Origin of the sequence: Zooshikella ganghwensis (assembly GCF_018263875.1) — a bacterium.
GTDB lineage: Bacteria > Pseudomonadota > Gammaproteobacteria > Pseudomonadales > Zooshikellaceae > Zooshikella > Zooshikella ganghwensis.
Genome location: NZ_JAEVHG010000004.1, coordinates 173,015 through 288,357 on the forward strand (window position 1 = coordinate 173,015; position 115,343 = coordinate 288,357).

The 115,343-nt window shown below is 39.3% G+C and carries 91 protein-coding genes and 4 tRNA genes (1 of these 95 cut by a window edge); 50 read left to right on the forward strand and 45 right to left on the reverse strand.

The window, feature by feature from the left end:
- Positions 1-1,686 precede the first annotated feature (1,686 nt).
- The 3 genes from KHS79_RS08435 to KHS79_RS08445 all read left to right on the forward strand — a co-directional run bounded on the left by KHS79_RS08435 (position 1,687) and on the right by KHS79_RS08445 (position 5,578).
- On the forward strand, positions 1,687-2,277 hold the full coding sequence (locus KHS79_RS08435; protein ID WP_027707819.1) for an SIS domain-containing protein: 591 nt from the start codon (positions 1,687-1,689) through the stop codon (positions 2,275-2,277).
- A 436-nt stretch (positions 2,278-2,713) separates the two neighbouring features.
- Positions 2,714-4,117: a hypothetical protein gene (locus KHS79_RS08440; protein ID WP_212718267.1), complete on the forward strand. Its 1,404-nt coding sequence runs from the start codon at positions 2,714-2,716 to the stop codon at positions 4,115-4,117.
- An 810-nt stretch (positions 4,118-4,927) separates the two neighbouring features.
- On the forward strand, positions 4,928-5,578 hold the full coding sequence (locus KHS79_RS08445; RefSeq protein WP_212718268.1) for a hypothetical protein: 651 nt from the start codon (positions 4,928-4,930) through the stop codon (positions 5,576-5,578).
- Between the two features lie 219 nt (positions 5,579-5,797).
- Here KHS79_RS08445 and KHS79_RS08450 read toward each other — a convergent pair whose 3' ends face one another.
- The 7 genes from KHS79_RS08450 to KHS79_RS08480 all read right to left on the reverse strand — a co-directional run bounded on the left by KHS79_RS08450 (position 5,798) and on the right by KHS79_RS08480 (position 15,941).
- Positions 5,798-7,264 carry a protein adenylyltransferase SelO gene (locus tag KHS79_RS08450; protein ID WP_212718269.1) on the reverse strand — a complete coding sequence of 489 codons (1,467 nt, stop codon included), beginning with the start codon at positions 7,262-7,264 and terminating at the stop codon, positions 5,798-5,800.
- 203 nt (positions 7,265-7,467) lie between these two features.
- Entirely contained in the window at positions 7,468-11,061 is a 3,594-nt protein-coding gene (locus KHS79_RS08455; protein WP_212718270.1) for a mechanosensitive ion channel domain-containing protein, read from the reverse strand.
- Between the two features lie 321 nt (positions 11,062-11,382).
- Positions 11,383-12,396, reverse strand: coding sequence for a serine/threonine protein kinase (locus tag KHS79_RS08460; protein WP_212718271.1), 1,014 nt, complete (start codon positions 12,394-12,396; stop codon positions 11,383-11,385).
- A gap of 50 nt (positions 12,397-12,446) precedes the next feature.
- Positions 12,447-13,529, reverse strand: a complete 1,083-nt coding sequence (gene modC / locus KHS79_RS08465; RefSeq protein WP_212718272.1) for a molybdenum ABC transporter ATP-binding protein — start codon at positions 13,527-13,529, stop codon at positions 12,447-12,449.
- A 30-nt stretch (positions 13,530-13,559) separates the two neighbouring features.
- Entirely contained in the window at positions 13,560-14,252 is a 693-nt protein-coding gene (modB, locus tag KHS79_RS08470; protein ID WP_212718273.1) for a molybdate ABC transporter permease subunit, read from the reverse strand.
- Between the two features lie 122 nt (positions 14,253-14,374).
- Positions 14,375-15,223 (reverse strand): molybdate ABC transporter substrate-binding protein, encoded by an 849-nt coding sequence (modA, locus tag KHS79_RS08475; protein WP_212718274.1) that lies wholly within the window; start codon positions 15,221-15,223, stop codon positions 14,375-14,377.
- A gap of 103 nt (positions 15,224-15,326) precedes the next feature.
- Positions 15,327-15,941: a ComF family protein gene (locus KHS79_RS08480; protein WP_212718276.1), complete on the reverse strand. Its 615-nt coding sequence runs from the start codon at positions 15,939-15,941 to the stop codon at positions 15,327-15,329.
- A 243-nt stretch (positions 15,942-16,184) separates the two neighbouring features.
- Between KHS79_RS08480 and bioB the strand changes: the two genes are divergently transcribed.
- The 8 genes from bioB (at position 16,185) to KHS79_RS08520 (ending at position 24,189) form a co-directional block, all read left to right on the forward strand.
- Positions 16,185-17,246: a biotin synthase BioB gene (gene bioB, locus KHS79_RS08485; RefSeq protein ID WP_212718278.1), complete on the forward strand. Its 1,062-nt coding sequence runs from the start codon at positions 16,185-16,187 to the stop codon at positions 17,244-17,246.
- The gene (bioF, locus tag KHS79_RS08490) at positions 17,243-18,421 is read left to right on the forward strand and encodes an 8-amino-7-oxononanoate synthase (protein ID WP_212718280.1); all 1,179 of its coding nucleotides are present in this window, start codon (positions 17,243-17,245) and stop codon (positions 18,419-18,421) included. Before bioB ends, bioF begins: the two co-directional genes overlap by 4 nt.
- Complete coding sequence (locus KHS79_RS08495) at positions 18,418-19,170, forward strand: alpha/beta fold hydrolase (protein WP_094785773.1); 753 nt, start codon at positions 18,418-18,420, stop codon at positions 19,168-19,170. The genes bioF and KHS79_RS08495 overlap by 4 nt, the downstream gene beginning before the upstream one ends.
- Positions 19,171-19,191: 21 nt before the next feature.
- On the forward strand, positions 19,192-19,980 hold the full coding sequence (gene bioC, locus KHS79_RS08500) for a malonyl-ACP O-methyltransferase BioC (protein WP_212718282.1): 789 nt from the start codon (positions 19,192-19,194) through the stop codon (positions 19,978-19,980).
- Positions 19,981-19,998: 18 nt separating this feature from the next.
- The gene (bioD, locus tag KHS79_RS08505) at positions 19,999-20,724 is read left to right on the forward strand and encodes a dethiobiotin synthase (RefSeq protein WP_094785775.1); all 726 of its coding nucleotides are present in this window, start codon (positions 19,999-20,001) and stop codon (positions 20,722-20,724) included.
- A 192-nt stretch (positions 20,725-20,916) separates the two neighbouring features.
- Positions 20,917-21,153 carry a flagellar basal body rod C-terminal domain-containing protein gene (locus KHS79_RS08510; protein ID WP_027707808.1) on the forward strand — a complete coding sequence of 79 codons (237 nt, stop codon included), beginning with the start codon at positions 20,917-20,919 and terminating at the stop codon, positions 21,151-21,153.
- A gap of 37 nt (positions 21,154-21,190) precedes the next feature.
- A complete protein-coding gene (locus KHS79_RS08515) occupies positions 21,191-22,015 on the forward strand; it encodes a putative metalloprotease CJM1_0395 family protein (protein ID WP_212718283.1) in 825 nt (274 codons plus the stop codon).
- Positions 22,016-22,386: 371 nt separating this feature from the next.
- Positions 22,387-24,189 (forward strand): acyl-CoA dehydrogenase C-terminal domain-containing protein, encoded by a 1,803-nt coding sequence (locus KHS79_RS08520; RefSeq protein WP_027707807.1) that lies wholly within the window; start codon positions 22,387-22,389, stop codon positions 24,187-24,189.
- A 123-nt stretch (positions 24,190-24,312) separates the two neighbouring features.
- On the opposite strand, the gene KHS79_RS08525 is transcribed toward KHS79_RS08520, so the two are convergent.
- Both KHS79_RS08525 and KHS79_RS08530 read right to left on the reverse strand, forming a co-directional pair.
- A complete protein-coding gene (locus KHS79_RS08525; protein WP_212718284.1) occupies positions 24,313-24,558 on the reverse strand; it encodes a hypothetical protein in 246 nt (81 codons plus the stop codon).
- Positions 24,559-24,789: 231 nt separating this feature from the next.
- Positions 24,790-25,239, reverse strand: coding sequence for an Hsp20/alpha crystallin family protein (locus KHS79_RS08530; RefSeq protein ID WP_027707805.1), 450 nt, complete (start codon positions 25,237-25,239; stop codon positions 24,790-24,792).
- A gap of 456 nt (positions 25,240-25,695) precedes the next feature.
- Between KHS79_RS08530 and KHS79_RS08535 the strand changes: the two genes are divergently transcribed.
- A complete protein-coding gene (locus KHS79_RS08535; RefSeq protein ID WP_094785778.1) occupies positions 25,696-27,480 on the forward strand; it encodes an acyl-CoA dehydrogenase C-terminal domain-containing protein in 1,785 nt (594 codons plus the stop codon).
- A 65-nt stretch (positions 27,481-27,545) separates the two neighbouring features.
- Here KHS79_RS08535 and KHS79_RS08540 read toward each other — a convergent pair whose 3' ends face one another.
- Positions 27,546-29,105: a S8 family peptidase gene (locus tag KHS79_RS08540; protein ID WP_212718285.1), complete on the reverse strand. Its 1,560-nt coding sequence runs from the start codon at positions 29,103-29,105 to the stop codon at positions 27,546-27,548.
- Between the two features lie 493 nt (positions 29,106-29,598).
- Positions 29,599-31,041: a S8 family peptidase gene (locus KHS79_RS08545; protein ID WP_212718286.1), complete on the reverse strand. Its 1,443-nt coding sequence runs from the start codon at positions 31,039-31,041 to the stop codon at positions 29,599-29,601.
- A 1,053-nt stretch (positions 31,042-32,094) separates the two neighbouring features.
- Here KHS79_RS08545 and KHS79_RS08550 point away from each other — a divergent pair.
- Positions 32,095-34,089: a neutral/alkaline ceramidase gene (locus KHS79_RS08550; protein WP_212718287.1), complete on the forward strand. Its 1,995-nt coding sequence runs from the start codon at positions 32,095-32,097 to the stop codon at positions 34,087-34,089.
- Between the two features lie 144 nt (positions 34,090-34,233).
- On the opposite strand, the gene KHS79_RS08555 is transcribed toward KHS79_RS08550, so the two are convergent.
- Positions 34,234-35,814: a M23 family metallopeptidase gene (locus KHS79_RS08555; protein ID WP_212718288.1), complete on the reverse strand. Its 1,581-nt coding sequence runs from the start codon at positions 35,812-35,814 to the stop codon at positions 34,234-34,236.
- A gap of 621 nt (positions 35,815-36,435) precedes the next feature.
- Between KHS79_RS08555 and KHS79_RS08560 the strand changes: the two genes are divergently transcribed.
- Positions 36,436-37,077: a site-2 protease family protein gene (locus KHS79_RS08560; RefSeq protein ID WP_051311732.1), complete on the forward strand. Its 642-nt coding sequence runs from the start codon at positions 36,436-36,438 to the stop codon at positions 37,075-37,077.
- Positions 37,078-37,158: 81 nt separating this feature from the next.
- Here KHS79_RS08560 and KHS79_RS08565 read toward each other — a convergent pair whose 3' ends face one another.
- Both KHS79_RS08565 and KHS79_RS08570 read right to left on the reverse strand, forming a co-directional pair.
- Positions 37,159-38,400 carry a chitinase gene (locus KHS79_RS08565; RefSeq protein WP_212718289.1) on the reverse strand — a complete coding sequence of 414 codons (1,242 nt, stop codon included), beginning with the start codon at positions 38,398-38,400 and terminating at the stop codon, positions 37,159-37,161.
- Positions 38,401-39,056: 656 nt separating this feature from the next.
- Positions 39,057-40,517: a DUF3360 family protein gene (locus KHS79_RS08570; protein ID WP_212718291.1), complete on the reverse strand. Its 1,461-nt coding sequence runs from the start codon at positions 40,515-40,517 to the stop codon at positions 39,057-39,059.
- A gap of 585 nt (positions 40,518-41,102) precedes the next feature.
- Between KHS79_RS08570 and KHS79_RS08575 the strand changes: the two genes are divergently transcribed.
- From KHS79_RS08575 to KHS79_RS08585, 3 genes are read left to right on the forward strand one after another with little or no spacing between them, the layout of a single operon-like run.
- Positions 41,103-41,669, forward strand: coding sequence for a phage tail protein I (locus KHS79_RS08575; RefSeq protein WP_212718293.1), 567 nt, complete (start codon positions 41,103-41,105; stop codon positions 41,667-41,669).
- Complete coding sequence (locus KHS79_RS08580; RefSeq protein WP_212718295.1) at positions 41,669-42,364, forward strand: tail fiber protein; 696 nt, start codon at positions 41,669-41,671, stop codon at positions 42,362-42,364. The genes KHS79_RS08575 and KHS79_RS08580 overlap by 1 nt, the downstream gene beginning before the upstream one ends.
- A gap of 10 nt (positions 42,365-42,374) precedes the next feature.
- Complete coding sequence (locus KHS79_RS08585) at positions 42,375-43,070, forward strand: hypothetical protein (RefSeq protein ID WP_212718297.1); 696 nt, start codon at positions 42,375-42,377, stop codon at positions 43,068-43,070.
- 933 nt (positions 43,071-44,003) lie between these two features.
- On the opposite strand, the gene KHS79_RS08590 is transcribed toward KHS79_RS08585, so the two are convergent.
- From KHS79_RS08590 to KHS79_RS08690, 21 genes are all read right to left on the reverse strand, one after another.
- Positions 44,004-44,708, reverse strand: coding sequence for a hypothetical protein (locus KHS79_RS08590; protein ID WP_212718299.1), 705 nt, complete (start codon positions 44,706-44,708; stop codon positions 44,004-44,006).
- The gene (locus tag KHS79_RS08595; RefSeq protein WP_212718301.1) at positions 44,695-45,726 is read right to left on the reverse strand and encodes an alpha/beta hydrolase family protein; all 1,032 of its coding nucleotides are present in this window, start codon (positions 45,724-45,726) and stop codon (positions 44,695-44,697) included. The genes KHS79_RS08590 and KHS79_RS08595 overlap by 14 nt, the downstream gene beginning before the upstream one ends.
- Positions 45,719-46,588: a DUF4123 domain-containing protein gene (locus KHS79_RS08600; protein ID WP_212718303.1), complete on the reverse strand. Its 870-nt coding sequence runs from the start codon at positions 46,586-46,588 to the stop codon at positions 45,719-45,721. Before KHS79_RS08600 ends, KHS79_RS08595 begins: the two co-directional genes overlap by 8 nt.
- The gene (locus KHS79_RS08605; protein WP_212718306.1) at positions 46,585-48,651 is read right to left on the reverse strand and encodes a type VI secretion system Vgr family protein; all 2,067 of its coding nucleotides are present in this window, start codon (positions 48,649-48,651) and stop codon (positions 46,585-46,587) included. Before KHS79_RS08605 ends, KHS79_RS08600 begins: the two co-directional genes overlap by 4 nt.
- Before the next feature lie 383 nt (positions 48,652-49,034).
- Positions 49,035-51,188, reverse strand: a complete 2,154-nt coding sequence (locus tag KHS79_RS08610) for a peptidase domain-containing ABC transporter (RefSeq protein WP_212718308.1) — start codon at positions 51,186-51,188, stop codon at positions 49,035-49,037.
- A 30-nt stretch (positions 51,189-51,218) separates the two neighbouring features.
- Positions 51,219-52,343: an HlyD family secretion protein gene (locus KHS79_RS26260; protein ID WP_212718310.1), complete on the reverse strand. Its 1,125-nt coding sequence runs from the start codon at positions 52,341-52,343 to the stop codon at positions 51,219-51,221.
- A gap of 193 nt (positions 52,344-52,536) precedes the next feature.
- Positions 52,537-53,430, reverse strand: coding sequence for a hypothetical protein (locus KHS79_RS08620; protein WP_212718313.1), 894 nt, complete (start codon positions 53,428-53,430; stop codon positions 52,537-52,539).
- Between the two features lie 96 nt (positions 53,431-53,526).
- Positions 53,527-54,585, reverse strand: a complete 1,059-nt coding sequence (gene gwsS, locus KHS79_RS08625; protein WP_212718315.1) for a grasp-with-spasm system SPASM domain peptide maturase — start codon at positions 54,583-54,585, stop codon at positions 53,527-53,529.
- Between the two features lie 240 nt (positions 54,586-54,825).
- A complete protein-coding gene (gene gwsG / locus KHS79_RS08630) occupies positions 54,826-55,845 on the reverse strand; it encodes a grasp-with-spasm system ATP-grasp peptide maturase (RefSeq protein ID WP_212718318.1) in 1,020 nt (339 codons plus the stop codon).
- Positions 55,846-56,184: 339 nt separating this feature from the next.
- Positions 56,185-56,340 carry a hypothetical protein gene (locus KHS79_RS08635; RefSeq protein ID WP_212718320.1) on the reverse strand — a complete coding sequence of 52 codons (156 nt, stop codon included), beginning with the start codon at positions 56,338-56,340 and terminating at the stop codon, positions 56,185-56,187.
- Between the two features lie 83 nt (positions 56,341-56,423).
- Entirely contained in the window at positions 56,424-56,588 is a 165-nt protein-coding gene (locus KHS79_RS08640) for a hypothetical protein (protein WP_212718323.1), read from the reverse strand.
- A gap of 88 nt (positions 56,589-56,676) precedes the next feature.
- Complete coding sequence (locus tag KHS79_RS08645; RefSeq protein WP_212718325.1) at positions 56,677-56,841, reverse strand: hypothetical protein; 165 nt, start codon at positions 56,839-56,841, stop codon at positions 56,677-56,679.
- 562 nt (positions 56,842-57,403) lie between these two features.
- Positions 57,404-58,291 carry a hypothetical protein gene (locus KHS79_RS08650; protein ID WP_212718327.1) on the reverse strand — a complete coding sequence of 296 codons (888 nt, stop codon included), beginning with the start codon at positions 58,289-58,291 and terminating at the stop codon, positions 57,404-57,406.
- Between the two features lie 118 nt (positions 58,292-58,409).
- On the reverse strand, positions 58,410-60,470 hold the full coding sequence (locus tag KHS79_RS08655) for a TerD family protein (RefSeq protein ID WP_212718329.1): 2,061 nt from the start codon (positions 60,468-60,470) through the stop codon (positions 58,410-58,412).
- 387 nt (positions 60,471-60,857) lie between these two features.
- Positions 60,858-61,904 (reverse strand): RNA ligase (ATP), encoded by a 1,047-nt coding sequence (locus KHS79_RS08660; protein WP_212718330.1) that lies wholly within the window; start codon positions 61,902-61,904, stop codon positions 60,858-60,860.
- A 91-nt stretch (positions 61,905-61,995) separates the two neighbouring features.
- On the reverse strand, positions 61,996-62,553 hold the full coding sequence (locus KHS79_RS08665; protein ID WP_233468336.1) for an HNH endonuclease: 558 nt from the start codon (positions 62,551-62,553) through the stop codon (positions 61,996-61,998).
- A gap of 43 nt (positions 62,554-62,596) precedes the next feature.
- Positions 62,597-62,893 (reverse strand): response regulator, encoded by a 297-nt coding sequence (locus KHS79_RS08670; protein WP_027708344.1) that lies wholly within the window; start codon positions 62,891-62,893, stop codon positions 62,597-62,599.
- 98 nt (positions 62,894-62,991) lie between these two features.
- A tRNA-Lys gene (locus KHS79_RS08675) sits at positions 62,992-63,066 on the reverse strand.
- A gap of 9 nt (positions 63,067-63,075) precedes the next feature.
- Positions 63,076-63,152: transfer RNA gene (locus KHS79_RS08680), tRNA-Leu, on the reverse strand.
- 6 nt (positions 63,153-63,158) lie between these two features.
- Positions 63,159-63,246 (reverse strand) — tRNA-Tyr (locus KHS79_RS08685).
- 1,042 nt (positions 63,247-64,288) lie between these two features.
- Positions 64,289-64,365: transfer RNA gene (locus tag KHS79_RS08690), tRNA-Ile, on the reverse strand.
- A gap of 752 nt (positions 64,366-65,117) precedes the next feature.
- Here KHS79_RS08690 and tagH point away from each other — a divergent pair.
- The 9 genes from tagH (at position 65,118) to KHS79_RS08735 (ending at position 80,360) form a co-directional block, all read left to right on the forward strand.
- Entirely contained in the window at positions 65,118-67,571 is a 2,454-nt protein-coding gene (tagH, locus tag KHS79_RS08695) for a type VI secretion system-associated FHA domain protein TagH (RefSeq protein ID WP_212718331.1), read from the forward strand.
- Positions 67,572-67,588: 17 nt separating this feature from the next.
- Complete coding sequence (gene tssJ / locus KHS79_RS08700) at positions 67,589-68,056, forward strand: type VI secretion system lipoprotein TssJ (protein WP_051311420.1); 468 nt, start codon at positions 67,589-67,591, stop codon at positions 68,054-68,056.
- A 28-nt stretch (positions 68,057-68,084) separates the two neighbouring features.
- A complete protein-coding gene (gene tssK, locus KHS79_RS08705) occupies positions 68,085-69,419 on the forward strand; it encodes a type VI secretion system baseplate subunit TssK (RefSeq protein ID WP_027708342.1) in 1,335 nt (444 codons plus the stop codon).
- 39 nt (positions 69,420-69,458) lie between these two features.
- Entirely contained in the window at positions 69,459-70,466 is a 1,008-nt protein-coding gene (gene icmH, locus KHS79_RS08710; protein WP_212718332.1) for a type IVB secretion system protein IcmH/DotU, read from the forward strand.
- A 60-nt stretch (positions 70,467-70,526) separates the two neighbouring features.
- Entirely contained in the window at positions 70,527-74,081 is a 3,555-nt protein-coding gene (gene tssM / locus KHS79_RS08715) for a type VI secretion system membrane subunit TssM (RefSeq protein ID WP_212718333.1), read from the forward strand.
- Positions 74,082-74,090: 9 nt separating this feature from the next.
- A complete protein-coding gene (gene tagF / locus KHS79_RS08720; RefSeq protein ID WP_051311416.1) occupies positions 74,091-74,849 on the forward strand; it encodes a type VI secretion system-associated protein TagF in 759 nt (252 codons plus the stop codon).
- Between the two features lie 19 nt (positions 74,850-74,868).
- Positions 74,869-75,615 (forward strand): PP2C family protein-serine/threonine phosphatase, encoded by a 747-nt coding sequence (locus KHS79_RS08725; RefSeq protein WP_027708340.1) that lies wholly within the window; start codon positions 74,869-74,871, stop codon positions 75,613-75,615.
- Positions 75,616-75,641: 26 nt separating this feature from the next.
- Positions 75,642-79,250 carry a bifunctional serine/threonine-protein kinase/formylglycine-generating enzyme family protein gene (locus tag KHS79_RS08730; protein WP_212718334.1) on the forward strand — a complete coding sequence of 1,203 codons (3,609 nt, stop codon included), beginning with the start codon at positions 75,642-75,644 and terminating at the stop codon, positions 79,248-79,250.
- Positions 79,251-79,841: 591 nt separating this feature from the next.
- On the forward strand, positions 79,842-80,360 hold the full coding sequence (locus KHS79_RS08735) for an Hcp family type VI secretion system effector (RefSeq protein ID WP_027708338.1): 519 nt from the start codon (positions 79,842-79,844) through the stop codon (positions 80,358-80,360).
- A gap of 195 nt (positions 80,361-80,555) precedes the next feature.
- Here the strand turns inward: KHS79_RS08735 and KHS79_RS08740 are convergent, their stop codons facing one another.
- Positions 80,556-81,320: a hypothetical protein gene (locus tag KHS79_RS08740; protein ID WP_212718336.1), complete on the reverse strand. Its 765-nt coding sequence runs from the start codon at positions 81,318-81,320 to the stop codon at positions 80,556-80,558.
- A 415-nt stretch (positions 81,321-81,735) separates the two neighbouring features.
- Between KHS79_RS08740 and KHS79_RS08745 the strand changes: the two genes are divergently transcribed.
- The 3 genes from KHS79_RS08745 to KHS79_RS08755 are packed head-to-tail and all read left to right on the forward strand — an operon-like array spanning position 81,736 to position 87,470.
- Positions 81,736-83,742 carry a type VI secretion system Vgr family protein gene (locus tag KHS79_RS08745; RefSeq protein ID WP_212718338.1) on the forward strand — a complete coding sequence of 669 codons (2,007 nt, stop codon included), beginning with the start codon at positions 81,736-81,738 and terminating at the stop codon, positions 83,740-83,742.
- Between the two features lie 28 nt (positions 83,743-83,770).
- A complete protein-coding gene (locus KHS79_RS08750; RefSeq protein ID WP_212718341.1) occupies positions 83,771-85,024 on the forward strand; it encodes a DUF4123 domain-containing protein in 1,254 nt (417 codons plus the stop codon).
- A gap of 40 nt (positions 85,025-85,064) precedes the next feature.
- Positions 85,065-87,470, forward strand: coding sequence for a LysM peptidoglycan-binding domain-containing protein (locus tag KHS79_RS08755; RefSeq protein ID WP_212718343.1), 2,406 nt, complete (start codon positions 85,065-85,067; stop codon positions 87,468-87,470).
- Between the two features lie 14 nt (positions 87,471-87,484).
- On the opposite strand, the gene KHS79_RS08760 is transcribed toward KHS79_RS08755, so the two are convergent.
- Positions 87,485-88,315, reverse strand: a complete 831-nt coding sequence (locus KHS79_RS08760) for a formylglycine-generating enzyme family protein (RefSeq protein ID WP_212718345.1) — start codon at positions 88,313-88,315, stop codon at positions 87,485-87,487.
- A 111-nt stretch (positions 88,316-88,426) separates the two neighbouring features.
- On the opposite strand from KHS79_RS08760, the gene KHS79_RS08765 reads away from it, so the two are divergent.
- The 3 genes from KHS79_RS08765 (at position 88,427) to KHS79_RS08775 (ending at position 90,467) form a co-directional block, all read left to right on the forward strand.
- Entirely contained in the window at positions 88,427-89,269 is an 843-nt protein-coding gene (locus KHS79_RS08765; RefSeq protein ID WP_027710492.1) for a hypothetical protein, read from the forward strand.
- Positions 89,270-89,345: 76 nt separating this feature from the next.
- Positions 89,346-89,987 carry a hypothetical protein gene (locus tag KHS79_RS08770; RefSeq protein ID WP_212718347.1) on the forward strand — a complete coding sequence of 214 codons (642 nt, stop codon included), beginning with the start codon at positions 89,346-89,348 and terminating at the stop codon, positions 89,985-89,987.
- A 57-nt stretch (positions 89,988-90,044) separates the two neighbouring features.
- Entirely contained in the window at positions 90,045-90,467 is a 423-nt protein-coding gene (locus tag KHS79_RS08775) for a DUF3592 domain-containing protein (RefSeq protein ID WP_212718349.1), read from the forward strand.
- Between the two features lie 35 nt (positions 90,468-90,502).
- On the opposite strand, the gene KHS79_RS26350 is transcribed toward KHS79_RS08775, so the two are convergent.
- Together KHS79_RS26350 and KHS79_RS08785 are read right to left on the reverse strand one after the other, a co-directional pair.
- Positions 90,503-90,889 carry a DUF3592 domain-containing protein gene (locus KHS79_RS26350; RefSeq protein ID WP_212718351.1) on the reverse strand — a complete coding sequence of 129 codons (387 nt, stop codon included), beginning with the start codon at positions 90,887-90,889 and terminating at the stop codon, positions 90,503-90,505.
- Between the two features lie 562 nt (positions 90,890-91,451).
- The gene (locus KHS79_RS08785; protein WP_212718353.1) at positions 91,452-92,453 is read right to left on the reverse strand and encodes a methyltransferase domain-containing protein; all 1,002 of its coding nucleotides are present in this window, start codon (positions 92,451-92,453) and stop codon (positions 91,452-91,454) included.
- Positions 92,454-92,868: 415 nt separating this feature from the next.
- Between KHS79_RS08785 and KHS79_RS08790 the strand changes: the two genes are divergently transcribed.
- From KHS79_RS08790 to KHS79_RS08870, 17 genes are all read left to right on the forward strand, one after another.
- Positions 92,869-93,159 carry a hypothetical protein gene (locus KHS79_RS08790; RefSeq protein WP_027709938.1) on the forward strand — a complete coding sequence of 97 codons (291 nt, stop codon included), beginning with the start codon at positions 92,869-92,871 and terminating at the stop codon, positions 93,157-93,159.
- 12 nt (positions 93,160-93,171) lie between these two features.
- A complete protein-coding gene (locus tag KHS79_RS08795; protein ID WP_212718355.1) occupies positions 93,172-93,720 on the forward strand; it encodes a hypothetical protein in 549 nt (182 codons plus the stop codon).
- Complete coding sequence (locus KHS79_RS08800) at positions 93,710-94,285, forward strand: phage baseplate assembly protein V (RefSeq protein ID WP_212718356.1); 576 nt, start codon at positions 93,710-93,712, stop codon at positions 94,283-94,285. Before KHS79_RS08795 ends, KHS79_RS08800 begins: the two co-directional genes overlap by 11 nt.
- The gene (locus KHS79_RS08805; RefSeq protein ID WP_206196663.1) at positions 94,285-94,620 is read left to right on the forward strand and encodes a GPW/gp25 family protein; all 336 of its coding nucleotides are present in this window, start codon (positions 94,285-94,287) and stop codon (positions 94,618-94,620) included. Before KHS79_RS08800 ends, KHS79_RS08805 begins: the two co-directional genes overlap by 1 nt.
- On the forward strand, positions 94,617-95,549 hold the full coding sequence (locus KHS79_RS08810) for a baseplate assembly protein (RefSeq protein ID WP_212718357.1): 933 nt from the start codon (positions 94,617-94,619) through the stop codon (positions 95,547-95,549). The genes KHS79_RS08805 and KHS79_RS08810 overlap by 4 nt, the downstream gene beginning before the upstream one ends.
- The gene (locus KHS79_RS08815; RefSeq protein ID WP_212718358.1) at positions 95,549-96,211 is read left to right on the forward strand and encodes a phage tail protein I; all 663 of its coding nucleotides are present in this window, start codon (positions 95,549-95,551) and stop codon (positions 96,209-96,211) included. Before KHS79_RS08810 ends, KHS79_RS08815 begins: the two co-directional genes overlap by 1 nt.
- An 86-nt stretch (positions 96,212-96,297) precedes the next feature.
- Entirely contained in the window at positions 96,298-97,296 is a 999-nt protein-coding gene (locus KHS79_RS08820; RefSeq protein WP_212718359.1) for a phage tail protein, read from the forward strand.
- Between the two features lie 43 nt (positions 97,297-97,339).
- On the forward strand, positions 97,340-98,587 hold the full coding sequence (locus tag KHS79_RS08825) for a phage tail protein (RefSeq protein WP_212718360.1): 1,248 nt from the start codon (positions 97,340-97,342) through the stop codon (positions 98,585-98,587).
- Positions 98,588-98,596: 9 nt separating this feature from the next.
- On the forward strand, positions 98,597-99,145 hold the full coding sequence (locus KHS79_RS08830; RefSeq protein ID WP_212718362.1) for a hypothetical protein: 549 nt from the start codon (positions 98,597-98,599) through the stop codon (positions 99,143-99,145).
- Positions 99,146-99,229: 84 nt separating this feature from the next.
- Positions 99,230-100,390: a phage tail sheath C-terminal domain-containing protein gene (locus tag KHS79_RS08835; RefSeq protein WP_212718364.1), complete on the forward strand. Its 1,161-nt coding sequence runs from the start codon at positions 99,230-99,232 to the stop codon at positions 100,388-100,390.
- On the forward strand, positions 100,390-100,914 hold the full coding sequence (locus KHS79_RS08840; protein ID WP_212718366.1) for a phage major tail tube protein: 525 nt from the start codon (positions 100,390-100,392) through the stop codon (positions 100,912-100,914). Before KHS79_RS08835 ends, KHS79_RS08840 begins: the two co-directional genes overlap by 1 nt.
- A gap of 173 nt (positions 100,915-101,087) precedes the next feature.
- Positions 101,088-101,339 (forward strand): phage tail assembly protein, encoded by a 252-nt coding sequence (locus KHS79_RS08845; protein WP_094785823.1) that lies wholly within the window; start codon positions 101,088-101,090, stop codon positions 101,337-101,339.
- Between the two features lie 32 nt (positions 101,340-101,371).
- Positions 101,372-101,488: a GpE family phage tail protein gene (locus tag KHS79_RS08850; protein WP_233468337.1), complete on the forward strand. Its 117-nt coding sequence runs from the start codon at positions 101,372-101,374 to the stop codon at positions 101,486-101,488.
- On the forward strand, positions 101,481-103,346 hold the full coding sequence (locus KHS79_RS08855; protein ID WP_212718368.1) for a phage tail tape measure protein: 1,866 nt from the start codon (positions 101,481-101,483) through the stop codon (positions 103,344-103,346). The genes KHS79_RS08850 and KHS79_RS08855 overlap by 8 nt, the downstream gene beginning before the upstream one ends.
- Positions 103,333-103,851: a phage tail protein gene (locus KHS79_RS08860; protein ID WP_212718370.1), complete on the forward strand. Its 519-nt coding sequence runs from the start codon at positions 103,333-103,335 to the stop codon at positions 103,849-103,851. Before KHS79_RS08855 ends, KHS79_RS08860 begins: the two co-directional genes overlap by 14 nt.
- Entirely contained in the window at positions 103,851-104,084 is a 234-nt protein-coding gene (locus KHS79_RS08865; RefSeq protein ID WP_212718372.1) for a tail protein X, read from the forward strand. The genes KHS79_RS08860 and KHS79_RS08865 overlap by 1 nt, the downstream gene beginning before the upstream one ends.
- Positions 104,075-105,163 carry a phage late control D family protein gene (locus tag KHS79_RS08870; RefSeq protein ID WP_212718374.1) on the forward strand — a complete coding sequence of 363 codons (1,089 nt, stop codon included), beginning with the start codon at positions 104,075-104,077 and terminating at the stop codon, positions 105,161-105,163. The genes KHS79_RS08865 and KHS79_RS08870 overlap by 10 nt, the downstream gene beginning before the upstream one ends.
- 76 nt (positions 105,164-105,239) lie before the next feature.
- On the opposite strand, the gene KHS79_RS08875 is transcribed toward KHS79_RS08870, so the two are convergent.
- The 5 genes from KHS79_RS08875 to trxA form a co-directional block, all read right to left on the reverse strand.
- Entirely contained in the window at positions 105,240-107,315 is a 2,076-nt protein-coding gene (locus KHS79_RS08875) for a glycosyl hydrolase family 8 (RefSeq protein ID WP_212718376.1), read from the reverse strand.
- 791 nt (positions 107,316-108,106) lie between these two features.
- Positions 108,107-108,841, reverse strand: a complete 735-nt coding sequence (locus tag KHS79_RS26265; RefSeq protein WP_212718378.1) for an NAD(P)H-flavin reductase — start codon at positions 108,839-108,841, stop codon at positions 108,107-108,109.
- A 44-nt stretch (positions 108,842-108,885) separates the two neighbouring features.
- The gene (gene ubiD, locus KHS79_RS08885; protein WP_212718380.1) at positions 108,886-110,352 is read right to left on the reverse strand and encodes a 4-hydroxy-3-polyprenylbenzoate decarboxylase; all 1,467 of its coding nucleotides are present in this window, start codon (positions 110,350-110,352) and stop codon (positions 108,886-108,888) included.
- A gap of 180 nt (positions 110,353-110,532) precedes the next feature.
- Positions 110,533-111,792: a transcription termination factor Rho gene (rho, locus tag KHS79_RS08890; RefSeq protein WP_027707566.1), complete on the reverse strand. Its 1,260-nt coding sequence runs from the start codon at positions 111,790-111,792 to the stop codon at positions 110,533-110,535.
- A 703-nt stretch (positions 111,793-112,495) separates the two neighbouring features.
- Entirely contained in the window at positions 112,496-112,822 is a 327-nt protein-coding gene (gene trxA / locus KHS79_RS08895; protein ID WP_027707567.1) for a thioredoxin TrxA, read from the reverse strand.
- Positions 112,823-113,038: 216 nt separating this feature from the next.
- On the opposite strand from trxA, the gene ppx reads away from it, so the two are divergent.
- Positions 113,039-114,553, forward strand: coding sequence for an exopolyphosphatase (gene ppx, locus KHS79_RS08900; RefSeq protein ID WP_212718382.1), 1,515 nt, complete (start codon positions 113,039-113,041; stop codon positions 114,551-114,553).
- Positions 114,554-114,684: 131 nt separating this feature from the next.
- On the opposite strand, the gene ppk1 is transcribed toward ppx, so the two are convergent.
- Positions 114,685-115,343, reverse strand: partial view of a polyphosphate kinase 1 gene (gene ppk1 / locus KHS79_RS08905; RefSeq protein ID WP_051311069.1) — the 3' portion only. The gene runs 1,471 nt beyond the window's last position; 659 of the gene's 2,130 nt are visible here — the last part of the coding sequence; its start codon lies off the right edge, out of view; the stop codon is at positions 114,685-114,687.

Genomic DNA, 115,343 nt, shown 5'->3' on the forward strand with positions numbered 1-115,343 from the left:
CGGATTAAGTAAGCTTTAAGAAACAAGGTTTTATTATATTTTTGACGTTGTTTTGCGGGTTTGTTTTGTAGTGATCTATTTTTATATTATCTTTTATTTTTGGCGAGAAAATACTGTTTTTATAAAAATAATAAAGTGGTGTAAGAGTAAGCGAAATTAAAAGCAAAGGTTGTTTATTTTATAGTGCAAATAAAGAACTTAAATCAAGAAATTTATTTGGACATATAGGTAACGGTAATCGGTTTGAATGATATTGGCATCTCACTAGTTTGTACATGTTTTGCGAAATGGTAATTTGTCATTTTTTAAAGTGATCTACGACAAGGTTAGGATTGACTGGAAACGTTGTAACAAAGTGTAAGACTGTAAAAAAAATCATAGTGGATCTATGTCAACAAAAGGAACAGCGTCAAAAAAGTAACGCAGCCAGAAAAAGGAACGCCGTCAAAAATAAACAGGGAAGATGTTATTACTTTCTTTTACGCATGAATCACTAGCATAATTCTATGGCTCCAGATCTGTTATGAAGGAATTGTAAGCTTATAGTGTAATGAGTCTTTGTCTGGTGAGTGAGGGAAGTGAAAATGTACAGGGAGTCAGGAGACATGCCTCTTGATACTGTTAAACAATTTCTTGATTCATACAGTTGGTTAGTTTGTTCTCTAGCCCAATACGAACTACTGAGTGAAGGTAGAAAGCAAGATTTCGTTACCCTTATCTAGTAATTACTCTTTGGAAATAGCTTAAGAAAGCTAATTTATTTTGATGTGGTTAAAAATGGTTAATATTTGTTCATTAAATATTAATAATTTGTATCAGTTGTGTGTTTGAATTTATTATGCACTTAAAGAATTAATTGCATTAAGTTAGTGAATTTTATGTCTTAAGTTAGTAAATTAAATTCCTTTGTTTTATCAATGTATTAGTTGATTGAATCTTGATAAAAATCACTTTATTTGCTTTTTTTTGATTGATTTATTTTTATAAAGCGATATCATTTGAGTCGCATAACTACTGCTTAAACAAAAATAATTTCTGATGGACTGATTTTTTGCCCGGTTAACTACCGGGCTTTTATTTTTGGTTTTCAATGTACGTTTAAACGTGTAGAATAAGCAACAAGTAGCTGTATTACGCTGCTATATCAAGAAAACGTTATTGGGCTATATCAGTCTTGCACAAGATAATAAAAAGTCACAGATAACTATACTAAGCTTAGAGTGTGTCAGGTTTGCATAGGCCAAACCTGACTTTCTTTTGTGCTCTATTCCTTTCAAAGCTCTGCTCTATATATCTCTTGCTGGATAGAAAACACTCTTTCTGAACATGCTTTTTTGCTTACTGCTTTTATATGATATGAATGCGATGAAGATATTGAATTTAGGTGTTTAACTAGGCTAAATCGTAATTAATGAATTTATTTCATTAACGAAGCCGGTTAAAGCAATACAAATATGTTTGTATATCCGCTTGATTATAGGTAATTAGGTTCAGGTTAATTATTTTTAACATAGCGGGTAAAGGCATTGTACTCAATGGACTGACAAGATAAGCTCTTGCTTATACGAGCTAATACAGTCTTTGGTATACCCTTCACGAATCATTTTTGGGGTATAAAATATACCAAGTGACTTACATGCCAAGTTGAAGTTAACCACTGTGCTGTCATTACGAGGGCAATTCATTATGCAACAACATGTTTTAGCTGCATTGCAAGAGGCTGAGTCTGCATTAACGCAACTTCTGAACAATACAGAAATGCTGAAGACAATTGCTAAGGCGGGAGAGACTATAGCTGAAGCCCTCAGTCAGGGCGGGCATATATATAGTTGTGGTAATGGCGGCTCAATGTGTGATGCTATGCACTTTGCTGAAGAATTATCTGGACGTTATCGATTAGATAGACCAGGATTAGCTGCAACAGCAATAAGTGATCCAAGCCACATTAGCTGTGTATCAAACGATTTTGGTTATGAACACATTTTTGCTCGTTATGTACAAAGTCATATGCGTTCAGGTGATATTTTATTAGCAATTAGTACCAGTGGTACGAGTAAAAATATTGTTGCTGCTGCTGAAGTTGCTAAACAAAAGCAAGTCAAAATCATTGCGTTAACAGGACGTCCTGACTCTACTTTGGGTAATTTAGCGGATTTTGATATTTGTACGCCAGGTGGGCGCTTTGCTGACCGAGTACAAGAGCTGCATATAAAAGTCATTCATATATTCATGGAGTTGGTTGAACGTAGGTTGTTCCCACACCTTTACCAAGAGTAAGCTTATCAATATTTGCCTTATGGAGCCGATGCTTGCTTACTATACCCATTTCTCCCAAGATTGTTGATGGGAGCTGCTATTGATAAGTTTTTGGGTGAGAGCGGTTGATTATGCAGATATTAGCTGCATTTGCTCTCACTTAAGTTAGGAAGATTGTGCAATTACATGCTTCTCAAGGTGCTTCCCATCTGTTTCGTAGTGACTACCCCCTCTTTTGCTATACCCTCTAATAGCGACCTAAGGAACGTACTGTAGTTTTTCGATGTGCGTTTGTATCCACACTTTTATTGCGAATAAATAATATACAACAAGTCGTTGCATTTCATAGAGTTACAATTTGATGAATTGATTTAAGCGAAACCAGAAAAGTGTCACGGCATTGGGAGTAGTTTTTTTTATGCTATGCCAGTACTTATTTGGTTAGATGGTATTTAGTATGTGCAGATACAATCAGTTCATTCGAGCAGCGATTTTTGTGATTGTTAGCTGTACTGCCCCTTTTAGTTGGGCTGATCTTGATACCCAGGATCAAATAAGCTTAAGTCAAAGTTTATCAGTACTCTCACAAAAGTGGAGTCAGCCTGCCGCGAGTAAAGCATTTAAAATCTTTCGTAGCCCTCGTTACGAGAGGTATGACTTTCAAAGATTCTTTACTAATTACTTTGAAAATCAACCATTTACTGAACAGTTGCGAACATACTTTGATTACTTAGGGTTTGTCTGGTCGCTACCCAATGTTCAAAAGAAAGTGAACCCAGCTTTGGCCGCTGCGATTCAACGTAATCTAATGGTTTTATGTGACACGCCAGAGAATTCTGTACAGTTATCAGCCCAAAAACAGTCTTCAATACTCAATCAGGCCAGGTTTCTCAACCTGTACTCTAAAAGTGCTTCTAAAAAGCAGAAAAAAGCCCTTTATGGATTTTATAAGGGCTGGCTAAAGACAGCACATGATGTCCAGATTGAGCAATCTTTCTATTGGGTTTTGCAAGCTCAGCTGCTTATTAATGCGCTTGACTTATTTTCGTTGAATGTAGAGCAGCGCATGGCATTAGCGGATGCTGCTGCACTAACAGGAGAACATAGGCGTCTCTGGCTGCAGCATGGTGTTGTATTGTTGGAGCAGCAAGCGTTAAGTGATCAGCAGAAGCAGTGGATTATCAACTATTTGGAAAGCCTGCCTATGGGCTTACATAATCTACGGTATATCGCTTTGTCTGCGCGACTAGAAAGAGAAAATGGCGCTCATTTTGAGCTGACTACCGCTGGTCAAGGAGTGGTGATCGACAATAAGTCCAGTGACCCGATTCTTCCTGGTATGGCTGACTTGGATCCTTTCTACATTGCCTTAGCTAAGGGTGTTAGCCGAGTGATTGACTTGTATAGTGTGCAAGGTAACGTTGAGTTAAAGAAGCGAAAACAAGGCTTACTTGCTGATGCAGGACTTGATACACAACATTACCTCGTCGCTCCCAGTGAAAGGGGATACTTTGTCGATAATCCCAGTGAGTTTTTTGTCATGATGGGATTGTACTGGAGTTTTGATAGCTATAAGTCTCTACAGTCTGCCATTAACGCTTGGCAGCACGGAAATCGCCACCCTCTTCATCACGTGTTATTTCTTACTGATGTTTACTCAAAGGGAGAGGGTGCATTACCGTTCTTCTATTTTGATGCTAAGCAAGGACTTGAAACACAAGAGGTAACCATTAAGCGTGATGCTAAAGGCAATATAGTAGAGCTGGTTGTGGGTAACGATTTGTATGCGTTCTACTGGAAGTCAGGGTTAGTTTACCGGGTTGAGCAAGTAAAACTGATGGATAAAACCTTATCCATATAAGAAGCAAGCTGGCTGAATAAGTGAGAGGCTAGCAATTAGCCAGAGAGATATCGTTCAAAATTGCTTGTCTTTTTGTAGTGTGAAATACCTAGTAAGCGTGAGAAATGTCTTAATCTTACTAATGAGTATTGGCAAATAGTGAAACTGAGTGTATAGTGGCCAGTCATTTATAAAGCTACTATTTTTCACATCAAAACATAATAGTGTAATGCTTACCATCTGGACTGAAGCTTTAAGGAGATTCCTGGCCCAGCCTTCCCGCCGGATTAATGGTTATATTGTGTAGTGCATACGTTGCTGCTAGGTAAAAAGCTTGCAACGGTTTGCCTATTTGATTTGACGATACCTGTATACGTCATTACAATCCGCGCGTACGGTTTGAACAGTGTAAACTTGAGGTGACCCTACATAGACTAATCTGAAGCAAGCCAAAAGGATTATCAGCACCTTTATTGAACCATAAGGCTTAAGCATGAGCTTTAACGCCTGAGTCTAGTGAATATTATTGAACTAGATTTAACTGAGTGTAATACCTCCCACTGCGTTATTTCTCATGCGAATACTGCTATTTATAGCTTTAATAGAGTGGCTGGGACCATAGCTAGTAACATGATTACTAATATAAATCCTTGGATTCAGAGAATATGCTATTCAGTGTAATAGCTTATAGTGCATTGAGGGTATTGGGTTTACTGTTCGTAGTACTTATGGTTAAGCAATGAAAATAATACAGGTAGAACGACTTGGAGCTTTTCCTGTATATGTTAATGTTTAAAGAGTATTTGCTATTGGAGTAGTTAGGCATAGATCATGACAGACACTGTTAATTTCGAGCAAATTGAACGTTTAGAACAACTAATGGCTGTGGAGGAAGACATTCGCTCCTCCTATGAGGACAAACTAACAACTTTTGAAAAACAAGTAGAATCATTAAAAAAACAGCTTCAATCTGCTAAAGCGGAAAGTAAACAGCTTAATAATCAAGTCTGTCAGCTACAAAAGAAAATCAAGCAAGCTAACACTGACCAGTTAAAACGCAAAAACCTTGATTTTAAAAAGAAAAATGAAGAGCTGACGAAAGGTAATCAGCTACTTAAGAAAAAAGTCTCTGAGTATAAAGAGAAAGTGCAGAGCTTGACTCAGGAACTTGAAAAAGCCAAGCAAGAAACTGAAAATCAAGAGCCTACTGCCGAAACAACTAATGAAGTAAAAGCAAGTAGCAAAGTTGAAAAAGCTGTAGTAGAGCCTGTTTACACTTCTTCTAATGGTAATTGGAAAGTTTTCCCAATTGAGGAAACTGACGCAGACCAATACCCTGAAAATGCTAAATTCAACATCCTTGATTGTCGAACTGGTTGCACTAAGGTAGCTATTCTGGAAGATAATGAGTTCCAGTTACCAGCAATTAGTCGTATGCCACAAGATGTTAAAGCATTTATAGATGAGTCTTTAAGTTCATAAGTGGCCCCTCTCATACAAGTGGGGGCACGTAAAAGCTCCCCCACTTTCTCCTAAAAAGCTATTAAAGCTGCTGGTTTTATCAATAATACTTTGTACTTAACTTTATAATACTGCTATTGGCAAGTTTGTCTTACCTAAATACCACAGTTGTCAGATATCTTGTTTTGCTGATTAAGTTAATACTAATGTCTTTACGCTTAAAATTTTGTTTAACAAAGATTAAGAAGAGCAGCTGATTTGAATTGCTTTGCTCCATTCTGGAGCTTGTTTTGCGTACTCCTCAAACTCAGGCTGTTCGTCAAATGGGCGGGATAAAATCTTAAGAAGCTTGTCTATTTCACCAAAGTCTTTTTGTTCTGCTTTCTCAATAGCAATTTGCGCTAAATAATTACGTAAAATGTATTTGGGATTGACTGACTTCATTATACTTACGCGTTTTTGTTCACTGGTTTTTTCAGTCAATAAGCGTGTTGCATAACGTGTAATCCATTCATCAAACTGTTTTGTATCGTGAAAAAGCGTTTTGAGTTTTTTGGGTTCTTGATAGGGCTGGTAGTCACTAAGATAACGAAAGAATAGAGTATAATCTGGCTGCTGATCTTGTAATAACTGAAATAAATCTGTAATTAAACTTTCGTCAGTGGTTTTCTTTTCAAAAAAACCTAGCTTTTTTTTGATTAGCGCATCGTAGTGTTGAAAAAAATAGTCAGGAAATTTGCTAAGAGTGGATTTAATATCCTCTGCTTGGGCAAAAGGTAATAACGTTTGTCCTAAGCAGCTACAATTCCAGTACGCAATACTTGGTTGCTGATTGAAGGCATAGCGTCCCTGATAATCTGAGTGATTACAAATGTAGCTGGCATCAAAATTATCCAAAAAACCAAATGGTCCAAAATCAAAAGTCTCGCCAATAATCGACATATTGTCTGTATTCATGACACCATGAGCGAAACCAAAGGCTTGCCATTTAGCAATTAGTTCAGCTGTTTTGCGAATAACTTGATGGAAAAAATAAACATAAGGAGATTCTTGTTCTAAGGCATCACTAAAATGTCGTTGAATGACATAATCGGCTAGTTTTTTTAGTGCATCATGTTGTTGGGTGTAATAAAAGTATTCAAATGTTCCAAAACGTATATGACTTTGGGCTAGCCGAATAAGCGCTGCACCAGACTCTACTTTTTCCCGATAAACAGCTTCATCACTGCCAAAAATACATAGTCCTCGGGTGCTGGGTATGCCCAAATGATAAAGTGCTTCACTCCCTAAATATTCCCGTATTGTTGAGCGTAATACTGCACGGCCATCGCCATCACGAGAAAAAGGCGTAAGACCTGCGCCTTTCAAATGAATATCCCATCGTTCCTGCTGTTTATTTAACACTTCTCCCAGCAATAAACCTCGTCCATCACCTAGCTGAGGATTGTAGCTACCAAACTGGTGGCCTGAGTAGACCATGGCAATAGGATCCATGCGAGTTAAGGGAGACTGCCCGCTGAATGCTTTAATAAACTCAGCGCGATACTGTTCAGCAGGAGATAGGTCAATTAAGGCTGCTGCTTGGGGGTTGAAGCTAACTAGGTGAGTGGATTGCAGTGGTGTAGGAGTGATTCGCTGAAAAAAGGTTTTCTCAGAGAGAGATGTTACAAATGAGTTATCAAAAGGCAGCTCGTTTGTTGAATACATGGCTTAACCCTACTAAATCCATATACTCTTCACTTAAAGTATACCCTTCGCTGCGGGCAGCGTGGCATTCATTGCTTGTGGGATAAAAAGGCAAAGAGTTGAACGGTAGTGTACCTGCTTTTCTACCGTATAGAACCCAAGAAAAAGTAGGGTTTATCCCCAGAAAAGACAACTGTCTTCTGGGGATAAAAGCAATTCAACTGTTAAGCGTTGTCGTTTCCATCGATGTCATCATCTGAGGCCTTTGGCATAGGCTGAACAAATGGAGACTTACTATTATCGGGTAAGCTACGAATATGAATATCCCGTTGTGGAAAAGCAATTTCAATATGATGGGCTTTAAACATTCGGTCAATTGCTCTAAGTAACTCATCTGAGGTTGGTAGTCGATCACGCAACTCTTGTACGTGGACTCTTAACTCATGATCAAGTGTACTATCACCAAATGTGGTGAAAAACACTTGAGGCTCAGGGTCATGAAGCACTTTAGGATGTTCATAAGCAGCTTTAAGCAGAAGCTCTTTGGTTTTCTCCAGATCTGAACCGTAGGCAACACCGACACGGATGATGATACGTGTAATAGGGCTGCTTAAGCTCCAGTTGATCAACCTATCGGTGACAAACACTTTATTTGGGATGATGATTTCTTTATTGTCCCAATCAGTAATTGTTGTGGCACGAATGCGAATACGGGAGACACTACCATGTTGTTCACCAATGGTAACGGTATCCCCAATACGGACTGGACGCTCAAATAGAATAATCAAGCCTGATACAAAGTTGGCAAAGATTTCTTGCAGGCCAAAACCTAAGCCCACACTGAGAGCTGCAACCAGCCACTGTAATTTGCTCCATTCTAACCCCAGCGTGCTGAGCGCCATGACGGTGCCCACACCGGTTATAAAGTAACGCACAATTGTGGTTACAGCGTATGAAGTACCTTGGCGTAGCTTCATTTTTGACAGCAAGGAGATTTCCAGCAAGCCGGGTAGGTTTTGGCTGAGAATTAATGACACACCAAAGATAATTATGGACAGCAATGCATCACTCAGGTTGAGTGGAATAAGGGTTTGCTTGCCATCAATTTCAGATTGGTATTCCCACAGGGTAATGGTGTCGAGATACTCAAAAACAGGTAACAAGTTAGACCAGATGGCATAGAACGCGATAACCAGCAACGCCAGCATGGTCGCATTAATTAACCGAATCGATTGGTTGTTGATAGACTCCATGTCAATAACGGGCTCTTCGAAGGTTTCTTGAGCTTGCTCAGGATCACGACTGGCTGCACGTTTTTCTAAGGCCCGTTGAAACGCTAAGCGACGGGCTGCCACATGCAGATTTCGGACAATCAGCGCGTGTATCAGTACCCAAACAGAAACCAGGTAGAAGCTATTGATAAAGTGATGTTGCAGGGTTAGTGCGGTATAGAAATAGCCGAGTAGTGTTAATACCACAAAAACCAGGGGGGTGATAATAATGCTGTATGCAATTAAATAGTGAATCACCTTTGACTTAAAAAGGTATAACGGCGGTTGTAGTAAACGAAATAAGCCTAAACTCAAAACTAGCGCGGCGATCATAAAAGGGATTTGCCCAATAATTTCACGATCAAGTTCGACTAACAGTTCTGAAGAAACACGTGTAATAAATGCTAGTGGTATTAACGCTAAGGCTATTAATCGAATATTTTTATTGAGGTGGGACGTTAACTCCTCTGACCACTTAAAGTGTGTCTGACAGACGCCATTTGATTTAGTCATATAATGCATCATGGCCAGAGCAAAGGTAGCAATAGCTAAAGATGAAAGACCTTCACTGAGTACATGTACAATTAATTCCCGATTTTCCTCTTGCTTTAGGAAGACACTCATAAACATGAGTAGGAGAGGTACAGGTAAGGCATGAAAAGCAGAGATAGCAATGCCCTTTGGGCTTACCATGAGGTCGTCTCGCTGTACCTTACCTACTTTGTCTGCCAGCCATTGTTGATAGTCCTTAAGCGGACGATACCTAAGTACAGTGAAAACCAGCAATAATGTAAATAAAACAGCCAGTGGCCAGCGTTCAATCAGGTTTACTCTAAACACCTCCCACGGATTACCTTTAATATCTCGAAACTCAACTTTTGCAAGTTTTGGTAAGCTTTTAAACCACTTTGTATCAATGGGTTTGTTACTGGCAATCCAGAAAAGTTGTTTCTCCAAAGATGCAGCAAGCTCGTCCCGGTTTTTCTTAAGTTCTTGCTGGTTCAGTTGTAGGGTAATCGCGATACTGAGGAGTTTATTTTGTTCAGAAATAAGGTTATCCAGTAATTTTTCACGAAGCTGAATTAGCTTTTCCAACTCGGGTTTTAGGGTTTTAATAACCTTTAAGTCTTCAGTAAGCGTATTTTGTTGCTTTTCCAGAGAAGCAATTTTCTGGCTAAGCTCTGAAGGTGCTGATGGCTCTTCAGGCTCTTTTTCTTTAGCAGTCTCGGTATTTTCCGCTGCTTCAGGCGGTTCTTCTGTGGGTTTAGTGGATTCTTTTTGACTCTCTTGCTGTTTTTTTTCTTCCTGTAATTGTTGTGCTTTTAGCTCTTCAAGTGTCTTGCTGACTTCTGATAACTGTTTTTCTACATCAGCAATTGCACTGGCATGAAGTTGCTCTACATATGTTTTACTGAGTTCTTTTTTCTTTTCGGTATTTTGGAACTGATCAAAACGTGAATTAGCAATGAGTTCTGGCAGGTCGTTGTGTAGTTGAATTTTGGGAAGCGCCTGTTTTTGCTGGCGGAGAAATTTACCTAATACAGGTGAGTCGCTCAGGATCGCAGTTTGCTGATCAATGGACTGGCCGATTTGTTTAATAAACTGCAATTGTTGAGTGATTGCGGAGTTCTTTCGGTTTAACTCCGTTAAGTTATCTGTTACTCGAAGCAGTGACTTACTGAGCTGTATATTAATTTTGGCTTGTTTTTTTAAAATAGGGTGCGTATTTTCGGATGATTTAGTCACTTCGGATGCAGAATCGAGCACTTTCTGAGTTTCAGCCCGCCGCTTGGTAATCACTAAGTCATCAAGTACCTTAATTTCTTTTTGTAGAATTTTCGCTTGTTTGCCAAGTAGTTCTGACTTGGCATTAAGCAAACCCAAGTACTCACTGCTATGGCGCTTTTTCAGTCGTAATACAGAATTTTCTCGGCGAAGATGTTCTATTTGAGAAAAAATGAAGTGCTCTGTTTCTTCGGCAAATTTTGGTGGTTTTTCACTACCTTGTAGTTTACGAAGCTCGTCATTCAGAGTGTCAGTTTTCTTTTGGTTGGCAGCCATTTCAGCCTGGGCCGTCTCAGGTAATTTTTGAGTGATTGTAATTAGGTCACTGTTTCTATCCAGCTGACTTTGTACATCAGATAGGTCGGCTTGTTTTTCGCTGAGAATATCCTCTAAACGGTCAAGCTCATGTTTTTCAAAGCTTTTTCGCAGAGCTGCTTTTTTGGGAATAGATAACTTGCGAACATCTTGTTCTAACGACCTAATTTGCCGTGGGATATCTGCATACTCCTGGCGTAGGTTATGTAAACGCTGTTTTTCCTGCTCAACTTGCTCAAGCTTTTGTAATGTGTCTTGTAGAACATCACGAAGTGCTTCCTGCTCTTCAGAGCTTAGTTTTTTTTGATCAATTGAGTCTATAGACTTTTTAATCAACTCTTTGGATGGAAGCTTAATATCTGTCGAGGCGGCTTCTGCTATCGCTTTAGGTAAAGAGTTTAAAATACAGAGGCTGAGTAATAAAAAAAGCCAAACTCTAAATGACACAAAAGTACATCGCTTAAGGTGGGCGCTCATAACTTATAAGGCTCTTTTTGTGTTTACGAAAACTGTTAAAATAAAAGAGTAGTATTGTAAACGAGTTATTGGTCAACAGTAGGCGGCTAATACATTTTTGTTATTTTGATCGCACCTTGTTTTGATATTAATAGCGCTATGCCATATTAACTTGAACGTTCATGCAGCTTTTAGGTGGGGCTAAAGTTGAATTTAAAGCTAAGTTGAACTCATAACACAGTCGAATTTATAACAAATTAGTCCCCTAATATGTTGTGTTTTAGCAACCCCACCAGTTTATTGCTCTAAGCCCTAGTTACTATAAAGGGCCAAAGGTGGCTCTTGTAAAGCGGCCAATTGTTCGCGTAACTCTAGAATATGTTCAGACCAGTATCGAGCAGTATTAAACCAAGGAAATGCTTTAGGAAATGCAGGGTCAGTCCAGCGGCGGGCAAGCCAAGCGCTATAATGCATGATTCTTAAGGTTCTTAAAGGCTCTATCAATTTTAGCTCTGCTAGATTAAAGCTCGAAAATTCTTCATAGCCTGAGAGAATCTCATCAAGTTGCTGTATTTGTTGGTGACGATCACCTGAAAGCAACATCCATAAGTCTTGAATACAAGGACCTGATCGGCAGTCGTCAAAATCGACAAAGTGGGGTAACTCATCTCGCCACAGAATATTTCCTGGGTGACAGTCGCCATGAATACGTTGTATCTCGATACCTTGAGTTGGCCACTGCTTTTCTAGTGTCTCAAGGAGATCTCGTCCCAGAGTTTCGTAAGCTGTTTTTAACTCGTAGGGTAGCAGGTCTGAGTTTAAGAGATATTGGTAACTTGCCTGACCAAAACTGGCGATATCAATGCTGGGGCGGTGGCTAAACGCTTTAACGCGTCCCACCTGATGAATACGGCCTAACATTCGACCCAGAATCACTAAGTTGTCCATGTTATCCAGTTCTGGGGCGTGTCCTCCCTGTCGGGGAAATACCGCAAAAGCAAAGTGATTATGAGTGTGAAGGCTTTGTCCATGGGTGTTTTGCCATGGGCAGACGATAGGTATCTCCAGCTCTTTAAGCTCAAATAAAAATTGATGTTCTTCTTTTATTTGATTGGTTGTCCACCGCTCTGGGCGATAGAATTTCACAATAACAGGTGACTGTTCTTCTATACCAACTTGGTAAACACGGTTTTCATAGCTGTTTAGGGGAAAGATTCGGCCATCACTCAAAAAACCAAGTGACTCAACCGCATCAAGAACACAGTCTGGGGTTAGGGTGTCGTAAGGGTGGTTTTTGGTAGCGATTTCCTGAGTTTCGTTATGCATAAGCCACCCCTTTAAAATCTTTTGATACAGACTCTTTCAAAGACTGCAGACTAAACTGTTTGGTTCAGCAGAGCAATGCTTTTGACTTGTAAGTAAACAGGCATCCCATTGCATAACTTCAGCTGGTCTTTAGATTTTTGAGTAATACGCGAGAGTATGTGTTGTTCTCCACAAGCAACCTGCACAAGTACACTGTGGCTGCTTAGTGGGGTGAGTTCAGTGATAGTGCCATGGAGAATATTTAGGATACTGCTGCCTTCAGGTCGAGCCAGGCTTAAGCTGACATCACGTGCAGGCACTTGCAGTCTTACAGGACAACCACAGTTAAACGGTAGGCGCTCAACCAGGAGTGATTGGGGACCAATATCCAGCTGTGTTAAACCATAGTGGTCATCATGGTTGACGACAGTACCAACCAATAATGCCCCGGCATCTGCTGGGGAAGATAAAAACTGATGTGCTTGCTGACTCAATGTAAGTAGATCTCCAGCCAGTTGGATTTGTCCTGATGACATCACAACAAGCTCTCGAGCAATGCGATACAGCTCGTTGATTTCATGACTGACATAAAGCCAGGGAATGGGCCAGCGCTGGCTTAGCTGGTAAAGCCAGGCGGTAATTTGCTGTTTACTTTGCTGGTCGACCGCCGAGAGGGGTTCATCCATTAACAGCACAGATTCAGCACTCAATAATGCCCGGCCTAGGGCTACTTTTTGTCGTTGACCTCCTGAAAGCTGGTTTGGGTAAAGGCTGAGTAGGGGGGATAGGCCTAGTTCATGAATTACTTCATCAATATCAGGTGAGCCAGTGCTGATGCTAGATCGCCAGCGCTGGCTAAAGGTCAGGTTGGCCAGGCAGTCTAAGTGTGGAAATAAGCGAGGTTGTTGAAAGACATAACCCAGACCACGCAGATAATTTTTGGTTAAAGCTTGTTGCTGGTTATGCCAGTAGCAGTTGTTATAAATAACCGCACCATTCAGCTCGGGTTCTAGTCCTGCTATGCAATTTAGCAAGGTTGACTTGCCACTACCTGAAGGCCCAAAAATTCCTGTGATACCACCTGACTGAAATGTGTAGGACAAATCCAGTGTAAAATTTTGCTGATGATCTAGCTTAATATCTAACTGCAGCATGATGTGTTGTTTACATAAATAAATGAATTGTTAACTAACGGAGCTAAACCTCTTTTGACGTTTATTTCCTTGCAAGCCATAGACAAGCCACAACACGACTAGCGAAAAGACGACTAAAACCGCTGCCAGCCAATGGGCCTGGGTGTAATTAAGTGATTCAACATGATCAAACAGTGCAATGGAAATGACTTGGGTTTTTCCGGGTATATTCCCCCCCAGCATCAGAACGACACCGAACTCACCAATGGTATGCGCAAAACATAAAGTGGCAGCAATGATAAAACTGCGTTTGGTGAGTGGAAAAATGACTCGGGTAAAAACATTCCAAGGTGATGCACCCAGCGTAGTCGCTGCTTGAAGTAGGCCATGATCGATTTGATGAAAGCCACTTTGTAATGGTTGTACCGCGAAAGGCAGCGAATAAAAAATGGAGCCGATGACCAGCCCACTAAAATTAAAAGCCAATGTTGAACCTGTCAGTTGTAACCATGCACCGCCGACAGGGCTATCAGGTGAAAAAAGCAATAGCAGATAAAAGCCCAGCACGGTGGGAGGTAAAACCAACGGCATGGCTACCAATGCCTCTATAAATGATCTGGCTTTACTTCGTGTGTGACTTAGCCACCAGGCAATAGGTGGTGCAAGTAGCATGAGCAGTATTGTAGTAATCAATGCTAGCTTGAGTGTAATGGTGATAGCGGCAATATCGGTAGCACTAAACATAAGTTAATAAGTCAGCTTTAAGGCGATTATAAATAAGAAGCTATCTTGTATCAGTTCACTGATATACCCTTGGCTGTGGGTGTTATTAGTTGACTTTGCGTGTTGCAATAGGAGGCTTAGCTTCATTCTGGCAAATCATAACCTGCTTGTTTGATTATTGCTTTGGCCTTTTTACTGCGAATGAAATTAAAAAAATGCTGAGTGGCTGTTGATGCCTGACTGCGTTTAAGGATGACAGCTTGCTGTTCTATAGGCTGGTACCAAGCCTGTGGAATTTCCCATGTTTGACCCCGTTTAATAAATGGCAACTGTGCTTTGGCAATAAAGCCCGTTGCTGCATTACCTGTTTGGATAAATTGAAGAGCTTGTGCAATGTTGTGTCCCATGACAAGTCTGGGGTGTGGCCACAAATTCAGTCGTTGTAATACTTGCTGAGCCGCTAAACCGTAAGGTGCTGTTTTAGGATTGGCAATACTAAGCTGGGTGCTTTCTTGTAAAAGCTGTTTTATGTTCTTTGAGTGGATAGAGCCAGTGTACTCTCTGGACCATAAAACTAATTGGCCATGAGCATAGGTTATACGTGAGTTTGGGTAGATAAGGCCTGCTTTTTCTAATAATTTTGGGCGAAGGCTATCTGCCGCAAAGAATGCATCAAAAGGGGCGCCTTGGCGAATTTGGGTAAATAAGACACCTGTCGCTGCGCTACTAAGTACAATCTTTTGGTTTTTATTGAGTTGCTGGTAATGATTGCTGAGGTTGCGAAGGGTTGGCTTAAAATTGCTGGCTACTGCAATGGTAATTACGTTTTTTGTAGCGAGTGACGCATGTGAAAATGTGGACTGGCTTATTAATGCTAAAACGATCAATGCTAAAACAAAAAAGCGTAAATGAGCCGCCTCGTGAGAGAAATATCGATGTCGTTGTCTAGTTGCTTTTAACCTCAAGTGATGTGCATTTTTCCAGCAGCACATAATTGCATCCTTTTCATTAGGCCTTATTTGACGTGGGCATAAGCAAGGACAAATGCACCACATAGTGCTTTAGTTGAGCTAAGACATATGTCCAGCGAGCTTATCAGTTGGCGGGAGTCCTTGCCAGGCTCCAGACATCAATCCGCGTAACATCAGTGGCGCTTAATGTTTCAACCAGTGCACTGATGGTTGCTCCTGTCGTAATCACATCATCAACAATGGCAACATGTGGTGGCACATGGTTAATTCTTTTAAAAGCATTCTGTAAATTTTTTTGGCGCTGTCTGGCATTAAGACCTTCTTGAGGTTTGGTGTCTATTACACGTTTACAGCTTTGGTTATTTACTGGGATATTCAGATATTTACTTAATTGTTTACTAATGATTTCAGCTTGATTAAATCCCCGGCTGGCAAGCCGTTTAGGGAACATTGGTACAGGAATTAATTGTTCAGGTAAGGAGTCACCCTGGTAGAGTTGTTTTATTTTAAATGCCAGCAAATGGCTAAGTGTCTCTCCTATACCAAGTTGTTGATGATATTTAAACTGAACAATGAGTTTATCCACAGGAAACTGGTAGCTAAACCCACAAACTGTCCGGCTGATGGGAGAAGGCTTTGCTAAGCATTGACCACAGCGATGCACATCAAGAGAAGGTACTGGTAGCCCACAGCTATGACAGGTTGACTTAAAGGCTGGCAAGTTTTTTTGGCAAGACACACATATACGACAGTCAAATGTGGTAGATATACCACATAACAAGCAAGGAATAGGTATGAATTGATTAATAAGTGATCGAATGTAAACCTTCATAATTCAATTTGGTTGACAGGTGGCGGTACCAATTTACCATTCACAGCAAAAGCAATGGACCACAATGAGCATTAATGAGGACTAATTCACTCATTGTAATGGCCTGAACCCTTAAACCTTTTTAGCCGTGAAGACCTGACCGGATTGATTATGACTCTGACAGAAAGCAAAGATACTCGACATGACTGGACTTACGATGAAGTAAAAGCACTTTTCGAACAACCCTTTAATGACTTGCTATTTGCCGCGCAAACCATTCACCGCAACTACTTCAACCCGAATCAGGTTCAAACGAGCACGTTACTTTCTATCAAAACGGGTGCTTGTCCTGAAGACTGTAAATATTGCCCACAAAGCGGCCACTACAATACTGGCTTAGAAAAGCAGAAGCTTATGGAAGTAGAGGCCGTGCTGGCAAAAGCAAAAGACGCTAAAACTACAGGAGCAACCCGTTTTTGTATGGGGGCAGCTTGGAAGCATCCCAGTAAAAAAGACATGCCCTATGTATTAGAAATGGTTAGAGGGGTAAAAGCGCTTGGCCTGGAAACCTGTATGACCCTTGGCATGTTGGATAATGAGCAAGCTGCATCGTTAGCAGAGGCTGGCTTAGACTATTACAACCATAACTTGGATACTTCTCCGGAGTTTTACGGAAGCATTATTACAACTCGTACCTATCAGGATCGACTTAATACATTAGCCCATGTGCGAGATGCAGGGATTAAGGTGTGTTCAGGTGGCATTATTGGTATGGGAGAAGGTGAAAAGGATCGGCTAGGGCTATTAATTCAGTTGGCGAACATGCCTCAACAACCAGAAAGTGTACCGATTAATATGCTTGTCAAAGTGGATGGCACACCTCTGGACAATGTAGATGATGTTGACCCTATTGAGTTTATTAGAATCGTTGCGCTGGCCCGGATCATGATGCCGAAGTCTTATGTACGCCTCTCTGCTGGAAGGGAAAATATGTCTAAAGAAATGCAGGCGTTAGCTTTTTTTGCAGGTGCGAACTCAATTTTTTATGGGGAGTGCTTACTGACAACCCCTAATCCAGAAAAAAACAAGGACTTACAACTCTTTAAGTCTCTTGGAATTTCTCCAGAGCAGCATATTGGTCAGTCTGATACAGAACAGGTACAGCAACTCCAGCAGGCAATTGAGCAGCAACAGGACCAGGCACTGTTTTACGATGCGACAGCAGCCCCATGAAGCTAGATGATGTTTTACGACACCGCCTTTTAGAGCGTGAGCGTCAGCATTTATTACGCTATCGACAGCAGATGTGCGGTCCACAGAGGCCTGAAGTGATTAACCAGCAACAGGCAATGATTAATTTCTGTAGTAATGATTATCTTGGACTAGCCAATCATCCTGCAGTCATTCGTTCATTTCAGCAAGCCTCTCGCAACCATGGTGTCGGCAGTGGTGCATCCCATTTAGTCTGTGGGCATCATGAGCTTCATAACCAGTTAGAAGAAGCGCTTGCAGCATTCACTGGGTATGAAAAGGTACTACTGTTTTCATCCGGTTATATGGCTAATCTTGGCGTGATTAATGCTTTAACCACAAAAGGTGATTACATTTTGCAGGATAAGCTGAATCATGCATCGCTAATTGATGGTGGCTTAATCAGTCAGGCTCAGTTTCGACGCTACACTCATGCCGATATCGGACAGCTGGAAAAGCGACTGCAAAACTGTTCTCCAGAGCAACACAAGTTGGTTGTGACTGATGGCGTATTTAGCATGGATGGCGATATAGCCCCAATACCTGAATTAGTGAATTCGGTTACAAAGCATGATGCCTGGCTTATGGTTGACGATGCTCACGGTTTTGGTGTTTTAGGGGCGACGGGTAAGGGAATAATTCAGCACTTTGGCTTGAGTCCTGAGCAAGTGCCCATATTAGTAGGGACACTCGGTAAAGCTTTTGGTACTTACGGTGCTTTTGTAGCGGGTTCAAAAATGTTGATTGAAGCACTGATTCAATTTGCACGGACCTACATCTATACCACAGCCTTACCTGCAGCGTTAGCGGCAGCATCGTTAACCAGTTTGAGACTAATACAAGAAGAAAGCTGGCGCAGAAGTCATTTACAGCAGTTAATCACGTTCTTCCGCCATGAAGTAAGCCTACAGGGTTGGCAGCTGCTGCCATCGTGTACTCCCATACAACCTGTATTGGTGGGTGATGCTGATCGATGTGTTCAGATAAGTCATCAGTTACAGAAACGAGGGTTCTGGGTAACAGCAATCCGTTCACCCACAGTCCCTCAAGGAACGGCTAGGTTACGAATAACCTTTTCTGCGGAGCATACAATGGAACAGGTAGAACAGCTTATTGATGCGTTAGCAAACATAAAAGGCTTGCAGGAACCTTTATGACTAAACTGAATGCCTCTCCAGTTGTGTTATTGGGAGGTTGGGGGATGCCCCAACGTGTATTGAACCCACTGGCTGAAGTCTTGACTGATGTGGGTTACTCCGTTAGCTGCCATAGTTTGTCTGGCTTAGAGAGTGATTTTGCAGGTGCTTGGGACTGGTCAACATTACAAAGTCATCTTGTAGATCTTCTGCCAGAGCAGCCTTGTACCCTTATTGGCTGGTCCTTTGGGGGAGCACTGGCTAGTGGTTTAGCTGCAAAATATCCAGATCGAGTTTCACATCTAATAACGCTTGCCAGCAATCCCTGCTTTGTGGCAAGAGCTGACTGGCCTGGTATGGATCCAGAAGTCTTTGGCATGTTTCTAGAGGGTATAGAAGAAGATTTTTCAGCAACTTTTCAGCGCTTCCTGCGTCTTAATTGCTTGGGTAGTGATCAGCTACGTGCATTACTGCGTGGTTTAACCGCTCAAGCCAAAGGTAAACCAGACAAACATGAAATCTATATACGTTCTTTACGGCTCCTGGGGGACTCTGATGCCAGAAGTTTTTTGCAAGAAATAGCTTGTTCTGCACTGCATATATTTGCAAAGCGTGATGCATTGGTTCCCAGTCGAGTAAGTAGTCATGTCCAAGATAGATTTCCTCATCATCAGGTTGAAGCACTCGATGGTTGCCACCTTATTTTTTGGGACCAACCCGATTATGTTGCTTCATTGATTCACGCCTTTTTAGACCCCCAGCAACCATAACCTAAGCTTAGTGGTATTTGAGTGATTCTTGTTGATAAAGAGAAAGTAGCCCGTTCCTTTAGTCGTGCTGCTCAGCAATATGATAGCGTTGCTAAGTTGCAGCGACTGGTTGGTAATCGGTTAATGTCGTTTCTTCCAAGCCACGTGGAGCCAAGGGTAATACTGGATTTGGGGTGTGGCACAGGCTATTTCACCACAAAGCTTGCTCGTGTTTATGAAACTAGCCAGTTACTGGCTTGTGATATCGCGATGGGGATGTTGCAGTTTGCTCGTCAGCGCTATCAAAAGTTAGGTGCAACCTGGCTAAGTGGTGATGCTGAACAGCTTCCTATTCGTAGTCAGTCAGTGGATTTGGTTTTTTCCAGCTTGGCGATCCAGTGGTGTAGTAGCCCCGCAGCAGTATTTAGTGAGATAAGCAGAGTACTGAGACCAGGAGGGTATTTTGTATTTACAACGTTAGGGGCTGGCACACTGAATGAGTTAAGAGATGCTTGGTCACAGGTTGATAGCTATAACCATGTGAATCACTATCCTGGTATGTTAGCCCATGAAAAAGCCATTCAACAAAGTGGTTTAGAGCAGTTAATGCTTGAGCGTCAGCCTTGTACCATGCATTACCAAGAGTTATCTCAGTTAACCCGAGAGCTAAAAAGCTTGGGAGCCAATACCGTTTTGGAAGCCCCTTCAAGTGGTTTGACGACGTTCAGACGTTTGCGACGCTTGCGACAAGCGTATGAGCGGTATCGTAATGATGATGGTAATTTGCCAGCCACATACCAGGTTATTTATGGGGTTCTCAAGAAAAAGTAGTTTTAATACTGGGTAGTTATGTCCATTTTTTTTATTACTGGTACAGACACTGAAGTAGGTAAGACATTCATAAGTTGTGCTTTGCTTGAACGGGCACGCCTTGATGGTCTCTCTACTAAGGCGATCAAGCCTATTGCTGCAGGTTGCCAACTGACAGAAAACGGCTGGCAAAATGAGGATGCTATTTTATTAAAACAGTTTATGACAGAGGCTTGTCATTATGCTGAGGTTAATCCCATTGCTCTTCAGTCAGCGATTGCACCTCACATTGCTGCTTTAGAGGAAAAGACTTCCTTAACAGCTGCGCTAGTTGCTAATCACTGTCAGCACTTAATCAACAACTCTTCTGTAGATCTTACGCTTATTGAAGGAGCAGGTGGGTGGCGAGTGCCACTTAATAATGAGGAAACGCTGGCCGATGCAGTGAAGCACTTGGAAGTTCCAGTCATACTGGTGGTGGGTATGAAGCTTGGCTGTTTAAATCATGCACTATTGACAGCAGAAGCCATTCAGTCAGATGGTTTAAGGTTAGCAGGCTGGGTGGCCAATACCATTGACCCCGAAATGTCTCGCTTTCAGGAAAATGTCGACACCTTAAAGACATTACTCAAGGCACCTTGCTTGGGTGTTGTTCCTCACTTAAGTGGTTCAGAAACGGTAATAGCCACTGGCTCTGCTTATGAAGTGCCCAGTTATTTATCAAAATGTGCTGCACGTTACCTGTCACTGGAAGCGCTTATTTGAGCTGGCTTTAGTGATGAACAAGCTGACTGGTGCTATTAATCCTATTAGTCATGTCTGATTAGTTTTTATGCAGAATCAGTTTTTTGAATGTGAAGTGCATCATGTTTTAATAGGGCTGTAGCTGTATCCAAGTGGTATTGCGCTTTATGAGTGGGCATTCCGAAAACTTATATAAGGTAAAAGGGCAGTACAATGGAGGTTAATAACTCACTACTTTATACAGGCCTCTCGGGAATGAACCGAGGACGGGCAACGGTAGCTGAAGCTGCACAGGATATTGCTTCAGGTACGGCTGTTAGTGAAGGTAGTGGTGATCTAGCAACATCCATAGTTGAGCTTAAAGAAGGCCAGCATTTATTTGAAGCCTCAGCGAAAGTCGTTAATGTCGCGGATGAAATGCTAGGAACACTGCTTGATATAACGGCCTGAGCTTTTACTCATTGCTGATTAGTCAGGGAGTTTAAGCATGCAGGTTAATAATAGCTTTTCGATAAACAATGTTATTCCGCCTGTTGTTGCACCTGTAAAGACTGCGGAAAGTATCGAAAAGGAAAGAGTACAAACTTCCACTTTCATGCCTGTAGAAGAGCTCAGTTCTACAGCCCCCCGAGCTGCGACTCAAAATCAGCCTAATGTCGCTGAGCAGCAGTCTCTAGACAGAGACCAAGCACTTCAAGCTAGAAATCTGCAAGTCAATCAAGATCAACAGCAAGGCCAGTCAAACGCACAGGATAATGCTCAACAGCAGCAAGAAGAGCAAGAGATACAGCAGTTAGCTCAGCGTGACCGAGAGGTTAAAGCCCATGAGCAGGCTCATCAAGCGGTAGGAGGGCAGTTTGCCGGTGCAGCTCAGTTTCAGTTTATTCGAGGACCAAATGGTGTTCCATATGCTGTTTCTGGCGAAGTATCGATTGACTTATCCCCTGTACCTGGGAGTCCTGAAGCAACTATTGCTAAGGCTCAACAAATCCGTCGTGCTGCTTTAGCGCCTGCTGAGCCTTCAGCCCAGGATAGAATTGTAGCCGCCAAAGCTTCACAACTTGAGTTGCAAGCCAGAAGAGAGCTGGTTACTCAGCAAGATGAACAGCTTACTGCTAACCAAGCGCAGGTAAATACGCAGTCTGCAATTGCAAGTAGGGAAGAGGACACAGATGAAGAAAACAATAATGATGAAGAGAGCAGGGTACAACTTGCAGAAAGGAATCGGCGTAACTTATCAGTGTATGAGCAGTTTATTGAGCTTGGTTTAATCAAGGATCAAGTGGATAGGGGAATTGACTTGTCTACCTGATAAATATTTTAACTTCCCACCATTTTTCTCCTCCACGAGCAATCAAGTTTACGATTTTAGATTTAGATAAGTTTTTTCTAAACTAACTTGGTGCTATGACATTTCATTCGAACGACAGTTTGAAAAAATGACTAAAATGATGGTTAGCGTATCTGGAAATACACATGGCTTTAACTTGACAAGTTAAACTTGCCAACGTATGTTTCAAACAACTGTTTTATTATTTTTATGCTCAAATAACAACCAGTTAGAATCCTCCTGAAGCGCTATACATACATAATGTTGCAACAAACCAGGATAGACAAAAGCAACACACAAATTTGTAAAAACAAATAAAAACAAGAAGTAAACCAGAGTGAGGGGTTAGCACTATGCCAGAATTTAAAGCACCTTTACGTGATATTCGTTTTGTTAGAGATGAAGTGTTGGGTTATCCAGAGCACTACGCAACGATGCCTGGGTGTGAAGACGCAACACCTGATATGGTTAATGCGATTTTGGAGGAGGGAGCAAAGTTTTGTGAGCAAGTGCTAGCGCCATTAAATCTCTCAGGGGATGAAGAAGGTTGCAAGTGGAGTGCTGAGGGTGTAACAACGCCTTCAGGCTTCAAAGAAGCCTATAAACAATATGTAGAAGGTGGCTGGCCATCACTGGCCCATGAGCCTGAGTATGGTGGCCAGGGTTTACCTGAGTCTTTGGGCTTGGTGCTTAGTGAGATGGTTGGTGAAGCAAACTGGTCATGGGGTATGTATCCTGGCCTAAGCCATGGTGCAATGAATACGCTGTCTGCCCATGGCACAGAAGACCAAAAGCAAGTTTATTTGACCAAGCTGATTTCAGGTGAGTGGACTGGCACGATGTGCCTGACTGAGCCTCACTGTGGTTCAGACTTGGGCCTGCTGCGTTGTAAAGCTGACCCTAATGCTGATGGCTCATATCGTATTTCAGGTACCAAAATCTTTATTTCAGCGGGTGAGCATGACTTGGCTGATAATATTGTCCACATCGTACTTGCACGTTTGCCGGATGCCCCTGCTGGCACCAAAGGTATTTCTTTATTTATTGTGCCTAAGAGGCTGCCTAATGAGCAGGGTGAGCCAGGGGAGCGTAATGCAGTTCACTGTGGTTCCCTTGAACATAAAATGGGCATTCATGGTAACTCAACATGTGTTATGAACTTTGATGAGGCTACAGGTTATCTAATTGGTCCAGCGAATAAAGGCTTAAACTGTATGTTTACCTTTATGAATACAGCGCGCTTGGGTACGGGGCTTCAAGGTTTGGCACATACCGAAGTGGCCTTTCAGGGTGCTTTAACCTATGCCAAAGACCGTTTACAGATGCGTTCTTTGTCTGGTCCCAAAGCACCGGATAAACCTGCTGACCCCATTATTGTTCACCCTGATATTCGTCGTATGATTATGACGATCAAATCATTTGGCGAGGGTAATCGAGCGTTAGCCTATTACGCTGCGAAATTAGTCGATGTTGCTAAGCTTTCACCTGATGCCGAAATGAGAAATGAAGCTGAGCAACTGTTGTCTTTTATTACCCCTATAGCAAAAGCCTTTATGACTGAGGTGGGCTTTGAGGCAGCTAACTTAGGCCTGCAGGTTTATGGCGGTCATGGTTATATCCGTGAGTGGGGAATGGAGCAAAATGTTCGGGACTGCCGAATTGCGCTGTTGTATGAAGGAACAACGGGTATTCAAGCACTCGATCTGCTCGGACGTAAAGTGCTTATGACTCAGGGTGAAACACTGAAGCGCTTTACCAAAGTGGTTCATAAATTCTGTCAGGCTAATGCTGATGAAGAAGCTTTGCAGGAGTTTATTGGGCCATTGACTGAAATTAACAAAGAGTGGGGAGATATCACCCTGAAGGTGGGTATGGCTGCTATGCAAAACCGGGATGAAGTAGGTGCTGCAGCGGTTGATTACCTGATGTACTCCGGTTATGCCTGCTTGGCTTATTTCTGGGCTGATATGGCAAGAGTAGCCCAGGAAAAGTTAAAAGCGGGAACGACAGAAGAAAGCTTTTATAGCGCTAAAGTAAAAACCGCACGTTTTTACTTTAAACGGATTTTACCTCGTACCCAAATGCATAAAGCAGCGATACTATCAGGTGCTGATAATTTGATGGAAATTGCTGAAGACGAGTTTGGAGTTGAATAATTCAGTGATTTGTGTGCTTTTTACTAAAAGCACACTGCTATGTTCAAAGTGAAGTGTATAAAGATTTTGGTTTGGTAATTTTCATACAGCTCCTTTATCTTGCCCGCGTTTAGCGGGCTTTTTTTATTCTGTTTCATCTAAAATCATGAAGCCTAAAAATGTCGTACTCAACATAATAATGATGACTACAGGTAATAATAGTGTGCAAATAAGCATAAAAAATGTGGTAATGACCCAAATAATATAAACAAGCTGTTTTTTTGTTTCTTGATTTTTAGTGAGCTGATGACAAACTAAGTCATGCTGTAATGATTGGCATTTAAGAAGAGTACTTATACTGTGAATAATAACTAAGAACCATAACTTCATGATATGACTACTTGGGTTTGATGCTTTAAAGAACAAAAATAATTGATAAGTCTACGTTTTACAAAGAATGACAAGAAATAATAGTAAGCAGGCTTAATCGCTCAGCTTATATATTTGGTAGGTTAAAAACTAAAGTTGAGTCGTTATGGCGGTTATTGAGAATATATTTTCGGGAGCACACGGCACCATTTTTGTTAGACATGGACCATATGCTCCCGATGTAATAATGGGTTAATTAATATTGATCTCTACTGAACGAGTGGCTGGTTTTTCCATTTTAGGTAGATGTAAGTTGAGCATACCTTCGGTAAACTCAGCACGAATAGCACTGGTGTCAGTATCTTCAGGAAGGTGAAAGCTACGGGCAAAACTGCCATAAAAACGCTCTACGCGGTGATGCTTACGATTTTTCTCTTCTGACTCGTACTTCCTTTCCCCTTGGATCGTTAATACGCCTTCTTCGACTGTCACTTTGACATCTTCTTTTTTGATTTCTGGTAGTTCAGCTTTGATAAGGTACTCTTCAGCGGTTTCAATAATATCAACAGCGGGAGACCAGTCATTCACTTTCATTGCTTCCCGCCCCCCTGCTGGTGTTTGTGCAGATTTGCCAGACATGCGCTGATAACGATCAAGCAGTGTTTCGAGCTCGCTAAAGGGATTCCACGGAACCATACTCATGTTTTATTCCTCCATGAAATAACATAACCATCTATTAAGTAGAGTGTTAACAGGACCTAGTAAATCGTACTGTATTAGAAAATTGTTAAAATAATATTGATAAATATCATGCAATATTTTGCTGATAATTGTATGTAACACTACGCGTTAAATCAGAGAGTAGTTTGAGCAAATTATACCCTTCGTGATCGGTATATAATAATACTAATGAGTCATATTGCGACGAATACAATAAAAAAGTTTATAAGGTATTATAGTAATATTAGATATAGCTATTTCAAAGGATGGTTGAAAGCGTTGGAGTAGAGGTCACACTTATTATTATTTGATGTTAAGCATCAATAAAACACTACATAAAATGTATAGTGGTTAACTCCATTTGCGAACTATTTAAGTCGTCGCAGTGGATATGGATATACTAGAAAAACTTAATTTAATTTTTGCTGAGGTGCCATCATGGCTGAATATAATGCACCCTTAACCGATATTCGTTTTTTACTTAATGATGTCTTTAATTGTCAGACTAAGTGGCAATCTTGGCCGGCATTGAAAGAGCAAGTTGATAGTGATATTGCTGAAGCTATTTTGGAAGAAGGCAATAAGATTGCTGGAGGACTGCTGGCACCTCTAAACCAGTCAGGTGATAGCCAAGGTGTCGTTTGGCAAGAAGGTAAGGTTAAAACGCCACAAGGTTTCAAAGAGGCTTACCAAACGATTGCTGAGGGTGGATGGTTAGGTATTACAGGTAATCCCGAATTTGGCGGAATGGGAATGCCAAAAATGCTGTCTGTTCACTTTGAAGAAATGCTTTATGGGGCAAATAACTCACTGGCTTTATATTTAGTGTTAACAGTAGGGGCCTGTTTAGCCGTAGACTCACATGCTGATAATAAACTAAAACAACAGTTTTTACCTAAGATGTATTCTGGTGAGTGGGCAGGCTCTATGTGTTTAACTGAAGCACATGCAGGTTCTGACTTAGGTATTATTCGAACTAAAGCTGAGCCTAATAGTGATGGCACATATTCGATTACGGGGACAAAAATATTTATTACTGGTGGAGAGCACGATCTTACTGACAACATTATCCACTTAGTTTTAGCAAAATTACCTGATGCTCCTGCAGGATCTAGAGGGATATCGCTGTTTATTGTTCCCAAAATATGGGTGAACGAAGATGGCTCTTTAGGTGAGTTTAATCAGGTCAACTGTGGTTCTGTTGAGCATAAAATGGGAATAAAGGGCTCAGCAACGTGTGTACTAAACTTTGATGGTTCACGAGGGTTTCTAGTAGGTGAAGCAAACAAAGGTTTAATGTACATGTTCACCATGATGAATTATGAGCGACTCTCCATTGGTATTCAAGGTATTGGTTGTGCTGAAGCTTCCTATCAAATTGCTGCAAATTATGCCAAAGACCGGTTACAAGCAAGATCACCTACTGGAGTAAAATGTGCTGACAAGTATGCTGATCCCTTATTGGTTCATCCTGATGTACGACGAATGCTACTTAATATGAAAGCTTTAACTGAGGGTGCTCGGATATTTTCCACATATGTAGCCTTGCAGTTAGACACAGCTAAATACAGCCAAGATAAAACTGAGCAGAAAAAGGCAAAAGACTTTGTAGCACTCATGACGCCTGTTGCTAAAGCCTTCTTTAGTGATATGGGCTTAGATGCTTGTGTTTTGGGGCAGCAAGTCCTTGGCGGGCATGGTTATATCTCTGAGTGGGGGCAGGAGCAGCTCGTTCGCGATGTACGCATTGCACAAATTTACGAAGGCACAAATGGTATTCAAGCACTTGATCTCGTAGGGCGTAAAGTCGTTGCTAATGGTGGTCAGTATGTTGCTGAATTTGTGGTAGAAATGCGTGAGTTCATAGAGCAGCAACAGAGTGAAGCTATGCATACGTATTTGAAACCACTACAAAATGCCATTGCTACATTGGAAAAAGTGACCGCTTGGGTGATTGATAAATCAAAAAATAATCCAAATGAAGTGGGTGCTGCTTCTGTTGAGTATTTACACTTGTTTGGCTATGTAGCCTATGCATATATGTGGGCAAAAGTTGTTGTGGTAGTAACGCATAAATCTGATAAGGACAATGCTTTTTATGATGCTAAATTGAAAACAGCTCGCTATTACTTTAATAAGTTATTACCACGTATTTATGGACTCGAGCAGTGTATTATGGCTGGCAGTGAAGATTTATTTTCACTTGATGATGAGCAGTTTTAAACTATAACACTCAGCTTAACTGATGATAGCGAAGGGTATACCATCGCTATCATCAAGTTAAAGAATTAATAAGGCCAACAATTCCAATCTAACCATGAGCAACTATTATCTGTCTCTGGCGTAGGTGGCGTTGTTGTATCTTCATCAAGCAATGATTTGGCTTTTTTGACTGCGGCGCCTGCATCAATTATTCCAGTACCACACCCGTATTTTTTACAAAGAGTTGCATTGGCTGAAAATACTTTTGCCGTGTCTTTTAAAATCTGCTTTGTGGTTGTCGGCGTCAACTTAGGGTTAACTGAATACATTAAAGCAGCCAGTCCAGCAACATGGGGAGCAGCCATACTGGTACCTTGATAGAATGCGTAGCCCCCTTCTATGGTGGATAAAATGCCATTGTACGTTTGTTGTTGTACATGGCCATTTTGGATAATACGTGTTTCTCCTCCAGGTGCGGCTACATCAACAGACTGCCCATAATTCGAATAATATGACTTATCACCATTTCGGTTTGTTGCTGCAATAGAAATAACGCCTTTACAGTTCGCTGGTGTGTATTGGCTTGCATCATCAGCACTGTTTCCAGCAGCTACAATGATTGATGTGCCTTGAGCTATAGCATCACTGATAGCATTCTGATAGGTCCTGCCACAGGCGTGTTTTCCACCTAAACTCATATTAATAACTTGGGCTGGATACTGGTTTTTAGGTGCATCGAGAACGTTTAAACCTGCAGCCCAGCGAATACCATCAGCAATATCTGAGGTATAACCACCACATTTGCCTAATACTCTTATAGGCAAAATATTGGATTTCCACGCTATACCGACAATGCCTTGCTGGTTGTTGCCAGAGGCTGCAATGATCCCCGCCACATGAGTTCCATGCCACGAACTTGGTTGGTCTTTGGCTGGTACTGGATTGCCAAAGCTATCTTGGCCACACTCACCAGCGTTGATGGCATCACCTGTATCGAGTGGGTCGTTATCCCGGCTATTACCATCATTGGCAGTCCAGGCATCAGAAATAAAGTCGTAACCAGGCAAGATTCGCTTGGTATCAATATCAGGGTGTTTAACAAGCCCGGTGTCTATGATGGCGACAGTTGTTTTTGTTGAACCTGCTGTTATGTTCCAAGCATCAGGAAGGTTAATACCCCCTGGCTTCTCATAGTAATTCCATTGCTCACTGTAACGAGCGTCATTAGGCATTTCTTGCTTGGTAAGTATATAGTCAGGTTCCGCATATTCTACAGCGCTATCATTACTTATCTGTTTGGCTAGGGATTCAACGGTATTGATATCAAGGGTTTCACCTAAGCTATAAACTTGTGCACCATTTGAAGTATACCGTAAAGGCTTTGCCTGAAATGCACTTAACATTGAAAGTGCTGATGCTGTTTGAGCTTTGCTGATGGCAGCAGCTGGCGTATTTTTTATATTTTTGGGTGTTTTAAATTTAATAATTAGGCGGTTAGTAGATGCTGCGATATTAGTTACAACCTTGCCTTGCTCTGCTTTTTCAGAATTTAGAGAGAAGTTGTTAGCCGAAGCTGGGCTAGTAATACTTGCGAGTACTACAATAGAAAGAAGTCCAAGTTGCGGGGAACTGTTTTTTTTTATCATGTTATTGGCACTCCATGCTGGTTTTGTGGCTGAATTTCCTTGGTATGCATTGTTATATGAACTAACTTTCACTTAACTGCTTGGCTGAGTTTTGCTGGTAAAACAAGTCGAGCGTAACTTCTTTCATCCAAATAAAAAAATGAATGTGGACTAGTCAAGAGAGTTCATTTTTATTATTAATATACCCTTCATATATGAGTATATATGCTGAGCTTGGCTGGTTATTACTGCACAGTACAACGCTTTGCAATATGTATTAAATGTTTGTCAAAAAAGGTTATATGTCAAACTTTAATGACATATAAGAAAGACTAAGTTATGGCGTATAGCAAAGGTATACATCTAGTGCTTTCTGTTGCTATGAGCTGTACATATAAAAAGTATTCTTTTTATCTAGAATCTAGAATGCGTTTTCTAATGCATGGATGCTTCAACAAGAATGGAGGCTTGTGAAAAAGCCTCCATGGTTCTCATCCTTACTTTTTGAGTAATATTAGTAGTATTTTGCTTTCTTTACTGCTTCACCTGCGTCAATAATCCCTGTACCACAAGTGTCTTCAGTACAAAGGTTATTGCAGCCACGTGTATAACATCCTGGAAAACTACGCGTTGTTGATTTTAAAATTTGCTCAACAGCGCTAGGTGATAGATCAGGATTAACTGCATAAAGTAGAGCTGCAGTACCTGCTACATGTGGTGCAGCCATGCTGGTACCTTGATAGTAATCGTAATTGTCTTCTCCGGGTGCTGAGGAGCCGGCATTGAGTGTGGATAATATGCCACCTGTTTTATAGAACCAAGATGTTTCACCGCCAGGCGCCGCAACATCAACGACAGTTCCGTAGTTGGAATAATTTGCACGGAAGCCTTTTTTGTTAGTGGCTGCCACAGTAATAACACCACTACAACTGGCAGGCGTGTAGTCTTTGGCATTGTCATCACTGTTACCTGCAGCAACTACAATAGAAGCTCCTCTGTCGCGTATTGCTTGGATAGCATTTTGATAGGTCCGGCTACAGCTTGAATAACCACCAAGACTTAAGTTAATAACTTGCGCTGGGTGAGTATTACGAGGAGCATCATCAACATCAATTCCTGCTGCCCACATCATGCCATCTGTAATATCAGAGGTATATCCACCACACTTACCCAAGACTCTAATAGGAAGTACTTTAGCATTCCAGGCAACACCAGAAACGCCTACGGAGTTATTACCCACCGCAGCAATTGTTCCGGCTACATGCGTTCCATGCCATGAACTGCTTTGGTCTTGAGAAGGGTAAGGGTTGCCGTAACCATCAGTTCCACAGTCACCGGCTTTAATTGCATCTCCAGTATCGTAGGCATTGTCGTCACGACCATCGTCATCGTTTGCAGCCCAGGCATCAGAGATAAAGTCATAGCCAGGTAGGAGATTGTTTTTTAAATCCTGATGTGGACGAACCCCAGTATCAACCACTGCTACAACAACAGACTCTCCAGAAGGCATTTTACCTGTAGTAAGGTCCCATGCTGCTTCCGCATTTATGCCACCTTTGGTGTCAAAATAAGCCCATTGCTGGTTGTACATTGGATCATCTGGAGTATTTAATGCCGTCATTATATAGTCGGGTTCTGCATACTCAACATCACTTGTTGTATGAGAGATTTGTTCTGCAATTTCACTCACTTTGGATACATCGACAAGCTCGCCCAAATTATATACTTGTGCACCCGATGCAGTTTTATGCAGTGGTTTGAAGCCCATTCTTAGCATTTGAGCATGTGCACTGTTAGCGTTATCACTGCTTACTGAGGCTGACTGGCTTTTTTTAAACTTAATGATGAGACGGTCAGTTTTTTGGGTAATTGAGTTGTTAGCTACTGCATAAGTGTTAGTTAGGCTGAAAGCAATTGTTGCTGCAGAAAAAAGACTTAACAGTCTCGTCGATGGCATGGTCACACTCCCTGTTTAAGGATTTTTAGCTAAATAATAGTTCTTATTTAAGTTTGTTTTGTGGATAGCTTAGGTGATTAGCGCAGAGCAAATAAAAGCACTGGATGTTCTAAACCCTTCTTTTTGAGTATACATCACCAGAAATATACTTGTTTAATACTGCTAGTTACCGAGTTAAACGAAACTAAAAAAGACTTTTAGTGTTTTATATGCACTGGCTACACCAGTCTTTTTTAACTTTTATTCTCATTACAGCTTGTTATGTGTTTAATGATATAAGATGTTTCCATCTGCTAGGATTGAAGCTAGCTGTTTGTCCGTTTTTTTATTCCACACTAAAAATATATTATATTTTTGCTTTGTATGGCAATACAAAATTGTTAAATGCATAACTCTTGCCATAAGTATATGCTAAAAAAGTCTTTAAAAACAATAGGATATTTTTTTGTAAGAAAACGCCTATTAAAAAAATAGCAATTTGTTGGTGCATTGTGCGCTAATTTGCAGCATTTAGTCCTGTTGTTAATTGAGTCTAGATGCCATTAAAAATAAAGAAGTACGCTTGTAGGTTAATTTGGGGGCCAGTTTTAGTTAATTGTAACAAAGTAAAAAAATGTAATTGGCTGAAAATATAAGTTTGTTTTCTGACTTTTATGTTAGAAAGTGACCTTTAATACTTGATGTTGTGGTATATAAAACCGGAAAGTTTTAGTGGGAGAGACTTAAGTGTTTGATTAAGATCGTAGAGATAAAATCATAGTGTCTATTTGTGAAATGGAATTCTGTTACAAATAGTTTATATTTTTTTATGTCTTCTTCATTATTTCTATTTGAGTATCAGGTGCAATGAGGATATTGCGAAATCAATATGCCTTGATACATGTTGTTACTTGTTGGTAAATAGTTTGGTAATGACTGAACAGAAGCATATTGACTAATGAAGAACATTATTTCCTCAGTAAAAGGTGTGGTCTGTTTTCATTTTACCCTTCGCTGAGAGTATATAACCATAAATAAAATAATAACAAGTATGCTAAGGACAGACAAAATACAATGAAAATAAGAATTATAAATATTGCATTGCTCATTCTGCTTTATGTGTCTTCACCGTCACTTTCTGCAAAATATGCTGTAGGTGTAGGAAAAGCTGATATTACAGGGCCAGCAGCTGAAGTATTATTTATGGGTTATGCTGACTTGGATCAAGTGGCCGAAGGAATTAAAACCAGGTTGTGGGCACGAGCATTTATTGTCAAAGATCAAGTTACAAATGATAGCGTGGTTTATGTTGTTACTGATACAGGAATGGCTTTTCAAGCTATCAAACAAGCTGTTGTTACTCGCCTAAATAAAGTATTGCCAGGTTATTATCATGATCATAATGTAGTGATTAGTGCTACGCATACTCACTCAGGTCCAGGAGGATTTTCACATTACGCATTGTATAACATTACGACAAAAGGATTTATTAAACAGAATTTTGACGTAATTGTTAAAGGGATTACCAACGCTATTACTCAAGCACATCAAAACCTTCAGCCGGGTGAATTATTCATAAATGAAGGTCATTTGCAAGGTGCTAATCGTAATCGTTCTTTGCAGGCTTATTTGCAGAACAAAGATGCTGAGCGTTATTCAGCAGAAGATACGCGAATGGTAGTCCTTAGTTTTAAGCAAAAAGGACAGCTGGTTGGAGTGTTAAGTTGGTTTCCATCACATGCCGTCTCTATGCCAAAAGAAAATAAGTTTATAAATTCTGATAATAAAGGCTATGCAGCCTACTTATTTGAAAAGTATGCCAAGGATGTCTGGGGCGTAAATATTGTCTCGGCTTTTGCACAATCTAATGCCGGTGACATGACACCTAACATTAACTTGGATGGTACTGGACCAGGGAAAAATCCGGAAGAAAGTACGAAACTCATTGGTGAACTTCAGTTTAAAAAAGCACGAGATTTAGTATTACAATCGAACCAAAAACTAACTGGAAGTATACAATATCGACATCGTTATTTTGATATGAGCAAACAGTGGGTGCGTCGGGAGTTTACTGCAGGAAAAATGGAGCAGACTTGTACTGCCGCATTAGGCTATGCGTTTGCGGCAGGTACCGAGGATGGTCGAGGACTTGATTTTTTTCATGAAGGCCAGTTACAGGAAAATCCTTTTTGGCAGGCAATTGCAGCACTATTAAGCCAACCTACAGCAAAACAAAAAACATGTCATGCGCCAAAACCTATTATATTGGCACAGGGTAATGCTAAGCCCTTTCCCTGGAGCCCTGAGGTGCTTCCTGTCAGTTTGATTCAATTAGGATCATTTGTTGTGGTGGCATTACCTGGTGAATTTACGGTAATGGCAGGTCGGCGTATTTTGCAGACATTAACAAAATATTACCCTGATACCAGGGTTTCAGTGATGGCAGGCTATAGCAATGCGTACTCGGGGTATGTCACAACATTTGAAGAATATAATGCGCAGCACTATGAAGGAGGCTCTACTCATTTTGGGCCATGGACTTTAGCTGCGTATCGTCAAGCTGTGAGTGAATTAGCACAAAGTTTACATGATATAAATAAAGTTCAGAATAACTATAAAGAACCTAAACCGCGTGATTTGAGTAAACATCAAATTAGTTTTGACTTACCTGTCGTCTATGATCAAGCACCTCTCAATAAGAAAATAGGTATGGTTGAACGTGATGCACTTAGCCAATATAAAACAAGTGATGAAGTCGTTGTCACATTTTGGTCTGGGCATTTACGAAATGACCTTAGAGTGGGTAAAAGCTACTTATATGTTGAAATTTTTACGCAAGGTGAGTGGAAAACGGTTGCTACAGATAATGACTGGAGCACAAGCTTGCAGTGGAAACGAATTGACCCTATTTGGGGGTCATCAAATGTAATTATTCGTTGGCAAATACCTGAGAATACTTCGCAGGGACTGTATCGTATTCGGCATGTTGGGGCTTATCGGCAGCCCATTACGGGTGATGTAAAACCCTATACTGGGGTCAGTAGGGTATTTTATGTTGGTTTAAAGTGACAGATGCTGCATATCGCTAGTGCTTGATTTATATCCTTGGTTGTGGGTATATCATATGAACAAACTGCCGTTTATGTGGCAGTTTGCTCATATGAAAATATGAGCGTAAGTACCCTTATAGGAGTGTAAGTACTCTTAAGAGTATCAAGGAAACTGACTATCAATAATACCGCAAATGGCTTTTGCGAGCTGGCAAAAATCAACATTAGGATTATTTAGTTGCTGTTCCTGCTCTGTTGCTGGAAATAGATTGCTTTGTGGTGCCGTTATAGTTTGACCTGTACCTGCACAGATTGAGGTCGCAACAATATTACAAATCATACCAGGAAGTCCACGTAGGTCTGGTCCTGTATTATTTGGTGGTAATGGTAACTGTGGCCACTCTGGGCTACTCGGTGGTTGAGGTGTGCTAGGAGGTTGTGGAGAACTCGGTGGCACACTTGGATCATCATTACTATCAATGCCTGGATTATAGATACGGCCAGAGCAGTGTTTATCGCCATCTTTTGTAAGCCAGAAGAAACTACAGTTATTATCGTAGCTGCCACGCCCTGTATGGATTTTATAACCAGAGAGGGATACATCGTTAAGATGTATGTACCGACCTTGTAGTTTCAAACTGAAGTGCTGGTGAGGGCCTGTAGAGTGACCTCCATTACAAAGTGCTTGAGATTTATTACTAGCATAATTAGCAATAGGCTGATTTATTGATACCTGATCACCTGTACGAACTTTAATATTAGACAAGTGATAATAGTGCGTTGACCAACCATTTTTATGGGTTATTTCAAGAGAACACGAAGAATGTACTTTGGCTACACCTGAAGCTGCAGCAGATACCCACTGATTTGAAGTATCACTTCCCCAGTTTCCTCCATTGTTAAAGTCAAGAGAGGATAAAGGACGATTACCACTTCCGGTATTGGTGTGAGCGCCACCTATATGCCAGTATTCTCCGACTGGAAAAGGAAGTTGAAACATCGAGTCTGGCGGAAGTTGAACATAATTATCTTCAGTTAATGATGTTGTACTGTTACTGAGTTCATTGGGAAAAAGTCTATTGTAAGTTTCAATGAATCGCTGCAAATTAGAGGCGTCGCTCGTCGTTGTAAATTCGCCACTGGCTTCATTTTGTGTGAATAACTGATTAATTGTTTGAGCTTGGTTTAGCTGTAACGTATCAGCTGTTTGAGCATTTAATGATGCTGAAGATTTACTTGGATGGTAATGTAATTTGGCTAACCGTTTCGCAATGATTTCAATCTGTACTTCAAATCCTACTTTCACAGATAGGTTGCCAAAAGGTGATTGTAAATCAGCCTCTGTTGCTGATGAGTTAGTGATAATACCCGATTGTTGCTCCATTAATGCGAGTAAGACTTTTGGGCTAATACTGGTAAATCCACTCCAGTGCGAAATAACCTCGGCATATTGGTTAAGGTGAGGAGCATGCTGAGCTAGATACTGCGCTAAATCAAACTGAGACATTTCCGTTGGAGAGTAGAGCAAGTGCTGTATAGGGAAATCTTCAAGCTTACTGGTTTGACCGTTTTCAGCCTGAGCAATACCACTGCCTATTACTGTTGTCGCACCGATAATACTTAATGTAAGTAATGTTTGAGGTATGAGTAGTTTTTTGAGGGGTTGCTGCTTCGATTTTGCTATTTGATTCTGTTCGCAAGACGCATATGGTCTAATGACGTTATTTAAGCGATAAATCTTCATTGTACATCACCTGTACTTAATTCCCTTACACAAATTATTTTTACCCTAAGCTATATGTATACATGTGAGTGTTTAGTTACTTAAAAGCTTGCTAGGGTATAGCTTCGTAAAGTGTGGCGAATAATGTGTAATGGGCACCTATTGATTGATAGTCCTTTTACCAAGGAGAGTTAATAAGTAAATATTTTTTGCTTAAAGAAAAATATTTCCAACATATAATGAGTTGGTACGATATTAATAATTACATGGTGGTGAGATAAAATATGTGAAAATAATCAAATGAATTGATACTAAAACAAAATACATAAGATAAAGTATAAAACTACGAAGTGGTTAGAATTAATTACTTTGTCTATTTCATGGAATGAATATAGCCTTCACGAATGATTCTGTGGTTTTGTTATCATCTCTCTTAACCCCAACGTTTTAGGTTTGAATTCCCCTCTTTTATCCTTCGACATAATCTGCCATGAATAAGCGATTAATCAGTGCTGTAACGCGTGTCAAGAATTGATTTTTACCCTGTCCTGAGTACAATAGCACCTTGTGTTATTACATACTTAAAGTACATAGCCTTAATGGTTAGCATGCTATTAGGTATGACTTAAGGAATCGAAGTACATGTTGCAGTTGCTTTATCACGGTCAGATAGCCACATTTATCCTATTCGTTATATCTCTCATTATTGCTTTTACTTTTCACGAGTTTGGCCATGCCTATGCCGCAAAATACTACGGTGATCGCACTGCGGAACAACAAGGACGAGTATCGTTAAGCCCACTAGCGCATATTGATCTCATGGGCTTTCTCATGGCGCTGTGTGTAGGTTTTGGTTACGCCAAACCCGTTCCGACGAATCCACGAAATTTTACCTCACCCAATGCAAGCTTAGTGGTTGCTGCCGCAGGGCCAATGATGAATTTACTGGTAGCAATAATTGCTATCAACCTTTATATGTTTGGTGTCCAAAATGGCTTGGAAATGTTTGCAGGTGAAGGTCCTGGTATCTTTTTCACAGGGTTAGCTGTTTTAAACCTTATTCTCATGGTATTTAATCTGCTGCCTATTGGCCCATTAGATGGCCACTATATATTGCCTTACTTGCTGCCCAAAAAGGCAGGAATAGCGTATCAAGTGCTTAATCAACGTTACGGAACAATGCTATTTATTGGGTTAATGCTATTAAGTTTAGCGGGATTGCCTATTTTCAGCTTTGTTTGGATTATGGGGCAGTCAATTTTACCTTATATTACGTTTATCTAGGCGAGATTAAGATAAATTAAACCTCAGTCATTGGTTGAGTGACTGAGGTTTTTTTATGTATACCCTTCGCTGTGGGTATATCTAACTCTCAGGATCAATGACTAAATCATCAAAGTGGAGTTGAACACATTTAATATAATCGCCTGTTTTTAGAGCTGTGAAAGGTGTTTGATAGCTCACGAGCTTACAGGCATAGCTTTTACCTGAAGGGGTTGAAGGGTCCCACCGCCAGTCCTGTTCCCAGTAGATATTAAGAGCACCACTACCAAACTGGTCAAAGCGTTTCATATTCGCACAACCCAGCACTTCATCATCAGGGATACTATGTTTTAGGTGCTTGGCAAACGCTTGGTAGTAATGTATTCGATTCACTGACTGCCTGTGTTCTTTGGCACCGCCACACTCGATCCCACCATTGATAATATGGGTAGTTACCCCAAAACCAGGAACTAAACCATTATCGCGATCATGCTTATTGGGCTGCCAGGTGCCATTAATCACATGATACATGCTGGGCTTGGGTGGTTGAGGGTGCATAAAGAAAAATACAGCGCTAGCGATGTTAAGCCAGGTATCAGCTACTTTTTCTGGATGATCGAGAAGAGGTCTGAAACTGCCAAACATCGCATCAGAAAATGGACCGTAATTATAGTTATAGCTAAGTTGTTTAGCACCTCGACCAAAGTAGCTTTTAAAGTAACCATCAGGAAACTTGCCACAGGGCCATGTTTTTCCCTGCCATGTGTCAGGATTACACTCTGCGTTATAACCACCTCTCATATCTTCAGTCCAACCAACTTCCCTTACATAATATAACCCTTGTCGCCACTCAGGTAGCTCCCAGTTAGGTGCATGAGCACCTGTTTCTTGGGTAAAGTGTGCAAACATGGTTATCAATGACTTTTTACAAAATTTATCAGCATAGGAGATATTTGGTGTATCACCGCAAAAAGCTGGGAACTTTCCAACAGCTTGTAAAAAATGTTTATAGGTATAAGCACTGTTTCTTTTACTAAAAAGAAAATTCCATTCATCTAAAGAGACGAGAGACTCTACCCGTTTAACATTGTCAGGATTTTTGGGATTGCCAGGTTGAATAGCATCAACTTTATTGTTATCGAGAGTTATGATTGATGCTTTTACTTTATTCATGAGAGGCGTGTCAGTTAATGCTTTTTCTTTCTTTTTTAATTCACTCAATGGAATGGTATAAAGCTTTTGTTGAATGGGCGGCGGGTCTGTCTGGTAAGCCAATGTGGTTGATATAACAAAAAGAGAAGTGACTGCCGTGCAATACATTAAATATGCATTGGAATATTTCATTTTACTTTCCTTGTAAATAAGAAATGAAATAGCTCAACAAGCTAGCTTGATATATACCCTTCACGAATGAATTCTAGGTTTTGTTATCTTCACTCCTCACCCCAATCTCCTATTAATATAGGCTCACGGGGCTTCGTCACTCGATGGTCGCACCTAAAAACCATTCGTATTGGGTATAAATAACGCTAAATGACTTATAATTTTTATTAAAAATTTGTTTCACAAAAAAAGTTTTAAATATAGCCTGTTACTTATATAGTGTAGTGGCGAAAATAAAATCTCCTTGAGTGATGTAAAAGGTATGCAAGGGAGTCTGTTAAAATGTAGATTAATTTTGGGGAGGCGGGTTAATAATATTTGACTATATATACTAATCAGTACGTTTTTAGATTGTTATGATTCGAAAGTAATGTTAACAGGCCCTAGGTAAACTGGGTGTAAAAAATAGTTTATGATGGATTTACGTCGTATTTAACGGGGCGTTATGCAGATTTTATAAAAGTGATTAAACTGTAGTATTCAGTAAATCTAAAATTGTTTTTTTATCGTAGCGAATTGCTGGAGCCAGCAGAAGACCATCCTTAGTCTCTACTGTTAACGATGTTTCTAGCAGGCACTGCACCCTGCATAGTTAGCTGAAATTAGCGAGTTACTGCTTAATTACCAATCAGTGCAGGAATGCCTGGCAATTGACCCACAGCTGCCAGTGAACCCACACAGATAACAAAGGCTATGCCGGGAATCAGGTACTTGTCTTTGGCAGATAACTCTTTGGCGCGCTCGTGATCACCAATCAGACCCATGTTATCCAACAACATGGTGGTTGCCCAACCGAATACCGGGTTAACGTAAGCGCAGGCAAAAATACAGATACCAGCGCTGAGTGAGTCTTTATGCTTATGGATCATCTGCATACCCGCTTCCAGCAATGGAAGGAATACTCCGACGATTAACGCCACACGCAGAACCGGCTCCCACATGGCTAGATCCATTGGATAACCAATTATTGATGCCAGCACACATAAAATACCAGTCAGCAGAGCGCCACCGGGAATTGGACGTTTAGCGATAGCGGCAGGGATCATGTATGTACCCCAGGATGAAGCCAGGTTACCACCACCCAGGAAGGAACCTACACCCTGACGAATCGATGCAGCGACCATAGTGTCATCCACATCCATCAGCACACCTTTAGCTTCTTTTGGATAGTTCAGTTCTTGAAATACTCGATGACCCAGATAGTCAGGTGACCACATTGCAACGGCTAACAGCGCAAAAGGAATAACAGCAATAAAGTGCTCCAGGTTAGGCCAGCCAAGCTGCCAACCAGTGTCTTCACCCCACCAGTAGAATGGATTGAAATTTGGCAAGCCAGGCTCGGTGGTAAAGGCAAAATCAGCCCCCATGCTATATGCCACTATACCAGCTAAAGCTGAACATAGCGGGATCGCTAGCCAGCGTTTGCCAATCTTAGCGAGGTAGGCATAAATCAGCACTGTCACACCGATGACTGCGAAGGAGATATAACCCTGGTCACTGGCTGTGGCCCAGGCTTCAGTCTTGTTGATTTGTCCAATCAGGCCGACCGCACCGAGATAGATGAGCAGTCCTCCTCGGACACCAACCCCCGTGAGAGTCATTAACTTTGACCCCCCTTTAGTGTACGCAAGTATCAAACCGAATACACAGACCATGATTCCCAGTGCCAGGGGATGTCCTCCTGCAGCAGCAATCAATGGAATCAACGGGATCATTGGGCCGTGGGTACCGGCTAAGTTCGCATTGGGGTTGAGAATGGCGGAAAACAGAATGACAAAAAGTGCTCCGGCAATCAGTAATTCATAACGAACGTTTTCCGCCACAAACTCAGGAGACAAACCAAACTGGGCAGCAAAAGCGGCTACCATCGCGGTCACCATCACCACTTTACCTATGGTAGCTGCTAATGCAGGTACCCAGTCTTCTATTTCGATGGAATAATCACGGAAGGGGAGGTGAATACCCCAACGACGAAAACTCATTATTTTAAGATCGTGGTTCAAAAACTCCTCACGGCTTTCGAACTCTTGCGACTTACGGCGCTTGTCACGGTAAAATGTCGTGCTTTTCTTGGACATATATTTTCCTATAATTTTTTACGGGGGATTGAACCACGCATAGCAAAATAGACTTACAAACTACTCGTTATTTGTTGTTTATTGATCTCGATCACTTTTTGATCATGTTAAAATAAAAAGCCCAGACTAAAAGTCTGGGCTGAGCGTAAAAAAGTTTTAATTACCATTTTTATGGCAAATTTGGTGTATAAATTTTAATCGCAAACATAAGAAAAAACAATTATTAATAGTAGCCAAGCGCTAAATAGCGTTGTGGGAACTGTCACAAAAGTTATTTGGTTTAAGAAATAAAGTTTGATTAAAATTATTTAATCACTGTTTAATTAATAAGTTAATGAGGCTATCCAGTAAGCCTTATTTACAGTTGTATACTTTGAAGCACCTACTTGTCAGTATGCTCACTCTATTAATAAGTGAAATATTTCACCTAAATACCATAGTGAGCTCGTGTTACATTACCTTCAATGAAATCACAAAGCCCTTTCCCAAAATACTAAGCAATAGACTTAAGGGAGTCCTTAATAAATTGCCAAGGCTGAAAGCGCTGCTTTATTTGCAATTGATCATGGGAAGAGTAATGAAAAAATGACTAATAAATTACTACCAATAAATTCAACACTTAAAGAATGTGCGCAAGAGCAAGCAGTGGCACGTTTGGATAATATACCTGTTGGGATTGGATTATTATGGAATCCCGATGAGTGTCCTATAAAATTATTACCTTGGTTAGCCTGGACTTTATCTGTTGATGAATGGGATGGTAATTGGTCTGAAGATCAAAAGCGTCAAACAGTACAGAAAAGTTTTGGTGTTCACGTTAAAAAAGGCACAGTTGGCAGCGTTCGGCGAGCACTAGCGGCAGCAGGTTATGGTGATGCCGTTATTATTGAAGGACTGAATGCACAGCAATATAACAATAAAATTTTATATAACGGGCGTTATTTTCATGGTGATAGGGGGCGTGAATGGGCAGTATATAGAGTCTATCTTCACCGTCCAATTACTATTACTCAAGCTCAACAAGTGCGCCGATTATTATCGCAAACTGCACCTGCTCGTTGCTATTTAGCAGGTTTGCACTATGACCAGGCTTTACATATTTACAATTCTACAATTTCTTATGATGGAAGTTTTTCACACGGAGTAGCTTAATGGCACATTTATCTGAAATAAATGAATATGAAGAAGGTATTTACCAACTTGAAACAACTGATCCTGTAGTGGCAGGACCTGATGGTATTTCTAATCGTCAAGCTAAGCAGCTTGCGAATAGAACAGCATGGCTAAAACAACAAATTGACAAGTTAATATCTGATGTTGATAAGTTGGGAGTTACTGACGTTACAGGACTGCAAGCTGCATTAAATTCTAAGCTAGATGTAATGGGAAAGGCTACAGATTCAGAACGATTAGATGGCAAGTGTGGAAAAGTGTATGCACCTCCTGGTGCAGTCATCGCCTTTGCCGCAGATACCCCGCCAGAAGGGTGGCTTGAATGTAATGGCGCTGCTTTGTCTCGGATATCATATGCCAACTTATTTAGTGTAATTGGTACTGTGTTTGGTGAAGGTAATGGTTTAACAACTTTTAATTTGCCAGATTTGCGCGGTGAATTTATCCGTGGTTTTGATAATGGTCGTGGGATTGATGAGAAGAGGCAATTAGGGTCATATCAAATGGATGAAATTAAGTCACACGATCATTCGATTGTTACTTTTAAAAACTTATCTGGCGGTTCTGGAGGTGGTGGTGAGTGGTTCGATAAATCATCTACTGTAACAGGTAAAACAGGTGGAAACGAAACGAGGCCCCGTAATTGTGCGATGCTGTATTGTATTAAATATTAAGGAATAAATAATGACAATTGTATATAGCTATCACTCTAAAACGGGTGAATATTTAACACAAGTGATAGCTCGATCTGACCCTCTAGAAGGAAAGCCTCTGGTAGCAGCATATGCAACACTTGAGCAGCCTCCTATGGTAAAAGAAAATGAAGTGGCTGTCTTTAAAAATAATCATTGGATAGTTTTACCAGACTACCGTGGTATTGAATATTGGTTGCCTGATGGTACTAAGCATCAAATAAAAGATATTGGGGTTTTAGAACCTACTGAAGCTATGCATACACCACCTCAAGTAGCGTTGAAAAAAATTAAGCAACAGATATCTAAACAGTTAAAAAGCATTAGCAATGTGGCAAGAGAAAAAGTTTCTAGTTATTCTGGAAAGTATGCTCTTATGGGTTGGAATGACAAAATTCAACGAGGACAGCGTGTACTGGAAGATTCCGCAACTGATCTTGAAATAGCGATTTTACAGATGGAGTGTGAGGCTAGGGGAAACAATGAAACTCCAAAGATGCTTGCTAGTAAACATATAGAGTATTATAAAACTCTAGCTAAGAACCTTGCTATTATCGATGGTGCAGAGTTTAAAGTGTTGACAGAAGTCAAAACGAAACGAAGCGAAAAGGTACTAAGTAATTTAGTGCAGGTTTTCCAAGAAAAAGTAAATCAAATAGTTGAAGATTGTGAAAGGTTAGTAATTTGAGTTGGTAGAGAGTAATGATTAAATACTACAATATTTTATTTGTAATAATCAGGTGAAGATAGGTTTTTATAAACTGATTTATTATAATTGCTTGGGTAGGTTTATATTAATAAAAATGAATTGAGTATGGTTAATAAATTATATTTTAGATGGTTTTACCGTAAACAGTGAATAGATAATTCTTATTGAACATGTTGAGAATTAATCTATAGTAACTGGGTTACCACTTCATAGCAGGCACATATAATAATTACTATTTAATGAATAGAGATTGTGCTGATGCAATGCATGATTTAATTTGTTCTTCCTGCAGCAGAAGACCATCCTTGGTCTCTACTGCTCACGGTGCTCCCGGCACCTGCTTCACAAACTAATTCAAGCATTGCAGGCTCACTTTGTAGTAACAAATCAATCGCTTTTAAATAAGCAGTAGTGATAATTCAGAGTGTGACTTGATAATATCTAGGCTGGATAACGTACATCGAACTGTTTGCCGCAAGGAAGCGGCAACCAAGCCTCCAGGGAGGGATTTACGGCGTGTTTGATGGGCGCTATGCAGCCGTTGGACAAAGGGGGGGCTACAGAGAATAAGCTTTTTGAGTTTGGTTGGCTTATAATCCATGTCGACTATTAGCTATCTACATGAAGATATATTTAATGAATTCTTGTTGATCATAAAGAATGAATGAGTAGAAAGTTGTGCCTATCCACCATACCCAGTAAAATTTATACAGAGTGATGCTATTCGGTTTTAATTCTATTGAAGCCAGCTTGACAACTACAAACACAAAAACGTTCACCGTAAACAGAATAAGTGGCAAAATAAGCTCAATACCTGTATGACCCATGCCTGGAGGATGAGTATATAAGATTATGGATAAGCAAGAAAAAAATAAAGTAAATAAAGTGTATATGAACAACATAAATATAAGCCTATAATACTCCTTCCATACCCGTATCTTCATCTAGAAAAAAATGTGGAAATGGGACAATGTTTCTGCAGATAGGCTTATATAGTGGCTCATTTTTCTCGTTGTTCTTTAAAAAGCTGCCATGGTTTAGTAGATATTTAATATCGTAGGGTTTTATGCTTACAAGATCAGTTTCTTTTGTATAAGTTAGAAATCCTTGATATGAATTGCTTATATTGAATGTATAGCTATTAATTTGTTGAGTGTATATTTCATCAAGTAGTAGTATGGGTACCATGTATTCATAAAATGATATGTTACCCATTTTATATCTTTCATTAGAGCTATTTAAGTAAACCCTTTTGCCATCTTTGTTTATAATTGAGTATAGAAAAATAAACGGGAATCCGTGACTTCTCTTAACGTTATTGTAATAAGTGTTGACTACTGGAAGAGGAGTGCTATTGCCGAGTATAGTCTCTAATTTTTCTGAAAAAGCTACTATTGCATATACATTTCTCTTTTTTATAGTTGAGCTGTTTGTGTCTATTTTGCCTGTATCAAAATAGTTGCTATCTAGTTCCTGGTGGGGTGTGCAGTATGATTCTGTAGGTGGAGTAATAGCAAGCCCTGTAAGTTGGGTTTTATAGTTTTGCAATGTGCAGCCAGAAATAATGACTAAATTTACAATAAAAATGGGAAAATGATGAAATTTAGTTTTTATCATTAAATATTATCTCTTCAGTATTGGCTCCACCTAACAAGTCAAACCTTTGTTGGAGCATAAAAAGAAAACGAGAATGTGAATAGCTCGACTCTAAATAGTTATCTGCTTTTCCTTTTGGGTAGGTTCCCCACTTATTTCCAATAGTGACAATTATTTTATCATCAATAAATGAATAATCTTGATCAGAAGGTACAGAGTTGATATTAATCCACCTGAATGACCTATCTTTAAAATTTGGTTTAGTATAGCCAACTGGGTCGACTGTTACGAGTAAGCTAATTCGATTTATGTCTACTGCTAAGTGAGAGGCTGTATCTCCTCCCCAACTATGACCAATGATATTTACGGCTTTCTTAGATTTTAGTTCATTTAATATAATTTCTTTACCATGATCGTATTCATAGTGTTCAATAAAACCAATTTTGTGGAAGGTAATAAGGTCAGAATATAATTGATATGCATCCAGTGTGTTTTTATGAAGTATACCTCCATCTCCTGCGCCACCAACAAATAAAGTATAAGTATCTAATGGAATCTTTTGTATTTCTAAAATTGACTCTGTGTTAGTGAATATTATATAGCTCTTTTTGTTATTCGTTACTCTATGAATACTTGGTAAGATAACTTTTTCTGGTTTGTTTTGCTGAAAAGAAGTAATTACTTTTGTATATGAAGCAATTAGTACACCTAGTTTTCCAATTAAATGGTGTTTGCCTGTTTCTTTTGCCCATTGTGAAGTAATATTTCTAGGTTTAAAGTAATCAGGGTTTTCTGTTCGGGCTAGCTCTAATAATTTTTCGGGATTTTGTATTTCAATCTTGTATGCGCCTTTAATGACATCTTTAAAAGAGATTCTGCCAATTGCATTAGTTTGAGCTTGTAAAGTTATCTCAGGATTGTCAACGTTTGTCAATTTAATATCAATGTTTCTATAAGGCTCTTTAACTTCATCAAGTAATGTTAAATCTATCCAAGATTTTTCAGGGCACGAAATACCATTAGTTGAAAAACTAGTCATTTTTTACAAACTCCGAAAGATAATCTAATACTTTATCTGGAGGAACAGTACCTCCTCTAATTATCTTGTTTTTTGGCGTGGCATTTTCAAATCCTTCACCCGCAATTACAGTTAAGTCTATTAGCTTATATATTTGATCTTCATTATTAAACCCAAGCGCTTCTGATCTTGCTACTGTTCTGGTTGCAAAACACTCTAGCTTTCCTTCTTCATTAACAATTCCTTGAGCAAACTGAAAATGATTGCTCCATAAATAACTTGTGATATTTGTATGTAAGATCTTCATGTTTATGAGTGATGGAATATTAAGGTGTTGGTCTTTTATAATCCACCATGGAGATTTTTGTGGGCTGGGTGTTGTAGCTCTACGATTAACAACAGTCTTCCAGTCAGTATTAGATATGTGAAAAAACGAAGAGTTGATTGGGCCCAATAACTCATTTATTTCATCTTGAGTGCAGTTATTCAAATAATTACTAAATATTTCTCCATTGTAAAATCGAAAAATTACTTCGTCTTTTTGTGGAGAGTATGCTGTTACAAGATTCTTAAAATATCTATAAACATCATCAATATCATTATTTGATAAGCCTATCCAAAACCAACCGAATATATTTAGCCTCTGAATCGATCTAAATAACGCAATATTGTTAACTTCTAAGATAATTGGACTAACATCCCAGGTTTCTTCAAAAAAATTGTACTCACTAAATAGGAACCTATATTCAGAACTTGTTAATAGTATGTAAAGCTCCTTAAGCTTTTGTTTAGGCATATAACCATCTATAAAAATATAGATATTTTCTAGCCTATTTTCGATCATGCTATAAATATTTTCGGTTTGAATATTACTGTTTTTCATCGTTTATTACTGCAGACTTTACAAAAGGGTACTTTCAATTTTGTTGCTTGAGCCAAGGAGTCTCTTTGGCTGTAATTATTTTTACTAACTTCTTTTTTAGTATCAGTTTTTTTGGCTTTAGTTGTAGTTTTTTGTGAACGACCTTGATCTACCTCTTCCGCAAGGGCGGGTCGCTCAGGTGTGATGATATTGACGGGTGTGGGGATTCCAGGTCCTTTGACATGGATGGTTTTGCCATCAATAAATACGCCTTTCTGGTTGACAGTAATGGTGCTTCCACCGGCTACAAAGGTGACTTCGGTATCTGACTCCAGTAATATTTTTTGGCCGGATTTAAAGTTCATATCTTTGGCTTCTATCCGGTGCTCACCATTAACCTGTATGTGGCGGCTATCCAGCACCGTCTCGTTATAATCACCTTTTACGATCCGCTCGTGATTTTTATCTACTTTTATATGCTGGTCTTGTTTTATATGTTTGAAGTCATGTTGATGGATTTCAACACTATTATTACCGACAATATGTTCACGACGGTCATTTTTGATGCGGACATCCAGGTCTTTTTCTGCCGTGACCATTATCACTTCCTGGTCCTTTTTATCTTCAAAGGTGAACTCATTAAAGCCGCCACCACCATGGGATGAATTGGTTTTAAAGCCAGAGCGGGTTTTATGGTCAGGAAGTTTATAGGGTGTTTGATGCTTGCCATGGTAGACAACGCCCGTTACTACGGGGTGGTTAACATCGCCATTTAAGTAGTCAATGGTAACTTCCTGGCCTATGCGGGGAATCACCATACTGCCCCAACGATCTCCGGCCCAGGTTTGCATGACCCTGACCCAGCGTGATGAGTTTTCATTATGTTGGCCTTCCCGATCCCACTTAAACTGGACTTTTACGCGTCCGTATTCATCGGTGTAGATTTCTTCGCCAGCCGGTCCAGTTACAACGGCAGTTTGTTTACCTGGCATTTTAGGGGCTTTGTGCCGTTGCTGAGGGCGGTATGTTGTTGTTTTGGGTATGAAAACGCCACGTGAGCGATAATAGGCGCCATCACCTACAGCATATTCATCAGAGTCTTGGGGTTGGCGACCTTCATGCACAACTTGAGTAATAATGTAGGCTTGATTAACTTCTTTAACTGGGTGGTCTTCAATTGCCGCTGTAAAACCGGGAATCATCGTGCGATAAGTGCCGCCTACCGTAGCAATGGTTTTCTTGACTTGATGCATTTCACAGCGAATTTGGGCATAACGCTGTCCTGCTTCTATCGTCTTATAATTCCCAGGATAAATATGCTCAACTGTTGTGGGGTCACCCAGTGTATGCTCAACTTCGAGGTTTAACCGTGGTTTATGAAAGTTATAGTCCCGCATCACCACCTTACCGATGGTATCGTTTTGACTGTATTTCACAGTATCTAGACAGTCACCATCAGGTACCATACCGGTTTTCATATGAAAACTCAGTGTGTCACCAACAATTGGCGCTAAACTTTCATTTCGGTCTACAAAAATAAGTTTATGGCTGTCAGCAGTATGCTCGAAGTAATAAAAAATACCTTCTTTTTCCAGCAGGCGGGCAATAAAATTGAGGTCAGATTCATTAAACTGCACAATATAGGTTTCTTTTTCATAATCGTCTGTAAGCCGAAACTCGAAATCGATACCCTTTTGTAGCTCCGCACGAATGAGAACTTGCTCAACAATTTCAGGTACCGTGAGTTTTTGATAAGTACGACAGTCTTCTCGATATTGAAGAAACCAAAGTTTAGGTACAACTTTTACGTGGTATTCGGTATAGCGGTTGCCAGGGCTGGCTTCGGTTAATGAAGCAACCATACCGTGAATTATGCGGTCTTCTTCCTCACCACGAATGGTGATACAGGCAGGCTTTCGAATAAGGTTGAGATTCCCTAATTCAGGATGACGACTCATTAAGCTGATTTCGATACTGTAAGGGTCAGAAATCCCTTCAGCACCATTGATCTCTGTGACCATTAATTCGGCATGGCAGCCAGAGATATCCAACAAAAATACACTACGATTAGCACCCAACTTCATGACATCGCCTTACCAAAATTCACTGGATGCTATTGTATGTAAAAGGCAGGCAAGGCTTAGTAATGTACATCACAAGGCTACGATATGTAACAGATTAGGTTAAGATCGTAACTCTTTACTTTGATGCCCAGTGGTTCATTTTTACGGTAGGGTAAAGATTTGCGGAAGGCTTGCAAGGCGTTATACAGCCTTATACAAAGGCTGCTTTTAAACGTGGTTTTAATAAAAAAATCATATACCCAAAACGAAGGGTTTTTAAGGGCGGCCGTCAAGCGATGAAGCCCTGGGAGCTTATATTATTAATAAGTGACTGGGGTGAAGAGCGCTGACAACAAACCCTAAAAATGATTCGTGAAGGGTATAGATAACTACAATGTTACCAACTAAACCGCTTTTGCTTCAGATTGACTTTGATTAGGGGTTGTCTGGCCATTTGTTGTTTGAGTGACAAGTGCTTTTAAATCAATTATACGGTCGGCCATTTTAATAGTTTCTTCACGATGGGCAATAATAATTCTTGTCATGTCTAATTGTTTTAAAGCATCATTTACAAATTGCTCAGATTTCTTATCAAGGTGACTGGTTGCTTCATCCAAAAATAAAACTTTTGGTTGGCTATACAAGGCGCGTGCTATTAAAACACGTTGCATCTGTCCGCCAGATAAAGTGCTACCCATATCGCCAACAAGGGTATTGAACCCCATTGGCATGTTTAAAATATCTTCAGCAATTTTTGCTTGTTCAGCACATTCAAGCACACGATTCATGTCCAACTCAGGACAAAACAAGCTGATATTTTGAGCAACTGAACCTGATAATAAGACATCATTTTGCATTACCGCAGATATGGTATCGCGATAGTTACGCATGCCAAACTGCTTGATATCAATACCATCGATTGTAATTTGGCCTTCAGCAGGTTCTAAAAGACCCATCATAATTTTCATTAAAGTTGTTTTTCCGTAACCTGAGGGTGCGACAATAGCAACACACTCTCCAGCTTTGATCGTCAAATTTAATGATTTGAATAAGTATGGATCTTCCCCACTGTATTTAAAAGCAATATTGTGCAGTTCAATTTTACCTTGAACTTCATTATTCATAGTAATGCTAGACTCTAGGTGCTTTTCTTCATCGGTTAAGATTACTTCAGAGACCCGCTGAAGATGAAGTGAAATCATCTTATACTCAAAAAATTTATTAATAAAGGTTTGAGAACATGATGAAAACTGGCCTTGATAAGCAAAGAAAGCATACAGCATACCTATCGAAAACTCATTGCTCATAATAATAAGTGCACCGACCCATACTAATAGAACATACTCAATTCCAGTTAATAAATCATAAGTTGTATCACTGGATATAGTGAGTTTAGCTAAACGAATATCTGCATTTAGCCAGTCAGCATAAGCATTACGCCAAGTGGATTGCCGTGTTGATTCATGATTTGATATTTTAATGGTTTGAATAGCACGAACACTTTCTAGAAATATCGAATCTTCATTTGCTGCGAATTGAATACTTTCTTCTGTACGCTCCATGAGCAATCGATAAATAGCAAGCCGGAATATAAAATAGATTCCTATTGCGGCCAGCGTTATGCAGGTGAGTGTTACGCTATAAATGCACATCATTGCTAACGTAATGAGTGCCATAAGACCATCAACTACACCTTCAATAAAACCAGTGCTTAATAACTGGTTAATTTTGTCTAAGGAGCCAAACCGAGAAAGTACATCGCCTACATGGCGTTTTTCAAACCATGTGAGAGGCAAGCGCATTAGATGACGGAAAAAATTTGATAATAGCTGTATTCCTAAAACGCTTCTTAAATAGACAATTAACCACGAGCGAAGTGTACTCGTAAGTACTTTTACACAGGTTAACAATAAGAAGCCTATACCTAATACAAACAAAAGATCTTTGTCTTTATTCACTATAACGCTATCAACGACGACTTGGATAAAATACGGTAAAATAAGTGAAAAAATTTGAATAGCGATGGCTAGTAGAAAAATTTGAAGTAAACTACGCTTGATTCCTGTGATACTTTTTAGAAATGTTCCTAAGCTGAGATTAAGGCGTTTGTCTACTTGTTCAAAACGTTTGGAAGTTGATAACTCCAGTGCTACACCGGTAAAAGCTTCTGACACTTGCTCCCAGCTTAAACGTTGTTCTCCCATAGCAGGGTCGTGAATGACTACATGGGACTTTTTAGCTGCTTTAAGGACAACAAAGTGACACATTTTCCAATGTAGAATACAAGGAGTAGAAACTTCTTTTAAATCATCAAGCTCAATCCTTATAGCTCTGGAGTTCAGTTTTAGTTGATCACTGATTTTGATAATTTGTGATAAGCTGGCACCCTTTAGACTAATATTACACTGCTGTCTCAAGGTCAATAAGTCGGTTTTATAACCATGATAGTTTGCTATCATACAGACGCAAGCTAGCCCACACTCAGAGCTTTCACTCTGAAATATCACGGGGAGTTTTTTGGTGAAATGTGCCCCAAGTGCTTCCATTATATTCATCATTTTACTAAATACTTATCTTAATGCTGTGATTTATTCACTAAATAATGACTGCCTACGTAAACTATAAATTGGCTCAAATATCCAACCCAGCAGGGTAGTTTGTTGCCCAAGAATACTTCCCATTAATTGCATCCCTGGTTGTAGATTATACTGACTACCAAAAGCATCAATTGTTTGTTTATTTAATTTAACAGAGACTTTATAAACTGGCTCATTAATGTTAATAGACGTATTCAGGTATTTAGGTTGTAGTATTGTATGCGAAATAGCTGTGATTTCACCTTCATGGTGGCCAAATTTTTGGTATGGAAAGGCATCATACTGAATAAGTACTTTTTGACCTGGATGTGTAAAACCAATAGATCGACTAGGTATATATAGTTCGGCCATTAGCTCACTTTGTGCAGGCAGTACTGTGAGTAATAAGCTTTCAGTATCAACGTGCTGACCAGATTTAGCGAGTAGAGCACTGACCTGCCCAGTCACTGGGGATTTTATAACGTAACCTTTTTGAGACTTGGTTTCGATTAGCTGTTGTTTTAAAGAGAGTTGTTCTTCACTAAGTTTAAAGATAGTGTTTTCTATTTCCAGCTCTTTTTGTTGAGATGATTTTATATCTTCATTAAGTTCCATTTTTAACCGGCCAAGCTCACGTTGATCAACGTGAATATTAATTTCAAGCTCTCTCTTTTTGTTTAGGATATCTTTATAGCTGCTTTCAGAAATTTGCCCACGCTTATATAAATTTGAGTATGCAATGACATCTTTTTCTAAAGAACGCTTTTGAGCATTTCTCAGTTTAATTTGTTTTGATAAGTGTTCAAGCTCAATATCGGTATTCGTTTTCTTTTGTTGAAGGCGTTCTTTTTCAAGTGTTAGTATATGATGACTTTTTGATATTTGATTTGTTATTAATTTATAACGGTGTTCAATTTGTGTGATAAGTTCTTGATCAACATCACCAGTCGTTGTTTGTCTTTCTGTTTTCACTCGGATGAGGGGTTGACCTTTTTCTATAAATTGACCTTCAATCACATTTATTTGATCGACTACGCCATTTCTGATGCCAAAGACTTCACTGATTCCCTTTGAAGGCTCAAGTACACCAGAAACAACTTCGATTTTTCGATAACTTCCCCAGCTTAAATAACTCACTAAGATAACCAAAAAAAACAAAATAAAGATAACGTAAATAGAAAAAGAGATAGGTCTTATGATCAGTATTTTACCAAAATTATGATGAAGTTTTTCATAAACTTCAGCTCTAAAAAGCGAATTTTTTGTTGAGTTTGACATATAATACACGTAGTGAGTTGGTTATACTCATGGCTAAGGGTGGATATAGATATTATTTTTTTACTTGATCATTACCTGGTTGATTGGTTTTTAATAATTTATTAACCTGTTTTCGGTAGTTGTCTTCTGAGGGTACGCGCCAATACAACTTTAAATCATTTGATATTCTGTGAGAAGGCTGTTGATAGAAGTGACCATCTTCAATTACATATTGTGTGCCAAATAGCTGTGGGCACTGTTGAGCTATTAAATATCGGTCAAGAGACGCTGCTGCTAAATAACGAGCTTTATCATGGTGTGGATTGACTTTTAATGCATTGAGACATAATTGATGTGCTAAGTAATATCCATCAGCTGCTTGACTATGCTGAAGTATCATAGCTGCATGATAGTAATCATCAGCAGATAAAGTAAGTTGATGACGTGTAATTTCAATAACACGCTTGGTGCGTTGCTGATCACGCTCTGAGATTTTATTCCACATAGCTATAGTTTGCTGACTCGGATTTTTAGATAGAGTTGACTGTTTCCTGTCATTTTGATCAGCCTCATAAAGCGATAAAAGTGTATTATTTATTTTCTTTAAGTATAATTTTTTATTTGTTATGACTTTTGTAAGCAGGTGTAAGTAAAATGGTTTATTTGTAATACTTGGGAAATCATTTTTCACTTGCTCTATATTATAAAATCCACTTTCTATCGATTCTGTTAGAGTAATCATTGCTTGTTTTATATTGCCCTGACTTTTCAAACATAAGGCAGAATCATATAAATCTGAAGCTTTGTTAGGGTTATTATTGTACTGTGCTGAAATTTTATATAAAGTTGCGCATTTATGATAGTTGTTGTTTAATTTAGCAGAAAATGCAGTTGTTCTAATATGTTCTAACAAACTAAACTGCATTTTAGGCACCTGATTAATACAGGCTTCATTATCGAATTTCATGTTTTTTGTACTACATCCGCTTATGACTGTGGCGCTTATTACAGTGGATAGTATAATAAAACAGTAATTCTTGAGCGATTTCAAACAATCCATTACTTACTGACCAATGATTTTGATAGGTTCAGGTTCCCAGTCTGCTTTATAAGGGTTATAATTGCATCGTTCGGGCTTAGAGTAAATATTGTTGTTGTCACTAATAAGACCTCTGCAATCAACGCAAACATATCTGAATTCACAATCCTTGCAGACTAATATATCATCTTTAGTTATTTTCCATAACGATGAAAATGACTTATTATTTTTTACCAGGTCAATAACATCAATCTGGTTGTACTTACCATAGCTTTCAGCCTGTACATTGCAATTTTTAACTTGACCATCTACATCGATAGATAATTTTTTATTAAGGCAAGAGTTATAATGCTGTGACTCCGTAAAAAGTGACATGTTTCCTATCATAAGGTTTTCTGAAACATAACCGCAGCAGCTGGCTGAAGTTATATCTTTTTGGAGAAAAATGACTTTTCTTTTGTCGTAATCATTATCTTTAATAATATTAGATGGGGAACCATGAATAATAAAAGAGTTAACCCTTGGGTAATCCAAAAAGTAATCTTTATCTATAGCTCTTTGTTTCCAGGTATTATATGGAATATATATATTGATATTTCTAATGCAACTTGATTCTGTAGCATGAATGAAGTTAGTTACGATATCAAAGTTGATATGTTCGAAAACTCGCAAATCAATCGCTTGACAGTTGAGTTTGTCTAATATTTTGATGATATCAGTATAACTATGTTTAGAGCTTTTATTAACATCAATAACGGCGTTAGTAATATCACTAGGCGTTTTCCAGGTTAAGTCAAGTTCAGGAAAGCATTCGGGCTGATCTGTGTAAAATCCATATTCATTCTCAATAATAAATTCCATATACTCTTTTAAGATAGGCTGATCATTTTCTTGATAATTTTTTAGCACAGTTGGTAAATAAGTAGTCTTGCATTGGTCAATAAATTCAAGAAACTCATTTGGTATCAACCTCATTTTATGACGTTCAAGATCAATAAGTAAAGATCTTGCATAGCCTTTTACAATCTGAATAGATGAGTATAAAAGAAGATAACATTTAGCTGTAGGGTTTTCATAAATCATTGTATTACTTCTCAAATAAGTCGTTTTCGAAACTGCAAAATCTGGTTACATGCTTTTCAAATTGGTAACAAAGCATATTGTCAGTGTTGTATTTTGAGCATTTGGTATACCTTATCGTGTAATTTTTCTGGCTATTACTTGGTGGTTCGTTGTATTTCATAAAATAATATGGAAGGGGAAACTTATTGATATGCTGTTCGTTATAAAGCTGCTTAAGTGTCTTGGTTAAGTTATTTTGGCTCATGCTTTTTGTTCCATAGACAATATATAGTCAGCAATTTTTTCTTCTAAATAGTAGTTGCAAGGTTTAGATACCATACCAAATTGCCCAACTGGATTTACTTCAAGAAAAACATAGCGATTATCTTTGGTATAAACCATATCAACCGACGCTGTTTTTAATTTTAGCTGTTCAAGTAAACACTGTAACTTTTTCTCAATATCAGTCGGTAATTTAAATGATGTGTTCCTATTTGGCTTAACTCTATCATAACGTCTAAAATCAATTTGAGTTTGTGAATTTCTCTGAGAAAAAATAGTCATGGGGTAGAAAGAACCATCCAGATAAAAAACTCTAAGCTCAAACTGTTTGTGAAGTAACTCTTGAAACAAAGAGGTGCCTATTTTTGTAGGCATTTGATCAATCTCTTTCGCTGTAACTTCTTCTGTATAACTTACATAACTACCATTTTTGTCATCAATATATAAAAAGGCTTCACTGATTGGCTTTGTAATAATGCGATCTTTATTTATTAGAAACTCCTTTACTTCTTCGCGAGAATTAGTAATAAGTGTGTCAGGTATGCATAGATTTACTTGATCAGCAATATCAAGTACCTGTAGTTTGTTTACTTCAATGAATCCTTTATTTAATGACCTATCATTGCATGACAGATGACTATGCAACCAGTTATCTAATATTAAACGTTCTTGTCTGAGATGATGGTGTGTAATGACCGCTAATTTCACTTTTTCATTTTTATCCAGCTGATCGTTAGAGAAGTCTGTTATATTCCAATTAAAGTCAAACCATCTTCTGAACCAAAAAGCATTATTTGGGTTTGTTTCATTGTTTTTTTTGAGTGTGCCATCGAGAGATGTTTTTATTTCTTTATTGCCTGGCTTTAGTCTGATAGAAAAAGGTTTTGTCCTGAAGTCATCACCTTTGATTCTTTTGGGGGCACTATCTTTATTATATAGCCAAGCCATAACTTCATCTGTTGATATGTCATTATCTGTGTGCGTTATTATTACTGACAATGTCCCTCTCCAGTAAAAGTAAAACCCAAAGTGAGTTATACTCGTTATATATCATATCAAGTTACATTAGTTGATATACCCTTCACGAATCATTTTTAGGGTTTGTTCTCCTCGCTCTTGACCACCAAGGATGGTGGGAATGCAGTTTATGCATAATGACATGGATGTCATATAGTAGAGCAATGCAGGAGCTATTGCCGAGGAGCATTTAACTGCCACCCTTAAAAGTCCTTCGTGCTAGATACAGTATATTTGTTAGCTGTAGAATATAACCACTTCAGGTGTTTTGTTATCGCAACTTAATTAAGTGCACTTTTAAATGCGCTTAATATAAGAATATTAGAAGTCGATTTTAATACGATAAACGACGTCTGGTTTATTGCCAGGCTGTGTGCTTTCAATAACCGCTTCTTGATAGGTTGTACCACCTCCGGCAACGGTTTTGATTTCATCTTGAGTTAGTTCGTGGAATTTGTTGTCATTGATACTTTTCATTCTAAATCCTTAGTAAATTATTTTAACCTTAAACAGCTGGCTGTCTAATGCACTGTATTATCCAACTATATAAAATACAACTATCAATCCCAACGAAACTTTACTCGCCAGTCAGTTGTTGTACCACCATTTGGTTTCATAGTTGAGTAAGCTTCCATAACCCTTTCAGAAGTTCCACTACCACCTGCAACTAATTCAACTTCTTTAGCATTGAGTTCTTTGAAAGCTTTTTCATTAATACTTTTCATTAATACAATCCCTCGTTGTACAGTATAGAAATGTTGATTTACCCAATATGGGTAAATCAACACTTTTTAGTGGTCTAAACTACAACTATTAATCCCAACGGTAGTCTGCTTTCCAGTCAGTTGTGGTGCCACCATTTGGTTTCATCGTTGAATATACTTCAGTTGTTCCTTCAGAGGTGCCACTACCACCTGCAACCAATTCAACTTCTTTAGCGTCTAGTTCTCTAAAATCTTTTTCATTAATACTTTTCATATTTTATCCTTACTGTAATTTGGATTTTATAAAATGCGCGCCTAATGAATTTATATTTTTCATGGGATAATGGTCAATTAGACGAAAGTATAATAGAAGCTTAAAAATGCAAGTTGTAGTGTGGAGTTTTTTTATAAATTTTATAATTTCGGAAAACTACGTATGTGTTTTTAATTGAGTGGCTTTTGAAATCTGTTGTTATTGTTAGCTTTAATGTGTAAGAATAGGCTCGTTCAAATAAAATGCTAAGTTTATATGTTATAGAGATAAATGATACTCCATTATGGAATAGTTTAATTTTTTAAAAACTATTGAGTGCTTGAATTTTATATGCTCCGAACGGAGAGTTATAAGGGGTACAAGTTTGGTTTTTTTAAGACTATCCCCTAAAAATGATTAGTGCAGAATTTATACCCTTCACGAATGATTTCTAGGCTTTGTTATCTTCAATGTTCACCCTAATCACCTATTAATATAGGCTCATGGGGCTTCGTCACTTGATGGCAGCAGCTAAAAACCATTCGTACTGGGTATATATTAATTTTAGGGTGCTTATAAAATATCAGCGAATTGCCCGTAAGGCTGTAAGTAAATCCGGCAGTAGTTGTATATAGGTTCCAATGTGAGCAATAATACTGGTGGCATCAGGTTTAGTTTGCAGGATGCTGTTTTCTACACGAGTAATCACTTCGTGTAGGAATTTTTTAGCGCGAAATTTATTTACACCATACTCAGTTAATGGTGCGATGAGTGGCGTTGCTGCTAGTAATACCACAGCGCCACTGACAGCACCACCGACTGATATCCAGGTTGGTACACCAGCCCATTTTGCCCATAACGCCCCCCAATACGACTGTTGACTGATATAAAGACTCGTCGCTGCTGCAGAACCGATACCTAAAGCACTGCCGAAGACCAGCTTATCGCTGAAAGAACGACCGATTAGCCCTAAGGTAAAAAAGATAGCCATATCCCGGCTACCTTCATGTGTTATTGTTAATCGGCTGAGTGCTTGCTGTAGATGTTGTTGGGCCTGTTCTGGTGTATAGGTGTCAATGATCTGTTTTATTTCCAGCCAATCTTCGGGGTTAACATCTGGGTGTTTGGTGATGTGGGTTATGATTGTTTGTTCAAGCGAAGGTAAATCAAGCAGTTCATTAATCAGTATTTGACTAATTTCTATTTCTTTCTGGCTTAGAGATAATGGTTTTTCGATGTGTTTTCCCGCTAACCGTTTAGCAAGACGCCATGTGGCTCTAGGAATCGTAGCAAGGTCGCGAGGGATATCTTTGCGATGCTGCCAGTGGCGGTGAAGCACACGGCGTAAGGAGGCAAAGTGCTCTGCATACACTTTATCAACACGCTCTTGTGCTGCTGTAAAATGGCTTTTTACCAAGGCTTGCAGTTCTTCTTCCCACTGCTCAGTCGAGTTGAGTATTGGTGTTGACATCGCGTATTGTATGTTTAGTGGCTACTGATGTTTATATTGTTACTGATTTTGCTAACAAACAATAGAACATACTAGTAAAGAAAAGCTGATCGCGAGGAGAAATCTCACCTCGCTGTTATCAATCGATATAGTCTGCATTAATATCATTGATGTGAAACGGTGTAACGCCTTCATCCAATGAAAACACCGTATCAGCTTCATCACGGTGTTTTACCCTGGCGCCACGCGCTTTGGTATGCAATGAAAATAAGTCATACAAGGATAACTTATGACTCATAGTGATCACAGCTTCAAGCTTTTCTTCGATTGATGCGTAGTTAGATTCAATATTATTGCCACCATAAAATCTATGCCCTTTCATAGCAACATCGACCCAAATCGCTTTGCGTTCCAGTAAATCGAATACAACAGGGATCACATTGCGTGATGCGGTGCGTACATCAATTTTTTGTTCAACCGTTTTAGGATCGTAGACTTCATTGCTATTAGGCTTTGAGCGCGTCATCCAGCCTGCATAACAAGTCTCGTGCTGCTCAAAGGTAGGACCGTTAAATACAAGTACATTCATAACCACATAGCGAGCACCACACTGGCAAGCACTGTTGATATCAATATCAATAAATTCACTGGCACCATTGGTAGCACGAGTAATGTCGCCACTATGATAGGCTTTGTACTTTTGCGATTTTAAATTGGTATAGCTTACATACTCGATTAACTGAAACTGCTCATCATGAAATGATGCACTTAAGTCGATATCAAGCCCAACCCAATAAATAAAAAATCGCAATGTGCTTTTATCACCAATCGGTAAACGAGTGCCTCTTGCAACATTAAATAAACCTTCAGCTGCACTGCGTTGCTGTGAAGGAACAGGGCAATGCATAAGCTCTGGATCTATCCAAACATTACCTAATGAAGTTTTTTTCGAAAAACGCTCAATTAGGCGAGAATCAATGCCTTTTTTAAGAAGCAATACAATGGACTTGTCCAATGCTTCAAGAGGCGCATTCACCAATACTGCTTTTTGCACGTTACCTTTTGGAAATACCACACGTTTATCAACATCTGAGGCTCGTCTACCAATATGTCCTAGCAGCTGCAGTAAGTTTCTTGTTGGTATTTTATCGGCAATATCCAAGAATGCATTCGCTACAAGAATTTGATCTTCACAGTTTTCAGTCATTCGTAATGTCTGATCAAGGCGTCGGCCAAACTCACCTGGGCGCTGGCGTAATAAATCAACAACAGATTTGAAATCATTGGCTTTGATTAATGCTTCCAGTTTACTGTAGAAGCTTGCCAGCGTTTCATTATTGCGTGCTTTTTTCGCGATGGCATTAACGTGATTAGACAGTTCACCAACATGTAAACCATGAAATAACCGCACCCACTTGTTTCGGTGGCGACCAATATCTTCCTCATTAATGACTTTTTCAAGCGCTCTTACAAGTAACTTTCGGTATTTACGAGGCAGCGATTTAAACTTGGTATTTGTTGCCAGTGAAACATCGCCTTCCGATAAATAAGTGGCCACACGCAATACATCTGTTGCAGTTTTAACTAAATGAAAAATAGGTTTTTCCTGCTGCATTAATTCTGCGATAATCACACATTTGTTTTCTGCAAATGGAATATCATCTGGGTATTGAAGGTTGTCGTAATGACGCATAAACCAGCTGATTATTCCTTTGTCTTCATCAGATAATGAGTCTGCAGATGCAACTAACGTTGTGAATATATTTCTAAAACTGGTTTCAGTAACAACATCAATTTCACGATACTTTATCGCTTCAAATGCAGAGGAACGAGATAGTGACTTATATTCAGGCAACCATTGGCCGTATGTCCAGTAATGACATAGAGCATTAAAATATAGCTCAATAGAGGAGGTGTTTATGACCTGCTCTGGGAAATTGGGATACATAGGCCGATGCGTTACATCACTACCAGTCATTGCTTTTAAATAACCAAGCATTTTTTCGTGAAGCGTTTCAATTAATGCTAATGGAGATTTCTCTAAGGCTTCAAACAAAGCCTTAGTCATTACAAACCCTAATTGCATCATTTCCGCATTGAGGGTTAATACTGCTGCGTAATTTTGATTGTTATCATTGCCTGAATCGACAACCAATCCGTTTAGCTTAGTTAAGCTGATTTTAATTTTATGTGTATCCATAATGAGTTCCTAAAAAATTAATAAGAGAGCAGCAACGCTAAACAGGTCGATCCTAAGTCGACTGCCTTTAGGGCAGCTAGAAGGAAGCGTATGCCATAGCCTATTAAAGTGAGGAGAGCGAATGATCTAGTTTCATGGAAAGTGAGTATAGAAGGAAGATCAATCATAGCCTCGCCCATGATATAGCACATCGTGGGCCAACTCTTAAAAACTATCTAAAAAACATTGATAACCTATTGAAATATAATAATTTATTTTTGATCTATGTCGTGCAAGCGCTTAACTAGATCTTTTAAGTTTTAAAGTTAATTATTTAATTAGATAGCAATCTATCAAATTAAATAATAATGGTGTTTGTTAGATATAGGGCTAACCTTAGCCCTATGTCTATTTGTAACTGTGTTTAAGAAGGTAATAGTTTGAGATGACTTTAAATGAAAGTCGTCCATTTACCTCTTTAAACACTAAACCTTCCCGTCGTGTTTTTGGGTTTAATGATGGCCCATCAGCAACAGCCAGTAATGTTTCCAAATCACTGCCAATATTGGTGAGTTTATCAACAGTAACATGAGGTACGTGTTCCAGCTGTCCACCATATGAGCGTAATTCATTAACAACCGCATGGCGGTCATGATGACCAAGATAGCACTGTGCATCGATATCGTAGATATCATACAAATAGAATGCTTGGCCTGTGAGTTTCTCAGGATTTCCTTGAATTCCTTCGCCAATAAGTTCACCTTGCAGCGCAATGTTTTTACCTAAAAGGCTCAGAGAATCAATTAATCTTGAAGCTCGTGCCACTTTCCATAGAGAGTTTCCTGGTGTTTCTGTTAGCCACCAGTTACGGCCACAAACACCTATTTCACTATCGTTGTGAAAAACAGTCATACTGGACCCGTCAAGTTTGACTGTAACTTCAAATAAACTGTTCAACTCACTCACCCAAACATCAGGCAAGTTTTGAATACGCTCTTGATCAGTTTTACGAATGAAGCTTGGAAATCCGCCATGTACTTCTCCAGACAAACATGCAGGAATAGGTGCTTCCCATTTTTCAATATTGAGTAGTCCACTGAAGTCTCGATCTCGAATATCAGATAATTCAGCACCATCAATTTGCAGCATAATTTCTGGAAATACCGTTAATGGCAAAATTAATCCTTGAGAGAGTTGCCCTCGTAATTTCATCGTTCTTAAGCGTATACCTTCCTTCTCTTGCCAAGTAATTTTATTTTTTGCAAGAAATGCAAAACGCTCATCTTCTATTGGTAAAAATGAATCAATTTCAAAGAATACACATGGATCATTAACAGAGAATTCATTTTTTTTGACAACGACAGTCCAACCTTCAACTGTTGCACATTCAATGGCATCTGCATCGGGTATGGATGAAATTGCATCCACTTTTCTTACTGTAACTAGTTTACGCATACTACTTCCTTATTGGGGGTATTCATGTCTAATTACCCCAATACTTTCCTTTTAATATCCATACTATCTATGTTCCAGATGAAGCCGCCATTTAAGCGGCTTTCCAATCCCGGTTACCCGTAAATTGCTTTTCCAAATATTCCATTTGGTCTGCAAGTACCGTATGTTGTGCAAGGAACATTGACTCAAAAACATTGGGCCGAAATGGTACTGCCAACAGTGCCATACCAGCTGCTTCAGGTGTTCGGTCTGCTTTGAACTGGTTGCATCGCCGGCAGGCTGCTACAACATTTTCCCAGATATCCGGACCACCTTTTGATCGTGGTATAACATGATCTCGCGTTAATTCCGCGTGAGTGTGTTGAGTACCACAATACATGCACCGGTAGTTATCTCGACGAAACAGCATTTGATTGTTAAACCCTGCTGTACGACGTCGGTGGTGTATATCACCTTTTGTTGCAATAACTGGACTGATCTCTAAAAAAGACTGTTCACCGCTTATACGGTTAAAACCGCCCAATAAAATCAGATTTTTTTTACCCAGTTCCCATTTGACCAAATCTTTTACATAAAGCACTGCAGCATCTTCGCAAGAAAGCCAAGAAGTAGGTGTGCCTGAAAGATCTAGTCGTAATACTCTGCCCATGTTAATTACTCTTTATCTATACCCTTCACGAAGGGTACCGTTATCAATGTCCTTTAATAAATGTTGTACCATCTGCTGTACGATAGCCGCTCCTTGTTAATGTTAAAGCTAACAAGACGCGTTTATCACGATCACTTTCTGTTATCACCACAAATCGTGGAAGTAAATTTTTTTCTCTGGCCCACTCTAAAATAACCTTGCCGTTATGTCGGCCATTTAAGTAAAAATCAATTGCCAGAATAGAAACGCTATGTTCATTTAATATTTTTTTTGCGGAATTACCATCATTGCAGTATATATCAGCGTTATAATTACCGCGCTTACTCACAGCTACCCGCACGGTATTTTCCTCCTTTGAAAATGCTTAGGGCTATCAGCTCCGCAATGATCAGGCTTGAAACATCAGAGCATTACCCGCTGAGCAAATCTCTCATTAAATGGTTGGAGGTATGGGAATTGAACCCATCTATGCCGGATTAAAAGTCCGGTGCTCAACCGCTAAGCCAACCTCCATTCGTAAATTGGTACCCAGCCCCAGATTCGAACTGGGAACATCCTGATTCTAAGTCAGGTGCCTCTGCCAATTGGGCTAGCTGGGCAATAATTGGTGAGGGTAGATGGAGTCGAACCACCAAAGCTTTCGCCACGCGTTTACAGCGCGCTAGAGTCGCCACGTCTCTTCTGTGTACCCTCGAAATGGAAATTTATTTATATTAATTCATGAGTACAAGTGAAAAATAAATACGCAAAATATTAATTAATCTATTGCACTTTACACGAGCTATTTTAAAAACCCTTCGTATTGGGTATATGTTGGCTCGTGTTTGCGAATCTTTTTAAACGATACTTGGCGAATTATTTTATTTCAAGTAAGAATTTTATTTGGATTTTTGTGGATATTCGTTTGAGTTATATGGTTTATTTTAGCGTGCTTTTTATTAAGGGTGAGTGGATTCCTATCGCCAAAAAATGCAATATTTGAGACAAGGGATCTCGGAGAAAAAATGACAATTATTCATAATTTCTCTACCAGTTAAAATAAGCTCATCATCTATAAAAAATCGTTCTAAACGTCACCTAAATATTTTTTCCTTGCTTACTTACTTTGTTCTAATCAGTATGCCATCGCAGGTTCAATAGACTGTATTCTGTTACGGAAACAGAGGTAACTATTGAGCTTTTAGCTCTAAATTATTTTCTTCGGGCGAAAAAAAACCCGAAAAGCTAACTTAGCCTTCCGGGTTTTCGTATGCTGTAAGTAAACGATGTCTGGAAGGCTTATTGCCTACCAGATGTCACATTCTTAGCAGGCAAAATAGGGACGCACGAGTTTCTCCAGGGAAATATCTATCATCCCCGGCGTCCAACTATATAAATTACCTTGTTGTGAATGTAAGTGAATCATCGTTTTCTCAAAATCTGGTTTGCGGGCATTATAGGGTTGTGAATAGGAAATGCAACATATTCTCTTTAATGGAGCGTGAATAGAGTAACGCAGGACTCTTCAATGTTATTGATGTTCAGTCAAAATACTTGTCACTTGATCAGAGGGTGCTCAACCATGATCTGAAATTTGGCTGCACATAGTGGGTTTACAGTGACAGTGCTTTCATAAAGCTATGAAACGGGTGTTGAGAACGAAGTTAGTGTTAGGGATCAAGGGCGGACAGGGATTCAATGATCGAAACGATCTATGAACATGCTCGGTTTGCTGCAGAGGATGAAAGGGTATGTATGGTGGGCCCTGCTGGACTTGAACCAGCGACCAACCGATTATGAGTCGGTTGCTCTGACCAACTGAGCTAAGGGCCCCTAACAGGGTCACGCATTATACGCGATCATTTTCAAGAATGCTACAGGTTTTTTATGTACGCTGACGCTTAGTTTTTGGCTAAAAAATATACAGTTAATCTATCGATAATGTCCTTCTATATGAGTCTATATAATTGCTCTTGCTCTTTTTCTAATATTGAAAAAATACGCGGGCGATAACTCAACTGAGGTTTGAAAGTACGAAATAAAGTACATGTGGTTATTAAATTGAGTCATTTTATTAAAAGATACTGAATGTGTGAGTGTTTTACAATTTTTTAAGTTAAGCAGGTGTTGTGTAAATAATTATTATAGTGAGAAATAAGTCATGTAATTTATTGTTTTAAAGCATGTTTTGGGTCGCTATATAACAATTAATTTTGTGTTTAAATATAACCACATAACTATACCCTTCACGAATCATTTTTAGGGTTTGTTGTCAGCGCTCTGCACCCCAGTCACTTATTAATATAAGCTCCGGGGGCTTCATCGCTTGACGGCCGCCCCTAAAAACCCTTCGTTTTGGGTATATATGTTGTTAGAAAGTCATCGCTCTTTCCTAGTTGCAGCGGATACGAGTCTTGTAAATTATTTATAGGAGTAGTGTTCGTTCAAGTAATTTTGTGAAGCGATTAACTATACTTACCTGTAATTCGTTTTTTAAACCTTTTTGAGTGATAAACATTGTGAATATCACTGTGCCATTTGCGGATGTTGTATGTTGCAAGCAGTAAAAACACAGGATCAATAACGTGGAACTGTTGCTGAAGGTTATCAGTCCCCAGCGTCATGAAATGGGACAAAATGAAATGAGGGTTTTTCAACCTTCAGGAGGAACTATTGGCCGCGCGAGTCAAAATGATTGGGTGTTGCCTGATAAGAACCGTCATTTATCGAGTAAGCATGCAACGATTACTTACGAGCAGGGGGCTTACTTTATTACGGATACCAGTACCAATGGTGTTTATCTCAACAATTCGTCCGAGCCCCTTGGTAGAGGCCATACTGTCCGCTTGCAGCATGGTGATCACATTCAAGTGGCAGACTTTGTTATAGAAACTGAGCTGCTTCAGGATGCAAGCCTGGTGCCTACGTCGAGCTTATCAGCTGAAACACGCGGGGATGATCTTAATGGCTTGATTACACCGCAAAAAACTCAGGTTGAGCTAGATCCACTGGCTTCATTTTCAGAGCAAAGTAGCTCTTCGCTTTATTCGTTCAGTACAGATGCCAGCATAGATCAAAACCAGCAACCTTTTGATCCTTTAGATGGGTTTATTGGTGCTGGCGGTGCTCAGTCAGACCATGACTCTGTTTTAGATTCGAGTTTTATTCCACCAACACCTGTTGGCACTGATCCACTGTCTAATGATATCGGCATACCAGGTTATCCTCCACCTCAACCACCAACAGCAGAGCCTTCCAGCTCGGCGCCCAACCCTCAAGCTCATCAAGATTTATTAGCTGGTTTTGGCGCTGATGGTTTGGGTAGTTCACCATTACAGTCATCTCCGGCCTCGTCACCGGCAATTGGGGAAATGGGTAAAACGCCGTTGACGAATGACCCTTATATAGCTTCCCCCTCACAGCATAATAATTCCGAACAACCGCTTATTCCTGATGGTTTTTTACAAGGGGGGAATAATCAAGCAAAACCAGGCTATCCTGGTCCTGGTGCTATGGAGTCATCTGCAATTACCGCAGAGCCTCAGCCACAAGGTCCTAACTTTTTACAAGAAGATATTACACCGCCAGGCTTTGATGCTGAGCATGTTGACCTTGGTTCAGAGCAAGCACAAAGCAATCCGGTAAACAGCCAAGGGCCATTGATTCCTGATGACTTTATGTCAGAGCAGAGTGTAGCCAACACTTCTCATCAAGCTCAAACCGTCAATGAAATACCTGCAATAAAAAGTGATACAGGCTTAATACCAGATGACTTTTTGGCTGACTTTGGACCCGCGATAGATTCACCGGAGGCTGCTCCGCGCGTTGTTGATGAGAAAGCTAAAAGTGAAGAGAAAAGTGAAGTTACCTGGGGCAACCATCGAGCAACAGAAGACTCACCGTTACCTGATCATGATCAGCCACTTTTTGCCAATGATTTCTCTGCTTCAACCGAAGCCTCTGATCTACTAAATCAAAGTTTAAAGCAGAGTGGAGAAGAACCTCTAGTAGCTGATAATCCAGAGCAGGTGATATCGGGTGATGATATTTTAGCCGCATTTGAAGCACATTCTGCTGCAGAGCCAATGTCGAGTAAGTCGGCTAAAGCTGATGCTTCTGCAAGCCAGGATGCTTTCAATGTGGTACCAGCTGGGCAGAAGGCATTTCCAAAACCTCGACCACCTCGACCCAGGCGGGGACAGTCTGGGACTCAGAGGCCTAAGGCACAACCAATCGTCAGTCAGGAAAGGCCACAGCCTGAGCTGCAAAAGCCGGTTCGAGTCAAGGTTGAGCAGCAGTATGAAGCAAAATCCAATGTATCAGCGGCGATGCCAGTATCTCAGCAAGAGCAGCCCAGAACTCAATCTGACTCAAGCGCTTCTCAAACCGCTACTTCTACAAAACAAACGGATGCGCCTCAGCAGCCTACTATGCCGGCTATACCCGTTAAACCTGATAAAGCATTTAACCAGTTGCTGCTGCAGTTGGGTATTAATCCAAAGGATGTACCTGCTGAGCAATACAATCAGCTACCAGCTACACTTGGCAAAGTGATTCATAAAACGATAGAGGGGTTAATTCGGTTAATGATGACACGGGCGAACCTCAAGAATGAGTTTCGTATGTCGATGACGATGATCCGTACACAAGAAAACAATCCTCTTAAGTTTTGTGTCAGTGCTGACCAGGCGATTAAACAAATGTTAGTTAATCCTTTGCAAGGTTATCTGGATACTGAAAGTGCTGTGGAAGAAGCATTTCTGGATTTTGACAAACACCAGTTGGCGGTGATGGCGGCTACCCGATCCGCTTTAAACCATATGCTGAGTCGTTTGGACCCAGAGCGGTTAGAACAGCGCTTTGATGATTCAAAAAGCAAGGGCATGTCATTTGGTAATAAGCGAGCACGGTACTGGGAAGCTTATAAAGAGTTCTACCGCGATATTCTTGAAGAGGAAAATGTATTTCAAGCGTTATTTGGTAACGAGTTTGCCAGTGCTTATGAAGAACAGATCAATAAATTAAACCAGGATAATTAAACTGGAGGTTTCCAACAGTGAATAAGTGGCTAGCAAGATGGCAATACAATTTACTTTTTGGCTTGCTTTGTTGCGTTGCTATCATGACGACGGGTTGTTTTAAAAGTGAGACTAAACTGGATTTAGCTGTTGAGGTCGCACCGGACGCTAATCCTGATCACAGTGGTCGTCCCTCACCGGTTGTTGTCAAACTATATGAATTAACTTCACCTGTCGTTTTTGAGAATGCGGATTTTTTTGCGCTGTATTCAGATCCTGTCAAGGTATTGGGTGCAAGCTTATTAGGGCAAGAAGAGCACGAATTTGTACCTGGCACTAAGTCTGAACTTAATTTGTTGCTTAATCCATCTACGCAATTCGTTGCCTTTTTAGCAGCTTATCGTGATATTGAAAATGCTAATTGGCGATTGGTGGTGAAAGTCGAGCCGTTATCCAGCAATGAACTTGGCCTACGTATAAATCGTTTAAGTCTTTCAAAACAGTAGTCATTCAGCAGTAAGGACAACATAACTAATGGCAATGCAGGACAAAGTCGTATGGGCCGAAGGCATGTTTCTTCGGCCTCAACATTTTCAGCAACATGACCGGTACTATGATTTTCAGCTTAAGGAACGGGTGCGTTTAGGGGTTGCCTATGGCTGGGGTGTTAAAAACCTGAGTATAGACCAGCAACACTTGGCATTAGGTAAGATTGTCGTGAATAGTTGCGATGGCATTTTACCTGATGGCACTTTATTTTCGGTCAGAAATACCATAAATGGACAGCTCACATTAGATATTAAAGAAGAAACAAAAGAAAAAATTATTTATTTAGCATGTCCTTTATCGGCGGTTGATGATATTGAGGCTGATAAAAAAGATGATGAAAATATAATTGCCCGATATATCAACAAAGAAACCACCGTTCATGACAGTAATGCTGGCGACGCTACTATTGCGGAAATAAATGCTGGCTTATTGCGTTTGTCACTACGACTGGATGAAGACGCGAAAGGTAATTATGTTAGCTTGCCTATTTGCAAAATTATTGAAAGCCGTGCCGATAAAAGCATTGTGTTGGATGAAGATTATATTCCGCCCTGTCTTGATGTAAAAGCTGTGCCTAAACTGGTTGGCTATTTGAGTGAAGTTGTGGGTTTATTAAATCATCGCGGTGAAGCATTGGCCGGCCGTATGCAAGGCTCAACTCGGCAGGGGCTTTCCGATGTAGCTGATTTCCTCATGCTGCAAACTATTAATCGTAATGAGCCTTTGTTTAAACACTTATCTAAATTGGAATTACTCCATCCGCAGTATTTATATGGATACATGGCTCAACTGGCGGGAGAGTTAGCCACTTTTACTAACCGTCAAAAACGTCCTAATGAGTTACCAGGTTATCAACATGATGATCTTGAAGCTTCATTTATTGCATTAATGGGCGAACTACGTCAGTCACTCAGTACTGTGCTTGAACAAAATGTCGTTAAACTTGAGTTGCAAGAACGTAAATATGGTGTACGAGTGGCAACCGTTAATGATCGAAACCTGTATCAAAATGCGGTGTTTGTGCTTGCTGTAAAAGCAAATGTTGCCAATGAAGTGTTACGCTCGCGCTTTCCATCACAAGTTAAAATTGGAACAGTTGAAAATATTCAACAACTTGTTAATTTGCAGCTACCAGGTATTTCACTCACTGCGCTAAATGTTGCTCCGCGTCAAATACCTTACCACGCAGGCTTTAGTTATTTTCAACTTGATCCTAATTCAGAAATTTGGTCACAGCTAAGTAAGTCAGGTGGTTTTGCTATTCATGTGGCAGGTGAATTCCCTAACATTGAAATGGAGTTCTGGGCGATTAAGCAGTAATGAAACATTTGTATATCCTCTTAAACACGAGGCAACCGCATGGATGGTTACGACTCAGATAATGCGGATAAGACGGTAGTAAATTTTCAGCATGGTGGAAGGCCTGTTAAGCCAACCCCTGGACGAAGATCATCTAGTGCCCAGGAAGGGGCATCCTATTCGTCTTATCAACAAGCACCACAATCATTTAGTCAGCAGTGGCAACAAGCTCAGGCCGGGAAGTTAACGGGTGTAAATAACCTGGTTAATTCAGCCTCCACTCTGATTAACATGGCCATTCGGCTGCGTAATTTAGCGCATCATGAAAATATTCAAGAATTGCGCAGTTATTTAGTGCAAGAAATTAAGCAGTTTGAGCTTAAAAACAGACAGCGACAAGCACCTGAAGAAACTATTAATGCTGCGCGTTACGTATTGTGTACTTTTCTTGATGAGATTATTGCACTGACGCCCTGGGGAGGACATGCTGAGTGGAGTAAACATAGCCTGCTGAGTATTTTCCATAATGAAACCTGGGGGGGGGAGAAGTTTTTTATTTTATTAGACAGACTAAGAGCCGATGGTTACCGGCATCAGGATTTGCTGGAGTTAATGTTCATTATTATTAGTCTGGGATTTGAAGGCAAATACCGTGTTATTGAGCGGGGTAACGTAAAACTAGAAGAGTTACGTGATGATTTATATCGTCAGCTGCGAATGGTTCGGGGTGATTACGAACGAGAATTATCAACACGGTGGCAAGGTGTTCAAGACCGTCGTAATGCTTTAATTCGCTATGTTCCCCTGTGGGTTGTGGGAGCGCTTGGCGCTGTTATAGTGCTGGCGATGTATTCAGGATTTGCCTATTTCCTTAATGAAGAATCTGTTGCATTGAGAAAGGACTATACCGCTTTAATTGATCCTGCTGCTGAAGAGTTTGCTAAAGATTTAGAGTTATCATCAACAGCACAAGAGGAAAAAAAGAACAAAGAAGAACCGCAAATAAAAGAGACGGCTGAAGATACAGAAGAATCATCAGCAGATACTGACAATAAAGATGCAGATTAGTCAGTGCTATCCATTAAAGGTGTATGGGTCATCATCAACTGCAGTGTATGGAAGTAATGAATGAAAGGCTTCATCAACGTTATTAAACAAAAGTGGTTTATTTCTCTTGTGGGGGTTATTGCCCTTTCAATTTTGATTTGGTTTGTGGGGCCACTGTTCGCGATCGCTGATAAAAAACCTTTGGCCAGTGAGGTTGTGCGGTTATTCAGTATTATGGCATTGATGCTATTGTGGGGGCTGAATAACTTACGCATGAGCATGAAAGCGAAAAAACAAAATGCACAGTTGATTGAGGGACTTCAACAAGACCAGTTAGCGCAACAAAGTGCGGATGCACAAGAATCAGAAGAAGAAATTGCCTTACTCAATGATCGCTTTACTGAAGCAATGGATTTATTACGTCAGTCCAGTATGCAAGGGAAAAGCGGCAAGCAGTTTCTATATGAATTGCCTTGGTACATTATTATTGGACCACCAGGCTGTGGAAAAACGACAGCTTTAGTCAATTCGGGCCTGGAGTTTCCTCTGCAGGAAAAATTTGGTCGAGAAGCCATTCACGGTGTTGGTGGAACGCGGCACTGTGATTGGTGGTTTACTAATGAATCGGTATTAATTGATACGGCAGGACGGTATACCACGCAAGATAGTCATGCTTCTGTTGATGCGGCTGCTTGGACGGGGTTTTTAGGATTATTGAAAAAAAATCGCCCGCGTCGTCCTATAAATGGCGTTATTTTAGCTATCAGTTTGCAGGATATAGCGCTACAAACTGAAGCTGAAATGAATGCGCATGTGAAAGCCATCCGCGCACGGTTACAGGAATTAAATGAACGATTAGGGATGCGTATACCCGTTTACCTGATGTTTACCAAGTGTGATTTGATTGAAGGATTTAACGAGTATTTTGAAGATTTAGGTCGTGAGGAGCGGGCCCAGGTTTGGGGAAATACCTTTGAAGATAGCGATCAACTTAATGTAGTGGAGTTATTTGATCAAGGCTTTGATGAGTTACTTAATCGCTTAAATGAGCAGTTATTAGGCAAAGTACATCAAGAGCGAGATGTTAATCGACGTGGTAGAATTTTATCGTTTTCACAACAATTACTGCTTATCAAACCACAGGTTCATACCTTTATTGAAAAAGTTTTTGCACCATCCCGCTTTCATCATCGGCCTTATTTACGCGGCTTTTATTTTACCAGTGGTACACAAAATATTACCTCGATTGATCGTATGGTTGACAGCTATGCGAACCAGATGGGGGTAGCGCCACAACCCACTCACCAAACAACCGGTAGAAGTTATTTTATTACTCGTTTACTGCGTGGAGTGATATTTGCTGAGTCAGGTTTAGTCAGTAACGATCGTAAATATGAAACGGGACGCTTGTGGGTTCAGCGCGGTTCGTATGCTGCAGCGCTTATTACTGCTGGGCTGGGTGCTTTTGCCTGGTCGACAAGTTTTACTTGGAACCAGTTGAGTATTGGGAGTATTGAAGATTACGTTAAATCGTTTATTTCAGGAAAAGAAGAACTCCGTCCTGGGTATCGAGAAATTGATACAATTCCTGTATTAGACCCATTGCGGGATGCAACTCAGGTTTATGATCAAGATAAGGTTCCATTGACTGGTGGACTTGGTCTTTATCAAGGCCGAAAAATTCAGCCAAAAGCAACACGTGCTTATTTTGACCAGGTTGAAGAAGTCTTTTTACCAGCACTTAAGCGGCGGCTTGAAGAACAACTCAAAGATAATATGAGTGATGTTGATTTTCTTCATGCGGCATTAAAAGCTTATATTATGCTGGCAGTGCCCAAGCGGCTTGATGAAGATTATGTACGAGATTGGATGCAGTTTGATTGGGAAAATCAGTTACGGGGTGAAGCTAAGCTGCAAAGTAAATTAAATACTTATCTGGATGACTTGCTTAATTCTGGGTTTAAACCCATTAAACTGGATGAAAACCTGGTAAAACAAGCCAGAATCGTATTACGTCAGGTGCCTTTACCACAACAGGCGTATGCCAGAATAAAGCAAGAATTTATTCGCCCAGATACTATGCGTAGCTTTACTTCTGAGCTAGGTCAGGAAATTGGTTATGTATTTTTAAATGCCGATTACAAAATTCCAAAACTTTATACCAAAAATGGTTTTTACACTCAGTTCAAACCTGAGAGTTATAAATATGTAGCTGAAATAGCTCGGGATAACTGGGTACTGGCGACGGCCAGTAGTGACTTCTCTGAGGCAGATATCAAAATGTTTCATGATGAAGTACAAGACCTTTATTTCCAAGATTATATCAAACACTGGAATACATCACTTAATGAGCTGAAGGTACGGCCTTTTAGCGATATTCGTCAGGCAACCGATCAGCTTGGAAAAATTACGGCAGGCTTTTCACCATTTAGAGAAGTATTAAAAGATGTTGAAAAAAATACCATGATGTCAATTATCACCCTGGAAAACCTTGAAAAAGCGAATGAAGTTCGAAAGGCAGCAGGGGTTCGAAGTGGACAGCTAGGTCGTTTGAGTCGCCGTGCAGAACGACTAAATCGTGCTGCAGATAAAGCAGGGTTAAAAGATAAAGCTAAGCCTGAATCGCTAGGTCCTGGCGCGAATAAAGTCGAAAGGCAGTTCAGAGAAGTAAACCAGGTGATTCTTGCCACAGGGCGAGGGCAAAGCCAGATGGATCAAATTATTGAGGCATTAAATGGTTTACGAAGCTACCTGTCATCTATTGTCAACAGCGGTGATCCTGGTGAGTCTGCCTATAATGCGGCAAAGCAGAAAATTACCGGAGGCCGTGGTGATTATTTTACTACGTTGAAAGCATTATCCGGTACTACACCACAACCGGTCAGACGTTGGATTTTAGATGTAACTAACGGCAGTTGGGGCTTGATGATGGGTCAAGCCAGTGACTACCTCAACCAGATTTATCGGGCGAATGTTTTTAGCTTTTATAAACAAGCTTTAGCAGGCCGTTACCCTATTGCCAATGCACGGGCAGAAGTAAAACTGAGAGACTTTGCCGAGTACTTTAAACCTGGGGGAATAGAAGCACGCTTTTTTGATGAGTATATTAAGCCATTTGCTAATACAAATAGAGGTTCGTGGCGATTAAGAACAGTTGATGGACAATCCTTAGGTATTAGCTCGCGTGCACTCAGGATGTTTGAGACCGGCGCAAAAATTCGTAGAGTATTTTTCCAAGATGGAGCAGCAACACCGCAGCTTAACTTTTCTATGAAGCCTGTGTATTTGGATGCCAATGTGGCACGGGTAGAAGTGGATATTGATGGGCAAAAACTGGTTTATCGACATGGTCCCAGAGTGCCGCAGAAAGTGAGCTGGCCTCAAGAGGCGGGAGAGTCGAGTATTTTATTTGAAGACCTCAACGGTGTTCGTGTGGCATTCCGTGAACAGGGAATTTGGTCATTCTTTAGAGTGATGGACAATTTCCGTGTTGTGAATAGCGGGCGAGCTGAACGATTTAGAGTAGAGTTTAAGCTGGATAATCGACGTGCAGATTATGAGCTTTCAGCGAACAGCGTCATCAACCCCTTTAATCGATCTTTGTTACGTGGTTATAACGCTGTTGGGAGACTATAGGAAAACATCATGCTGTTAACAGGGTTTTACGGGAAATTTCCCTCTCATGGTGATTTTATCTCCAGGCGCCTCCCGAGAGAGTTTCTTGATCATTGGGATGAGTGGCTACAGGGGGCAATTCGTCATAGCCAAAATGAACTGGGTAATAATTGGCTGAATAGCTATTTGTCGTGTCCTGTGTGGCGGTTTTTGCTGTCTGATGGGGTGTGTGGTGAAGGTATTTGGTATGGTGTGTTGATTCCCAGTGTTGACCGAGTCGGCCGATATTTTCCTTTGACCTTTGTCAGCCACTTACAGCAGGCCAAAAGCCCTATGAGAATACTGGCTGAATGTGGTTATTGGTTGGATCGGCTTGAGGATATTGCGTACACCGTGCTGGATGATAACTTTGACTTTGAGCAAATGGAGCAAAGTATTAAGCAGCTTGGTAATCCAAGATTATCGCCTTCTGCTCAGCAGCAAACTTCTGCACACAGCCGGCAAGTATCTCGCCCTCATTTAATGGCGGCATTGGAAACAGAACGAGTTCGTCCCTTACAGGCGATGCCTGCACTGGCAGAACATCTCTTAAACCGAATGTTTAACAGTTTTAGCTTATGGTGGACTCATGGTTCGGAGCACATTGCCCCCGCGTTACTGTGTTGTGAAGGTCTACCTTCTTTGGCTGGTTTTACGAGTTTTATGACAGGCCAGTGGGAGCAAGGAGGGTGGATTAATTTAGGTAATGTAATTTCCCATAGTGATTCAGTAGGACTTCTAGAAGACTGAGGCGTTTTTTTGGTAAATCATGAGTAATCAAACATCCCGCTATTTGACCGCAGCACAAACGCATCAAGGAAATGTCAGGAGAATAAATGAAGACGCTTATTTAATAGGCATTGATGGAGCATCTGGCCATAGTAATCACATTTGGGCCATTGCTGATGGAATGGGCGGACATTTTGCGGGTGATTTAGCTAGTCGGATGATCATTGATGAGTTAGCCAGTCTACCTATGAATGAATCATTAGATGATGCTATTAAAACCGTACAGCAAACCTTACTGGAAGTTAATCGGCGTCTGATTGAGGATGTCACCATTAAACCTGGCAGTTCCGTAATTGGCAGTACTGTTGTGACTGCGGTATTGAGTGGTTATGAGTGTGCCTGCATCTGGGCGGGTGATAGCCGTCTTTATGTTTTTCGTGATGATGCCCTTTACCAAATCAGCCATGACCATTCTGTTGTACAGGAGCTTGTTGATCAGGGGCTGATTACGGCAGAAGAAGCCTTAGTCCATCCGCAAGCAAATGTGATTACTCGGGCTATCGGTTCAGATATCAATCTTGCCCTTGATATCAGGGTATTTGATGTGATGCCTGGAGATCGTTTGTTACTGTGTAGTGATGGACTTTACGGTGAGGTGCCTGTTGATGTTATAAAAAGTGGACTACGTCAGCGTAATATTGAGCAATGTGTGCAAAAATTGATCGAATCAACCTTGGCGGGACGAGCCAAGGATAATGTCACAGTTAATGTGATTGATATCCAATAATCAATTTTCACACGTGAAGTACTGGCATGGGCGCTGATAAAACGAAGCACAGCAAAACCCGTATTGATCGCGGTTTAGAAGTTCGTGGGTGGTCTTCAACAGCAGGATCCGCTGACTCCCAACCTATCCAACAAAAGCAACCTGTTCAAGATAATAAGCCGCTGCATGATGAAACTGAAGATGAGACGGTGATTAGTCAGCCTCGTTTACAGGCTGATAATTATAGTGCTGAAGATGCAACAGTTATTACAGGCAATAAACCAAGCACTAATAATCCATCAGGTGATGATTTACTTGATGATAAAACAGTGATTACAGGACAGCTTAATAAATCTTATTTACCCACTCAGCATGACGCTGAAGCAGAAACACGCATCACAGCGCGTGAATTATCTACAGGCAATGCTTCTCCATATTCTGAGACAACAGGCCACCGGCTTGAAACTGGTCATCAGCTTGAGCCAACCCAATATGTAACACACAGTCAAATGGGGCAACCAAATAGCCAGCAATCCTCTGGTCAGCGTGTAGGAATCGGATCGGTTTTAAAAGCTCGTTTTGAGCTGGTTGAGGTACTAGGCAGTGGTGGTATGGGGGTGGTGTATAAAGCGATAGACCGCCGAAAAATTGAAGCCAGTGATAGAAACCCCTACGTTGCTGTTAAAGTACTTAATGAAGAATTTCGTCAGCATCCGGAATCATTAATTGCATTACAACGAGAGGCCCGTAAAGCGCAGACGCTTGCACACCCAAATATTGTGACGGTTTTCGACTTCGATCGTGAAGATGACGTTGTTTTTATGACAATGGAGCTGTTACAAGGAAAGGCATTAGATCAGCTATTACGTGAAGACTATCCTGATGGTTTACCCCTTGCTACTGCGCTTTCGATAATTCGAGGTATTGCGAACGGCTTAACCTACGCCCATAACAAAAATATTATTCACTCGGACTTCAAACCCAGTAACGTTTTTATTTTAGAAGATGGTACTGCAAAAGTTTTTGATTTTGGAATCGCGCGAGCTGCAAAAACAAAAACGCAGGAAGAAGGGGATAAAACGCTATTTGATGCAGGTGAGCTAGGCGCATTAACCCCAGCGTATGCCAGTCTGGAAATGCTGTTGGGTAAAGAACCAGATATTCGTGATGACATATACGCTTTCGGTTGTGTTGTAAATGAATGTTTAACTGGTAAGCATCCTTTTAATAAGCTTTCGGCCTTAAAAGCTCAGGAAAAAAAGCTCCAGCCCAAGCGCGCAAAAATTTTAAAGAATACACAATGGAAAGCATTATCTGCGGCGTTGTCCTTTCGCAAAGAGAACAGACCCGCAAGTGTACAACAGTTTATTGATGTTTTTTTAGGCAGCAATAAACGCAAAGGCTTTACCGTTTTTGGTGTGATAGTCGCAATGTTAGCGGGTTTGACACCAGTGATATACACCTCTACTACATCACTTTTAGATGAAAGAAGGGCAACTCAAGTTATTAAAGAAATAAAACAGTTGCCTGCTAATCAGGTAGAACACGCTTTTGAGCTGATTGATGAACAGTCACCTGAGTTACAGGAGCAAGTATTAGACGCCACTAAAGACAGGATTCTTGAGCTGCTCAAAGAAAATGCGTTTGCCCGTGTAGCAAATGCACAGGGAGAGCCTGACTTTCAAGGTGCACACCGAGTCTTAATCAAGGGGCAACAGTATTATCCAGACTCTGCAGCATTAAATGTTCATCTGGAAGCCTTGCAAGAAAAACTGAGAGAAAAATACAAATGGTTAATACAGCAGCGGAGAATTTATCCTCGTGATGATCAATGGGATATGTTTGACTTGCTGGAAACCGCTCGGACCATAGCACCGCAGCATGAAATTCTAAAAAATCAGGAGCTTGCTAAAACCTATATTTATGATGCTGAACGGGCTATTCAGTCAAAAGACTATGATTTAGCAGATAGAGTGTTATCCACAGCAGTTTTACTTTTTCCTGATAATGAAAAAATTATACGTTTAGTTGACCAGATTGATGCACAACGTCGTTTGAATAAGCAGTCCAGCGCCAGTGACTTGATTGAAAACCTGGCAGCAGAAAATACAACCAAAGCGCTACAGTTAAAGATCAATAAGCTGTTAGCAGAACCCTTTGCAAACGAGCAGTGGAGTTATCGGTTATATACTCAGCACCAAGCAGTTAAGAAAAAGTTAGATGAAAGTGATGAGTGGTTATTGGATCTACAACAACAGATTGCTGAGTTATTTGTTAATCGAGCCAGAAAGTTACGTGAAGCCAAACGTTTTACTGCATCACTGGATCACTTAAACCAGGCTGCGGAGTATGCGCCAGACTACTTTGGTTTAGATGATGAAAAAAACATCTTAAATACTGCTCAAGCTTCATACCAAGCAGAACAGCAAGCAAAACAGCGTATTGCAGAAGTTAATAACTTAAAGCAGGCTTTTAGTCGCAGTGTAAAACTTCAGGATGAAAAGCAATCTTTAAAGAATTATTTACGACTTCGTCAGCTGTTAGGGGTTAATAGCAACTACATTCATAAAATTGCTAATGTAAAAATAATGCGCTTATATTTATCTCTCGCAGAAAAAACAGCAAAAAGTGAAGAGTATGAACAATCAATTAAACTAGTAAAAAAAGGCTTGGAGTATAAACCGAAAAGTAAAGAGCTATTAGCGGCCATTGAGCACTATCAAGTGCTGCTCAAAAAACTCGAACAAGATAGGCGTTACCAGCAGCAACAAGTTGTGGTTAAGCTTTATCAACAGGGGCAGAAGGTCAATAAAGATAAGCTAAAAATAGCATTGGCTGAACTAAAAGAAATAGATAAGTCAATGCATCAAAAAGTTGAGAAAAGTATGTTGCAATACTATCTACAACATATGCAACGCTTAAGCAAAAAGCAGCCTGATATCGCACGGCAATATGGACACCTTGCAAGTACTTTTTTTCCTGGTAATGCACAGGTAAAAAAGATACTAAAAAGCCTGGACCCATGTGAGATTCGCTTTGCCGGACATGGTATTAATAACCGCGCTATTTGTGCTGATAGGCTTGCTAATAAAGCATCAGGTCCCAAGCTCGTGGTTGTACCTCCCTACGCTCAGGGTACAGCATATTATGCAATGAGTAAGTATGAAATAAGTCAGGCTGATTTTGCGCAGTACTGTGCGAGAACGAAAAAGTGTCGTTCGCAGTCAAGCCACTCTCGTTTACCGGTTACGAATATCTCTTTAAAGAGCGCACTGGATTACACAACCTGGTTAACAAAAGAAACTGGATTTACATATCGTATTCCTACTGATCAGGAATGGTTACATGCGGCTTTAACAAATAAAAAGTCAAAACACAATGAATACAACTGCCGTGTAAAGCTGGGCAGTAAACTGCTTAAAGGCCAAAGTTTGTTACCCGTAACCAGTGGCCGCGCAAATCCTTGGGGACTGGTTAATGTTTATGGTAACGCGCAAGAATGGGTGATGATGAATGGTAAACCCTATGCCCGTGGTGGTGCTTATACCGACTCATTATCTGAGTGCAATGGTAGCTTAGTTAAGTCTCACACCGGTCAAGCAGATAAGCTTACGACATTTCGGGTTGTGAGGAATATCATGGTTGCGCAAAACTAGCTTTTTATAATCACCAAGCAGGAGACCATCCTTGGTCTCTACTGCTCACGGTGCTCCTGGCACCTGCTTCACAAACAAATTCAAGTATTGCCAATTCGCTTTGTGCTTTACCTCAATCTCGCTTAAATCCTTAACAGTTATAGCTAACTCTATATTAAGGGGTCTTCAAAGGCTGGATAATGGCCGCTTCCCTGTCGAAAGACATTTTGCAGGCTTTGGAAAAAGACCTTCAAAAAAAATTATTGAGCAGAAAAATGTAAAAAGAATGTGTGATATGATTCTTAAAAAAATACTGTCAATAAAAATTATAAAATAATTATTCAATTACTGAGCAAGAAATTACAAAAATAAGAAGAAGTTGCGCAATTTATTGCTCATATATCTCATGCTAAAGAATCTATAGATAATATTAATTTTATAAGTCATTGATATTTAAATTGAAAATGTTTTTGGCATGGTTTCTGCTGATAAAGAGTATATTTTGAAGACACTTCCTAAGGTGTTTCCTGTGAATTCCTTCACATCTCCAATATTAAAGCTATTGGATATTGTGGAGAAAAAATAAACAACTTATTTATTAAGGATTAAGCCATGCCAACACCGGCGTATATGACTATTGAAGGCGAAAAACAAGGACTTATTACGGCAGGTACATTTACTGAAGATTCTGTTGGTAATATCTTTCAGGAAGGTCACGAAGACCAAATTTTGGTTGAAGCTTTCCGTCACGATATCGTGTTACCACGTGACCCTCAAAGTGGTCAGCCTACTGGTCAGCGTGTTCACCAGCCTATGGTAATTACCAAGGTTTTTGATAAATGTTCGCCACTGCTTTATAACTCATTGACTTCAGGTGAGCGTCTAATCACTTGTAAAATTGACTGGTATCGTACTTCTGCTGCAGGTACTCAAGAACATTATTTTACGATTGAGTTGGAAGATGCCATCATCGTTGCTATCAATGCATCTATGCCTAACTGTCAGGATCCAAACTCAGCTTACTTCACACACTTAGAAGATGTTCATTTTACTTATCGTAAAATTACCTGGACTCATGAAGTATGTGGTACATCAGGACATGACGACTGGCGTGTACTGAAAACCTCATAAACGCTGAAAATAAAAAAGCCTGTATAGTTTTTACAGGCTTTTTTTATGCGTATACCCTTCACGAATCATTTTTAGGGTTTGTTGTCGTCGCTCTTCACCCCAATCACTTATTATTATAAGCTCCTGGGGCTTCATCGCTTGACGGCCTCCCCTAAAAACCCTTCGTTATGGGTATAATTTTCGGAAAAGGTAAAATTAAAAGCAGCGGCTTGTTTCGCTAACAGCTTTTGCATAACGCTTCGTTAAATATTGCCGTTGTTGTGTTGTTGGTTCTACTAACGTTCCCACTAAACGAATTTGATCCGCTGAAGCGCTATCAAATAAGCTGCTTACATTTTGGGCCGTGCTCGCAACATGATCATCTGCATGCCAAATACCTGCTCGTGAACTAGGCGTTAAGGAGATGCTGTCTAATACATTAAGATTAGATTTTAGATCATGGTAGATTAGAATTTTTCGAATTCCAGATTCGATTAAACTAAAGCGATTCCCTCCACAATGTTCCGGAAACTTATATGTGCAGAATGTTTGTCTGGAAGCGGGTTGCTTGTTGTCAAGATAACGAGAATGTGTCAGTTCTTGGCGCACACAGTGAATACCTACCGTTTTAGCAATTTTTGAAATAATTATGTTGTTGCCACTTTGATAGTTTATGGGCGTTCTCGAAGTTGGGCTTGGTGTATAAGTGCTCCTAGATTGTGGAACATGCTGACCAGGTCGAATATAGTAAGTTTTTTTATCTGTCGATTTTTCTGGAGTTGCGGTTGTTTTTGCTTTTGGATCTACTTTAATTGCAACTGAGGATGAGCCTGCTTTAATCGTTGTTTGTTGAACAGTCGTATTTTTAGGTTGGGAGGCGCCAACAGGACGATAATTTTTACTGCCTCCACCACATGCAGTCAGTAGCAAACAGTTAACGGATAAAAATGTTACTAATAATATTTGAGATTTATATCTCATAAATAACCTCAATTGACGAAACTTATGCTACTCATTTGCAAAGTTAGCCTATACCCAGAGTATTGCCATTATAGGTAACAGATTGAGTGAGTAAAATTTTTATGCTTTGTATTATAGCTGGCAAGTATTATTGAATGGAAAAACTATTTTGTGATTCAGTTTTACTTATGGACTACCTCTAAAAAAAGATTACTCATTCGCAAATACTACTACACATAGTGACTAAATAATCTGTGCCATAGCTAACGGTGTTACAAAAAAACAGGAAGAAAATGCTTATTATAACAGTGTTCTTGGATTAGGGGTTTTATAATAAAGATAAGACCGGTAATTCCAAGTGTCAGCTTATTTGAAAATATACCGCTGTTGTGGGTGTGAAATACTCACAAAAGATGAGTTATTGAAAAGGTAATACATGAGTTCTATCGCAGCTAATGAAAATCTCTTTGATTTTGTTGTAGCAGGCCAAAAGGGTAGTGATGCATTACGCGTAATGAAAGTTGATGGCCTTGAGTTGTTATCGGGTATATATAAGTTTGAAATAGAGTTGGCTGTTGAAAGTGATACCTTGCTTCCCTCTGACTTTCTTCAAAAGACGGCAACACTGACTCTTAAAGATCCGAGTTATCCACGGTTAGTTAATGGTGTCATTATCAGCTTTGAACAGAAGGATACGGGACGTCGTTTTACGCGATATGGTATCACCCTTGCACCCAAAGCATGGACCTTAACAAAGCGAACAAACACTAAAATTTTTCAGCACCAAACTGTGCCTGATATTATTAAATCGGTATTGTTAGCTGCCAATCTCTCTACGGATGATTTTACCTTTCAGCTGATGAGGAATTACCAACCTCGAACCTATTTGGTCCAATATGATGAAAACGACTTGCATTTTATTTCCCGTTTAATGGAAGAAGAAGGCATTCATTTTCATTTTCAGCATACATCAGATCGTCACCGAATGGTGATGGCAGATAGCCAGTCTGCATTAACGACCATTCCAGGTGGAGATTTACTCTACCAAGATATCAGCGGTATGGTGAATGATGCGGATAGTGTTCATAAGTTACGTAAACAGGCACAAACTCAGTTTGGCAAAGTCTCCATGCGTGATTATAACTTCAAGAAGCCCAGCCTGAATCTTGAAGTCAGTCAAAATGTAGATGGAGATGACTATTTTGAACAGTATCAGTACCCGGGTAATTATCAACTTCCTGAAGAAGGCGATGAATACGCTAAGTTGCGTATGGAAGCCAAACAAACGAATAAAGTGATGCTTAAAGGTGCCAGCAATAGCCGGCGTTTGTTACCAGGGCACCGGGTGAATATTACTGAACATGCTCATTTTGAAGGGGAATACCTGATTACTCAGGTAAAGCACGAAGGGACCAATCCACAGGCGCTGGATGAGGGTGCACCCAGTCAAGGTGGACATTACATTAATTACTTTGACTGTATACCTGCCGACAAAAATTATCGTCCGGCGCAAAAACATAAAAAAGTCTTGATTGAAAGTACCCAGTCTGCCGTAGTGACAGGCCCTGCAGGTGAAGAAATCTACACCGATAAACATGGCCGAATCAAGGTGCAGTTTCACTGGGATCGAGATGGTCAAAAAAATGAAAAGACCACGCGTTGGCTTCGTGTGAACACCGGAATAGCTGGAGGGCAGTGGGGGCAAGTTGCAATCCCGCGGATTGGCCAAGAAGTGGTTATTGAGTATCTGGATGGTAATCCTGATAATCCGATGGTCACTGGATGTGTTTATCACGCTAATAATAAAGTGCCGTATGAATTGCCTGCTCATAAAAGTCGCAGCACCTTTAAAACCGAAAGTAGCCCAGGTGGTGGCGGTTTTAATGAATTGCGTTTTGAAGACAAAAAAGGCCAGGAACAAATTTATATCCATGCTCAAAAAGATATGGATATTAAAGTTAAAAATGATCACCGTGAGCACATTAATGGTCATCGTCATTTAGTCGTGGGCAAAGACAGCCTAATAGTGATTGAAGGTGATGCCCACTGGCAAAAAGATAAAAATGAACGTATTGAAATAGGGCAAAACCGGCATATTGAATCCCAATCCTCAACCTACACTAAATTTGGTCAAGCCTATCTGGAAAAATGTCGGAGTGAGCATCATGCCAAAGCCAGCCGTAAAATCGTCATGGATGCCCGTGTCGAATTAACAGCTAAAGTAGGTGGAAACTTCATCAAACTGGATCCTTCGGGTGTAACCATTGTTGGTAGTACGATTAGTTTTGGAAGTGGCAGTGCCAGCCGAGCGAAAAATGTTGCAGCCTTACCGTTAAATGTCATTCAAGGACAAGAAGAAGTGATTGCTAAAGCGGCCAAAACAGGTACACCTTTAGTGAGTGATTGTGCGTCCAATGGTGAGTGTGTTGATTGTACTGTGTAATGTGGCTGGGTAGGAGACAAACATAATCATGAGTGCGTTTAATAGCCAGTTAAACAAATACTTCGAAAAAAAACAGCATCAGCTGTATGCCTTAATTGATGGGGCGATAGTAGATGAGCTCATGCCAACTTTATTTACGTTGGAAGATAATCCATCCGTATTTCCCATATTTATTGATACCCCCCTCAATGGTTGCTTGCATTTATCTCCTTGCTTAGTTGAGCTAAAAGCAGATTCAAAAATCGTCAATTTTATACTGAATGAAACACGAGAAGCATATTGGGGGTTACTGTTAGGCTCTACCTTAGCTTTTGAGTCATTATCAAAGTACTTACAAAGCTTGTTGTATGTTAAAACACCATTAGCAGAGCAACTTGTCTTTCGCTATCAAGATCCTCGGGTGATTAATCCGCTACTGAATGCCAGCACAACCAATGAACAAGCTAAATTATTAGGGCCTATCGACAGGTTATGGGTGCCCAATCATTACCGGCCTGAATTATTTCGGCAAACAAGTAGCACAGAAACCCATGATGTCATTAAAGATGAATTTGAACGTGAATGGATCGTTTGGCAAAACCCACAAGCCTGGCATGGTCAATTCCCAGAAGAGCGCCCTTGGTTTGAATTCAGCGCTAAACAGTGGGAAGGCATTATGGCTGAGCACAAACATAAAGTGGAAGAAGCCATCGCTTTATATTTAATGGAAGAAAACCCCGCATTTAAAAAACTTAAACCCAAACAGCTGCATGAAACGATTCGTTACTGGTGTGATAAAAGTGATGATTATGGCATCAGTAAAACCAAACTGGTGGCGAGACTCATTTTAGTGGTGACAGAATTTGGTCCTGATATCCCCAAGCGAGAATGGATGAAGTTAGAGCAAGAAATTTTGTTTAATACGGATTTTTCTGAACATGAAAAACTGCAGCGTTTGGAAAAATATAATGCACTAGTGTATGAAAAGCCTGGGGTTCCGTTTGATCCTGTTAAATGCATTGTATATGAGATGCTCAGTCAAGATTTTGGCATAAAAGAACTCATTGATCCTTTCAATGAAGAAGACTTAATAATACGTATGGAATTTCTGGATCGGTATAACGACATCAAGCCAGATAGTGCATTAATAACAGGCTTGGTGAAAAAACTCTACGAGAAAAATTCAGATAAGCTTATTAATCAAGACGATGAATTGATACCGCTTTCATATACACAAAAAAGTGATGAAGCATTTAGAGCACAGCTATTAAAAATGTATCAAGAACAAAAACAAGACATTTAAGGTAGCGTTGGTTAGCAGAATTTTAGGAAGTTTACAGAAAATGAGTTCAAATAAGATTTATCGTATACAACCAGGTGATACTTTAGCCACAATTGCATTAAAAAATGGTGTAAGCGTTGAAGATCTACGCCAAGCTAATCCTGGCATTACCGATGATAATCTTATCTACGCGAATACCAATATTCGTATTCCTGAGCCTTCCTGCGATGATCCCTATGTTATTAAGCGGGGTGACACATTAGGTGATTTGGCTAAAAAGCACGACACAACCGTAGACGAAATCCTAAAAGAAAATAAAGATATCAAAGACCCAGATAAAATCTATGCAGGCTATGAATTAAAAATACCCGGGCGTAAACCACAAGATGAGTGTCCAGTTCCTCCGAAAGGTGGACCAGAGAAACAAGAGCCTGTGAAGATAGAAGAGCCAAAAGATAAGAAAAAAATTGAAGAACCAAAGAAGCAAGAACCTGAAAAGATAGAAGAGCCAAAAGATAAGAAAAAAATTGAAGAGCCCAAGAAACAAGAGCCTGAAAAGATAAAAGAGCCAAAAGATAAGGAAAAAACAAAAGAGCCTGAGGAGCAAGAACCGAAGGCTGAAGAGAAACTCCCAGAGGATAAAGATAAGCCTTGTGAGGAGTGTGATTCTAAATGTAATGTGAAAATTGCATGTGCTCACAAAAAGAGGAATTTAAAAAATAAGAAGCCAAAAGTCATCAGTGTTGTACCAGATGTTAAACCAAGTAAAACAAAACTTGGTGACGGTGTGAATGAATATAGTGATACAATTGGTATTGAGTTAAGTGGATCGCAAGCACCAGATAAGTTAAACCATAATCTTGATGCGAAAGCAGTGAAAAAGGTATCTGATACTAAAGACAGAAAAACATTTGAAGTTGAAGCATCATATATAAGACCAGCATTGAATTCTGAATTTAGAAAAATAGTTGATATTTTAGAATTGATTACGGTTTACCAAAAGCCAGTAAAAAAATATAAAGTTAATGGTCCGTGTTTGGGTGATCTAGGGATTCATGTTTATTCAGCGAGTGTTTGGGAATTTACATTATTGTTTCCTTCTTTTAAATCAAGAAAAATTGGTATTAGAAAAATATTTAGAGATAAAGAACTACTTAAAACAGATGAGATAAAAGGGTATGATCCAAGGAAAGCTGAAGTTGAGTCTTATACATTAGAAGAAAAACGAAAAGAAGTTACTTCTGAATCAGATGATGGTATTCCTCAGACTTTAATAGAACAGTCTCGCACACTATCACGTGGAACTGAAAATGCTTATCCTGAAGCTACACTAACTGTAGATAATGGGTTTGGACCAGAACCAATAAAGTTTAGTTGTTTGGAAGAACTCAATCCAATCTTTCATACTGTTGAAGTAGTCCATGGATTGATCACAGCGTTAAGAACTTTATCTACTGCAAAACTTGGATTTTATGCTGACGTTAATATTGATGTTTTTAAAGGTGGATTGCAAATAAAGCTACAAAATAAAGAATATAAAGATAAGCCAGATGTATATACTTACTATGAAATACTCTTTTGTATCAAAATGCTTGAGATAAAGTTTGAAGTAGGTTTGGCAATTCAAATTAAAGATGACTATTACATAAAAGCTTTTATATCACTTGAGGCAAGCTGGGTGCTTAAAGCAGGTGTTGTATTTGAAGAAAAAGAAAAGACTCAAGTTATTTCGGAGAACAAGGCAGTACCTAAAATAGGAATAGAAGTCAAATTTGGAGAAGCATTTGGTGCATCTGTCACTGGTGAAACTGGTGTTGAGTATAAAACCACAATGGATATTGACATAAATGCTAACGAAAAAATAAAAGTAGAAGGTGAGGGGAAAGTATTACCTGTTGTAATTAAGGCAAACATTGTCTCAGTTCATTTTAAAGTAGATTGGAATGAAGAAAAGGAATTAATGCAGGAATACCCTTTTGGCAAGTTTAAATGGCCTGAGGGAAAAGAGGAAAAAAATAAAGATGCTTATAATCCTGCTAAAGACTTAGATGATGTTCAAATAAGAGCAATTCTGAAGAAAAAATTTAGTGAGTTTGTTGATGTTAGGATTTCTGAAATAGCTGGGTATGAAGAAAAAGAAATAAGTCCTTACTTATTGGGAGGGATTAATCCAAAGAAATACAAGGTGGCAAAAATAAAGACATATGATGTTGACTATACAGTTAAGCAAGTAGTAGAAAACATGAGAAAAAAACAAGCTATTCTAAAATTAGATAAAAAATCTATAGAAGCATTAGCGTTGAAGATTGATGAAGACTTAAGAGAGATGCGTGGTTTTGGTGGAGTTTATGTTCGTAAAGAACATTTTAATGAGTATATAAAAGGAGAGTTTCAAAATGTGCTTGATGACTATATTAGCCCTGCTAAAGTTGCAAAACAAGAAATGGTAAAAGCCTCTAGAAAATAGAGGCTATTTAATAATTAATTTAGTTGGCAACGGAATCCTGTAGTGTCACTACCATATTTAGTGTCTGTAGAGGCGCGAGTGATGATTTTGAGAAACTCAGGGTCAGAGGAACTTGAATAATCATTACCTTTAACAATCTTTAATTCACCTGATGGAGGGCCTGCTGGGTCATTAACCGGTGCATTAGCAGGATAAAGTTCATCATACCAATCAAACACATACTCATATACCCCACCATGCATGCCATAGATACCTGCTGGATTAGGAGGATATTTATCGATAGAGGGAGGTAGCTTTGGTGCTTTCTTAGAATCACCCCAGATAGTATTGATTCCTGGCTCAACCTTGCCATTATTGGTTGCATATTCAACATCTTTTCCACCGCTGGTAGCGGCGAACTCCCATTGTGCTTCTGTTGGTAGAGAACCCTTTTTGCCAAATATAGAGCCAAGCCATTCGCAATACGCTTGAGCATCATGCCAAGGTATTGAGTTTGCGGGTGTTTTTTTCTTGTCAGGACATTTAGCATCTTCGAATTGTTCAGAAGTATGTCCCGTTATCCTCATAAAGAACTCAAATTCATAGCAGGTAGTTGGGTATTTCTGTATTGTGAAATCTGAAACTATAACTTTAAAATACTCAGGTACTTTACGATTTCTTTCTTCTAGCTTCCAGCTTAAATCAAAAGAGACTTTTCGACGCATTTCTCCACCGTTAAAGTCAATGAAGTTGTCCTTAATCGATGTTTTGAAGGATTCTACTTCCTGACTATGATTATCACACCCTGTTAAGAGGGTGAAAAAGAACACAATACTAAAATTTAAAGTAATGTGATGTCTATTCATAAACATCTTAATCTCCATTAAATACAGAGTTTAGCGTATACTATTGCTATAACTAAAGTCTAGTAGAATTGACTTAACTTCGAAATCATCATTAATGAATGAGTTCACATAATGAGTCCTAAAGTTATACAGTTGACCTATAGCTATTCACAATTATCACTTGAAATTTTGATAAATGGTATTCCTTTCTTTTTAGAGCATGATTCTGAGTCAGGTACTTTTTCAGCTGGTCTAAATGATTATCTTATTAAGGGTATGAATGAACTTTCATTTATATGTAGGCCTCACTGGGTTAACCGTAAGAAGGGTATTACAGATATACGTAAAGTAGACTTTGTTATTGAAGGAAATCTACAAATAGGTAATAAAGGGGCTTCTGCTGGTAAATTAATTAGTGATTTTTCTTACTCATCTATAGACGGTGAATATGATGAAGAGCTTAATGCTATTGTCATAAAACAGACTTTTGAAGCAGATTTATATGATGTCACTCCATGGCTAAATAAGTTGGAGATATTTGAAGAAGAAACAAATGAAGACTTTTTAGATATCGCACATAAAATACTGAGTCTTTTTGAAACGAACCTCTCAGACATGCTCGAAAGTGATGTTGATAAATTTATAAGATTTTTTAGTGTTAGCAATTTAATAACGATAGATGCTAGAGGATATGATAAGCAATTGTTTCTCGAGCAATCGAAAAGCGCAGCAGAAAAACTTGTAAAAAATAAACTTAAGAAAACGAAAGTTTTATCTCATGAACTTATTGTGAAGAGGTATTTAGACGATAAATATATAAAGTTAAGAATTAAGCCTGATATGTCTAATGATATTAATGAGAATATAAAGTTAGATGAAGGTGAGGAGGCTATACCTCTAATAAACTTTGAAGGAGGCGGAACAATAAATATAAATATAGTGAAGATAAATGGAGAATACTTTCAGTTTATATAGATTGATTTCAGTATTAAATAAGATTGTTCATAAAATTGATGCTATCAATTTATGTTGAATATTGAGAGTGTATTAGATGTCAGAGCTTAAAGCAGCGTTTAAATTTTTTTTGTTTACATATATTTCGACTTTTGTTATTGGGATTAGCTATGCGTTATATCGTGGACTTGCCTTTTCTGATTTGACAGAGTTGGTAGGTTTTTGGATAGGCATTATCACTACGTTTGTTCCAATTATCATGCTATGTTATTTTGGTGGCCTTACTATCGCAATGCTTAAAGGAAAGAGTCTCTTTGGTGTTGCTGCCTTAGCTGCTTCAGGTTTTTTAATCTACATGTATTACATGCTTGTCTATGTAATAGCATTTGATGAAGTAAAAAAAGCACTTAACCCCTTTAATGGAAATTATATTCCTAAGGCAGTCGCTGAGAGTGAAGATACTAAAGAGGTAGAATATAAACTTGAGATTAACGGCTACCGAGCCTATTTGACAATCGAAGGTAAGCATGCAGTATCAGAGCTGAGTTTTAACGTGTGTCTGGAAGGAGATAATATAACTTTGAGTCAAGGCCGACCCGATACAACGGACTATTGTCAAATTACTAAAGCAGAATCTGAGTTAGAATTTATTTTGAAAGGCAAACGTAACGATGAACTGGAATGCCATTCTTGTGAGCAAGGGCCATATCCTTCAATTTGGCAAGTAACATACCAGTAGGTATACCACAAAAAAGATTTGTGAAGTATTTGTTCTTTATCTCAGTATTAAGTGAATATGCAAAAATTGATAATGATACCTGCATATATATTTGCAGCAATTAGTTTAGTTTTAACTTATTTTTGGCTATCAAGCGTTATGTCAGGAAAATCTGATCTGGCTTATGTTAAAAATTTTAAAGCAGATTATGAAAGCAAAAATGTAACTGTACATTACGCAGTTATTGAGTTTGATCTACCTGACGGCAAAGAGATTCAAACCATAACGAATCATACAGTTGAACCGAAAAATTACGATATAGGGTACCCCGTCAGAATTCGCTACAATCCAGATGACCCCAGTGATGTTCAAATAGATAGCTTTTTTGGAAAAGGCGACTTAGTCATAATACTATGGATATTCGCGCTGGTTTGGTATGGTCTTGGCTTTGTAGTACGTAAAGTATTTTCATTTGCTGAAGATGAAAAATTTAAATCATAAATGATTTTTGCTTCACATGTAACTTAAGCCACTATTTACTTTATAGCGACGTTATATAGGAAGCTACCATAATGGAAAACCATGAATACGCAAAAGAAAACACCTAGTATGAACCATTGTCGGTCAATATCAAAAGCAAGGAAAAATGTCGAGGGATCATCTTTGAAATAGTATAAGGTAACTGACTCACCAATAGAATATTTTGTGTTACTACTTGATTTTGACAGTATTGTGTAAACACGACCTTCAACTGAATACTTCACCTTTGGAAAGTAAGAGTGGGCAGGTGATTTCTTGATTTGATAGTCAATAACAGTAGCTTGCACTGTATAATATTCAGTAGTGATTTTATAAAGTGTAAATACACAGCTGAACGAAACCATAAATGAAAAGAAAACAATCGAAGAAAAAAATAATCGCATAGATTAATATTTAAAAAGTGTCCATTTAGTGATTTGTGTAATATACCCAAAACGAAGGTTTTTTAGGGGCGGCCGTCAAGTGATGAAGCCCCCGGAGCTTATATTAATAAGTGACTGGGGTGAAGAGCGCTGACAACAAACCCTAAAAATGATTCGTGAAAGGTATACTACAGCGTAAAAATTACGAGAGGAAGTATAGGTTGGCTTATTACTATAGTTTTATGTATAGCACCACAATTTATTTTCGATCTTGATCATAATGGACATGTTTTTATGTACATTAGAGGCAGCTATTTATTGGGAGTATTTGCATTCTATCTCTTGACTTTCATTTATGCATATATCCGAGGGAGGAGAGTAGTTCACAGAATACACCAAAAATGAATAAACAAATTAAGGTTAAATCTAAAAAACATAGAAAAGGAAGTAGGAAGTCAAGTTATCAGTATTCGACAGATTATACTGACTATAGTAGCTCAAGTGGAAGTGATACTTGTTCTAGCAGTTCAAGTGATTCTTCGGGCGGTTGTGACTAGAGCTAGAGCGATTAAGAGTTCATGTATCACACTATGGGTGAGTAGATATTTTTAGAGCGTGGGTAGGCTATGTTCAAATTATAATCTTTTCGTTTTACTGTTAATGAAAACTTAGAGGCAGGAGTAATTTCTAGTGTCACATAATGCATATAGTTTAAATTTCTGGCTTTAAGGTGGTCTAGCCATTGGAGGATTACAGCTTGATTATTGTTAGTTGAAAACTTATGAGTATACCAGTCACTAAAAGTATGCATGTTTGCACAAATTTTGGTTAAAGTTACACTAACAGGTAAATCGTTAAAGAAAAAATAAGGATTTAATTCAATATAAGATGTATGTTCGTTGCCTAAGTTCATAGTGTACATTTTTAATCTTGCACGTGAATTTAAGCGTTTCGAAATTTGACTTATGGCTTGAAGTGAAAGCTTCCAACCATACTCTCCTCCATCAGAGTATGTCTTCTTTTCTGATAATGTTGGAGGGTTTGGCATATAAGGTAAGCTAGCAATAACTAAATCATATTCTGGAACCAGTGGGAGCATTGACTCAATATCAGCAGCCATAACCTTAGTATATTGTTGAACATTATTTAATAATATATTAAATTTCGCATATTCAACCGCTTTAGGATTAATGTCAACCCCTGTTACAGTACAACCCTTCTCCGCTGCAAGTGTTGTATAAAGCCCGCATCCTGTCCCAATTTCTAAAACCCTTTGATTTTTAAATAATTCATTTGTATAAAATGGTGCACAAATATTGACTTCTTCATCATAAGGCGAAAATACTTGATCTAATGAGTTAGTTTTGTAGTCAGTGATAAAGAAGCAGTTTTGGTATGAATAAATACAATATGATGATTTTACTTGTCGATTAATTATTTCAAGTAAATTAAATTTTAATTGATACTTCATCAGCCTTTCATTTAGAGTACAGGTTTGATTATTTCGATAAAGTAAAGAAAATTCTTCAGGGTATAGGTCATGGAAGGATCTTAACTCATCATGAAGCTGCTTATAATCGTTCATTGTAATGCACTCCTTGCATAGACCCAACATATAACTAGTTAAAAACTAACAATAATCAGAATGTTTACCTGTAGATTAGTTGATGTTGATTGAGCCTTCTAGTAAGAATCCAAAGCTAATGACATATCTTTCGAGAGTCAACGTTATTTCATAGCACTTATCCTATCAGACATCGAGATCGGCGATTTTTATGGCCCAGCAAGCGTTGTGTCAATAAGTGAAATATTTCACCTGAACATGTATGGAAAGCGCAAATATAATCACTATAACAAGGTAATTTACGTCGCGCGGTTAGCTATTGAAAATGGTTGGATGAATTTTAACCAGAACTCATCACGCTTGAAGATATAGAGCGAGTAAAATTTACTCAGTGTGAAGGGTAGATAAGAAATGTTAACAGTTAAGAGAGGATAAATTGGTTGATCATTTAGAAGAAAAGAAAAGCTATGGGCAACATTGGCACTTGGATAAGAATATAAGTATTACTCATATCATTAGTACTTTTGCAGTTGTTATATCACTTTTTACATGGGGTGGTTCAATTGATAAACGGATTGATCAAAATAGTCAGTCCATTGGGCATCTTGCAGAAATGCAACAAAGGCAAGATCAGAGAATTACTGATATAAAAGGTGAAATAAGAGCTGATTTACAGCTTATCAGTAACAAACTTGATCGATTAATTGAATCTAAGATAAGTAACTAGAGTAGGTGCTTTATGGAGTTGGCTAAAATTACAAAAAAAATTATTGAGTGTTTAGAAGATGAAGTTGATGTAGTTGAAAATATCGGATCACAAACTGGTTTGTTAGATATTAGAAATCCACAAATAATCGCTGAAAATTTTCCTGCAATTCGTATTACGCCGAAACAGCTTAGTCCAAAACAGTTGGATTATTTTAATACACAAGAATATGAAGCGACTTATTTACTTTATTATTTTAACAAAGCTAAAGATGATTGGATGGATGATGTAGCATCACTAAACCTTTTGGACAAAGTGTTAAGGCTAGTTAAATCAAACAATTGGGGAATAAATAGTATCACTCCAGCCATGAATATTACGGCTAATGCATTAACCGTAAGGCAAATAAATGGTCATCTGATTAATGGGTGGCAAGTGGAGTGGCAACATACTATGCAGCTGGAGTGTGAAAATAATACTGTAGAAACACCTGTTAAACCTAAATCCCTTTATTTTAGCTCAAATCGTGATGATTTTGGTATCGCAGATAAATATTCTGAGGTTAAGGGTTATGAAAGATAACATACTATACAGAGTTTCTCAGTTAGAAAGAAAACTGGCTAATACAGTCATTATTGGTGTGATTAGTGATGTAGATTATGAAGATGCTTTAGTACGAATCGTGTCCGGTGACTTTATATCTAGCTGGGTACCTTGGCTGACCACTCGTGCACATCATGATCGTGAGTACTGGGCGCCAGAAGTAGGTGAGCAAGTTATAATGTTTTCACCTGACGGTGAGTTAGAACAAGGTGTAATTTTACCAGCATTATATCAAAGTAAATTTAACAAACTTGCTAATCATCCAGATATACACATAAAACAGTATAAGGATAATACAACGTTTGTATATGACAGAAAAAATAGTGAGCTAAAAATAAATATAGCTGAAAATGGAACTACTGAGATAGTAAGTACAGGAGGTGTTTCTATTAAAGGGGATGTTTATGTTGAAGGAAATATAAAGGCTACACAGGATATAACAGATAAAACCAGAAGTATGTCTGCAGACAGAGCAATTTATAACAAGCATACACACTCAGTAACTGGTCATAGTAAAGCAAATCCTACAGGAGATACGCAATAATGATAGGTATGAATCGACATACGGGTAAAGAAATGGGAGGGTTAGAACATTTAAAGCAATCCATTATCGATATTTTAACAACCCCTTTAGGTAGCCGAGTTATGAGGCGAGACTATGGTTGCCGGCTACATGAGTTTATTGATGCACCATTAAATCACCAGACAATAGCTGCATTCTATGCTGCTGTTGCTGATGCACTTGTACTTTGGGAGCCAAGATTTCGACTACAAAAAATTACTTTGAAACGCCTTACACAAGGTACGGCAAGTTTTGAGTTGAAAGGTATTTATCTCCCTGAACAGCAGGTAATTACTTTAAAAGGAATCGAGGTATGACAACGGAAATAAATTTATCACAGCTTCCTGCTCCAGATGTTGTTGAAACATTGGACTATGAGGCAATTTTACATGAGTTATTGAGTGACTTTCAGGCAATTTATACCGATTATAGTGCTTTACTAGAGTCAGATCCGGCTTACAAGTTACTTGAAGTCGCTGCTTATCGAGAGTTACTTATAAGGCAGCGTATTAATGAAGCCGCACGTTCAGTTATGGTGGCCTATGCAAGTGGCGCTGACTTAGATAACTTAGCTGCGCTGATTGGACTTAAACGTAAAGTAATACAAGAAGCGGACCCAAAATCTGAACCGCCTAAAAAACGGTTACTTGAAAGTGATGACGTATTACGTCAGCGAATTATTCTCGGGCCAGAAGGTTTCAGCACCGCAGGGCCTAAAGGCGCTTATCGTTTTCATGCACTAGCAGCTTCAGATAAGGTAAAAGACGTGTATGTCACAGGGCATGAAGATGAACCGGGGACTGTGTATGTTACTGTGCAAAGCTATGATGGTGATGGTACTCCAGATGGTGATATCCTACAAAGTGTTGAAGAAGTATTAAATGATGAAGATATTAGACCGTTAACAGATAAAGTCATTGTAAAACCAGTTGAGCCTATTCACTACAATATTGAAGCTGATATAACATTTTATTCTGGACCTGATCAGCAGGTAGTATTAAAGGAAGCTGAAAATAGAATTAAGCAGTATGTGAAAGAACATCATTATTTAGGTCATGATATTACTGAGTCTGGTATTTTAGCTGCGTTACATGTACCTGGGGTACAGCAGGTTGTTTTGAAATCTCCCGATAAAGCTAAGTTAAATATTCTAAAAGTAGAAGGAAACCAGGTTGCTTATTGTCATCTTGGTAGTGATGAAGAGCCTTCAAATATCAAGCTGAATATTATTGGAACTGATTTGTAATGAAACAGGAAAATGATATTGAAGATAAGCTTATTCCAGTCAATGGGACAGCGCTTGAAAATAAAATTGAGGCTATACTAAAACGAGCTGAAGAAATAGATATTTCTTTTAACGAGTTATGGAATCCTGATAAGTGTCCAACAGAATACTTGCCCTGGTTAGCTTGGGCATTGTCAGTTGATAAGTGGGATAATACTTGGGATGAGAGAACTAAAAGAAATGTCATAAAAGAATCGATCAGTGTTCATAGGCAAAAGGGGACAATTGGTGCACTAAAAAAAGCACTGGCTGCCACGGATGTTGATATTCAAATAGAAGAGTGGTTTGATTATGAAGAGGAATCTGAGCGGAAGCCTGGTACATTTAGAGCAAATGTTTATAGCCGTTCAAGAGGAATCAGTGAATCAGAATATAGTAATATCAAGGATATTATAGAGCAGACAAAGAATGCACGAAGTCAATATGACTTGCGTATATATCTCGCAAATAAGTCAACAACACCATATATTGGTGTAGCATCACAAAGTGGTAATACTACAACTGTTTATCCATTCATTGTAAAAAATATCGAAGAAACAACTAGTTGCTTTATTGGCTGTGGTTATCAATCAGTGAATACGATAACAATTTATCCAAAAAATAGTATTGCTCTTTCAGACTGAAGTAGTTTGCTCGATATAAATTCTACAAAATTAAACATGGTAGTGGTGTCTTCTGTGTTTGTCTCGTTATTCTCGGAATAAATTAAATGGAAAATAAATTTTATAGTATATTTACTAATATTGGGAAGGCTAAACTCGCTAACTCAGCAGCGCTTGGACAAAAATTAAACATATCAACTATAAAAATAGGTGACGGTGGTGATAATAATGGAGCGGAAACAGCTCCAAAAGAAGGTGATAAAGATATTGTTAGAGAACGTTGGGAAGGAAGTATAAATGGATTACATAAGCATCCAAAAAATGATAAGTGGCTAGTAACAGAAACAGTCATTCCAGATGAAATTGGTAATTTTTATATCACTGAGTTTGGATTATATGATGAAGAAGGCGACTTAATAGTAATTGGAAAATACCCAAAAACCTATAAACCAACATTGGATGAAGGGAGTGGCACGAGTTCATATATCAAGGTTATTCTTGAAGTTGCAAATACTGAAGTTGTTCAATTGAAAGTTGACCCCGCAGTAGTCCTGGCTTCAAGGGAGTATGTAAAAGAGAAAATCAAGGATCATAGTCAAGAACAAAATCCACATACTCAATATGTTAAGTTTGAAGATAAAGCTTCGGATAACGAGTGCTTAGAAGGAATTAATGATAGTAAATTTATTACACCTAAGGGAGTTGTTAATACTTTAACTAATTTTTTTAAAAGAAAAAAAGCTGATATTGATGATGTCGATAGTGGTGTTAACAATGAAAAATACATAACGCCCTCGATACTTAAATTTGGAGTTAAAACTCAACTTGATGTCAATGGATATGTAAAATTTCCATTGTGGTTAGGTGGCCTTTTAATTCAGTGGGGAGAAGGGACTTCGGAATCTAATGGTAACTTAAAAGTAGTATTTCCAATGCCATATCCTAATAAGTGTTTTCAAATTATTGGTATGCATAAGGGGGCAGGAGCTGCTCTTGTTCTTGAATTAGATAAAACGATGACTAATTCATCTGTTGTGTTACGGACATATAACATTGATGGAGAATTAAATAAATGGCCAATTAAATGGATATCTATAGGCTACTGATATTCATTAATAACAAAAGTATGAAAACATTTAAAGGGATTATATGAGTAACAAATATTATAGTATTTTAACCAAAATAGGTCAGGCACAGTTTGCTAATACTGCTGCGCTTGGTAATAAGTTAAAGCTAAAAACGATAAAAGTTGGTGATGGAGGTGATGATAATGGAGAAGAGACATTCCCAAAGGAGATTGATACAAAATTAGTTCGTGAACGCTGGAATGGAGCAATCAATGATTTGTATATCAATCCAGAAAATAGAAATTGGCTTGTAATTGAAGCAGTTATACCAGATGAAGTAGGTGGCTTTTATATCACTGAATTTGGACTATATGATGACCAGGATAACCTGGTTGCTATTGGAAAATACCCTAAAACATATAAGCCAAATATTACAGAAGGCAGTGGAAGTAGTCTATTTCTACGAGTTATGTTGCAAGTATCAAATGCAAGCCAGGTTGAACTCAGTGTTGATCCTGCAATAATGCTAGCGTCAAAAAAGTATGTAGAAACTGTTTTTTCACGAAAAACAGATAGTTTAGAGAATAATAGTAGTGAGATTCTGGCAACTGCAAAAGCAGCCTATAAATTAAATAATAAGTTATCTACAGCTCAGTTTTTGCCCTATGATCCAAAACGAAGATACCGAACAGGTGAAATATGTACTGTCGAGCTGAACGATCAAGTTATACCCATGCAAATGTATGCGGGACCTAATTTGACTTGTAAAGGAATAGATCCTTCCAACATAACAAATAGGCACGATGGTTGGAGTGACAGTAAAAAACCATTTTGGTGGATACCTTATGGTGGAAGAGTTGGAATGCCATTTTATTGGTTGAGCAAAACTCCTCCTGAAGAAGCAGTAATGGAAATGAATGTTAATTTACCTGTAGAAGTTTACTGGCGATTAGCAAAAACTTATCCACACCTAGTAAAAAATAACCATATAAATACAGGCGAAATAAGAGGTGAGTTTATCCGTGTCTGGGATAATGGCCGGGGAGTTGATGTTGAAAGAAATATTTTAAGTTATCAAAATGACCAAATAAAGTGGCATCATCATGATTTTGTTGATGAAAACGGTATTGCGTATTATGCACTAAATGATGGAAATAATAGGAAGAAAAGAGGCAGTGATGCAGTTGGAACTGAAGGTCCAGACGAACAAAATAATGATTGTGGAATAAATCATACAAGAAAAAATAATCCAAATGAAAATAGTGAGAAAAATAATTGGAAAGAAACAAGACCTCGTAACATAGCCCGTGCAATGGCAATTTATATATAAGGATGATAAATGAAAGAAATTAAATACTGGACTTTTGATGAGCAGACACGAGAAGTAAGACCTGATATAAACTTCACAACCATGCGTGGTGGTATAGCTCATATTCCTGTTAATGCATTAACAAATGAACCACTTACACCTAAAACGGGCTTTGCTGTTGTTGTTCAGAATGACTTAAATGATTATAAATATATTGAGGATCATCGGGGTAAAACTGTTTACAGAAAAGAAAATTGTCTAGACACTCACTCTATTACAGAGTCAGGTCCAATTGACACGTCATGGACAGAAAAAAAACCAAAAACAGACTTTGATGAATGGATGTTAGGGCAGTGGGTAACGAATAATAAGAAGAAATACGAATTTGAATATAAGCAAGCTGAAGCTCAGCGCAGATCAAGGTATACCAAACGAGTAAGACCTCTTCTAGAAGAAGCTCAAATAAAAGCGTACTTGGGTATGAAAAGCGAAGCTAATGCTCTGTTAGAAAGCGCTACAAAGGAGCGTATGAAAGTTCAACAAGAGGTTCCATTGCCGTCAAAGCCTGAAGATGAATAAATTAAATATAATGAAATATTTCACCTTAAAACAAAAAAATAATTTAAATAAAATAATAATCACAAAATAAACAAAGGAACTAAAATGTCTGAAAATTTTTTACATGGTATTGAGATTGTTGAAGATAATAGTGGGCCACGCCCCATTCGTACAGTAAGAAGCTCAGTTATTGGTGTAGTAGGAACAGCACCCGAAGCTGATAATAGCAAATTTCCTTACCATACGCCTGTTTTGATAGCAGGTAATATTAAAGAGGCTGCAGAGCTCGGTAAAACGGGTACTCTTCCTGATGCAGTTAAAGGCGTATTTGATCAAGCAGGTGCAATGGTTGTAGTGGTTAGAGTGCCTGAGCAAGCCGATGCTGATGCTCAAAAAGCAGAATTTTTGAAAGATACATCTGATGATGGTGCTCATTACCAAGGTATTATGACTTTGCTAAGTGCTGAATCTATTTTAGGTGTCACTCCACGTATATTGGTAGCACCTAAATTTAGCCAGCAGTTTGAAGTTGCTGATAAGCTAAAGACGGTTGCTGAACGGCTTCGTGCGGTTGTGATTGTTGATGGACCAAATACCAATGATGCAGATGTTATTAAATACGCAGAACAAGTATCATCTGAACGTGTTTATATGGTTGACCCATTTGTTAAGGTATTTAATGTTGATACCAAGACCTATCAAGATCAACCTATGAGTGCTCGTGTTGCTGGAATCATTTCTCGTACCGATAATGATTTAGGTTTTTGGTGGTCACCATCTAATCAACCTATTAATGGTATAAGTAACTTAAGTCGCGCTGTTGATTTTACATTGGGTGATAAAAACTGTCGTGCAAATTTGTTAAATGAAAAGCATGTAACCACGGTGATTAGAAAAGACGGTTTTCGCTTATGGGGTAACCATACTACGAGTGGTGACGAAAAGTGGCGCTTTCTTTCTGTACGTCGTACTGCTGATATGATTAATGAAAGTTTGCTGCGTGCACATATGTGGGCAGTTGACCAAAATATTACAACACTTTATCTGGAGCATGTATCTGAGGGTGTGAATAATTATTTACGAGACCTGCAAGCTAAAGGTGCAATTATCGGTGGTCGCTGTTATGCAGATCCAGAACTCAATTCTCCAGCGAATATTCAGCAAGGAAAAGTTTATTTTAACATTGAATTTACACCACCTTATCCAGCAGAACATATTACTTTTACATCTCACTTAACAAATGAATATCTGGAGGAGCTTGTCTAATGACCGTCACTGATAAATTTGGTATGCCTAAAGTGTTGCAAAATATGAACCTGTATATTGCTGGTAAAGGCTATGCAGGACGTGTTTCTGAAGTAACACTACCAAAATTAACAATTAAAACAGAAGAATACAGTGCAGGCGGATTAGACGCACCACTTAGTATTGATATGGGGATGGAAAAACTGGAGTGTAGTTTTACTGTTCATGAATGTAATAAAAATATTTTTGACTGGTTTTCGTTAGATTATACAAAAAAAGAAAACTTTATTATCCGTGGTGCGATGGAACAAGGTGGTAAGGTTCATACTGTAGAGCTTGTTCTTGCTGGAGGATTTAAAGAGTTAGATATGGGGGCATGGAAAGCTGGAGATAAAAGTGCAATGAAAATTCAAGCTGCTTTATCTTATTATAAGCTCACTATGGATAAAGAAATTCTTGCAGAAATTGATGTTATTAATATGAAACGCGTCATTAATGGTGTAGATAAACTGCAGGGTATTCGTAAAGCCATCGGTCTGGCTTAAGCTAAATTATTAATGCTAAAAACAATAGTTACAAATACACTCTTTAATGCATAGATTTAAAATCTAGCAAAAAATGAATGTGGGAGGGATGTGTGGCGTAAGACTGTGCTTTCCCTCCCGCTTATAATACCTTGTCTGTTTATAAGTTATAAAATAATAGTAAAGAGAAATTAATGATGAAAACAAAAATTACACTTAATTACCCTGTGACAACTGAAGGTGTTGAAGTTGATACGATTTATCTTCGTCGTCCACGCGCTAAAGATTTGAAAAAAATGGAAGATTCAAAAGGTGGTGATATTACTAAATCAATCGACCTAATCGCTGATTTGGCTGAGCTTGCACCTTCTGCTATTGAAGATTTGGATGCGGGTGACTTTCAAAAAGTAAATGAAGTTGTTGCCGGTTTTTTAGGACAACGGTAATTCCAGAAGATATACATAGTGTATTAGCTGACTTGGCGGTGGTCTTTCATTGGCCTCCGTCTGAGCTTTGGGAGCTGGAATTATCGGAACTATTTATATGGCATAAAAAAGCAAAGGAAAGAGCAATGCAAGGCGAGTGTTATGACTAATGCAGTTTCATTTTCATTAGATACTATTTTTGATAATACAGTTGCTGCAGTCAGTAAACAGGCTGAACTTTCAACTAAGGAGCTATCTCAGTCACTGACTAAAAATCTGCAATCAATAGCTGATAGTTTGGCAGCAACAAAACTGCCCGTGGTCAGCCAGTCGATAGCTCAAACATTAAAGTTAGAACAAAATTTAGTAGAGAACTCACTACAGAGTATATGGCAAGCCTCAGGTGGTGTTGAGAATTTATTGACTAATTCGGCAAGTGCATTATCTGGAGTGAAAGAAGCATTTTCAAGTACGATTAAAAAAGATGTTATACCTGCTTTAATGGATAGTGCTCAGAATAATTTGTCCGATTTATTATCGGAAAATTTTAATGTAAAAAATGATTTAGTAAGCCAATTTGTCGGTGATATTCGGAGTGCTATTGGCAATCCATTTAACTTAGCTGAAAATCTCCCAAATATAGGAGAAAGCTTAAAAGCCGCGTTGCAGGGGGATGCAGCCAGTAATTTAGCGAAAGACTTTGCTGGCCAATATATTGGAGGAGCCAGTGAAGCAATATTGAGCGCTTTTAAGGTTAAGAGTGAAGTTATCGAGAATGTAGCTACACGAGTGACAACGGCATTTACCAGTGTTGATAACCTAATTACTGACTTTCCACAAGCGTTGGATAATGTGGGTAGTGCTATCGTAGACATTGGTCAGCAACACCTTACAGAACTGGGTGAATCTTTAGCTAATAATACTTCTGCATTAATATCGCGTAGGGCAAACTTAGTACTTAATACCTTTGCAACTAAAGGTTTTTCTGCGGGTGTAAAGTCGCTTACCAGGCAGCTTAAGTTGTTAGGACGATTAGGCTTTCTTAAAGCAAGGCGGGCTTTAATAACCTTTACCTCGGGTATTCGTTTAGCTACAGCACGATTCTGGGCATTTAATGCCTCTATATTGGCAAATCCTCTGGCTGCTGTTATAGCTGGAATTGTTGTTGCTGTTGCTGCCATAGGAGTCATTATTTATAAATACTGGGACCCTATCAAAGCATTTATGTCTGGTTTATTTGATGGACTATTGAATGCCATTGAACCCGTTAGGCAAGCATTGGCACCATTATTTAACACCCTTGAACCGTTGTTTAGTGCAATAGGGACAGCTATAGACTGGCTTGTAAGTGGTTTTAATAATTTATTCACGCCTGTACAGGCTACAGCTGCTGAGCTATCTGAGCTAGGCTCAATAGGTTCGACTGTTGGAAATGTATTAGGGGCTGTATTTAGCTTTTTGTTATCACCTATCACACTCGTGGCGGAGGGTATTAGTTGGCTCACGGATAAACTTTTAGGTATGGCTGACCTTGTGAGTGGCGTGTTTGGTAACATTATTGGCTTTTTTAGTGATGATGAAGATGAAAACAAGTCATCAGGAAATAAAGCCAAATCGATTAAAGCTATACAAGAAAGTTCTTTAGCGCGTCAGACTGTATCAGCAAAAGCATCGACAGGTGTACCGCAATGGCGAGGTAGCACTACGTCATTCGACACTACCAATGTAGTTGATTTAAACCAATATCGGGCAGTTAAATTTCAGGCCGCTTATCAGTCGGATGAAATAAAAAACAAAAGTATGAATGGTGAGCTAGGGATTAATACTGGTGCTTTGGGCAAACAAAATGTTACCCCTATAAAAGCACATTCAACACCGCAAAGTGTTGCAGTTAATGCTCCCATTACAATAAATGCCACTGCAAATCAGAATGCCCAAGATATTGCTATGCTGGTGAGAAAAGAGCTGGCTCAACGTGAACAGCAAGCTCAATTAAAAACAAGAGGAGCACTTTATGACATCGGCTAAAGAGCAAAAGAGTATGATAATGATGACATTATCATTACCTGGCTCTCAAGAAGGATATTTTCATTTTTCAATATCAACGGCAGCTTATGAAGATTTAACGATTTCAGATAGCTATCGCTGGGCGACACAAGATAGAATTAGTTATTTACCTGCTACTCAATATTTGGGACCAGGCTTAACCACAATTGCTTTAAAGGGCATTATTTTTACTGAACTTAATAAAGATAGCTATTTTTTACTTGATAAATTAAGAAATTTAGCAAACCAGGGGAAGCCTTTTGTTTTAACGTCTGGAACGGGTAAGCTGCATGGACTGTATTTAATTGAGTCAATTACAGATCAGCAAAGTGTATTTTTTTCTGATGGATTGCCGAGAAAAATCAGCTTTACAATTAATTTAAAACAGTTTGGAGGTGAAGTATGCAAACAGTCAACAACTCAGATCCAGAAAAAAAGAGAGGAGCTAACACAATCGAAAGGTGGAAAGAGCAACAGGTCCTTTTAGTGTCCCAAGCGAAACAACAAGGGAAACTCATCTACTGGACGAAATGCGACGACACGGTAGATAATATTGCATGGAAGATATATGGGCAAACAGAAAATGTAACAGAAAAGATATTCGAAGAAAATCATGGTCTTGTAAATTTTGGGGTATATTTACCTGAGAATTTACCTGTGATTATTCCTGATATTGAAAATATTGAAAAAGCATCTGGTCAGGTTGTATTATGGCAATAAAACCTATTTATATGTTGCAGGTTGATGATCATAATATAACGGATGTTATTAATAACAGGTTGCTAGATTTAACCATTACGGATAATGCAGGTTGGGAGTCTGATACACTTGAGTTACTGTTGGATGATGCAGACCATGCTATTGTATTACCAGATACTGGCGCTAAATTAAAAATATTTTTAGGTTATAGCTCCTCAGAGTTGGTATTTATGGGTACTTTTGTTGTGGATGAAGTTGAGTTATCGAGTGCACCGAGCACTATGAAAATATCAGCAAAAGCCGCAAATATGTCTTCATCTCTAAAGTCACCTAAAACAGTAACCTGGGGAGGAATAGGTAAAAACAGTAAAGATCAATCAGTCAAGTTAAGAGCGATTTTTGATAAAATTGCTAAAGCCGATAACCTAAAAGTTGATATAGATGAAAAATACAAAAATAAGTCATTTCCCATATTAAATCAGCGCAATGAAAGCGATATTAATTTTTTAACTCGCATGGCTGAAAGTGTTGGTGGCGTATTAAAAATTACTAATGATACAATCAGTTTAAAACCGCAGTTATTGGAAAAAGGAGTTATTAGCTTACAGCCACAGGAAGTTAGTCAATGGCGGGTTAATATTACTCAACGGACATCATATGATGCTGTTGAAACCAGTTACTATGACAAATCTGAAGCAAAAAAGGTAAAAGTGACTGTTGCTAAAAGCGCTACTAAAAATCCGTCTAGTCGTCACAATACTAATAACACTAAAGGAATAAACAAAAGTAGTGACAAAAGTAAGAATAATAATAGAAACAAGAAAAATAATAAACTTATAAAACAAATAAAAACGGAGGCCGTTTCAGCTGAAGCTGCCAGTGCCTTGGCAAAAGCTGAGTTAGAGCGATCTGCTATGGGAGAAATGCAGCTTACACTGTCTTTGCCTGGCCGAATGTCTGTTTGCGCAGAGCGTCAGCTGAAGCTCACTGACTTTCGTACCGGTGTTAATGGTTTGTGGCAGATTAATACAGTAAAGCATCAGTTAAATAATAGTGGCTATGTGACTGAAATAACAGCATCATCTGTACCAGAACTATAGATGTTAAGATTAAAAATATTTGCCGCACTAAATGCGGCAAATATCATATATTCAAAGATTATACATGCTATTTAAGCTATTTAGCTGAGGGTATATATTTTCCCTTATAAACTGAGAAATTATCAAAACGAGAGTAGACTGTTTTGCTTGGTGCCCAGCTTTTATCATTACCACCAAAAAATGTGCTGAATAATAACTGGTTGATTTCGCTGTTGGAGGTTAAATTGTCTCTTAACGTAATGGAGTTATTTTCAATGAGTTTTTTGCCATTGATATAAACTTCAATTTTACCTTGTTGGTTGTTGTCATTTTCACCGACATTGACATAAAGTGAGACACTATACCATTTACCAGAAGTAAACTGGAATGAGTCAGCCATCTTTGACTCGCCACAGCGTTGCTGACGTTGTTGTGGATAATAGTAACTTCTTAATTGCCCATCCCGTGCCCACATTAGTCGTGCACTCCAACCTTCAGGATGACCTGCTTTACAACCTGTAATATGTTGGATAGGACCTAAGCCTGGTAGTTTTCCACCTTTTACAAATTCAAAGCCAGGTTCAAAATACACATCGTAGTTTAGTGTATATGCCTTTGCTGCTGGGAGTTTATAACGGCTGGTAATTCGTGGGGAGCCTTGCTCATTGGGTTGATAGCTAATTCTCAAGCATTTACCGTGGTTTTCTTCACAGTTATCCTTGATGGTAATTGCGTCTGACAACTCTAGATTGAGTGGGTTTGCTGAGGAGCTTTCAAAGTCTTCTTTAAATACAGGTTGCTGATGTTTTGCTTCTGCTGGTGTCCACCAATTACCTGAAATAAATAACATAGCCAGTAAATTAATGGTATCACTGTAATAGCTATCCTTTGACTTACGCATTAAGTCCCAGCCTTTGTCGATAAAAGACTGATATTGGGTATCTCCCATAGCTGCTGCAGCTGCAATCATTGGTGCAGTAAATGCCATCGAACTGTAGCCTACTAAAGGGGTTCCATCCAAAGTGTATCCTGCCATGATACTAGAAGGGTTAGAGTCTGTTGTATTGGTTATCCAATTGACGATTGGCTTTAATAATTTTCGGGATGCTTCATGGTTATGATGAGTGGCATCAATTGCAATGCGTAATGGAAAACGGCACGCATTCCATGAAAAATCATCATCCGTTTCACCCTCAAGAAAATCAGGTGGAGCAGGTTTTGCTGATTCACCCACTATGAAGTCGGGCATGAGTCCAGTTGATTTAGAATACGTTTGTTGTATTTCAGTAGAAACGTTAAAAATAGTATCAATAGCTTGGTTCCAGCTTTCATCTTTTGTCGCCTGATAAAATGCTCTTAAGTGACCAATCATCCAGTCAGATGAGCGAGTGGACCATTGGTTGGTATCCCAATCTCCTAGCATGAGTCGTTTAGACTGAGCGTTTAGGTTACTTTTTAGAATGCCTTGTTGAATAATGCGTTTTGCTTCTTTTAAATAGTTGACTTTACCTTTAGATCCCCATTGCTTATCAGCAAGTAACAAGGCATAAGCAATATCGAGATCGCCGTCAGTTGCTGAGTTTGAGTCCTTATCAGGAGACTCGGATTTATCGATTACCCAAGACATTAAGTGTGAGTTTCCTTTGCTACGGTGTTTGTCGTACATGTTATACATGCCATCAAACTTGTCTTGCGTAGTATTTTTTGCATCTGCCATTAGCACTAAAATTAACATACCGTAGCCATGTGCTTCAGATGTGGTAATTTCGTTGCCATTACCTCCTGTCCCTTTCATCGCAACGTAGTAGCCACCACCAGGTGTATTTCCATTCGACGCTTTAAGGTAGCTTTTTTGCCATTGCTCAAAGTAGCTTTTTATTTGTTGATTAAGTACATCTTGATTATGCTGGCTTGGCTTTATTAGCGTTTTAAAATTGTGCTGTTGGGGAAAAGGATGTTTAACTTGATCAGGTTTAGGATCAGTTGGTGGTTCCCAGTCGTCAACAATAATAACGGCATCATCTGGACCTACATCACTTGGTGCAAAGTGGGTAGCATCAACTTGAGTAATGTCACTAGAATATGTTGTTAGAGGTATTAAGCCAACAGTTGATGCAATGACTACACTGAGTAATGTGTGGTTAGGAAGCCTACTTATTTTAATGTCACGCATAAATTACCTGCTGTTGCCAGTGGATGGGAGCTTAATAACGCCCATTGAATTATTGTCAGTTATATGTCTTTTAGAATGGGGGAGGATTGTTATGTAAGTATTTAAGGGCACCTCTAAAAAGAGTGATTTTTTTGCAAGAGCAAGGAAGTACTGTATGGAGAACCGCAGTGTATAAGGAATACATGAGGATTTGAGTACAGCGCTGACACAGCTATTACGAAAAAAGTGCATTTTTAGAGTTACCTTTAACCCCAATTTTGTGAACATATGCATTGAGCGTTATCCTAAAATACTCAATGGAGAAGATCGTTGCGTGATACCTAACCAGGTAAGCTGAGTAGTTCACAGGTGTTAGGAAATTATGAATAATAAAAAGAACTTCACATGAAAAGTGATAATGAAATTTGTTTTATACCTTTCACGAATGATTTCTAGGTTTTGTTATCTTCACGTCTCACCCCAATCACCTATTAATATAACCGCCCAGCAGCGCTGTTATATCAGTTCAAGTGGCTAGCGCAAGTTTCACAGCAGTAAACTTGCCCAGGGGCTTCATCACTTGACGGCCCAGCTAACACCATTAAAAAACTGTTGATGCTATCGCTAGTCTTAACAGACCAGACTAGCCCCACTAAAAACCCTTCGTTTTGGGTATAGTAAAAAGAGGATTAAGTGTTTGAATTGGCTTGTGAAGTAGGTGTCGTAGCATTGAGAGCAGTAGAGACCAAGAATGGTCTTCTACTGTGGGTGTATTAAAAACATATTTTTATATGAGGTTCTGTAGAGGTGTGCTATTTTTTTCTGGGAGCGTAATCAAAAACATCCGCAGCAACATGATCAGCAGCGATACCCTCACTGATAAGTCCGTCAAATGTAGCATAAACCATGGTGGGAGAGCCGCTAATATAAAAGAAAGCGTCTTTTATACTTGCTAAATCTTCATGAACGGCTTCGATTAATAAACCTGAACGGTATACTTCATCTTCAATGGCTGAGTCGCTTACAACAGGGTGAAAAACTATTTTATTTTCTTTAGCCCATTGTTGCGGAAGTGCTTTTAAGTAAAACTGTTCAGATAATCTTGCTCCCCAATATAGGTGCAGTGGATAAGGGTGTTTTTGCGTAAAACAATGTTCTAACATGCTTTTCATTTGCGCAAAACCGGTACCAGCAGCAATAAATACCAATGGTTTATTGGGTATTGTCGCTAGATGGCAATTCCCTAATGGTAAAGTAATGGTGAGAGTTTTTTGTTGTTGAATGTATTCAATAACTTGTTTTGAAAGTTCGCTATTTGGCAAGTACTGAATATGTAGTTCAAGCTGATAATCATGGTTATGGTAGTGTTCAGGCGCACTGGCAATAGATAAAGGACATTGTTGTTGATTGGGTAACTGTACTATTAAATATTGACCAGCATAAAAAGAAGGTAGTTGTTCAGTAGTTTGTTGAAGGCGAACACGGAAAATATCATTAGGGAGGCGATCAATACTGTAGATGTTCACTGCTAAGGTTTTGATAGTCACTGCTGGTGCTCCACAATTATAATTTCACATGCTATTTATTTTCGTTACATTATATTTAATTGGTCCCATAACTCATCAACTCGTTGTTTAACAGTTTCCGTCATCACAATGGGTTTGCCCCACTCTCGGTTTGTTTCACCAGGCCATTTATTGGTGGCATCCATCCCAACTTTAGAACCTAAACCTGATACAGGTGAAGCAAAGTCAAGATAATCAATAGGCGTTTGATCAACAAATGTCATATCGCGCTGGGGATCCATGCGTGTTGTCATTGCCCATATTACATCTTGCCAGTTTCGGGCATCGACATCATCATCGGTGACAATAACAAATTTGGTATACATGAACTGTCGTAGGAATGACCATACACCCAGCATGACTCTTTTAGCATGACCTGGATACTGTTTTTTGATGGTCACAACAGCAAGCCGATATGAACAGCCTTCAGGGGGCAAATAAAAGTCAACAATTTCTGGAAACTGCTTTTGCAAGATGGGTACGAAGACTTCATTGAGAGCAACGCCTAAAATAGCTGGCTCATCTGGTGGTCTACCTGTATAGGTACTGTGATAAATGGGGTTTTTACGATGCGTTATGCACTCTACGGTAAAAACAGGGAAGTTATCAACTTCATTGTAGTAGCCTGTGTGATCACCGTAGGGACCTTCCGGGGCCAGCTCATCCGGGTAAATATAACCTTCTAGTACAATTTCTGCACTGGCGGGCACTTGTAAGTCAGAGGTATGGCACTTTACTAGTTCTGTTTTACTGCCTCGCAGCAGGCCTGCAAATGCATATTCGCTTAAAGTGTCGGGAACTGGTGTGACAGCCCCTAAAATAGTGGCTGGGTCAGCACCTAAGGCAACTGCGACTGGAAAAGGCTTACCTGGGTTAGCACTTTGCCATTCTTGATAGTCTATTGCTCCACCTCGGTGTGATAACCAGCGCATGATAAGTTTATTGCGGCCCAGTAGCTGCATTCGATAAATGCCTAAATTATAACGTGGCTTATGTGGGCCTTGGGTAATCACCAGTGGCCAGGTCACTAAAGGGGCTACATCTCCTGGCCAGCAGGTTTGAATAGGTAATGTGGTGAGATCAACATCTGATGCTTCGAAAATTTCCTGTTGGCAAGGGGCTGTTCGAACCTGTTTAGGACTCATGTTCATGACTTGCTTGAAGATGGGTAACTTTTCCCAGGCATCCTTCATCCCTTTCGGTGGCTCAGGCTCTTTCAAGTAAGCCAGCAACTGACCGACTTCTCGTAAATGGGCAACAGACTCAGCACCCATACCATAAGCAACGCGCTCAGGTGTGCCAAAAAGGTTGGCTAATAAAGGAATTGAAGAGCCTTTAGGGGATTCAAACAGAAGGGCAGGGCCTTGTCGGCGTAAGGTTCGGTCAGCAATTTCGGTGATTTCTAAATAGGGATCAACAGGGTGTTTGATTCGTTTGAGTTCACCCTTTTTTTCTAACTGCTTGATAAAGTCTCGAAGATCTTTGTATTTCATTGGAGTCCAAAATATCTCATTCAGATCAGCATTATAGCCAGCCCTGAATTATGACAAAAGGGACGGTTTGTAAGGGAATTATTTATATTTGTCTAATAGTGATCACTCCAAAAACGTACTTCAGATCAAAACCACCCACTTTAGTAGGTGGTTATCTATTTAGAGGTGCCCTATAGACTTTTATTTCCGCTTCATAGACTGGAAGAACTCTTCATTGGTTCGAGTATCTTTCATGCGGTCAGCGAGAAATTCAATGGCGGCAATTTCATCCATTGGGTGAAGTATTTTCCGCAAAATCCACATGCGTTGAAGCTCTTCTTCTGTCGTGAGTAAGTCTTCGCGGCGAGTACCTGAGCGAGTAATGTTAATAGCAGGGAAAACACGTTTTTCAGCAATGCGCCGGTCAAGGTGCAGTTCCATGTTACCCGTACCTTTAAACTCTTCGTAGATCACCTCATCCATCTTGGAGCCAGTATCTACCAGAGCGGTAGCGATAATAGTCAAACTGCCGCCTTCTTCAATATTACGTGCAGCACCAAAGAAACGCTTTGGTCTTTCCAATGCATGTGCATCAACACCACCTGTGAGTACTTTACCTGATGATGGAATGACTGTGTTGTATGCTCTGGCAAGACGAGTGATAGAGTCTAATAAAATGACAACATCTTTTTTATGCTCAACAAGTCGCTTGGCTTTTTCAATAACCATTTCTGCCACTTGAACGTGACGAGATGGGGGTTCATCAAACGTACTGGCGACCACTTCACCGCGCACAGAGCGGGCCATTTCAGTTACTTCCTCTGGACGTTCGTCGATGAGAAGTACAATAAGGTGGCACTCGGGGTTATTACGGGAAATATTGGACGCAATATTCTGTAGCATTAATGTTTTACCTGCCTTTGGCGGAGAAACAATCAAGCCACGTTGTCCTTTCCCGAAGGGTGCAACTAAGTCAATGATTCGTGCTGTTAAATCTTCTGTGGAGCCATTACCGGCTTCCATTAACAGACGTTCTTGAGGAAATAATGGTGTTAAATTTTCAAATAATATTTTATTTTTTGCATTTTCTGGTTTGCCAAAGTTAATTTCATTAACTTTCAGCAGTGCAAAATAACGTTCGCCATCTTTAGGAGGGCGTATCTTGCCAGAAATTGTATCGCCTGTACGTAAATTGAAGCGGCGAATTTGACTTGGGGATACATAGATATCATCAGGGCCTGCTAGGTAAGAACTGTCAGCAGAGCGCAGGAAACCAAAGCCATCTTGCAATATTTCAAGTACACCGTCGCCATAAATATCTTCACCACTACGGGCGTGACGCTTCAGTATTGAAAAAATTACATCCTGTTTCCGGGATCTGGCTAAGTTGTCTAGTCCCATTTGACTTGCAATTTCCAGCAATTCTGGGACGGGTTTTTGCTTTAATTCGGTAAGATTCATAGCGGGTTATATGAAATAACAATGAAAGGTATACTAAGTTGCTGTAGTGATAGCAGAAACTAAGGTATGTGTTTGATAATTACTAATTTGGTAAGTATTGTTTGAATCGAATATTCTATATTTCGTTTGTACAATTATTTTGTACAGTTCGTTTCTCGATCGCACTATTGCTTGTAAATTAGTTTTTGTAAAGTATGTCGTGTTTTTGAATTTCTATCTTTTCAGTTTTTCTTTGTTTTACAACAAAATATTAGCTTCTGCAGTTAACTAACGTAACTAAATTACAGCATAACTTAATTACAGATTACAGTATAACAATAGATAGCGTATTACGAGAAAATCTCAACTACAAGTAACACATAAGGTTGGTATTTCTTGTTATGAGACTGCTTACTTCGACACAGCTGACTTTTTAATACCTTATAGTCAATACCTTAGAGGATATCACCTATAGTCTTCAGGGGTATCACTAACAAGGACTCACAGCTGATTACTGTAATAAGAATAGCTTCCTGCACTCAATTAGGCTAGTGTGCATAATCTAACACTGATAATAGATTCAGTCTACTCCTTAGTCCAGAAAAAAATAGGAATATGCTGTAAACGTTGTATGAGTCACTGTTAACAAGGGGGGGAATGTGATTCTGTTAAGGAAACAGTGCAGGCTACGCTGCACTGAGCTGACAAGAAAAATGGCTAAACTTTAGATATTGCTATCAAGAAAAGCAGTCAGCTGAGACTTCGATAAAGCCCCTACTTTTGTTGCTTCAACATTACCATTTTTGAATAACATTAATGTGGGTATACCACGTACGCCGTACTTGGGCGGTGTTTTTTCGTTCTTGTCAATATCCATCTTGCATATAGTCAGTTTGCCTGCGTATTCTTCTGCAATCGCATCTAATACGGGCGCAATCATTTTGCAGGGGCCACACCACTCAGCCCAGTAATCAACCAGTACAGGGCCTTCAGCGTTGAGGACGTCCTGGTCAAATGAGTCGTCAGTTACATGCTTGATATGTTCGCTCATGTCGCAGTTTCTCCAAGATATATTCCAAAACAAAATGGGGCCTATGATAGCACTCTGTTCCTTAAGCAAACAATTCGCTAAGATGACCCATTAAATTGCAGTATTGTGATACTGACTTGTTGTTATTTGTTATTAATTTGTTGTAGTTGTTGTTGCCTTGGTGGATTTTAGACATCCACTCAGATAATAACAAAAATTAGCCAATTTGGACTGCTGATGACCGATAGCATATCCCGCTCAGAACATAATGACCAGTCCCTGATCGCAGCAATTGATCTAGGTTCAAACAGTTTTCACATGATTGTTGCGAGGCAGGAAGGTGATGAGATTAGGCCTATTGAGCGTTTAGGTGAAAAAGTTCAGTTAGCAGCAGGATTAGATGATCAAGGTGTGCTAAGTACTGAAGCCATGGAGCGAGGTCTGGCCTGTTTGAGTCGATTTGCCCAGTATGTTAGGGGTTTGCCTGCTCAGCACATAAGAGTGGTTGGTACCAATGCACTACGTATTGCAACCAATGCCGATGAGTTTCTTGCAGCGGCCGAAAATGTGTTAGGTCATGCCGTTGATGTGATTGCTGGCCGTGAAGAGGCGCGACTCATTTTCCAGGGAGTTGCACATACTATGGCTGGACAAGATGAGACACGTTTGGTTGTTGATATTGGTGGAGGAAGTACCGAGTTTGCCATTGGCAAAGGATTTAATACGACACTCCTGGAAAGTCTTCATATGGGGTGCGTGGTTTATACTAAACGTTTTTTTCAAGAGGGTTTGCTGAGTGCCCAAAATTTTCAGGCAGCCTATTATGCAGCTCGATTAGAACTCCTGAATATCGTTGAAGACTGTCAACAAAATGCCTGGTCAGTAGCTATAGGCTCGTCGGGCACGGTGAAGTCTATTGCATTTGTCCTGCAAGGGTTGGGCATGACAGGTTCTGGTATTACGTTAGAGGGGCTAGAGCATCTTCGTCGACAAGTGATTGCGGCAGGACATGTGGATAATCTTAGCTTACCAGGACTCAAACCTGATCGTGTTGGTATTTTTCCCGCAGGGCTTGCTATATTGATGGCGGTTTTTGAAGCGTTTCAAATACCAAAGATGGCGTATTCTGATGGAGCGTTACGAGAAGGTTTACTGTATGACATGCTGGGCCGCTTTCATCATGTCGATGTCCGTAACAAGACGGTTCAGGCTTTAATGCGTCGTTATCATGTCGATATGAAACATGCCAAGCGGGTGTGTAAACACGCTATCAAATGTTTTGATCAAGTAAGCAAAGCTTGGTTTTTAGAGGCAGAAGATCGACAGTTGCTTGGTTGGGCTGCCCAGTTACACGAAATTGGCCTGGATATTTCTCATGCCCAATTTCATAAGCATGGTGCTTATATTATCAAACATGCAGACTTGCTGGGTTTTTCACGAGATGATCAGCTACGTTTAGCGATGTTAGTACGCTGTCACCGGCGTGCACTTTCAGAAGATGCATTTTTTGATTTAGTCCCTGGTGTCGCAACGCGTATGAATAAACTTGCTATCTTGCTAAGGATTGCGATTTTACTCAATCATGTTCGAGATGATGAGCTGTTGCCAGACTATAGTTTAGTGCCAACATCTTCTGGTTTGAGCTTAACACTGGGGGCTGGGTGGTTAGCCGAGCATCCATTAACACAGGCGGATTTTGAACAGGAACAGCAGTATCTCACTAAGGCAGGTTTTAGTTTGTCTGTTCAGTAATAAATTGATGGCTGTGAATAAAAAGAACACAATAAAGAAAAAGCGTTTGCTGTAGACAGTGCACATCAGAAAAAATGATTATGATGTGCACTGTGACAAAGGAGCGTTAGAAGCTGTCTAATATTTGAGTGCTACCGTGCAAGTTTTTCCAATAGGATAAGCTGGGCGTTTTTGTCAGACTCTCCTTCAGGAGGATGATTCTGGATGTAACTGCCATCGGTTTGCAGTTCCCAGCTCATACAGTTATCACTCAGGTAAATATCAAGTTCTTTTTTAATGCGTAAGGCAAGTTTAGGGTTTTCAACAGGGAAGGCGGTTTCTACACGGCGATCAAGGTTACGCTCCATGCAGTCAGCACTAGAGCAAAAGACCCGTGGATTATTGTCATTACAAAAGTAGTAGACTCGAGTATGTTCTAAAAAGCGGCCTACAATAGAGCGGACCCTGATATTATCAGATAGCCCTTTTATACCTGGACGCACGCAACAAGTGCCTCGAACAATTAAATCTATCTCCACCCCTGCCTGGGCAGCACGATAAAGAGCTTTAATAACTTTTGCCTCGGTCATGGAATTGACTTTAATAATAATTTTGGCGGGCTTTCCTTCTTTTGCGTTATGCGCTTCGTTATAAATCAGTTCCAGTATGGTTTTCTTTAGGGTAAAAGGTGCATGGAGTAGTTTTTTCACCTGCACAGCTTTACCCATACCTGTCAGTTGCTGGAACAGCTGATGTACATCTTCAGTTAATACTTTATTGCAAGTTAAAAAACTATAATCGGTGTAAATTC

Coding starts and splice junctions, on each gene's coding strand:
- KHS79_RS08435 (WP_027707819.1), top strand. CDS start 1,687: ATGCAACAACATGTTTTAGCTGCATTGCAAGAGGCTGAGTCTGCATTA.
- KHS79_RS08440 (WP_212718267.1), top strand. CDS start 2,714: ATGTGCAGATACAATCAGTTCATTCGAGCAGCGATTTTTGTGATTGTT.
- KHS79_RS08445 (WP_212718268.1), top strand. CDS start 4,928: ATGACAGACACTGTTAATTTCGAGCAAATTGAACGTTTAGAACAACTA.
- KHS79_RS08450 (WP_212718269.1), bottom strand. CDS start 7,264: ATGTATTCAACAAACGAGCTGCCTTTTGATAACTCATTTGTAACATCT.
- KHS79_RS08460 (WP_212718271.1), bottom strand. CDS start 12,396: ATGCATAACGAAACTCAGGAAATCGCTACCAAAAACCACCCTTACGAC.
- modC (WP_212718272.1), bottom strand. CDS start 13,529: ATGCTGCAGTTAGATATTAAGCTAGATCATCAGCAAAATTTTACACTG.
- modB (WP_212718273.1), bottom strand. CDS start 14,252: ATGTTTAGTGCTACCGATATTGCCGCTATCACCATTACACTCAAGCTA.
- modA (WP_212718274.1), bottom strand. CDS start 15,223: ATGTGCTGCTGGAAAAATGCACATCACTTGAGGTTAAAAGCAACTAGA.
- bioB (WP_212718278.1), top strand. CDS start 16,185: ATGACTCTGACAGAAAGCAAAGATACTCGACATGACTGGACTTACGAT.
- bioF (WP_212718280.1), top strand. CDS start 17,243: ATGAAGCTAGATGATGTTTTACGACACCGCCTTTTAGAGCGTGAGCGT.
- KHS79_RS08495 (WP_094785773.1), top strand. CDS start 18,418: ATGACTAAACTGAATGCCTCTCCAGTTGTGTTATTGGGAGGTTGGGGG.
- bioD (WP_094785775.1), top strand. CDS start 19,999: ATGTCCATTTTTTTTATTACTGGTACAGACACTGAAGTAGGTAAGACA.
- KHS79_RS08510 (WP_027707808.1), top strand. CDS start 20,917: ATGGAGGTTAATAACTCACTACTTTATACAGGCCTCTCGGGAATGAAC.
- KHS79_RS08515 (WP_212718283.1), top strand. CDS start 21,191: ATGCAGGTTAATAATAGCTTTTCGATAAACAATGTTATTCCGCCTGTT.
- KHS79_RS08520 (WP_027707807.1), top strand. CDS start 22,387: ATGCCAGAATTTAAAGCACCTTTACGTGATATTCGTTTTGTTAGAGAT.
- KHS79_RS08525 (WP_212718284.1), bottom strand. CDS start 24,558: ATGAAGTTATGGTTCTTAGTTATTATTCACAGTATAAGTACTCTTCTT.
- KHS79_RS08530 (WP_027707805.1), bottom strand. CDS start 25,239: ATGAGTATGGTTCCGTGGAATCCCTTTAGCGAGCTCGAAACACTGCTT.
- KHS79_RS08535 (WP_094785778.1), top strand. CDS start 25,696: ATGGCTGAATATAATGCACCCTTAACCGATATTCGTTTTTTACTTAAT.
- KHS79_RS08540 (WP_212718285.1), bottom strand. CDS start 29,105: ATGATAAAAAAAAACAGTTCCCCGCAACTTGGACTTCTTTCTATTGTA.
- KHS79_RS08545 (WP_212718286.1), bottom strand. CDS start 31,041: ATGCCATCGACGAGACTGTTAAGTCTTTTTTCTGCAGCAACAATTGCT.
- KHS79_RS08550 (WP_212718287.1), top strand. CDS start 32,095: ATGAAAATAAGAATTATAAATATTGCATTGCTCATTCTGCTTTATGTG.
- KHS79_RS08555 (WP_212718288.1), bottom strand. CDS start 35,814: ATGAAGATTTATCGCTTAAATAACGTCATTAGACCATATGCGTCTTGC.
- KHS79_RS08560 (WP_051311732.1), top strand. CDS start 36,436: ATGTTGCAGTTGCTTTATCACGGTCAGATAGCCACATTTATCCTATTC.
- KHS79_RS08565 (WP_212718289.1), bottom strand. CDS start 38,400: ATGAAATATTCCAATGCATATTTAATGTATTGCACGGCAGTCACTTCT.
- KHS79_RS08570 (WP_212718291.1), bottom strand. CDS start 40,517: ATGTCCAAGAAAAGCACGACATTTTACCGTGACAAGCGCCGTAAGTCG.
- KHS79_RS08575 (WP_212718293.1), top strand. CDS start 41,103: ATGACTAATAAATTACTACCAATAAATTCAACACTTAAAGAATGTGCG.
- KHS79_RS08580 (WP_212718295.1), top strand. CDS start 41,669: ATGGCACATTTATCTGAAATAAATGAATATGAAGAAGGTATTTACCAA.
- KHS79_RS08585 (WP_212718297.1), top strand. CDS start 42,375: ATGACAATTGTATATAGCTATCACTCTAAAACGGGTGAATATTTAACA.
- KHS79_RS08590 (WP_212718299.1), bottom strand. CDS start 44,708: ATGATAAAAACTAAATTTCATCATTTTCCCATTTTTATTGTAAATTTA.
- KHS79_RS08595 (WP_212718301.1), bottom strand. CDS start 45,726: ATGACTAGTTTTTCAACTAATGGTATTTCGTGCCCTGAAAAATCTTGG.
- KHS79_RS08600 (WP_212718303.1), bottom strand. CDS start 46,588: ATGAAAAACAGTAATATTCAAACCGAAAATATTTATAGCATGATCGAA.
- KHS79_RS08605 (WP_212718306.1), bottom strand. CDS start 48,651: ATGAAGTTGGGTGCTAATCGTAGTGTATTTTTGTTGGATATCTCTGGC.
- KHS79_RS08610 (WP_212718308.1), bottom strand. CDS start 51,188: ATGATGAATATAATGGAAGCACTTGGGGCACATTTCACCAAAAAACTC.
- KHS79_RS08620 (WP_212718313.1), bottom strand. CDS start 53,430: ATGAAATTCGATAATGAAGCCTGTATTAATCAGGTGCCTAAAATGCAG.
- gwsS (WP_212718315.1), bottom strand. CDS start 54,585: ATGATTTATGAAAACCCTACAGCTAAATGTTATCTTCTTTTATACTCA.
- KHS79_RS08635 (WP_212718320.1), bottom strand. CDS start 56,340: ATGAAAAGTATCAATGACAACAAATTCCACGAACTAACTCAAGATGAA.
- KHS79_RS08640 (WP_212718323.1), bottom strand. CDS start 56,588: ATGAAAAGTATTAATGAAAAAGCTTTCAAAGAACTCAATGCTAAAGAA.
- KHS79_RS08645 (WP_212718325.1), bottom strand. CDS start 56,841: ATGAAAAGTATTAATGAAAAAGATTTTAGAGAACTAGACGCTAAAGAA.
- KHS79_RS08650 (WP_212718327.1), bottom strand. CDS start 58,291: ATGTCAACACCAATACTCAACTCGACTGAGCAGTGGGAAGAAGAACTG.
- KHS79_RS08655 (WP_212718329.1), bottom strand. CDS start 60,470: ATGGATACACATAAAATTAAAATCAGCTTAACTAAGCTAAACGGATTG.
- KHS79_RS08660 (WP_212718330.1), bottom strand. CDS start 61,904: ATGCGTAAACTAGTTACAGTAAGAAAAGTGGATGCAATTTCATCCATA.
- KHS79_RS08665 (WP_233468336.1), bottom strand. CDS start 62,553: ATGGGCAGAGTATTACGACTAGATCTTTCAGGCACACCTACTTCTTGG.
- tssK (WP_027708342.1), top strand. CDS start 68,085: ATGGCAATGCAGGACAAAGTCGTATGGGCCGAAGGCATGTTTCTTCGG.
- icmH (WP_212718332.1), top strand. CDS start 69,459: ATGGATGGTTACGACTCAGATAATGCGGATAAGACGGTAGTAAATTTT.
- tssM (WP_212718333.1), top strand. CDS start 70,527: ATGAAAGGCTTCATCAACGTTATTAAACAAAAGTGGTTTATTTCTCTT.
- tagF (WP_051311416.1), top strand. CDS start 74,091: ATGCTGTTAACAGGGTTTTACGGGAAATTTCCCTCTCATGGTGATTTT.
- KHS79_RS08725 (WP_027708340.1), top strand. CDS start 74,869: ATGAGTAATCAAACATCCCGCTATTTGACCGCAGCACAAACGCATCAA.
- KHS79_RS08730 (WP_212718334.1), top strand. CDS start 75,642: ATGGGCGCTGATAAAACGAAGCACAGCAAAACCCGTATTGATCGCGGT.
- KHS79_RS08735 (WP_027708338.1), top strand. CDS start 79,842: ATGCCAACACCGGCGTATATGACTATTGAAGGCGAAAAACAAGGACTT.
- KHS79_RS08740 (WP_212718336.1), bottom strand. CDS start 81,320: ATGAGATATAAATCTCAAATATTATTAGTAACATTTTTATCCGTTAAC.
- KHS79_RS08745 (WP_212718338.1), top strand. CDS start 81,736: ATGAGTTCTATCGCAGCTAATGAAAATCTCTTTGATTTTGTTGTAGCA.
- KHS79_RS08750 (WP_212718341.1), top strand. CDS start 83,771: ATGAGTGCGTTTAATAGCCAGTTAAACAAATACTTCGAAAAAAAACAG.
- KHS79_RS08755 (WP_212718343.1), top strand. CDS start 85,065: ATGAGTTCAAATAAGATTTATCGTATACAACCAGGTGATACTTTAGCC.
- KHS79_RS08760 (WP_212718345.1), bottom strand. CDS start 88,315: ATGAATAGACATCACATTACTTTAAATTTTAGTATTGTGTTCTTTTTC.
- KHS79_RS08765 (WP_027710492.1), top strand. CDS start 88,427: ATGAGTCCTAAAGTTATACAGTTGACCTATAGCTATTCACAATTATCA.
- KHS79_RS08770 (WP_212718347.1), top strand. CDS start 89,346: ATGTCAGAGCTTAAAGCAGCGTTTAAATTTTTTTTGTTTACATATATT.
- KHS79_RS08775 (WP_212718349.1), top strand. CDS start 90,045: ATGCAAAAATTGATAATGATACCTGCATATATATTTGCAGCAATTAGT.
- KHS79_RS26350 (WP_212718351.1), bottom strand. CDS start 90,889: ATGCGATTATTTTTTTCTTCGATTGTTTTCTTTTCATTTATGGTTTCG.
- KHS79_RS08785 (WP_212718353.1), bottom strand. CDS start 92,453: ATGAACGATTATAAGCAGCTTCATGATGAGTTAAGATCCTTCCATGAC.
- KHS79_RS08795 (WP_212718355.1), top strand. CDS start 93,172: ATGGAGTTGGCTAAAATTACAAAAAAAATTATTGAGTGTTTAGAAGAT.
- KHS79_RS08800 (WP_212718356.1), top strand. CDS start 93,710: ATGAAAGATAACATACTATACAGAGTTTCTCAGTTAGAAAGAAAACTG.
- KHS79_RS08805 (WP_206196663.1), top strand. CDS start 94,285: ATGATAGGTATGAATCGACATACGGGTAAAGAAATGGGAGGGTTAGAA.
- KHS79_RS08810 (WP_212718357.1), top strand. CDS start 94,617: ATGACAACGGAAATAAATTTATCACAGCTTCCTGCTCCAGATGTTGTT.
- KHS79_RS08815 (WP_212718358.1), top strand. CDS start 95,549: ATGAAACAGGAAAATGATATTGAAGATAAGCTTATTCCAGTCAATGGG.
- KHS79_RS08820 (WP_212718359.1), top strand. CDS start 96,298: ATGGAAAATAAATTTTATAGTATATTTACTAATATTGGGAAGGCTAAA.
- KHS79_RS08825 (WP_212718360.1), top strand. CDS start 97,340: ATGAGTAACAAATATTATAGTATTTTAACCAAAATAGGTCAGGCACAG.
- KHS79_RS08830 (WP_212718362.1), top strand. CDS start 98,597: ATGAAAGAAATTAAATACTGGACTTTTGATGAGCAGACACGAGAAGTA.
- KHS79_RS08835 (WP_212718364.1), top strand. CDS start 99,230: ATGTCTGAAAATTTTTTACATGGTATTGAGATTGTTGAAGATAATAGT.
- KHS79_RS08840 (WP_212718366.1), top strand. CDS start 100,390: ATGACCGTCACTGATAAATTTGGTATGCCTAAAGTGTTGCAAAATATG.
- KHS79_RS08845 (WP_094785823.1), top strand. CDS start 101,088: ATGATGAAAACAAAAATTACACTTAATTACCCTGTGACAACTGAAGGT.
- KHS79_RS08855 (WP_212718368.1), top strand. CDS start 101,481: ATGACTAATGCAGTTTCATTTTCATTAGATACTATTTTTGATAATACA.
- KHS79_RS08860 (WP_212718370.1), top strand. CDS start 103,333: ATGACATCGGCTAAAGAGCAAAAGAGTATGATAATGATGACATTATCA.
- KHS79_RS08870 (WP_212718374.1), top strand. CDS start 104,075: ATGGCAATAAAACCTATTTATATGTTGCAGGTTGATGATCATAATATA.
- KHS79_RS08875 (WP_212718376.1), bottom strand. CDS start 107,315: ATGCGTGACATTAAAATAAGTAGGCTTCCTAACCACACATTACTCAGT.
- ubiD (WP_212718380.1), bottom strand. CDS start 110,352: ATGAAATACAAAGATCTTCGAGACTTTATCAAGCAGTTAGAAAAAAAG.
- rho (WP_027707566.1), bottom strand. CDS start 111,792: ATGAATCTTACCGAATTAAAGCAAAAACCCGTCCCAGAATTGCTGGAA.
- trxA (WP_027707567.1), bottom strand. CDS start 112,822: ATGAGCGAACATATCAAGCATGTAACTGACGACTCATTTGACCAGGAC.
- ppx (WP_212718382.1), top strand. CDS start 113,039: ATGACCGATAGCATATCCCGCTCAGAACATAATGACCAGTCCCTGATC.